Below are 115,343 nucleotides of genomic sequence, written 5' to 3'. Positions count from 1 at the left end.
AGTGCTCTTTCATTATTAGAAAACCATCTACTGCTCCAGATTCCTTTTTCAGTTCTTCTAACTTCACTTTTTCAAACTTTATATTTCTAAATGTATCTTTCGGCTTTTCACCAACAACTCCAATGACGAGTGCTCTCCCGTTATATTCTAAATTCTCTCCTTCTTTATCCTTTGCACACCCAGTACTCACTAGGCATAACAATATAAAAACTAAGAAATACAGTGAACGCTTCATATAGCACCCTCCCCCTCTTTTAAGTCAAGTGACAAAAATGTAAGGTGAATTCAAGAAAATGTAAGTAAAATCGATAGCCCAATTGGATTTTCTATATTATAATCAATTGAATTTATTTACATTACTAAAACATAGGAGATTATCATGAAGAAATTTAAACTTTCATCTCTTCTTCCGTTAAGTTATATACTTCTACTCGTACTCGTAAGTCCCCTTTACGATGTATTAAATAAATCTACTGTTCACGCAGTAGATGTCACAACTGTAGTAGATGATTGGATTCCATTTGTGAAAGCATTTATTATTCCTTACTTACTTTGGTTTCCATACTTATACGGTGCACTTATTTATTACTGTTTTGCTGATCGAAAGCAATATTATGTCACTTTAAGTAGTGTAATTCTTGGAAAACTTGCTTGTTTTTCGATTTATTTTTTTTGGCAGACAACTGTACCACGCCCAACCGTCGTTGGAACAGATGTATTTTCCGAACTAGTCCGCTATATTTATAGTATTGATCATCCAGTAAACTGCTTCCCAAGCATTCATGTCCTTACGACATTTGTAATTATGTTAGCTGCCTTTAAGCGCAAGGAACAGCATACTTTGGAATATTACATCCTTACTTTCTTCGGTACGCTTATTATTTTATCAACATTATTTACGAAGCAGCATGCATTTGTAGACGCCATTTCTGGAATGACGCTTGCAAGCGTACTATACTTTGGTGTTCAGCTATTATTAGCAAAAGAAACAGTACGTGTTCCAGTAAAACAAAATCATAAAATGTAAAAAAGCAGACTGTGGCTTCAGTCTGCTTTTCTCTATATTAAGGAGATTTTCAAATTAAGATTGTGGTACAGTCATGTCACCAGAATGAATACGACCTGCTTTTTTAAGAGCAATGTACAGTATATAAGAAACAGCTACTGGAATGATGATATAAGTGATTACCATCGCTGGGACAACTTCCCACCCTTGGCTGGAAATTAAATTAATTGGTGCGATAAGAGAGCTTAATCCAAGACCTGCAATTTCTTTTCCTGCTTCCAGTTGGAAAATTAATGCTGATACTGGGCCCACTATAGCACTGGCGACGACAGTTGGGACGAGAATCATTGGATTTTTAGTAATGTTCGGCAACTGTACTTTTGGAGTACAAAGTGCCTGAGCTAATATGCCACCTAAATTATTCTCTTTCGCTGAAATAACAGAGAATCCGATAAACTGAGCAACACATCCTGCAAGTGCTGCACCGCCTGCAACACCATCTAAGCTAAGTGCTATCGCTAACGCAGCTGATGAAGCTGGAGAGATAAGTAACAATCCCCAAACTACAGCAATCACGATAGAAGCGATAAACGGGCTACCCGCTGAACTATCTTTAATGAATGCTCCAACTGTATTTAAAACTGGGCTAATATTTTGAGCTAACCAAATACCGACTAAACCAGAACCTAATATTGCTGCAAATGGAACGAGCATCATATCTAAAGCAGTTTTTCCACTTAATCGTTTACCAATATAAACTGCTAAAGTCGCTGTTAATAATGCACCGATTGGTTCACCTGTTTTAATGATGAGACCAGCTTCAGTAATTGAAATGGAACCAGCTCCAATTGCTCCGGCTACCATCGCTGAGAAAATTACGAGTCCGTTTGCACCAAGCATAAAAGCAATCCCGGCTCCAATTGCTGGTGCCATAAGTGATTTTGCAACAACTCCGATTGTAATAAGTAATGGTATATCAACAATTCTTCCTATATTTTCGATCAGTAAACCAATTCCAAGGGATACGAAAATACCCTGTGCGATTCCGGCTGAAGCTTTAAACACACGAGACATTATATATTCCTTCATTTGTTTCACCTTCTCCTATAATTTAGTAACCAATTATTTTCATATAATCGCGTAAAACATCGTTTGATTTTGCAAAGCGACTTTCTTCATCTTCTGATAAGTTTAGTTCTACCACTTCTCTTATACCATCTCTAGTAATAATTGCTGGTACTCCTGTACAAATATCGTATTCGCCATATTCACCATCTAAAATAGCTGAAACAGCGATAACACGGTGATCATCATTGAAAATTGAGCGAGCAATATAAGCTAAAGAATTTCCGATTCCGTAATAAGTAGTTCCTTTGCGCTTATAAATTTCCCATCCAGCTTTTGCAGTCTTCTCAACAATTTTATCTAAATCTATTTCACCAAATCGGTCTTTTTTCTCTTCTAAAATTTGTAAAATCGGCTTTCCACCAACAGTTACGTGAGACCAAGCAACCATTTGAGAATCACCATGTTCTCCTAATGAATACCCATGAATACTACGAGGGTCTACATGTAACATTTCAGATAAAATTGTTCTTAAGCGAGAAGAATCTAGTGATGTACCTGTACCAATCACACGATTTCTAGGTAATCCAGATAACTTCCACACTTGATATGTAATAATGTCAACTGGGTTCGATGCGAGTAAGAAAATGCCATCAAATCCACTTTCCATTACGCCGCCAACAACACCCTCCATAATCTTAGCGCTTGCTCCTAAAGTGTCTAAACGACTTTGTCCAGGCTTCGGCGCTGGTCCTGCTGTAATAATGACAATGTCCATATCTTTGCAGTCTTCATAACTTCCTGCATATACTTTTGTTCTTGTATTTGTAAAGTTAATGCAATGTGATAAGTCCATCGCTTCTCCAACTGCACGTTCATGATTTATATCAATTAACAATAGCTCTTCGCAAATCCCTTGGTTTACAATGGAATACGCACAGCTTGATCCAACTAATCCAGTACCGATAATTGCAATTTTTCTTGTGTTTCTATTCATAGCAATCTCTCCTAATTGATCATGTAGTCTATTTCTTTCGTTCTTTACACCCCTAATTATAGAGGTTCTCACGATAGAAACCATGGATACTTTGTGAAATATTGAGCAAAGTTTTTGTCCTTTTTGTGAATTGTTATATTACATTTTCGTCATATTTGTTACAACTGAAAAAATATTTATTATGTATTTATTGACATATACCAAACAAAAAAACGAGCGAATCCATTCGCTCGTTTCATTCATCACACTATTCCGCACTTAATTGACTTTTCAATTGCTGCACAATCATTGGATTAGCAGGTGCTGCCGGCTTATAATAACTTTTTTGCTTTGCGTATTCATACATATTACGTTGACGGGATTCATCTTGATTACGAATTTGAATTAACGTTTGATGTAACTGTTCATTATCAGACTGAGAAATATAATTTGCATAACTTGTTAAACTTGAGTTTAACCCTGCTAAATAATCATTTACCATATCTTTTTCATTCATTTCTCTCTTCCTCCTATCCTAGAAAATTCATTAATTGCTGTTTCGTATTTCGTGCATCTTGTGCATCCTTTTGTAGCATTTGCTTTAGCTGTGGATCTGTACAAGCCTGTGCATACTGGTCCAATTTGTTAATAATCGTCGCATGTCCACCAATTAAATGACGTAAATTTTCTACTTCAAGCTCTGTTAAGTTTTGCATAGAATACTCCTACCTTTCTTTGTTCATTCACTATTTATTATTTGATTCTTTTTAAATCGTATTCATTAAAAACTTTTTTAAATCCCTTTCATACTCAAACCAACTACATCTGTTTATTTAAATGAATTTTTGTTATGATAACAGAATAATACGAACAATCAAAATAGAACTTATAACATCTGCATAGTTAACGAATAAACCATATTAAGAAGGTGTGCTTATACAAAAAAGTTTAAAGTTATCTTCTTTATTGTTTATGCAATCCTATATATGAAATTATTAATTGCTATATTAACTTCAAAGCCATTACTCACTTCTATACCGTTACATATGTTATTTCTCATTTGTTTCTTATTTATAGCACTTAACAATTATAAAAATCGTAACAATACATTTTTCCTAATATTTATTAGTGCGACTCTATTAGTAAGTGTTAGTTTAATTAAAATCACGCTTTTATAAACCTCTTACCAATTTATCTACATACAAAGGAGCAATGACTATGAAAATCCATAACTTCCTTACAAACACTCAAAAAAATTATGATCCGAATCCAAGCCAAGACCCTTTTGTATTTATGTTTTTCAACTTCTTATTAGCAATATATGCATTTCTAAAGCCTGCAAAATAATATCATTTAAATAAAAGGAGCCTCTAGATCATTAGAGGCTCTTTTTCATTAAATTCCTTTCTGCTTCTTCAATCGCTAGTTTCATGCGTAGCAAAGGGTCTTTAATCATCTTTCCGTGCCCTGTCGCCAATATAGATGGTTTATATTCCAGCAATTTTTGAGCGCTTGCCAAGGCAGTTTCTGCATCCCAAGTCCCAAACATAGGAAACGGAAAGAGCCACTTTATTTGTCCTGCGACCGCCACTCCTCCTTTAGTTTGAAATGCATCTCCAACAATTAGTGCATCGTTCCTCGTATCTAAAAACGCCATTGAACCTGGTGTATGACCTGGAGTCTCAATCGCTAAAAGAGAACCAATCTGATCACCCTCTTGAAGAAGAATATCTGGAATCGTCTTTATCTTTTTGGACACACCCACTTTTATCGGTGTGTTTCGTTCTCCATTTTGCAGTGCCATATCTCCTTCAAGTAAATGAGCATCTCTTTTAGAAATATAAACCGTAACATCCGGCAGCTCTTGTTTTATCGCATCAAGTGCTCCTATATGGTCATCATGCGCATGTGTAATAACGATATTCGTAATCGGTTTCCCTATTTTTCGAGCCGATTCTAAAATCTTCATTGCATAAAATGGTAAAGCTGCATCAATTAAAGTTAATCCTGTTTCTTCTTCAACAAAATAACAGTTAATCGGAAATAAACGTGGTAAAAATGCGATTTGATGAACTGTTCCTACTTTTATTACCTTCATCTCCTTTACCTCCATAAAAAAGAGCCGTTTACAAATACATATGTAAAACAGCCCTTTTCCAGTTAATATTTTCTTTTCAAAACTACGATAGTTAAAGCATAAGAACAAAGTACCCCTGCTAATAAAAATGCATTTGCTAATTTATATTGTTCGCCTGTCAATGAATATAGATTCCCGATTAAAAAGATAACTAAATATAGAAATAAAAATACAAATAACGAAATTTTAGCTGCATTCCCTGTAATATGCTCGCCTCTTTCGTCTTCCCCCTCATTCTTCTGAAAACGTGTTGAATATAAGACACCTATTAGTCCTGCTACTGAGATTATTCCCCCTACTACAACACTCATTCCGTTTCCCCCTCTATCTTATATTGAAAAACTTCATGAAACTCCTTACCCAAAATAAGTGCAATTTCAAAAGCTAAAATTAAAGATGGATTGTAACGATTTGCTTCAATTGAGGCGATCGTTTGTCTACTTACCCCAGCTTGGTTTGCTAAATCAGTTTGTGACCAGCGTTTTTCTGCTCTGAGTACAACGAGATTATTTTGTAAATTCCCACTCTGTTTCATAACCTCTCCTTGTTTTACATTATTTTCTATATTTTCATTGTAATTTATTTTTAACATCATGTAAACTATTTTTAACATCGGTAAAAATAAAAAACCAGCAGCCACAAGGCTACTGGTTCCCGCTGTTCTATTAAACTGTATAACGCTCATCTTCTAAAATTTTTGCAGCAATTTCACGTTTCTTCGGAATTACGTTAAGTGGTGTGTGGCGAGTTAATTTGCGTAATGATGATAACATCATGCGCAGCATGTCGCCATTTTCAACTGCGATAAGTGTTTCTTTCGCATCTGCTTCGATTTCGTTGAATGCTTCTTGGCAGAATACTTCAGTGTATAACACTTTTTGTTTATTCTTTTCAAGACCAGTTGTTTTAATTGCTTTTTCTGTACGAAGAAGAGCTGATTCCATTGCGTAAAGATTGCTTACGATGTCAGCGATATTCACAAGGATTTCTTGCTCTTTATCTAATGCTTTACCGTATTTTTGAGCAGCTAATCCAGCTACCATTAAACCGATTTTCTTCGCGTTAGTTACTAAATATTTTTGAAGTGCTAATGGCTCATCGCCTACTTCTTCTGGCATCATCATCATTAACTCTTCTTGTAATTTTTGTGCTTTTTGAAGAAGTGGTAATTCACCTTTCATCGCTTTACGTAAGAACGTACCTGGTACGATTAGGCGGTTAATTTCGTTCGTTCCTTCGAAAATACGGTTAATACGAGAATCGCGGTACATTCTTTCAATCTCGTACTCTGCCATAAATCCGTAACCACCGTGAATTTGAACACCTTCATCTACTGTATAATCTAGTACTTCAGAACCGAATACTTTATTTAAAGAACACTCGATTGCATATTCAGCGATAGAAGCTGCTACTGCTTTACCGTCTTTTACTTCTTCTTCAGATAATGTGCTCATGCGGCTTTCGAATAAACCTACTGTACGGTATACAGAGCTTTCAGCTGCATATGTTTTCGCTGCCATATTCGCAAGCTTCTCTTGAATTAATGGGAAACGAGCGATTGGTTGTTTGAACTGTTGACGTTGATTTGCATATTGTGCTGAAATTTCTACTGCACGTTTCGCAGATCCAACTGTACCAACACCTAATTTATAACGGCCGATATTTAAAATGTTGAACGCGATAATATGACCTTTACCGATTTCACCAAGTAAGTTTTCTTTCGGTACTAATGCATCTTCTAAAATTAACGTACGAGTTGAAGAACATTTAATACCCATTTTCTTTTCTTCTGGGCTTGTAGATACACCAGCATATTCTTTCTCTACGATAAATGCTGAGAAGTGCTCTCCATCAATTTTTGCGTATACGATAAATACGTCAGCGAATGCAGAGTTTGTAATCCATTGCTTTTCACCATTTAATACGTAATGTGTACCTTCTGCATTTAAACGTGCCGTTGTTTTTGCACCTAATGCGTCAGATCCTGAACCTGGCTCTGTTAATGCGTATGCAGCTAATTTTTCACCAGTTGCAAGTAGTGGTAAATATTTTTTCTTTTGCTCTTCGTTACCGAATAACACGATTGGTAAAGATCCGATACCTACGTGAGCACCATGAGTAATTGCAAAACCACCAGCGCGCGAGAATTTCTCTGCGATTAACGCTGAGCTTACTTTATCAAGACCAATTCCGCCGTACTCTTCTGGTACGTCAGCGCCTAATAAACCAAGTTCACCAGCTTCTTTTAAAAGACGAACAGAACGATCAAATTCGTGTTGCTCTAAATATTCAAGCTCTGGAAGAACTTCATTTACGATAAAGTCCTCTGTCGTTTTTGCAATCATTTTATGCTCAGATGAAAAATCTTCTGGCGTAAATACTTGATCAATCGTAATCTCCTCTACTAAAAAGCTACCGCCTTTAACCGCATTTCCTACTGTTTTTTCCATGAAAATTTCCTCCTTCATATTTTCATAAGCCGCTTTTCTCATTTTGAAAGAAGCTGGCTCTCATTTTTTTTATAAACCTTTGTTGCTTCCATTCTTTGCTTTAGCGCCCTCTTGTTCTGAGCGAGCCGCCTGCACTTTTTTTATAATCTAGTTCCAGCGGCTAGAATGTTCGGTGGCTAAAATGTTCGGTGGCTTCGCTTCTTCCTACGAGGCAAAGAGCGCCTCTTCGTCTGAAGCTCCATCCCCCTCACATTCTGAGCGAGCCGCTTACACTTTTTTTTATAGTAATTCAAACACTCCCGCTGCTCCCATTCCGCCGCCGATACACATTGTTACGATACCGAATTGTTGGTTGCGACGTTTCATTTCGTGAATAAGAGATAGTGTTAGTTTTGCTCCTGTACAGCCAAGTGGATGTCCAAGTGCGATTGCACCGCCGTTTACGTTTACTTTTTCTTCATCTAAACCAAGTTCACGAATAACTTGGATAGATTGAGAAGCAAATGCTTCATTTAGTTCAAATAGACCGATATCAGATAGCTCTAAACCAGCTAATTTTAACGCTTTCGGAATTGCAGCAATTGGGCCGATTCCCATTACTTCTGGTGGTACTCCAGCTACTGCGAATGAACGGAATTTTGCAAGTGGCTTCATGCCATCGCTCACTGCTTTTTCACGATCCATTAATAGTACAGATGCTGCACCGTCACTCATTTGTGAAGAGTTACCAGCCGTTACAGAACCGCGAACGTTAAATGCTGGACGTAATTTACCTAAAATGTCTAGCGTCGTCTCTGCTCTTACACCTTCGTCTTGTGCGAAAATGATTGTTTCTTCTTGCAGTTTGTTGTTTGATCCAACCGAGCGTAACGTCACATCTACAGATACTGTTTCATCCGCAAAGTTCCCTGCAGCTAATGCTTTCGCAGCACGTTGATGACTTCTTACTGCAAATGCATCTTGTTCTTCACGAGAAATTCCATATTTCACAGCAACTTGCTCTGCTGTATGTCCCATACCCATATAATATTCTGGAGCAGCTTCTACAAGGCGACTGTTCGGACGAACAACGTGCCCCATCATTGGAACTAAACTCATTGATTCCGCTCCGCCCGATAATACAGCTTCAGAGTGACCAAGCATAATGCGCTCTGCTCCGTAAGCGATACTTTGTAAACCTGAAGAACAGTAACGGTTAATTGTAATAGCTGGAACATCGTAAGAAAGTCCTGCTAGCCCACCGATATTACGAGCCATATTTAAACCTTGCTCTGCTTCTGGCATCGCACAACCGAAAATTAAATCATCGATTGGTCCTTCATAATTCGCACGCTTTAACGTTTCTTTTACTACTAACGCCCCTAGATCGTCAGGACGAACTGTTTTTAATGAACCCCTCTTTGCTTTTCCAATTGGTGTTCTTGCTCCCGCAACAATGACAGCTTCTCTCATGAACGATATCTCCCCTCGTTATTAGTTACGTAATGGTTTTCCTTTTACAAGCATGTGCTGCATTCTTGCTTGTGATTTCATCTCACTTACTAAGCTAATAAATGCTTCACGTTCTACATCTAATAAATACTGCTCATCAACTTCTGTTCCGTACGGCACTTTTCCGCCCGCAATGACATATGCCAGTTTCTTCGCAATGTGCAGATCATGTTCAGAAATGTAACCTGATAAATGCATTGCCTCTGCACCAAGTACAAGCGCTGCATATCCTGTCTCACCAACAACTGGTATCTTTTTGCGGATAGGTGCTTTATAACCTGCTTCATATAAAGAAAGTGCTTTTTGTTTCGCATCATATAGTAAGTGATCACCATTCACACTAATACCGTCTTTATCGCCTAAGAAGTTGTTCGATACAGCTTCTTGTGCTGATGTAGAAACTTTCGCCATCGCTACAGATTCGAATACTTTATTCGCAACTTTTTGTAAGTCAAATTCTACACCGTTTGCCATTTTGTTTAAGTGTTTAATGTATAACTCTTTGTTACCGCCTCCGCCAGGGATTAAGCCAACACCTACTTCTACTAAGCCCATATATGTTTCGCTAGAAGCTTGAATGCTCGCTGCTGGTAAACAAACTTCTGTACCGCCGCCAAGCGTCATACCATATGGCGCCGCTACAACTGGCTTAGAAGAGTACTTAATTTTCGTCATTGCATCTTGGAAGTTTTTCACAACCCACTCAATTTCAAAGTAGTTGTCGTCTTGTGCTTCCATTAAGATCATTGCAAGGTTCGCACCAACGCAGAAGTTCTTCGATTGGTTTCCGATAACAAGACCTTTATAATTTTTCTCTACTTCATCAACAGCGTAGTTAATCATTTGCGTAATATCCATACCGATTGCATTGCTCTTCGAATGGAATTCTAAGCAAAGGATACCATCGCCTAAATCGATTAAGCTCGCTCCGCTATTTTTCTTTAATACGCCATTTTTCGCTTTTAATTGTTTAAGAGAAATTGCCTTTTTATTACGTTCGATTAGCTTATATTCGCCATTATCGTAATAGTAGCTATCTCCGTTATCGTGTTTGTAGAAAGTAGTGAAACCTTTCTCTAACATTTCTTTCACCCAAGTCGGAACAACTACGCCGTTTTCTTCCATCTTTTGAACGGACTTTTCAACGCCGATTGCATCCCAAACTTCAAATGGCCCTTGCTCCCAGCCGAAGCCCCACTTCATCGCTTGGTCAATTGCAACGATATCGTCAGCAATTTCTTTATGAAGTTTTGCAGAGTATAAAAGAGTTGGTGTGATGATGTTCCATAACAACTCTCCTGCGCGGTCTTTCGCGTATACAAGCGCTTTCAATTTATTCGATAAACCTTTTTCTTGTTTACTTAACTCGATAGATGCAGCTTTTAATTTCTTGCGAGCTTCGTATTCCATCGTTTCAGGATTTAGTTCTAAAATTTCTTTTCCTTGTTTTAAGAAGAAGCCTTGACCTGTTTTGCTTCCAAGCCATTTTTTATCAAGCATGTCATGCATGAAAGCAGGTACTTTAAATACATCACGCTCTTCTTCTTGTACATTTTCATATACGTTATTTGCAACGTGTACAAATGTATCTAAACCAACAACATCTAATGTACGGAACGTTGCGCTCTTCGGACGACCAATTAATGGACCTGTTACAGAGTCAACTTCTCCAATGCTATAGCCACGCTTAATCATTTCTTGAAGCGTTACAAGCAATCCATACGTACCGATGCGGTTTCCAATAAAGTTTGGTGTGTCTTTTGCGATAACAACGCCTTTTCCAAGAACGTCTTCGCCAAATAGTTTCATGAAGCTTAATACTTGTGGATCAGTTTCTTTCGTCGGTATTACCTCTAGAAGTTTTAAATATCGTGGTGGGTTAAAAAAGTGTGTTCCTAAGAAGTGTTTCTGGAAGTCTTCTGAACGACCCTCTGCCATTTTTTCAACGGAAATGCCTGATGTATTTGAGCTCACAATTGAGCCTGGTTTACGAACAGCATCTACTTTTTCAAATAGTTTCTTCTTTATATCTAAGTTTTCAACTACTACTTCAATAATCCAATCTACATCAGCTAGACGCTCAAGATCATCTTCTAAGTTACCTGCTTCAATCAGTGCTAAATTTCCTTTCACTGTCAGAGGAGCTGGTTTTTGCTTTAATAGTTTTTGCACAGCCGTATTACTAAAACGATTTCTCACACTTTTATGTTCTAATGTAAGTCCCTTCGCCTCTTCTTCTTTCGTAAGCACAGGTGGTACAATATCAAGCAATAATGTCGGAATACCAATATTAGCTAAGTGTGCCGCAATCCCTGAACCCATTACGCCTGAACCTAGAACAGCAGCCTTTTTAATTTGGAACATCCATTTCTCCCCCTATTCTTGAATGAATGCTCATTCAATTTTTCGACATAAGTCGCAATCAATGAGTGAGCCTCTACTAATAAATATATGATACAGTTTGAATTTTCGCAATATATTTATTGATAAAATTTTCTGAAATAAATATATTTCTTTCATTTGGCTATGCTATACATGTGTATTTTCTTCATCAAAATGCACTTTTCCTTTTTATAATCTGACGAAACTGGAGGAATATATATGGCAAAACTTAAGAAGAACCCTTCAAAAGCTGGAATTAGCGCAGCAAGTGTAACTGGAAATGCAGGTCCGCATAATCACGGTGTTGAAAAAGGGCGTCAAAGTAATAACCAACAATATAAGAAGCATAATATGGGCGAAAAATAACGGTATATTTTTGGGCAGAGAACGTGGCATAATGATTAATGGCTGCTTTTTCTGCCCAATTTATTTGTACATATGGAAAACAAAAGAGGGAACGACGATGAAACGAACAATAATTATGATTGTAATGATTGCCACACTATTTACAGGGATGATTTTCTTCTCTTATGCACAAAGGCAACAAGTTGTAAGAGCAGATCAGCCTAACATTACTGGGCAATACGGGATTACAATCGATGCAGACACAGGTGAAATTTTGTATGGAAAACGGGAAGATGAACGCTCTTATCCGGCTAGTATAGGGAAAATGATGACTACCTTACTCTTACTAGAAAATGTGAAAGAAGATGAAGAAATTACGGTTACAGAGAATGCGATTAAAACGGAAAGTCAAAGTAAGAAGATTGAGCTTCGCGCGGGTGAAAAATTAAAACGTGATGAGGCATTAAAACTTATGCTTATTATTAGTGCAGACCCAATCGCTGAGTCAATTGCAGAACATATCGCAGGATCAAAAAATGAGTTTGTGAAAATGATGAACGCTAGGGCGAAGGAACTTGGGACAAAACATGCGACTTTCAAAAACGCAAGTGGTGCTGATGCACTTGGAAATAAAGTATCACCTTATGATATTGCTATTATTACGAAAGAAGCCTTGAAGTATCCGATCGTTTTAGAATATATGAATTCAATACATACAACACTACATACTTCAGAGCGTTCTCCGAAAATCGCAAACTATGGACGGGAAGAACTATATGATGATCCATATGCGATTGGAAGTAAAAGCGGTTTATCAGCACTCGGAAAATACACAGTCGTAACAGTTGATGAAAAAGACGGTAAACGCGTCATTAACGTCGTGTTATCTTCTACTCGTACGCAGCTATATCCTGATACGAAGAAAATGGCGCACTACGCATTTCAGCAATTAAAATAACCAAGGAGTATTTTCTCCTTGGTTATTTTTTGATCATACCTTTTAATACGAACGCAACGTTTGCTGGACGTTCTGCTAGACGGCGCATGAAATAGCCATACCAGTCGTTTCCATAAGGCACGTAAACGCGCATTTTGTAACCTTCTTTTACTAGCTCAAGTTGACGCTCTGTACGAATACCAAATAACATTTGGAATTCAAATTGATCCCTTGGAATGTTGTGTTCTTCCGCAAGTTTTTTCGTATATTCAATAATCGCTTCGTCATGTGAAGCAATTGCAGTGTAATTTCCATTTAATAAGTGCATTTTAATAATTTTTTTATAATTGTCATCTACATCTTTCTTTTCCGGGAACGCTACTTCTTCAGGTTCTTTATAGGCCCCTTTTACAAGACGTAAATTAGGATTATAAGCGTTTAAATCTTCCATATCTTTTTCTGTACGATATAAGTAAGCTTGAATAACTGTACCAATATTATCGTATTCAGACTTTAATTGTTTAAAGATATCAATTGTTTTTCCGCAGCGCGTATAGTCTTCCATATCAATTGTAATAAACACACCGTTTTCTTTTGCAACTTCTAAAATACGGCGCATATTATTCATTACGATTTCGTCAGAAATATCTAATCCCATAGAAGTCATCTTTAAAGAAAGCTGCGAATTAAGACCTTCTCTTCCAATTGCACGAATCGCTTCAATCGATTCGCTAGCCATTTCATTTGCTTCCGCTTCGTTATCAACGAATTCACCTAAATAATCGATTGTTACACAAAGACCTTGCTTATTTAATGCTTTAATTGCAGCTGTCGCTAATTCAATCGTTTCCCCTGCGACGAAGCGACCTGCACCAAAGCGTAAACCGTACTTTTTAGCCAGTTTTGTTAGCGCTTTATTTTTAGATAAGAAAAGAAACGAATTTCGCATTAATTGTTCCATGTAATTCACCCCTACGACTATAATTTATCTGTTTTTTACCCCTCTTCAAAATTATATCATTGTTTAAAATTATTTGATACAAATAATTATTTAGATAATTTATAAAATACTATCAAAACATTTAAAACCCTATATTCTCGTTTGTAGATATGAAGAAAATATTTTTCGACATTCAGAAAAAACGGGTTTACTAGGGAAAAATGAGCATGCCGAAAATATTCGACATGCTCACAAAACCATTTATATTTCATGTAAATTATATAAGGATATTAATAACAAAAACTTGAGGTAACATTATCTCAAACCTTCTTACTTCTCATTTCGCTTCTCATCATTCAGCTTTTTAATATTCGTAATTAACTGTACCATCTCTTCTTTTGCATCTGGATACGTCTCATTCCAATGTTTCACTAAAGCTGGCATCGTCTTAGCCATATAAGAATAAAGTGCCCATTTCTGTACCTGCTCTTTTCGCTCTTCGTTGCTCTCTCCAAGTAATAATTCCGTGTATTTCTCTAACAAGCCATCAAACTGCTCATTAAACTTTTCACTCATCTTATTTTCCTCCTATATGAAAAAAGCAGCGAAGATCGCTGCTTTTTCTTATAATTTTGATCGAACAGAGTTTAATTTCTTCTCCATCGTGCTTACTTTATCACGACGATCATCGATACGAATTGTTGTTGCAACACGCTGTGCACCTTTCGTATATGGCACTTCATGCATTTGTTGAATTACTTCTAAAATGACAGGAAGATCTCCTTCAATTACTGTATTCATCGGTGTTAATTGATACTTCACACGATCAGCATTTTTCTCTAGTACCTTTTGTACTTCTGCTACATATTCACTAACACTTGGATTACCTGTTCCTACTGGAATAATCGATACATCAACAATTGCCATAATAATCTTCCTCCTATAACTACTTTATATATATCCATTGTCTATTTTACCGAAATCCTCATCATTTTACTAATACATTACTCTTCTACTTTAAACTGCTCAATCAATTTTTCTAAGTCCTGCATATTCTCTGTCAAACTTTCCATCGTATGAGCTACTTTTTCTAAATGATTCACTTGTGACTCAGTTGCTGCATTTACCTCTTCAGAAACAGCCGCACTCTCTTGACTCGTGCTAGCAATTGTTTGCATAACTTCTGTAATTTCTTCTTGCTCGTGACCTATGTTATTTACCTCTTCTACAATTTTTTCAACTGAGGTACTAATAGTATTTACAACTGACATAATTGTGCGGAATTCTGTCTCCGCCTCTGTCGTAACTTTATTTTGTATATCAGCAATATCTTTCAACTTACTTACAACTTCTACAACTCGCTTTACTTCTAATTGTACATCACCAATCATCGTTGCAATCTCTCCGGTTGCCTCTTTTGATTGTTCAGCTAAATTTCGAACCTCTTCAGCAACAACCGCAAATCCCTTACCTTGTTCACCTGCACGTGCTGCTTCAATCGAAGCATTTAAAGCAAGTAAATTTGTTTGATCCGAAATACCTTTTATAAGCTCTACAACATTTTGAATCGATCCAACTCTTTGCTCTAACTTACCAGACGCTTCCTCTGTATGAACAATGATAGAAGATGATTGTCCTCTCGTACGAACTAAATTCCGCATCGTATTTAACCCTTGTTTAGATGCTTCCTCTGCTTTGCCGGTCACTCCCTTTATTTCACCAACGGAACTATTCATCTGTTCCATCGACTGTGCCATATTTTCAAGTTGTGCTGAAACTTCATCTACACTATTAGCAAGAGTAGACGCGCCTCCGCTCACATCATCCATTGCACCTGAAACTTCTCGACTAGCTGCTACAGTTTCATTCGTTAAATAATGCAGATTGTGAGTCGATTTCTGTACTGTCGATACACTATTTTTAATTTTACTTACCATTTCATTCATTTGCTCAACCATATGATTAAAATGATTTGTCAGTTCTCCGACTTCATCCTTACTTGTCACTTTCATTTGCAACGTTAAATCACCTTCCGCTACTTTTTGAACGTGATTCGTTAATAATTGTAACGGTCTTGCTAATCTTCTTGAGAATAAATATGAAGCTAATATTCCAATCAATAAACTGATACATGCCATTATAATAACTGTATTTCTTGTTTCTACGAGTAAGTTATCAATTGACTCTTTCGGATATACAATCCCAATTTTCCATTTCATCTTATCAAACACTTGACTGTAGGCCACTACATCTTTTCCACCTAATGTCGCCGCCGCAAATTTCGTTTCATCTTTATTTAAACTTTTAACAAGTGGTTCTTTCGAAACATCTTTTCCTACTTTCTCCGGGTACACAATGGCAATATTTTTATCATTTATAACAAACATTTCTCCGCCATTATTATATTGAATATTATGGAGTAGCTTTTGAATCGTTCCTAGTGATACATCCATTGCTACAACACCTAACACAGAACCATCTTGTCCGACAATGGCTTTTGAAACTCCAATACTTAACTTACCCGTCGCGATTTCATATTGTGGTTCTCCCCAAATAGTCGATTCTGTAGCTGCTTCTGACGCTTTATACCAAGGGCGACTCGTCGGATCATATCCTTCTGGAACTGTCCCACCATCTGCAAGATTTGCACTCAACGTTTTTTTATCTTTCGTCCCAATGTAGACATCTAAAATATCAGGATGATTCTTTTTAAACCTTGAAAATTCCTTTAAAATAAAACTCTCCTCTTCTGGAGTAACCCCATCTTGTAGCATGTTTTGAATATCATCATGAGATCCGTAATGACCCATATCTTCTTCAATTCGCTGCATAAATGCAGTTAACTGCTCTGTCACAAGATCCATCGTATTTTCAGAATACTGGTCTAAGGAGTGCGTTTCTTTCTCTTTTTGCAATTGATACATAGCTGTACCTAATATTACGAACATCATAGAAATAAGTACCGAAAATACTACTGCAATTTTTAAGCGTAAACTTCTCAACATATTCCCTCAAGCATCCCCTTCTCGGTAAAATTTAATCGTATTAATCACTATATTAAGTATAATAGATAAATTAGAAAGCTCAATCCATATAGTTTAAAAAATTGAAATTTATTCTCATTTCAATCAACTTACTTGTTATCTCAACACTTGTGTAAAAACAAATAGTTCATTATCCTTAACATATAATCTCATTCGTTCGGAGGGAACTATGCTACAAAAATTCGGTTTCTCACAATATGAAAGCCAAGCTTATGAAGTTGTCGTATCAAGCAATGACCCATTAGATGCAACAACTATCGTTAAACATTCAGGTGTTCCAAAAGCAAAAATATACGAAGTGTTAGCACGACTCATTGATAAAGGGATGGTAATGGATTCTGTTTCTGAAAAGAAAAAATTGTATACAGCATTACCACTCAAGCTAGCAATTGAAAAGTTAACGACAGAATTCCAATCTAATATTAAAGAACTTGAAAATAATATTTCTAAAAAGTCATTTACAGATGACCGCGTTTGGAGTTTAAAAATGCAGTCTTCTATTAAAGTACAAAGTAGGCAACTTATAGAAGATGCGAAAGAATCCATACGCATCTCCGCATGGAACGATACCCTTTTAGAATATCTTCCTTTACTAGAACAAAAAGAAAAACAAGGCGTCCAAGTCGAGTCCCTCATAGTTGGAAAAGTGGAAACTGACTTAGAAAACATGCATTTTTTAATCCCAGCTCAAGAACCTAACGCATTAGAGCGTTATTTACTACTCATCGTTGACGATCGTGAAATTTTATTTGCTGGTGTAGAGCAAGGATCATGGCAAGCGATGAAAACAATGTCACAACCTTTCGTGAAGTTCTTTACGGAGTTCTTCTATCATGACGTTGCACTTGCGAAGATTACAGAGAAGCACCATGATCTCTTTATGCAGGATGAGGAAATTAAGGAATTGTTGATGAAGTTGAGATATTAACAAATCCCAAAATCGATTCTACCATTTGAATAGATAATATAATTTTTTATACAAAAAAAGCTGTACCAAACGGAGTTTTACATACTCATTTGGTAGAGCTCTTTTTTACACTTTCGCTAATTCAATTTTATTTAGTTGGTTTTTCGGATGGTTTTGATTTGTAAATACAGAGCGTTCATTTCACGACTTTTTTTGCTCCTTTATCTCCATCAAAAGCTCAATAATCTTCTCATTTTGCTCTACTTGTTTCTCTGAATTTTGATAGATGAAACGAATCCATCTAAATACAAAAATAATAAGAAATAATGGGACTAAAGAAATTAGAAAACCAATAATTGAAAAATTAGACTCCATATACTATCACCTCGCTATATACTCCCTTCTCCATTTCTCTACTAACCCCTGCAATTTTTTACACAAAAAAGAACCTATCAAATGATAGATTCTTCTTTCGTAAGCTGATTCGAGCGTCCTCTCGTAATAGAGAAAATCGCACAAAGCAGTGCCAATATAATGAAAACGCCGCCTACCCAAGCGTTATATATAACAGATGATTTCTCAATAACAACTCCGCCCACTGTTGAACCGAGCGCAATTCCTAAATGAAGTGCAGAGTTATTTAAACCTTGCTGAATACCAGCTGATTCTGGTGCAATTTCAATTAAATAGTTTTGCTGTGCTGGCGAAATTGCCCAGCTTAGCATACTCCAAAGCCCCATCATAATAATGAAGAGTGGGAATGAGAATGTCATCATCGGCAACATAAAGATTGCACATGCAAATACGATAATGATGGAAATAATACTTTTCTTCGATCCCCATTTATCAGCAAGCCAGCCGCCAAGGCCACCTCCAAGTACCGCTGCAATTCCGAAAATGAAGTAAAACACACTAATCCAATTTGCTTCAACATGCATCACATCTTTTAGAAACGGCGTTAAATATGCGTATAGCGTTAAATGACCTGTTAAAAATAAAAATGATGTTAACTGTGCGCTTACAATCTTTTTATCCTTTAACGTAGCAATTTGTTCTCTTATTGATAATACCGATGTCGCTGGTACTTTCGTTAAGAATAATGAAATACAAGCAATCGCCATAACCGTTAATATTGAAATTAATACAAATGGTGCACGCCACCCATATGCATTTCCGAGCACAAGACCTAGCGGTACTCCAAGTACGAGTGATCCACTAATACCCATGAAAATGATTCCAATTGCACGCGCACGGAAATGCGGCTCTACTACACTAGAAGCAAGTGTTACCGATAGTGCAATAATAAGCGATCCACTCGCTGCACAAAATACTCTCGAGAACATTAACATCCCGTAATTCACACTAAATGCCGAAATGATATTTCCAATTAAGAAAATTGATAATGCCACAACATACAATTTCTTTCTTTCAAACTTGCCTGTTAATGCTAATAAAACTGGCCCCGATAGAGCGAATACTACTGAAAATATTGTAATAAGCTGACCAGCTGCACTAATCGACACACCTAAATCATTAGCAACTAAATCAAGCGTTCCTCCTATAATTAGCTCAACCGTTCCGACTACGAAAGCCGCAATAGCTAAAATATATACACGAAAATTCAAACCTTTCCCCACACTTTCTCTTTTGGTTACTACCATTATAGTAACCAAAAGAGAAAGTGGGCGCAAGTACAAATTTTTTTACAGCGAAAAAAGCAGGCGTATTATACGCCTGCCCTTCAATCATTAAACTCCAGTTTCTTTCTTCTTATTTAAGTACCAATACACCGGAAGTCCAGTAAATACCATTCCAATTGATAAGAAACAACTTACCGGATCGTTAATAATTGCACTTCCAAGTACGAACAATGACCCTAAAATCGCAACGATTGGTACAATCGGGAATAACGGTACACTATATGCACGCTCTTTATCCTTGTTACGTCTTCGTAAAATGAAGACACCAATAAACGTCATTACGTAGAAAATATAAATAATGAATACGGAAATCTCAGATAGCTTATTCGGATCACTAATAAGCATTAAAATAATTCCTAAAATGATTTCAACAGTAATCGCATTCGCTGGTGTTTTAAATCTCGAATTTTCTTTTGCAATAAACTTAGAAAACGGAAGGTGTCCACGCTCTGCCATCGACATCGGAATACGTGGAAATGTTAAAATCTTTCCATTTAAACAACCGAAAATAGAAATGATAATACCGATACTAATAATTTTCCCGCCATATTCTCCAAGTAACATGCCCGCAGCTGTCGCCGTTGCGTTTTCTCCAAGGGCTACAATTTTCGCTGCTGGTAATACATTTAGTAACGCTAAGTTAATTAATACGTAAGCAGCTGTTACAATTAAAATCCCAACTGTCATTGCCTTCGGTAATAACTTTGTTGGATTCTTCATTTCTCCGCCAATAGAAGCAAGCAAAATCCAGCCATCATAGGCAAATAAAGTTGCTAAAATTGCCATCCCGATACTTTGATTTTCTGATATCGGTACAACTACGTTGAAGATATCACTATTCCCTTTCCAAAACCCTAGCACAACAATTAATATAATTGGAATCATCTTCCCAACTGTCGTAACCGTTTGGACGATGCCCCCATATTTTGTTCCCAAACTATTTATAACGCCTAGGAACACAACTGTTCCAATTGCGATTGGTAAATTCCAGACTTTATCTAAATAGAAAAAATTGATCATTAAAGAACTAAAATACAAACCTAACGTTCCAATAATAGCTGGTCCATAAACAATTGTTTGCATCCAGCCAGATAAATACCCCCAAAAACTTCCGTAAATCTCCTCTAAATACGTATACAACCCACCATTTTTCGGAATTTGCGCTCCAATTTCGGCTACTGTTAAACCACTTGCTAACGTCAACAGACCACCAATTACCCAAGCAAGAATAGCCATATTAGAACTCCCTGAGTAATCTAATACGCTCCCTGGTTTCATAAACACACCAGACCCAATAATAGTTCCTACTACGATAGAAAGTGCTACTGTTAAACCAATTTTGTTTTTCTCATCATGATGCATGCTGCGTATCCTCCTTCCAATTCTAGTGTGATGCAAAAATGAAATAAAAAAACACTCCTCCCTAAAAAAGGGACGAGTGTTGTATTCGTGGTTCCACCCTTGTTTCAATTAGTAAAGTGACACACTTCACCAATTTCTCAAGTCTAAATAACGGTTTTTGCCGGCATGCAATTACTAGATATACGTTCACTGCTGCAGTTCAGAGGTGGTAATCGATTTTCCCGTATTAGGAAGCTCACAGCCAAAGGCCTCCCTCTCTGATAATCGTAAAAAACTGATCATATCCTCATCATCACTTCTTGATGTCGAATTTTGTAGTTGTTTCCCATTATATTGAATTGTTAGAAAAAAACAATATATTTTTTATATAACATAAGAAACATTTCTCTTCTTATATTATAACAGAAGTTCCGACACTTCTCTAATTCCCTAAAAATGGTATGATTCATGTAGGAGGTGTACTAATAATGATTGCTATTTTTTGTATCATCGCTACGGTTCTTTCTTTTATATTCGCTATCATGTACAGGCACAAGTATCCTGGTTATAGCATTTTAGCGGTAGCTATTATACCAGCTTCTTCCTTCTACGTATTAGGTAAATACCAATATACTGAAGTGTTTATCGGTTTTGCAATCTTCTACTGCATCTTTGGATACATACTAACAATGAAAAGAATTTCGATAAAGTGAAACTTTAATCAATGGGGGTTTTATCCATCTCCCACTGATTATTAGCCTTCACCAATCGGGCGTTTACGGGCAGTTGATCTCCCACCTAACTTCTTTGCTCTAATCCAATTTTGAGGTGGGTGTCTTACTGCCCGTTAATGCGGGATGAATCATTAAAAGGGACCGATTTCTGCTTACAGAAATCGGTCCTCGCATTTGGCATATGTACCTTTCGGTTGCCCGCACGAAAGATACTACATAGTTCAATTATTTATCATCTTTTTTCATAAAAAATTTATGATTTGGAAGATCCACATTTAAATCTGCTAATTGTTTCTTTTCCTTTTCTAAAATCGCTTTCGCTTTTTCTTTTGTCGCCTCATCTAAGTTTGCAAAGATGTCTTCATGCTTCCCTTTCTCTGGAAGATTCACACCTAGTTTTGTCAATTCTTCTTTCGCTTGCTCGCGAGTTAATTTCCCGGACTTTTCTTGCTCAAAAATGGACTTCGCTTTTTCTTTTGTCGCCTCATCTAGATTCGCGAACATATCACCGTGCTTCCCTTTCTCTGGGAATTTCACACCTAGTTCTTTCAACTTCGCTTTCGCTTGCTCACGAGTTAGTGTTCCAGACTTTTCTTGCTTCAAAATTGCTTCCGCCTTTTCTTTTGTCGCCTCATCTAAATTCGCGAATATATCTTTGTGCTTCCCTTTCTCTGGGAATTTCACGCCTAACTTTGTTAATTCCTCATTTGCTTGTTCGCGAGTTAATTTCCCGGATTTTTCTTGCTCTAGAATCGACTTCGCTTTTTCTTTTGTCGCCTCATCTAAGTCCGCAAGCATGTCTTTGCGTTTCTCCTTCTCTGGAAGTTTCACACCTAATCCCTCTAACTGTTTCTTTGTATCATCCATAATCGTTTTTACTTTTTGTTTTGTCGCTTCATCTAAATCCTTCTTCGCAGTTTTTGTAACTTGCTCGGCCGCTGGAGTATTCGTTGCCGCAAACGCTGGTATGCAAGCTCCTCCTATAATTCCAAATGATAAAGCACCTGCAATTGCTACATACCCAACTGTTTTCTTCTTCATAGGAAATTTCCTCCTTCATATTTCTAAAGCATGTACACTTTCGTATACAATGCCAATAGTAATGTTGGTTTCTTAAAATTTCCTTAACGATTTAAATAAAAAAACACCGCTCATCACGAGCGGCGTTTTTCTAAGCTTTTTGTAATTGTAATTCTTCACGTTCCATTACTCTTCTTAATACAATTGTTTGTGTCATTGTAAATAAGTTACCTGTAATCCAATACAGCACCAGTCCTGATGGCGCCGCAAATCCCATAAATAGAATCATTGCAGGCATCATAATTTGCTGTATTTTCAGCATTTGAACTTGTTCTCCAGGCGTTACATTTGATTGGAACACCTTCATTTGAATAAATGTTGTTAACGCTGCGATAATCGGTAATATATGATATGGATCTGCATGTCCTAGGTTCACCCATAAAAATGAAGATGTACGAATCTCTTCAGTTCGGCTAATCGCATAATACAAAGCAGAGAAAATCGGCATTTGTATAAAGATTGGCCAGCACCCTGCTAACGGATTCCAACCGCCTGATTTCATTAGTTCTGACATTTCTTTTTGATACTGCTTTTGTTTTTCAAGATCTTTACCCACATCACCGTATTTCTGTTTCAGCTTCTGTAATTCAGGTTGCATTTTTTTCATTTTCGCTTGGCTACGATATTGCGAAACAGCTAATGGAATCATTGCTGAACGAATAACGAGCGTCATGATAATGATGGCAATCCCGAAGCTAGCTCCAGGTATATGATGAGCAACAAATTGAATCATAAATGAGATTGGATATACGAAATAATGGTTCCAAATTCCCGTACTATGTGAATCAATTGTACCTGCATTACTGCAGCCAGATAAAACAAAAACAAGTAATAATGATAAACTAATGAGCCTAGCTCGGTATGATTTTAACATGTTCATTCCTCCAATGTTTCGTAATTAATTAGCGAAACATTGGTGTATACGGACCTACCTCGTCACTCTCTCCACTCGATTCTTGTCTGCGGACAGAACGAATCATTCCATATTTATAAAAAATAGAAAATAGCGGTACATTTCTTGTACCCTCTTCACACGTATCTACTAGTTTAAAAGCTCTCTGTCTACCGCTCGATGCTTGCTGACGCACAAAGCGAGAAACGTTAGCAAGAAAAAAGACTTCTAATACACAAAGCGCTGTCGTTACAAACGATATATATAGAATTGCATCCTGCAATAAAAATTCCATCGCTTCACATCCTTAATAAAATCATTTTAGCATATTCAGCAAACATTCTCTATTTCCTTTTGTTCTCAAAAGTTTTTTTGCATATTTTCTCAAAAAATTATGCTAGAAAACCAATGTATTCGCTTTCTTTAGTATATTCACACGTATCTTTGAATAGGTTTGATTTGTTAGAAATTTATAAAATTTTTGCATTATAATAAAACTATTGCCAGTTTTTGAAAAAAGCTTTATTCTCTTCTTGTAATCAAAAATGAATATGGAGATGAAACATACTATGGGTCAACTAGGAGACGCCGATTACGTTCCCGACACCGCCTTTTTATCCTTCCCAGCAGCTAAAACATTTCATTTAGAATTCATCATACAGTTAGTTGTTATTTTTATAGCTTCTATTTTGTATGCAATTTCTATGAATATGTTTTTTATCCCGCATAATATGATTAGCGGTGGGTTCGCTGGTGTAGGGATGATTATCGGTTATTTAATGCACTACAATATCGGAGCACTTATCTTTTTACTAAACATTCCGCTTCTTATTTTAAGTCACTTTTACTTAGGAAAGAAGACAACCTTTTTAACGGCATACTTTGTAGCTGTATCATCTTTAGCGATGAACATTATCCCAGTACACCAAGTTTCAGACGATATTTTGCTGTCTTCTGTATTCGGTGGTGTCATCTGCGGTGCTGCCTCAGGAATCATATTCCGATTTGCTTCTTCAACAGGTGGTTTTGATGTTGTTGGATTGATTGTAGCGAAACATCGCGATGTTTCAATTGGAGCAATCATCTTTGGATTCAACTTAATCTTACTTGTTGCAGCAGGATTTATTTTCGGATGGGATATTACGCTTTATACGTTAATTAGTCGGTTTGTAGTCAGCAAAGTAATTGATGCCGTGCATACAAAACATATTAAATTAACGATAATGACAATTACAGAAAAAGGTGAGGAAATAAAAAGCTCACTATTACATCACGGCATACGTGGCGTAACAATGGTAGATGCTGTCGGCGGCTATACAAACCATAAGAAAAAAATGATTTACACTGTCGTAACTCGCTACGAGTTGGGCGAAATGAAACGTATTATCCGCCAAGTGGATAATAAAGCATTTATGAACATTACTGAAACAGTTGAAATTGTCGGCCGTTTCAAACGTATATAAAAAAACGCAAGGAACTACAATTCCTTGCGTTTTTTATTTTTTACACTTATTACAAAATCAGATAATTCTATTATTGTATCACTAAATATGTTATAATAAAACTAGACTTACAAAAAAGAGTATATAGACTTGGAAGTTTCTCTTATTTTTATAAGCAAAAAGAAACGAGCAGTCGGGTATATTTCAGACACCATACACGTAACGGTTTAAAAAAACCGATCATCTTAGTTATTCTTCACTGATCTTTTTATAAAAGATACGTACAACTAAAATTCACTTCAATATACTATACCTACCTTTTTGACTTCCAAATCATCTTATTACATAAGGAGATGAACATATGAATCAATATATACGATACACACTAGCTGTCCTATTTGCCATCGTCGGCGGCGTGATCTGTTTCTGGACAAACACAGAGCTTGGAGAGAATATCATTTTTAATGGAATCGAAACCCTTGTAAGCGCTTCAATTTTAGGCGGATACATTTTCTTCCTCTTCAATCCAGAAGAAAATGCTCAAAAAACAATGTTATTAACAATGATCGGAATCGTTGGCGGATGTATTTCCTACTCAATGACAAACTATACATTACCACTTCAATTAAGCTCAGCTTTCTTCCACGGTCTATGGACTTGGTTTATCGCATTCTGCCTAGCAGACGTATTCAACCTATTACAAGACCACGAAGAAGAAAATGGTCAACAAATTGAAAGTAACTCTTAAGCTGGAAGATACTCTTCCAGCTTTTTTGTTTCCTGTTCTTTCCTGTTCATACCCCATCACCAAAATAAAAAGAAGTTACCTCCACGGCAACTTCTTTCCCATATACCCCACTTAGTATTCAATTAAATATATCAACGATTTTTAAAATATATCGATCGTTTCTCCACTTATATCAGCGATTTTTTCATTATATCGACGGTTCGACACTCAAAACGCACAACATGCCTATCCCCCAAGTAACTTACTGCCGAACTCAACGATTAAAAAGATAATTAATAGGATCGCGAGTATCTTTAATGCTACATACGCCACTTTAAAAACAGCATAAATGAGCAAGACTATCAAAATAATCGATAAAATTTCCATATGTATCTCCTCCTATCTCTTTTATTCTACCTGTACTTCGTTTTTTATGAAATCGAATAAGATGACATATAAAAAAGAGGATACCTCACCCATCGTAAGATACCCTCGCCTGTAGCTGCTCAAACCATTCTCTCTCTACTTGTAAATATCCCATTCCACTCTTCTCAGCACTCTCCAATTCTTTATCAGCTTTCTTCATATAAATGCGGGAAGCTTCCATATCGTCCTCTAAATATTTAATAATTCCTTGTGTACGGTAATATCCGTTTAAATCCATTTTGGTAATGGCCTTTGCATGTTCCTTTGCTTCTTGCAGAGAAAGGCTATCCATCTGATAAAGAGCTTTATATAAAAGATACCAACTATGAAAACTACCAACGAAAAATTTATTTTCCTTCGTTACAGATAGCTGAACAATTTGTTCTATATACGGTATCGCTCTTTCCATTCCCTCTTGATCAGCTCGGGCATAAAATACGAGCATAAGTCCGCTCATTATTTCTCTTATACTTTTATCCTCTTTTATTTTTTCTTCACTAATTTCTACTAATCTCTCATCCCAATCTTTCGGCCGTTTGTAGCTTAATAATTCACCCGATACTTGAATATTATATAAATGCCCTCTAGCCCTTTCATCATCTTTAATTAAAATGAGAAATTGCATGCCATCGCTCAGGAATGTTCCTTTTATCGGCACTATTGTAACGGCAAAAATCGTAAAGTGTAAAACGGAAAAATATAAAAGATATTGATAATAACTAACCATGTATATGTAACCTGAAGTAATACCGAATAGTACACTTGTAATCGGTCCACCTAAAGTCATCCACGCCCATTTTTTTGAAAGGTTCGGTGTCTCTATAGAAGGCGGCACTAGCATCGCCACGCCTCCAAAGTACCCCCATAATTTATTTTCTCGAATTCGTATTTTTCCTTTCTCATTTTGCACAGTAATAGGTCCTACTGCCATAAATTTAAACTTTAAACCACCTATTAAACCGAATATTACGTGTCCTAACTCATGAATGGCTATCACTAACAATGAAACTCCAACTATTGCCCATAGGTTCAAAATTACTTCTAATTTCCCAGTTCGGATTACTCCGTATAAAATGGACAAAACTAGCGCCGCCGTCATGGAACCAGCTGGCCTTCTTAAAATATCCACCTTTTTCTCCCCTTAATAAATCATTTTTCTCTGCATTTCGTACATGAATTTTCCGAGATGCAATATCCAAATAAATGAGATTAAGCCAATTAATACAAAATCGATATCACTAGCCGCTGTATATATAACGGCAGCCCACCATACATATGCCAATATTGTATTCGTAAATTCATATGCTTTATATCCAGCCTCATGCACAATGTGCTTTAATCCTTCATCTGCGTTTTTCGTCCACATTTTCATAGATTCCATATATGTTACACCTTGTTCAGGATATAGCTTATTATAACGATTTTTTGTTATGAGCCCGATAACCACTACAATAGTTAAACAGACAATAGAAGCTACTAAATTCCACACTGCAAATGACACATTCGTATCCTGCAACAGTGCACGTCTACATGTAATAACTGCATATACAAACCATGCCTGCGTAACTATATCACCTACACGTAAATATATACTTATAATGCCTAATTTTCTGCCTTGTACGCTCTCTTCTTCATCGCGTGCCTCCGCTAACATACGTGTATTCTTCCAAGTGTAGTACATCATTAAGATTCCAAAAATAGTACATACACCTATAAATGTATTAGATGATAATTTTCTCGGTTCATTCGAGAGTAAATTTAAAGCTATATAAGATGTTAAAAAGCCACCCATCATACTTAATGCTATTTTCCCCACAAAATCAAATTGTTTTTTTCGTTTACTCTTCATCTTCATCGTCCTCTTCCCCCTCCACCAACATAAATATCTCCTCCACCGGCGCTCCAAAAATTTGTGCGATTTTTAGCGATAACACAATAGATGGTGCATAATCCCCGCGCTCAATTAAACTAATGGTTTGCCGTGATGAGCCAATCGCTTTCCCTAAATCCCCTTGTGATAAACGATGCTTTGCTCGAAATTCCCTCACTCGATTTTGAAGCTTCATGTCTTCCCTCTTTTTCATTTATTTAATTAAAATTGTAAATAATATCCTTTATTTTGTCAATTATTATTGTCATTTTGACTTATATACATGTCAAAAATAAATCTATATTCTCCTAGATATATAACTTAGATAATAAATTTTAATAATCACATACGGAAAAAAATAGGAACGTATTATATACCAGCCACCGGTTACGGTATCGATGGAAAAATAAAAGCAAACTGGAAAATACAATAAAGAAGGCAGTGCTTTTGCACTGCCTCCCTAAAATCTGACATAGAATGGATTCCATATTAACTTGCGTTTTGTAAAAATACTCGTTTTAGTTGTTTGCGGAAACGAACGCTTAACGTAATTGCTACAATGACAATCGCTCCGAAAATGATTTTGCCGATATTATCTCCCAGTAATCCGAAAATATCATGTAAGTTACCACCTAGCCAGTAGCCACCGATTAAGAAGAATGATACCCAGAATAAAGCACCTGAATAAATTGTAATCGCAAAGCGGCGAAACGGTAAGTTAATGATACCTGCAAAGTATCCTGTAAAATGACGTACACCAGGAATGAAGAAGCCAATAAAGATAAGGAAATATCCATATTTATCGAACCACATTCTCGTTAAATCAATTTTTCTTTGTGTTAAAAATACGTACTTCCCGTATTTTTGAACAAAAGGCATACCAAGCTTATTACCTAAAAAGTATTGAATCGTCATTCCTACACTTGTCCCAATAAAGGATAGGATAATTAAAATAGGTAAACTTAGATCACCCTTCTGTGCTAAAAACCCCGCATATGCTAATGTTGGCTCTCCCGGAAACGGAAGTGCAATATATTCTAACAGCAGGCCTACAAGTACTACATAATACCCGTATTGCTGAAATAATTCATGAACCCATTCCATGTCATCTCCCCTTTCATTCACGTGCAACTTGTTACTATTATTGTATAAAAAAATTGTCGAAATAACTATCACAATAGCTTACATTTTTATTACATTTTTGTAAGGCTCATTCTAAAGTTTTTTGTTCTCTATTTACTTATATCTATTAGCATTTAAAAACAAGCTAACAACTATATATCACGCGAAGGAAATCCATTAATATACATTTTTCATCCAGTTTTTAACACTCGAAAACCACCTTATTTTGTTCTCTATAAAAAACCACCACAAACTCATATGAACTTCATATTAGCTTCATATACGTATTGTAAGATTATATCGGAATTTGTTGAAAAATTTAGCTAATATATGACTAAACATTAAACTGAATAAATATAAGTCGCTTTTCGAAATTGAAAAAAGGGTGAATAAGAAATGGAAGCTTATAAAATGCACGATTTTATTAATACGAATGTTGAATCTCATCAAAATGAAACCGTTTTTAATTTACAAATATGTGAAACAAATGAATTTGACGTAAGTTTAACAAAATCTACAACGCTGTCTTTTATCGTTTCAAAAAAGAACATTAAGATCGTCACGAGAAAATGGGTTAATTCAAATCAAGAAAGCATGATTGGCAAAAGCTACATCATTCCAACGAAAGCTTTTCACTATTTCTTACCGATTATTTCTGAAACTGAAGATGAACTAAATATTCGAGTTCAAAGTTTTGGACTACATGGTGAGCTTTTATTAAATGAAAGATTACTTATCGATAAAAACAACAAATGTAATACAAAGATTACTACCTTCTTTGAAACATTAGATGAAAATGTCAATCAAGCATTACGAGGATTACAAATTCATTGTATGTAAGACTACTACAATAAGTAAAAGGAGAATATAATGAAAAAACTATTATTAAGTGCGCTATTATCATTAGGATTTTTAACTCTTCCATTCACTACTGCAGAAGCAGCTACGACGAAAGATCAGCTTATCGTAAACACAAAAATAAATAAAATGGATTATTATCAAGATGGAAAATTCATAAAAAGTTTCACTGTCGCTACTGGAAAAGCAGCAACACCAACACCTAAGGGTACTTTTCAAATCGTAAATAAAATTAAAAACCGTCCTTACTATACAGGAAAAATTAAAGGCGGCGATCCACGTAATCCACTTGGGGACCGCTGGCTCGGATTAAATATGGCAGGAACTTACGGAACAACGTATGCGATTCATGGAACTAACAATAATCAAGCAATCGGGAAAGCAACAACACTTGGTTGTATTCGTATGTTTAACAATGATATTCACTGGTTATTTGAGCGCGTTCAGCAGCAGGCTACTGTCACTGTAAATTAGCCTAAGAACAAGATTTATGTGTAGCCAAGAATTTTATGTCTTGGCTTATTTTATTTATTCATTTACAGTAGCAAAATAACTGTATTTACATATATAATAAAAATAGATTGCATTCAACATCATCGTAACATTGATAAACATGGATATTAAAATTATACAGTTATAATATTTTATAAATTTTACAATACATACTATAATAGAACTACTGTAATTCTGAACTATTCAGTGACACTAAACAATCCCCCTTGCTACTTTCATTACTATTTTATAGCGGGGGCTTATTATATGTATAAACAATCTGAGTCATCCAAAAAATGATGAATTCGAATATTGCAGTAAAAAGCGTTATTTAGGAGGTGTTACTATGACGCATATACTGGTGATTGAAGACAACCCAGATATACAAGAACTTATTCGTGAATTTCTAATGGCACAAAACTTTACTGTTGATGTAGTTGGTGCTGGAACAGAAGGCATTCTTCTTTTCCAAAAAAATTCATACGATCTTGTCCTCCTCGATGTAATGTTACCAGATATAGATGGCTATAGTATTTGTAAAATTATGCGAGGACAATCTGATGTACCAATCATTATGTTAACAGGCTTACATAATGAAGAAAGTGAAATTAAAGGATTTGAGTTAGGTATTGATGACTATATTACAAAACCGTTCCATTACACCGTATTTATAAAACGTGTAGAAGCTGTATTAAGAAGGGCAGCAACAAAGGAAGCAGAAGCTGCAACTATACTACAATTCCATGAATTGATGTTAAATTCTACAGCATATGCCGCTTATGTTCATGGTAATCAAATTGAATTGACTACAAAAGAATTTGAAATTATATATACTTTACTGCAAAATCGGGGAAAAGTACTATCAAGAAGTGATTTGTTGAATAAGGTATGGGGCTATGAACATTATGGTGATGTGAGGGTTATAGATACACATATTAAAAACTTACGAAAAAAATTAGAAATTCCTTATATTAAAACGGTGAAAGGCATTGGCTACAAAATCGAATCGTAGCAAAGACAACATCACCAAAAATATATTCATCAAAACCTTATTATTTTGTATTCTGTTATCACTTTGTCTTTATCAAATTATTTATTTTCTAGCCTCAAATTACGATAAAGATCGTTTGAAAGCTTCTGGAACGCAAACTGCGGAACAAGCGGAATCAGACAAACAAAACGACCAAAGTAAAACAAAGCAAAATAAAGCTGTGTCAGAGAGTAGCATCTCTAATTTTCAATCTTCTCAAATAGAGATGAAAACACTCTCTACAGCCATCAATCATCTTTTGCAGCCTAGCCAAACTGCAAAAGCAAAAGAACATGCACAAAATATTCCGGGGAAAAGTAACACAACGTCTTCACTTACAGAAGCGGAAAAGCAAGTTACTAACAATGATGCCTTACATACACAAAATGCAGCAAGTAAAGCAAATGATACACATGATAATCCAAAGTTAACAGATGTGTTGCAGCAGTTAGCTCCACATATTGGGGCGACAATGCTTGCATTATCTCTGCTTGGATCTTTAATCTACGCAAAAATAATCGCCAAACCTTTCCGATATATGAGCGATGCTTTAAAAGATATTATGAATCTTGATTTCTCAGATAAAAAGCTACTTAACAAAAATACAGATCAAACAGATTTTAATTTGCAAGTAGCTGCCTCACAAGTACCTACTATCGTGAAAAATTTACATGAAAGCAATCAAGATTTAAGAAATGAACTCAAGAAGGAACAACAGTTAGAACAATCTCGTAAAGAATTTATGTCTATGATATCCCATGAATTAAAAACACCAATCGCAGCCGTTATGGGACAACTCGATGGCATGATTCACGGAATTGGCGCTTATAAAGATAGAGATAAATATTTAAAACGTTCATATGAGATGATGCAAGATATTAACATATTAACGGAAAAAGTGTCAGAATTATCCAAAATACAAAACCCTCAATTTAAACCAAATTTAAAAGTTATCTCATTAACTAATATTATTGAGGACGTTATAAAGAAAGTAGATTATTTTGTATCTGTAAAACAATTAAATGTTCAATCTAACATTAAACAAGATGCACAAATTTTAGCTGATCCTAAATTTATGCAAACTGCTATTTTTAACATTATTTCAAATGCAATTCATTATACAATTGACCATCAGCATGTATATATAAAACTTTATGAAAAGCCAAACGGTTACGCATTAGAAGTATTAAATACAGGTTCTCAAATTGATGAAGATAAACTTGCCCATTTATTTGAACCATTCTATCGCGCAAATCCTGACAAACATGGCTTAGTACAAGGTAGTGGTCTTGGGTTATATATTGTAAAACAAATATTAGATAAACATCAGTTTCCTTATGGAATACAAAACACACCTCAAGGTGTAAAATGCTCCATTGTATTCCCAAAAGCAATGTAAAGCCTACTCTAATTTCATACCCCAAATTCATACTTCGTATGAATGGCGGAATTTTGTAGAGTATCTTACTCTGTTTCGTTCGCCCGTTATCCTTATTTGGATAGCGGGCGTTTTTTATTATTTAAAAGGAGGATTTTTATGGAGAAGTTTAAGTATTCATTACTAGTTTTATTCGGCGCTTGTAGCTACGGCGTACTTTCAACTATTTTTAAACTCGGATTCATCGACGGATTTTCCGCACACCAACTACTAGGAGGGCAATATGTCTTCGGATGGATTGGACTACTTTTACTCGTTCTTTTCTTTTCACGTCATAAAGTATCAAAAAAACAATTCTTTTCGTTACTAACAGTCGGCACAACTATGAGTATGACAGGTATTTTCTATGCTATTTCCGTAGAAGAATTGCCAGCCTCTATCGCTGTCGTTTTACTCTTTCAGTTCACTTGGATTGGTGTAGTCATCGAAGCGATTGCCAACCGGACATTCCCAAGCCGTGAGAAAGTTATATCTATTATTATTTTATTTACTGGTACATTGTTTGCTGGTGGAGTATTTGAAGGTCTTGGACAAAACTTTTCTACGAAAGGTATTATTTTCGGACTATTAGCTGCCGTCTCTTTCTCATTCTATGTATTTGTAAGCGGGCGCGTTGCTACAGATGTTCCGCCTTATACGAAAAGCTTTCTTATGACAACGAGTGCTACTCTTATTGTATGCTTATTTTTCCCCCCTACCTTTTTAACGGACGGCGCTTTACAAGCAGGCCTATGGAAATATGCTTTCTTCCTTGGACTGTTCGGGGTTATTATACCTGTCATTTGTTTTTCAATTGGGGTACCAAAAGTCGGAACGGGACTTGGTACAATATTAGGTGCAGCTGAATTACCAACAGCAATTATCGCTTCTATTACACTTGTTCATGAAGTTGTATCGCCAATGCAGTGGATTGGGATTGTGGTTATATTACTCGGTATTTTCACACCACAACTACTTACTGCTAGGAAAGAAAAAAAACATAATCGTGTTCATAGTGCGTGACAACATCAACTTGTATATAAATGTGAATAAAGTTACGATATGTTAAACTCTATTACTACCTTCAAAATAACATATGATATTGCGGCTATTATTCTCGTAATCCTTGCTGTGCTTTTCTTTTTGAAAGATAAGAAAGAGGGTTATACAGCATAACAAAAGACCTTTCATTTATTTGAAAGGTCTTTTCCTTATATTTCACTTTACCGCTCCATATAACTTCTCTACCTCATGTTCAATTTGTTTTACATCGATTCGCTCAAATAATGGCTGCACATTATCAATTCGGTTTGGCAACGTATTTTGAGGTTCCCAATTTACTTTAACACTCGATAATGTATTTCTAACTCTTTCACTTGAAAACGGTAAAAATGGTTCAAGCAGTTGTGCAAAGTTTGCTATTAGGTAAACACAATTATAAATTGTTTCCTCACATGAAACTGGGTCGTCTTCTCTTTGTTTCCAAGGCTGCTTTTCATCAAAGTATTTATTTGCAAAGCGTACTGCATCAAATATTGTTTCTAGTGCCACCTTAAATTTAGCTTGTTCAATCGCCTCTCCTACACTTTTATATAATCCTTCTACTTTATCTTTCAGCTCTACATCAATACTTCCCTTCGGTACAGTACCACCATAATATTTTTCAATAAACTTTAATGTCCGGTTCACAAAGTTCCCGTATGCACCTAACAATTCACTATTATGACTGTAAATGAATTCACGCCATGAAAAATCAGTATCACGATTTTCTGGTGCGTTAACTGTTAAAAAGTAACGAATAGAATCGGGATTGTAGCGTTCCAATATATCAGGTACCCATACTGCCCAGTTTTTACTTGTCGATAATTTTCTTTTTTCTACTGTTAAATACTCATTCGAAACGATATGACGCGGGATCGCTTCTTCTCCTATTCCAAGTAATACCGCTGGCCAAATGATTGAATGAAACGGAATATTATCCTTACCATGTACATAATATGTTTTCGCTTCTTTATCCCAAAACTCTTGATCATCTTTCCCTGTTTCTTCAGCCCAATTTTTACTCGCCGAATAATATCCTGTCACTGCTTCAATCCATACGTAAATTTTCTTATCTTCATATCCTGCCACCGGAATTGGTACCCCAATTGGTAAATCACGTGACACTGCCCTATCTTGTAATCCTTCCTTTAAATATCTCTCTGTTAATTGAATTGCATTGTCGCGCCATGTTCCTTTCTGCTTTGCAATTTCTACGGCCTCTTTAATTTGCTGCTGAAATTTATGCAATGCAAAATAGAAATGCTCTGTTTCCTGTACTGATGGCGTACTACCACATAACTTACATTTCTTTTCTAACAAATCGAGTGGATCTAAAATAGCGGAACAATCATCGCATTGATCGCCCCTTGCTGCTTCATGACAATGCGGACAAATACCTTCTACATATCGATCCGGTAAAAATTGCGTACACGTTTCGCAATAAGCTTGTTCAACTACTTTTTTATAAATATAACCTTCTTCTAATAGTCGCAAAAAGACTTTTTGAACAGTTTCATGATGATGCTCACTATCTGTACGTGTATAGCAATCATAAGTAAAACCAAGGCTACGAAAACATCGCTCAAACTCTTCGTGATACTTATCAGCAATTTCTTTCACCGTCACACCTTCTTGCTTTGCTCTAATTGCAATCGGTGTTCCATTACAATCACTTCCTGAAACATACAACACATGCTCACCTTTTGCCCTGTAATAACGTGCTAAAATATCTCCTGGTAACAAACTAGCAATGTGTCCAAGGTGTAACGAACCATTTGCATATGGCCAAGCGCCTCCAATAAAAATACTCATCTTATATTCCTCCTTTAAAATATAAAAAGCCCCGCCCTTATCTTAAAAAAGATAAGGGCGGGGCTGTATAAACAGTCGCGGTACCACCTTATTTCGTCAGTCATTCGCATAACTAACCTTAACAAGTACGGAGCTATATGCTCTTATACTGTGGTTTTGATAACGAGTACCAACTCTCGTCGCCGCCTACTATTATCATTTGATAAGTTCAGGACGAAGCTCAAAGGCCATTGTTCAAACGAATATTCTTGCTTCTTCTCAGCTACCGAAGCTCTCTGGAAAGAATGGTTCCATTCTACTTTTCCTTTTCAACGCTTTTATGTATAAAATGTATTTTACGACTTAACAACAGAAAAATCAAACTTTTATTCAAAAAAACAGGAAATTCTACTCACCCACCGAATAACTATACGTTCACAAAAGGAGTGATAAGATTGAATCAAAAGCAACTAAGTACTATTAATGAAAAAAGTTGGAACGCTGCTGCTTATGAAGCTTGGACAAATCGTCACGGGGCGCCAGAGGATTATGCGAAAAAGCTCATGGAAGATCCCGTGCGCGAGGTAGATCATTATTTACCTTACATACAATCTCCAAAAGGAAAGCGTATTATTAATTTACTCGGATCAAAAGGAAATAAAGCAGTTGCTCTTGCTCTTTTAGGAGCCGATGTAACAGTTGTAGACATTTCAGCAAGTAATGAAAAATACGCAACCGAACTAGCCGAAGCTGCTGGTGTCTCTATTCAATATATCATTTCCGATGTACTAGATTTAAATCTACCCCAATCATTTGATATCGTGTTACTGGAACTTGGCGTGCTCCATTACTTTTTAGACTTAAAGCCACTCTTTCATATAGTCTCTCACTTACTAAAACAAGATGGGACCTTTATACTACGTGACTATCATCCCGTTTATACAAAATTATTAGGAGTAGATCATCCATCATTTCGAGCAAATGGAAATTATTTCGACGAGGAACTTATTGAAGATGACGTAGCTTATAGTACTCTCCTTACGGGATCACAGAAATACGCTTTACCGAAAACAAAAATTAGGCGCTGGACACTAGGAGAAATCATTACATCAATGGCAGAAACAAATTTCAAGGTTGAAAAATTGATTGAAGAACACGGATCTCATCAAAAGTGGGTTTTCCCTTCTACTGCACCAGAGGGCATTGAAGAGCGTATACCCGGTCTATATACATTAATTGCGACAACATGCAAAAAAGGATCCCTTCACGGATAGGATCCTTTTTTTGCATGCTTACGCATATAAGTTGAGGTTGGAGATTACCATAATTCTGTAGAATAGGACACAAGATATTTCAACATTCGTCTCTGACTTACGTCGTCAAAAAGGGGTATGACCAACATAACGAAGAGTAATGTTTAGTTGATAGTGATAATCGTTATCAACTAATTAGAAGTATACAGGATGTTATTTCAAATTACAATACCATTTCTGATTTTTATTTATGAATTTTTTGATATACAAATGTATACATTTTAAGAACATTTACTCACATTAATCTGCCATATTCCATTATCTGCTATAATTTTCATTGAACAGATTAATAACTTCTTAATCATGTTTTTATTAATTTCGTTCTTGATATTTATAAATTACAATAAATAGTTTTTTAAAAAAGGTAGGGGTAACAATGAAATATGTTAGCATTCGAAAAAAACTACTGTTCACACTCTTAAGCATTTCTTCCTTATTTAGCATTGCTCTTATTGTTATTCTTTCATTCGCTATGAATCAAGCAAGTGAAATCGAAACATTAAAGAATGATGTATCGAAAAGAGCAACGATTTTAAAAGAACGTGGCGATTGGTTCCAAGCGCAGGTCGCTGGTTTACAAGAATATTTACTATCACATGACCAAAAAGGATTGGATAAATTCAACCGGGAAGGAAAAAAACTAGCTGATACTAGGGAGAAAGTAACAAGTGATAAAAAACTCTCAGAAGGAATGAAAGAGGCCATTTTAATGGGAGCAAAATGGCGCAGCGTCGTAGATAATGAAGTCCTCCCCCTTGCACGGGAAGGAAAATGGGAGGAAGCATCCAAAATTGCTCTTGCTCAAACAGATTATGTAAATGATCTTTTAAGTCGTTTTACTAAATATGCAAATGAAGAAAATGACAAACGGGACGTATTAATTGCTGACGTAGAGTCTTCTTCATCCCTTATTCAATATATTATTTTCTTCTCACTCATTACATGTACATTAACGTCTATTCTATTGGCATGGTGGTTCTCTGGTAAACTCGTTAAACCGATTCGACAAATTGATGCGAAGTTAAAAGAATTAGCTTCTCAAGATGGCGATTTAACCGCTAGATTACACGTAACGAGTAAAGATGAAATTGGTGACATCGCAAATTCCTTTAATCAAATGCTTGCTAACTTACAGCGTATAATAAAGCAAGTTCAACAAACATCAACAAGTGTAAAAGAAGCTTCTGAAAATGTGTTTATCGAAACAACTGCTTCTATGGAAAATACCGCAAAAACTAAAGAGACTATGAATGCTCTTGAGCACAATATTCGTTCACAAGTTTCTAGCATTGAAGAAAGTTCAACCGCAATGGATGATATGGCAACGAGTGTTCAGCGTATTGCACAAGCTGCCTCTTCTGCCGCTAGCCTAGCTGTTACAACTTCTGAAAAAGCAGATGATGGAAATAAAGTCATTGAAAAATCTATTACACAAATGCATACAATTAACGAAGCTGTTAACGCTACATCACAAGTGGTAGAGCGACTCATTACACATACGAATCATATTGATACTGCACTTCAATCTATTTCTAATATTGCCGAGCAGACGAATTTGCTCGCTTTAAATGCTTCTATTGAAGCGGCCCGTGCTGGTGAACATGGAAAAGGATTCGCTGTTGTTGCCGATGAAGTACGGAAACTTGCTGAACAATCTCAGCTAGCAGCAAATGACATTAACCATTTACTTCATCAAATTCAAGCGGACACAAAAATAGCAAATGACATGATGACACAAGGTCAGTCAGAAGCTTCTGAAGGAATTACAGTCATTCGTACCGCTGGATCTTCATTCTCAGAAATTGTTAATCACATTAACAATTTCTCTACACAAATACAAGAAATGTCTGCAACTGCTGAAGAAATGGCCGCAAGTTCTGAAGAAATGAATGCAGCTTTAAATAATATCGCTTCTATTTCAAATGAAGTTGCTGCCGAAACATCGAAAACATCGAAAACAGCAACTTCAGCTGGTGACCAAGTAAACAAAATGAGTGTCGTTGCTAAAAAATCATCAGAAATGAAAACAATTGTGCAAGAACTTGAAGTGCTCGTTTCTCATTTCAAAACAAATGGTTAAAATGAAAATTTCATTTATAACTTCTACGAACTCTAAATTGTTAGAAAGAGCGATTTAGAGTCTCTCTTTTTTCACGCTAAAATATCTCTTTCTATCTCCCATTCTGTCTGCTATAATTCCTAAAGGAAAGAAGAAAGCTTTATTCCAGATGGAGTAAAGCTTTCTTTCGATTTTTTACATTAATTAATTAATTCTAATACTAAGATTTTACAAGGAGGATTTTTATCATATGAATTTTATTAGCATTCGAAAAAAACTAATGTTCATGATGGGAATGATTTGCGCTTTATTCGGCATCGCCTTAGCTTTTATTTTATTCTTTACCATGGATCAGTCTCATAAAGCTGAAACATTACAAAAAGAAATTTCTCCTCTTGCAACAGAATTGAAAGAGCGCGGAGACGCTTATCAAGTACAACTTTCTGCTTTAAGAGGTTATTTACTACAACATGATCAAGTCGAATTAGACAAGTTTAATGAGATGAGTAAACGTCTTGAAGATACAAAAGAGCAACTTCTTTCTAACCCTAACACTTCTCAGTCCGTGAAAAGCACAATGGAATTAGGATCCACTTGGAGAAAGTTCATTGAAGAGAAAGTATTCACTCTTGCAAAAGAACAAAAATGGGAAGAAGCTTTACAAGTAGCTTCTACAGAGAATGGCACTGTTTATAAAGTAATCGGTGATTTCACAAATTACACTAATGAACAAGCTAAATTACGTGAACAATCTATTGAAAAAATCGATCAATCTTCACTACGAATTGAATATGTTGTCTTCTTATCACTTGTTATTTGTATTGTAACTGCAATTATTCTTGCATGGTGGTTCTCTGGTAAGCTTGTAAAACCAATTCAACAAATTGATACTAAACTAAAAGAATTGGCCTCTCAAGAAGGCGACTTAACAGCCCGTCTACAAGTAAATAGCAATGATGAAATCGGTGCTATTGCCACATCATTTAATAAAATGTTAGAAAACTTGCAGCACATCATTAATCGTGTTCAAAAAACATCTGTAGAAGTACAAACAGCTTCTGAAAATATGCTAGAAAAGACTAATACCTCACGCGAGGCAACAATAAGAGTTCAAAGCTCGATGTCCAACTTAAATTCAAGTATTCAATCGCAAACTTCTAGTATGGAAGAAAGCTCGACTGCGATGGATGATATGGCAATAAGTGTTCAGCGTATCGCTGAATCTGCTTCATCTGTAGCCGAACTTGCTGTAGCTACATCTGAACACGCTAACGACGGAAGTACTGTTATCCAAAAATCTGTTTCACAAATGACAACGATACATGAAGCTGTAAATGCTACATCAGAAGTAGTCGAACGTCTAATCACCCATACGAAATATATTGATACGGCTGTACAATCTATTTCTAATATCGCTGAGCAAACAAATCTACTTGCTTTAAATGCTTCTATTGAAGCGGCTCGCGCTGGTGAACAAGGAAAAGGATTTGCTGTCGTAGCTGATGAAGTTCGTAAACTTGCGGAACAATCAAAAACAGCGGCAAAAGATATTAACCAATTGCTTCATCAAATTCAAAATGATACGGAAACTGCTAGCTCTATGATGTCTAAAGGTCGTTCTGAAGCATTTGAAGGCATTACTGTCGTTCGTGAGGCTGGTACTTCTTTCACAACAATTGTTGAACAAGTAAATAAAGTATCAACTCAAATGCAAGACATATCAGCAACTGCTGAAGAAATGGCTGCAAGCGCTGAAGAAATGAACGCTTCACTTAATAACATCGCTTCTATTTCAAATGAAGTATCTAGTGAAACAGCCACAACGGCACAATCTGCTGAACAGAAAGTCATCGTGATGAATGAAATGACTCTCACTGCAAAACAAATGAAACAAACAGTTGAAGAATTAGATCAGCTTGTATCTCATTTTAAAACTGAATAGCTTTTCAAAAAAATATTCCTCTCTCAGGGAGGAATATTTTTTTGAGCTCATTTCCTGCACTTATCCCGCATATCCGTTATAATGAGAATCGATATCATTAATATTTTGGGGGTGCTACACATGTCACAACAAGCATTTGAAGAAAAGTTATATGCAAACTTAGAAGCTGTTATTGACCCTGAGCTAGGTGTTGATATTATCAATCTTGGATTAGTTTATGACGTTACAGCAGATGAAAATAATAATGCTGTCATTACAATGACGATGACTTCTATCGGTTGTCCAATGGCTGGCCAAATCGTATCAGACGTTAAAAAAGTATTATCAACGAACGTACCTGAAGTAAATGAAATAGAAGTAAACGTTGTATGGAATCCGCCATGGACGAAAGAACGTATGTCGCGTATGGCGAAAATCGCACTAGGTATTCGTGATTAAATAAGGAAAAGACCTGACAATCCAGTCAGGTCTTTTTTCTCTTATTATTTTACTCCTACAGCGTCATAAGCTTTCGTTACAGCTTGTACCTCTTTAGAGTTTTTACCGAATAAATCTTCTGCTGATTGAAGTGCAGCTTGGCGCATCATTTTGAAATCAGAGTTTGCAGTTAAATATTTTGTAAGAGCACGATAGTAAATTTTTTCTGTTGCTTCACGGCCCACTCCAGTTACTTTCACATTGTAATGCGTGCCGCCCTCAGACACTAAATACGCCGCTTTATTGTTAATACTACTGTTAATATGAACGCCGCCATTATCAGCTGTTCCAGTATAACGTTTATTATAGTGATCTGGGTAACCTTCACCTGGTTTTAATGGGTTTGGAATAGATGCTGGATCCTTCAGTGAACGAAGCGCATCACCAGGTTTACCAGGTGTATAAATATCAGCACCTAAATCCCAGCTCTTCTTCTCTACCATTACACCCATAATGTCAGATAACGATTCATTTAACGCACCTGACTCATCTTTATAAACAAGGTTTGCTGTATTTTCAGTTACAGCATGCGTTAATTCGTGACCGATAACATCTAGGCCAGCTGATAATGGAATAAATGTCTTACCATCTCCATCACCATACATCATTTGCACACCATTCCAAGCTGCGTTATTCCAAGATTCACCTACGTGAACAGTAGAAATAAGTTTCGCACCTTTATCATCGAAAGAGTCACGGTTAAATGTCTTTTTATAATAATCATATACTTTTCCTGCATTCACATGCGCATCAACCGCTGCTTTATCTTCGAAGAACTTAGATTTACTCTCAACTTCTTCTCCTGTGTATCCAAGCCATTGTGAGAATAAGTTAAACAAGTTTTCATCCATATTTTCTGCATCAAATGTATGAACACCTTGTCCTCGTTTACCATCAAACAAGTTGAACGCTCCTGTTTTCTCATCTTGAGCAATTTCAAATGATTGTCTAGCGCCTAATACTCCGTAACCAAATCCTGTAATGTGATCTACAGCGTTATATTTCTCAATCACATTTCCATTCGTTGCATCAACAAAGTAATGCCAATATCCTGGAGCTGGTTTCGAAACCGACGCTTTTACAAGATATGCAAGATAGTATTGACCATCTTTTTCATACACATATAAATCTTTTTTCACACCATCATAATTCTTTACTTTACCAATTTCTTTCTCAATATTAGCTTTTGCAATCGTTTCTGCTTGTTCCGCACTAATACTTGCAGATGCAGGAATATTTTTATTATCTAAATTCGGAATAACTTGTCCGAAAAATGCTTTTACATTATTCTCTTTATCAAGCGTAACTGTTTGATCTGAACCATACACAGGAATGTTATTATGCTTCTCAACTAACTTCACGTGTGTTGTACCAGAATCAGCATCTTTTTCTTCACCAACGATATTGAAATGTTTGTCAATATTTCCAGCTAGTTTAAACATATCCTTTTTACTCTCTAAATATTGAAAGACCGTCTCTTTTTTATCTAGTCCTTCCGGCGCTTTCCATTCTTCACCTATGTAAGCTGGTGTTTTAAACTCTTGGTGATACTGGATTTTTTGCTCTTCTGCTTTCGTCGTAGTTGCTCCAAATGCCCCAAACCCACTTGCGATAACAGTTAATGCTAATGCTGATGAAATTACTTGCTTTTTCAATCTAACACTCCCCATTTCCCTAAAAGTTTTTAACACCTTTATAAATATTCTGAATATTCTTTCCGATACCTGCTTTCAAAAATTGAGAAAGTTTTTTCTGATAATTAAACTCACCAAAAAGAGGACATCGAAAAACGCTCTCCTCTTTCCTATAACTTTTCATTCCGCTATTTATATGCTGGAAAGCCACCACTGATTAAAGCCTCACTTTATTGCATTTTCATTTCAATTGCTAAATAGTGAGACTTCTCTTTCGCTTGAATGCGAATATCTTCTTCTACAGCCTCCGCTGCATCACGCATTACAAGTGTTTCACCGTTTACAACGCTGCTACCTTCAATTTGTACAAGGTACAATTGACGTCCTTCTTTAACAGGAAAATGAATTTCTTTACCAGCTTCTAATGATAAAGAATATAAATTTGCAGCTTGGTGAATATGAATTGGTGCATCTCCATCAGAAGGAGATACCATATGGAACCACTCATTTTCACGTTTACTCCAATCAAATTTAAACTCACCATAGTTTGGTTTATGACCGTCGCGGTCTGGTAAAATCCAAATTTGCAATAAACGTAATGTTTCACTTCCTAAGTTATGCTCACTGTGAAATACACCAGTACCTGCACTCATATATTGAACATGCCCACGCTCAATTGTCCCGCGGTTCCCCATACTATCTTCATGTGTTAATTCACCATCTATAACGTAAGAGATAATCTCCATATCACGGTGCGGATGCATATCAAAACCAGTTTGTGGCGCTATTAAATCATCATTCATAACACGTACTGCTCCAAAATTCATGTTGTTTGGATTATAATAATTTGCAAAGGAAAAATGAAAATGTGTATTTAACCAACCGTGATTTGCTCTTCCCATATTTTTATGATCAACTTTTCTAAACATATCCTTCACCTCATATTATCTCGAAATCGAGATAATTATTTTTAATTTTATCACTGCAACTTCTTCAGTAATTCTAATAATTGTTTTTGTTCTTCTCTATTTAACTTATCAAATTGCTCTGCTTGAAATGTTTCTTGCGGCGGGACTATTTCTTCATATAGAACCTTTCCCTTTTCTGTTAATGAAATATATTTCGTAGTACCTTCTTGTTCACGCTGAATCCAATCTAGTTGCTCCATCTTATTTAAAAGTTGAGTAACATTTCCTTTCGTAACAAACAACTTATTTCCAAGTTCTTGCTGCGTTAAACGATCGTTTCCTCCAATTTGAACTAATACATCAAACTGAGCGGCAGATACATTCCACTTTTTCAAATGCTGATTCGTCTCACGAATACTTCTATTATAAAAGCGTGATAAACGAAACCATAATAGTACTCCAAGTCTTTCCCCTGCTTTCATTCCATCACCTCGCTCATTTGATACTATTAGTTTAGAACTATACTTATTAAAGGTCAACTACTTATTTTTAATTAGCAATAAATAAAAGCACAGTGATTTTCCTCCACTATGCTTCAGATTAAATTTCTATTTTTATATTCATCTAGCTTCCTCTCCGCGAAATGCCTCGCATCTTTCTCGATCCATCTTTCTTCGTATAGTTCATTTCCAACATATAGTACATCGTCCTTATGCTGCATCGCATGCCTGAATTCATGCAATAGCGTTTTGAGCACTTGCTCATACTCTTCCCACATACAAACGAAAATTAATTGTTTTTCTTTATGATAAAAACCACCTACTGGGAATAAAAACTCCTCTTCTTCTTCTCCTAATGATAAAAGTACATGATTCGCATCACACGTATCACAAAAAATAACTGGCGTTGCACTTACTTCAATAAGAGAAAACAAATCATTTCTTAACTTTTTGACATCCCAAGGAAGCTCCGAATCCAACACATACCAATTCTCAACTTGTTGATATACATTTTGAAACTGGAGTTCCATTTCTCAATAATCCCCTTCCTAAACTCCCTTTTCTTATATATATGCCACAATATGGTAAATATTAAACATACACTTTCATCCTTTAAAAAATGACAATAAAAAAGAATCTATATCAGCATAGATTCTTTTTCCGTAATCATTTTTTTTTCATCATTTTTTTTAATATAAAATAACCAATTGCACAAACAATAGCAGCAAGTGCAAAGTATTTCACATATGGCCCAGCTACTTTATTAATACTTTCCCACTCTGTTCCTAATTTAAAACCTAAATATACAAATACAATTGACCATGGAATAACAGCTAGTGTAGTTAGCGTAATAAACTTAGCATGTGACATTTTCGCAATACCCGCTGGTATCGAAATAGCATGACGCAACAACAGGAATAAAACGCACTGTAAAAATAACACCAGTTCCGTAACGATTAAACCACGCTTCAGCATAATCAATATGTTTCTTCTGAATCAAAATATATTTTCCATATCGCTCAAGAACAGGTCTTCCTCCGTATCGACCGATCCAATAAATGAATAGTTGTGCGATTACACCACCAATTGTACCGAACGCGACAGCCCCCCAAAATGTAGTGCTTCCTGTTGATACTAAATAACCTGCATAAGATAATACGATTTCACTTGGGATAACCTCTAGCATTAATCCCAGCATAATTCCCCAATAACCAAGTCCTTCTAGAAAAACTAAAACTGAATGAATCAACTCTCCTAACATCATTTACCTCTCTTTACTGTTTTCATTGCAAAAAATAAAAGTACAAGCAGTAAATATCTTGTACTTTTATTTTTTCAAAATTTATCTAGTCTTCGTATCCCACTTAAAGATTTTATTTAAAAATTTATATACATTCTTTGACTCTTTCGTCAGAAGTGGACCTAAGATCGATAGTATAAGCACGTATAGTGCTGAGAATGGTTTCAGTACTGACATTAAACCACCGGCGATGCCGATATTAGCCATAATGATGGAGAATTCTCCTCTTGAAACGATTGTTAATCCAATATTTGTTGATGCTTTATGAGATAATCCAGCTTGTCTTCCTGCAATCATCCCTGCAACAAAGTTTCCGACGATTGTAAGAAGGACAGCACCTAACGTTAACCATATCGCCCCGCCTAATGAAAACGGATCGATACTTAATCCGAAACTGAAGAAGAAAATAGCTCCGAAGAAGTCTCTAAATGGAACAACAAGATGTTCAATTCGATCACTATGCTCTGTCTCAGAGAAAACTAACCCTAAAAGAAGTGCCCCGATTGCTTCTGCAACGTGAATTGTTTCTGAGAAACCTGCAATAAAGAACAACGAAGCAAATACCACAATAATAAAGATTTCATCTGAACTAATATTGAGCAATCTATTTAATAACGGCGTTGCTTTTCTAGCCACAATAAAGAATAGAAGCATATATCCTAAAGCAATTCCAATTGAAGTAAGGGCACCTAAGAAGGAAGCGTGATCCCCAAGAACTAAGCCAGAAACTACTGATAAATATACAGCAAGGAATATATCTTCAAACATAATAATTCCTAAAATTAATTCGGTTTCATTATTACCAGTTCTTCTTAAATCAACTAATACCTTTGCAACGATAGCACTAGAAGAAATCGTAATAATACCCGCAATAATTAAGATTTCAAGTAACGGGAATCCCATTATAAATCCGTATAATAATCCTAGTGAAAAGTTAATCAAAATATAGATTGTTCCGCCAATCGCGATAGAACGTCCAGATTTAATTAGTTTTTTCATCGAAAACTCTAATCCCAGATAGAAAAGAAGGAACAGAACACCAATCCTTCCAAGGAAGGATATCACACTTGCACTTTCAATAAATTTGAGATCGATAACACCTATTGTCGGCGCGTGCGGACCTACTAACATGCCAAGAACGATTAGAAAAGGAATTACTGAGAATTTAAACTTTCCAGCGATTACCGCCGCAATTGCTACTAAAACTAAAGCTGTACCAACTTCAAAAATTAAAGTATCCATCTAGTCAGTCCCCCTATTCGAAAGTAATTCATTAATAATCTTTTTAATTTCTTCTCTCTCACCAGAAACTACAAGCATATCTCCTTCTTCAATCACCGTGTCTGGACCTGGATTAAATAGCTTTTTCATATTCTTTTTCATAACTGCAATTATTGTTACGCTATATGTTTTTCTTATTTCAAGGTCGCCAATTGTTTTTCCGATTGCCGGAGCTGCATTCTCCACTTTAAACCACTCAATTGCTAAACCTTCAAAGACCATCTCAACATTTTCTAATGCTCTAGGTTTGTATACCATTCCACCTAATATTGCTGCAATTTGTCTCGCCTCTGAGTCACGTAATGAAATACTTGAGATGCTTTCTTCATGATTTGAATCAAAATGATACATTTCTCTACGCCCATCATCATGAATGACAATCACCATCTTTTCGTTACCTTTCGTAACGATTTGAAATTTATAACCAATACCCGGAAGTTCACTTTCTCTAATATTCATATTTAGCTCCTCCATAACTTCTTTATTTTAATTTTCTGTTTTTTGTCTTTTGTTCATCCAATCAATTTTAGAAATTCTAACCATTCAGGATACCTATGACTTGGAAATCTTTTATTGTAATAATAAGTGGCTCCTAAAAAGATACTTAAAGATGTAATGATAAAAAATAAATTACTTCTTATTTTCAAACTCTTAAGACTTACTTTCAATAAAGATTCTTCTTTCAAATTATCCCCTCTTTTTCGCTTTAAATTTAGTTTTTTAAAATGTAAATAATTCTAAAAATATTACGATGTAACATAATCATAACACAAAACGCATTTAAGTAACATGATTTTTTAGAAAAATTGATTCTGGTATATTTTTTGCATATAATTTTCTTATTACGAAAAAAAGGAAGTGTATTATATGGTTGATATCTTTAGCAGATTCCTTGAGGTAACGAATAATATTTTATGGTCATATATTCTTATTGCAATGCTAATCGGCTTCGGTCTTTATTTCTCTTTCAAATTAAAATTTGTCCAAATTACTCATTTCCGTGAGATGGTCAGTTTAATTAGTAAAGGATTTAATCGAAAAGAAAAAAAGAAAGATAGCATCTCTCCATTCCAAGCATTTTGCTTAAGTGCAGCAGCACGTATTGGTATCGGGAACTTAGCTGGTGTAGCATTAGCCATTTCAATGGGTGGACCTGGCGCAATATTTTGGATGTGGTTTATCGCTATCCTTGGAGCAGCTACTAGTTTTGTAGAATGTACGCTCGCGCAAATTTATAAAGTAAAAGATGGAAGCAGATTCCGTGGTGGACCAGCGTATTACATGGAAAAAGGGTTAAACAAACGCTGGATGGGTGTTTGGTTTTCACTTCTTATTACAGTTGCGTACGGATTAATTTTCAATTCTGTACAAGCAAACACGGTAACAATAGCATTTGAAAATGCTTTTGGACTAGAGCGAACGATCGTAGGAGCTCTATTAGCTTTATTAGTTGCAGTTATTATTTTTGGTGGTATCAAGAGCATTTCACGTATTACAGAAATGATTGTTCCTCCAATGGCAATCATTTATATCGGCGTAGCTGTTTTTGTCGTAATTAACAACTTCACTATGTTACCAAGCATTTTTACAGAAATATTTAACAGCGCATTTGGTTTAAACCAAGCTATCGCTGGTGGTATTGGAGCAGCAATCAAATTCGGAATTCAGCGCGGTTTATTCGCGACAGAAGCAGGTATGGGTAGCTCTCCTAATGCAGCAGCAACATCAGATGTATCTCACCCTGTAAAACAAGGACTTGTTCAAGCATTAGGTGTTTTCGTAGATACATTCTTAGTATGTACATCAACAGCGTTTATCGTATTATGTTCTGGACTTTACAAAGGATCGAATTTAGAAGGTATTGAATTAACACAACAAGCATTAAGTTCACAAATTGGACCGTGGGCAAGCACTTTCTTAGCGATTATTATTTTCCTATTCGCTTTCAGTTCTTTACTAGGAAACTACTATTATGGTGAAACAAACATCGCATTCATTAAAGAAAGCAAAACATGGTTACTGATTTATCGTGTTGCAGTTGTCGGAATGGTGTTCTTCGGATCTATCGCTGCCCTTCAAACAGTTTGGAGTTTAGCTGATTTCTTTATGGGACTAATGGTATTCACAAACTTAATTGCCATCTCATTCCTTAGCAAGTTCGCCTATGCAGCATTAGTAGACTATATTAAACAAAAGAAACAAGGAAAAGATCCTGTCTTCGTTGCAAGTTCTATCCCTGGCTTAAAAAATACAGAGTGTTGGGATGGGCAAGATTTAGAAGAGAAGAAACAAGTTGGATAACAACTAAAAGCGGAAGAGGCTCGCAGGAAAAAGCGAAGCCACCGAATATTCTAGCCGCTGGAGCTATATAATAAAAAATCCCTATTACTTCACAGTAATAGGGATTTTTTATTTACAACCGTTCATAATTTGTTCAAATTAATTCCAGCAAAAGGGTTGATTTATACAAATTACTAGATTATAATAATTATAAATTAGTAATTCATATAAAATAATAACTCAAGAGGAGATTGATCATAATGAATACACAAGTAATCGAAGCATTAAACAAACAAGTAGCAAACTGGAGCGTTTTATTTACAAAACTACACAACTTCCATTGGTACGTAAAAGGACCTCAATTCTTCACACTACATGAAAAATTTGAAGAGCTTTACACAGAATCAGCTACTCACATCGATGAAATCGCAGAACGCATTTTAGCAATTGGCGGCAAACCAGTAGCAACAATGAAAGAATACTTAGAACTATCTTCTATTCAAGAAGCAGCTTACGGAGAAACTGCAGAAGGGATGGTCGAAGCAATCATGAAAGACTACGAAATGATGCTAACTGAACTAAAAAAAGGCATGGTAATCGCTCAAGAATCTGACGATGAAATGACATCTGACCTACTACTAGGCATCTACACAGAACTAGAAAAACACGCTTGGATGCTACGTGCATTCTTGAATCAATAATATATTTAAAAGCGAAAGCGGCTCGTTCAGAATCGCAGGGCATTGGAGCTCTCGACCTTGAAGCGCTTTTTGCTTCGAGCGAGAGAGCGAAATGACCGGAGATTCTAGCCGCTGGAGCTGGATACCATTTAAAAGCGGAGGTGACTCGCTCAGAACAGGAGGGCATTGGAGCTCCTGACGAAGAGGCGCTTTTTGCCTCACAGGAAGGCGCGAAATGACCGACTGTTCTAGTCACCGGAGCTGGATACCACTTAAAGCGGAAGCGGCTCGCTCAGAATCGCAGGACATTGGAGCTCTCGACCTTGAAGCGCTTTTTGCTTCGAGCGAGAGAGCGAAATGACCGGAGATTCTAGCCGCTGGAGCTAGATACCACTTAAAGCAGAAGCGGCTCGTTCAGAGCCGCTTTTTTCTATTGATTGGTCGCACTTGATAATACATAAAATTATATCGATCGCAACTCACGATATATCAACGTTTCGACAAAGAATATCGCTTTACCGACAAATCACGACAATATTAGCCCCCCTCTCCTCTACTTTTATCAATATATTACAATCTCTTTTATGTTAAAATATAGGAAACACCCTTTAGTAATTAGATCCAAAAAGCTTGTCCAAGTTCATCATTTACTACTTAAATGACGGGAGTGGTTCAGTTGAAAGACTACTTAATTAGAGCATTTTTTGCGTTAATAACAGTTGGGATTCTCTTACTCATAGCTAATATTTTCAATATACGTGTCGAGGTTAAAGACTATGCTTTCCTCGTTGTTGTAGCTATTGGTGGCGGTTGGGGTGGCTGGTACCTGTATAAAAAACAAAGTAATCAAAATGATAAAGGCATTCCGAAATAATATGGAATGCCTTTTTTCCCTAATACATAATTAAGCTTAAACCACTAATAAAAGCAGTCCCCAAAAACATCATTCAACCCATATTCTATAGTAAATAAAAAGAATTCATTTTGAATATAGAAATAGTCCAAAATCTTGCATAACAGAGGTATGCCCCATTTGCCGCAACATTGTGGCTATATTCCCACGGTGATATGCTCCGTGGGTGACGACGTGTAGTATTGTTTCAGAAACCGTCGTATCCAGGAGCCCAGCATACGGATTATCAACCTCAAACACTTTTTCATAATCTTGTTGACTACTTAAAAGTTCTTTATATCGTTTAGATAATTCATAAAAACTAGTTTCCATTTCCTCAATATTTTTTGTTTCTAGCTGTTCTTTCAATTGGTCTGTGTGTACCATTGCATCACGCATACTTTTGCCAGAAATGATCTCGAGCCAGGCTAAATCTGTGAGGTATATGTGAGACATTACTTTTGCCACCGAAGAAAAACCACTCTTAACTTCCTTATGGAAAATGTCTTGCGGTAGTTCTTTTAAGCGATTTAAAATAACTTCATTTGCCCATAAGTGGTAGCTATACATTTTTAATACAGAACGCCCCATGCTCATTTCTCCTCCAATTTTCATTTTAATGATTAGATTATGATACATAGCTGATTAAAAATTCATAAGGATTACATCTATAAAATTTATTCTGATTCCGATTAGAAAAACCTCTATTAACTTCATAAAAAACATTCGCCATCTTCCACAATCTGACCCTTTAACGGAACAATTCTATGTCACTCAATAATTCCTTACTCACCATTTATTCAGATGTTCTTTTTTCAAGTCAGCAAAACATACCTCCATCTACTTCCCCTCTTCCAACGATTTCACATCTCACTATCAATATATTTAACCAAATTAAAAACACATGCCTTTTTGCGATAAAAAGACATGTGTTTCCAAAATCCACTATAAAAATGTACTATGATAACTGCTTCCACTTAGTTCCCAAAACAGGACGCTCGTAATTTTGTATTTCATGAATTAATTTAGCTGCCGTCTCAGCTGAAACAATCAACTCTTTATTCGACGGGTTCATAAAGCCTTCTTCAGCTGCACGATCAACCATTTGCAGAATTGGTCCGTAAAAGTCTTTAATGTTTAATAAACCAACTGGCTTATCATGTATACCAATTTGTGACCAACATACAACTTCAAATAATTCTTCAAATGTTCCGTATCCACCTGGTAATGCAATGAAAGCATCCGCAAGCTCTGCCATTTTTGCTTTACGTTCGTGCATCGTTTCTACTTCAATTAATTCTGTTAATCCTGTATGAACGATTTCACCACGGAATAAACCACGCGGCATAACACCTGTTACACGTCCACCTAAACGAAGAACTTCGTTTGCTACTTCTCCCATTAATCCAACGCATGAACCGCCGTATACAAGCTCATAATCGTTCTCAACAAACATTTTCCCTAACTCTATTGCCTGCTCTTTAAATTCTGGTCTTCCCCCTAAATTTGAACCTGCAAACACACAAATCTTTCTCATTCCTACACCCCGAAACTATATATTGTCATGATACAATTGACATTGTACAACATATTGAGGAGATGAGGAAGAAATGGATATCGTTGCATTTCAAAGATGGGTTGAGGAATTTTACGAAAAACGAAGCTGGTCACAGTATAATGCCTTTATTCGCTTAAATTTCTTAACTGAAGAAGTTGGGGAAGTTTCACGAGTTGTTCGCGCTATTGAAATCGGCCGTGATCGTCCTGATGAAGATGCGAAAACAGCAGAAGAGCTAAAACAAGAACTAAAAGAAGAACTTGGTGATGTACTATCTAACCTTATTATTCTTTCGCAAAAATATGATTTGGATTTACAAGATATTATGGAAACACACGTCACAAAGCTTTCAAAAAGGTTCGAAACATCTAAATGAGAAGATTATCAATTATGATATAATGTTCTTGTCAAAATAATAAAGGGGATTTTATGTTATCTAAAAAATTGCACGACGCACTAAATGAACAAATGAATTTTGAATTTTACTCTGCCCACGCTTATATGGCAATGGCTGCTTACTGTACAGGGGAAAGCTATGATGGATTCGCTAACTTTTTCCTTGTACAAGCTGAAGAAGAGCGTTTCCACGCAATGAAGCTTTACAACTACATTAATGACCGCGGCGAGCGCGCTATTATTACTGGATTTGATAATCCTAATAATGAATATGAGTCTGTATTGAATGCTTTTGAAGTCGCACTTGAGCACGAGCGTGAAGTAACGAAGCGCATTTATAACTTATCTGATATCGCTTGGGATGAGCGTGAACACGCAACAATTACCTTCTTAAAATGGTTCGTTGACGAGCAAGTAGAAGAAGAAGCTTCATTCGATAGCATCATTCAAAAATTAAAACGTATTACAAGCGATTCGAACGCATTATTTATGCTAGATGCCGAATTAGAAAAACGTACATTTACGCCTCCAGCTGAATAGTATTTTGATCACCTTAATGAATGGATTAAGGTGATTTTTTTATTTTCTCTCTAGCTTAAAATCACCTTAAATTTCCTTGTATTTGACATAGTACCAGTAAGAAAATGGTATTATTTTCAATATAAAATAATATACGAGGAGAGAAAAAATGAATCAGCGTGTAGAAGCTGTTGATGCAATTCGTGGTTTCGCTTTGTTTGGTATTTTACTTGTCAATATGACCTTAATTCAATTTGGATTCTTCGCTAATGAAAAACCAACTTACATATTTGGAAAACTTGATGAAGGTGCTAATTGGTTTATTCAATTTTTCGGCACCCACAATTTCATGTCCCTATTCTCCTTTTTATTTGGTCTTAGCATTATTTTGTTGCAAAAAAGTATTATTGCGAAAGGAAAAAAATTCTTCCCCACATACATAAGACGTATTATCATTCTTTTACTATTAGGCTACATTCACGGAACTTTTGTTTGGGAGGGAGATATTTTATTTGCCTACGGGGTTATCGGGATTTTCTTAATGTTGTTCATCAATCGAAAACCGAAAACATTGCTCATTTGGGCATCTATTTTACTAGCACTCATTATGCTCGCATCTTACCAATCGGAATCAACATCGAACCCCTATGATGATCTCGCACCTTATACCGAAAAGGAACATAAGGTCCATGAGACTGGAAGCTATATGGATCATGTCAACTTTAGATTGACTGAAAATCCTTTTGAGTATATGGGGATTAACGGTGTATTCGGATTAGTTTTCATATCAGTTTTCGCAATAATTTTTATGTCTCCACTTTTCTTACTCGGAATGTATGTGGGGAAAAAGGGCTGGCTATTTGAGGTCAATCAACATATACCTGCTGTCAAAAAAATCTGGCTTATCACTGGGATTTTCTCTTTTACAATTAAAATCTTAGCTATATTCGTGAAACATCCGATTTTAATTATGTTACAAGATAGTCTTACACCAGTAACCATGACCTTCTTTTACGGAAGCACGATTATTTTATTATTCCATTACAAAAAGGTAGCGCATTTACTAACATACATGGCGAACATGGGAAAAATGTCGGTTAGTAATTACTTAGCGCAATCTATTATCACAACAACTATTTTTTACGCATATGGATTTGGCTTATACGGTAAAATTGACTATTTCTTCGGTATTCTTTTAACCATTGGAATTTATACGATTCAATTATTCGTTAGTACCTATTGGCTACAGAAATACCGAATGGGGCCTGTGGAATATGTGTGGAGGCTGGGAACTTATTTAGAGAGACCACGGTTTAAAAAAGACTTGGATAAAGCAAGTTAAATAAAAAGTCGTTTATCCCCCAAAGCGAGGGATAAACGACTTCTTTGTTATTTATTAAAGCATAACCCCAACGATAACCGCTGATAATATACTTACTAACGTTGCACCGTATACAAGTTTTAATCCGAATGAAGATACAACGTTTGATTGTTTGCCATCGATACTCTTCGTTGCACCTGCGATAATTCCGATAGATGAGAAGTTCGCAAATGATACAAGGAAGATTGATAAAATACCTACTGTACGAGCTGATAACTCACCAGCTACTTTTCCTAGATCAAGCATCGCAACAAATTCGTTCGTTACTAATTTCGTTGCCATAATTTGGCCTGCTGTTAGCATTTCTGATGTTGGAATGCCCATTACGAATGCTAATGGCGAGAAGATATAGCCTAAAATACTTTGGAATGTGATTCCGAAAATAGAATCGAACACACCGTTAATTGCTGTAATTAATGCCACGAAACCGATTAACATCGCCGCTACTGTTACAGCGATAGAGAAACCTAGCATAATATATTCGCCTAACATTTCAAAGAATGTTTGTTTCTTATCTTCTTGTAATTCTAAAATGTCATCTTCTTCGCTCACATCATATGGATTAATAATATGAATGATAATGAATCCACTAAATAAGTTTAGTACAAGTGCTGTTACTACATATTTTGGATCAATCATTTTCATATAAGAACCGACGATTGACATCGATACTGTCGACATTGAAGATGCACATAGTGTATATAAACGATTTCTTGGTAATTTGCTTAATTGATCTTTTACTGTAATAAATACTTCACCTTGGCCGACAATTGCCGCCGCTACTGCATTATATGATTCAAGTTTTCCTAAACCGTTAATTTTGCTTAATACGAAACCGACTGCACGAATGATAATCGGTAAAACTTTAATATGTTGTAAGATCCCAATTAGTACTGCTAAGAAAATAATTGGTAATAATACTGTTAAGAAGAATGGTGCTTGTCCATCGTTTGCTAGACCACCAAATACGAAATTAACCCCAGCTTCCGCAAATTTTAAAATAGCGCCAAATCCATCTGCAATCCCTTTTACTAATACAAATCCGACCTTTGTATTTAGTAAGAAATACGCAAGTACCAATTGAATTACAAGCATAACTGCAATTGGTTTATATTTAATTTTCTTACGATCTGAACTTATAAGGAACCCTAGTACAAATACTACAAGTAAACCGACTAGAAACATTACTAACTTCATATGTGAATCCTCCACTTCCATGAGTTATCAGTCGTATAATGAATGACGTCTGACCATTGGTGTTAAAAAAATATGAACCCCTAAAATATTTTGAACTGTCTTCTAAAATCAGTAAGCGTTTACATAAATTGCAATTTATAACAGGTAGTCTCTTCTTCTCTACCGTATTTAACGTCTGAAATGGATACCACCTACAAATCAAATTGTAAGCGTTATCTAATCGAAATGCAATATAAATTTTAAAAGATTTTTATATGTTAATATATTCCTAATTGATTGGTTTTTTTATGTAAATTTACCATAAAAAACAGCCCTAGCTATGAGCTAGGACCACCCTTTTTATAACATAACACCAACGATAATCGCTGATAAAAGACTTACTAATGTCGCACCGTATACAAGTCGTAATCCGAATGATGAAACAACGTTTGATTGGTTTTCATCGATCCCTTTCGTTGCACCTGCGATAATTCCGATAGATGAGAAGTTCGCGAATGATACAAGGAATACAGAAAGAATACCGACTGTACGAGCTGATAAATCACTAGCTACTTTTCCTAGATCAAGCATCGCAACAAATTCGTTCGATACTAATTTCGTTGCCATAATTTGTCCCGCCGTTACCATTTCTGATTGCGGGATTCCCATTACGAATGCTAATGGTGAGAAAATATATCCTAAAATAGCTTGGAATGTAATACCGAACACTGAATCAAACAAGCTATTGATCGCTGTAATTAATGCTACGAAACCAAGTAACATTGCTGCTACCGTAATCGCAATCGTGAAACCGAGCATAATATATTCGCTTAACATTTCAAAAAATGACTGTTTTTTCTTATTTTCTAACTTCAGTGTATCTTCTTCTTCCGTAATATCGTACGGATTAATAATATGAATAATAATGAAACCACTAAATAAATTTAATACAAGTGCTGTTACTACATATTTTGGCTCAATCATTTTCATATAAGAACCGACGATCGACATCGATACTGTCGACATTGAAGATGCACATAGTGTATATAACCGATGTTTTGGGATTTTACTTAATTGATCTTTTACTGTAATAAATACTTCTGCTTGCCCAACAATTGCAGCCGCTACTGCATTATATGATTCTAATTTTCCTAAACCATTTACTTTACTTAGCATAGTACCAATAGCACGAATAAATATCGGTAAAATTTTAAAGTGTTGCAGAATTCCGATTAATACTGCAAAGAATACGATTGGTAATAAAGCTGTTAAGAAGAATGAAACCTCTCCTTTATTAACAAGACCACCAAATACGAAAACGATTCCAGATTCAGCATATCCAAGAAGTGCTCCAAATCCATCTGAAATTCCTTTTACTAAAATATAACCAACTGGCGTATTTAATAAGAAATACGTTAAAGCTAGCTGAATAACAAGCATAATCGCGATTGGTTTATACTTAATCTTCTTACGATCAGAACTTATAAGAAAACCGAGCACGAATACAACTAGTAATCCTACAAGAAACATAACAAACTTCATTAATAAAATCCTCCATTTAACTCTTCATTAACGTTGAACGTCTGACTACTCAAAACAAGGAATAATCCGAACTTTCCATTTCTCCTCCAAAACCTTCAATCGGATATGAAAAACCATAAAATCTCTTGTCTCAAAGCCATTTTCCATTCTAACACAAATTATAACTCACATCCGCATTTTTCTTAAAAAAATACATTTTATTATAAAACACTCATTAATGTTCGTATTTTCCCTCTTCCTTTAGTTTATCACCATAAAAAAAAACGAGCATCAAATTTCTCTGATGCTCGTTCCTTTTTATTATACAGCTTTTTCTTTATCTGCTACTGCTGGCTTGTCCCAGCACTCTGTATTGTTTAAACCAGGAATAGACTCCGCATAAAAGACTGGATCTTTTCCTTGTTTCTTTTGTTTTACGTAATCTGATAATGCCGCGAAAGCATACTTAGAAAGGAATACAATCGCCACTAAGTTAATAATAGCCATGATACCCATGAATAAATCTGCTAAGTCCCAAACAATTTGAATTGTTGCTACAGAACCTAACATAACCATACCAAGTACCGCGATTCGATAAACATTTAGTAAAACTTTACTTCCATTTAAAAATTCAATATTTGTTTCACCATAGTAGTAGTTACCTACTAATGAACTAAATGCAAACAAGAAGATTGCAACTGCTACAAATATAGAAGCCCACGGTCCGATATGTTGACTTAATGCTTGTTGCGTTAATTGAATTCCGTTTAAATCAGCCGCTCCAGGCACATCTGATAATAAAATAATAAATGCTGTACAACTACAAATTAATAATGTATCTGTAAATACCCCTAAAGTTTGAATGAAACCTTGTTTAACTGGGTGCGTTACGTTTGCAGTCGCAGCTGCATTTGGCGCACTACCCATACCTGCTTCATTTGAGAATAATCCACGTTTTACCCCTAGTAAAATCGCAGCTCCTAATCCCCCGCCCACTACTTCTTTAATTCCGAAAGCATGTAAGAAAATTTCTTTAAATACATATGGAATTGCCGTAATGTTTGTTACAACAACGAATAATGCCACTGCTACATATATAATTGCCATTACTGGAACAATCATTTCAACCGCACGTGCAATACGTTTTACTCCGCCGAAGATAATGATTGCAAGTAAACCAGCCATAAACAGACCTACAAACTTACCATCTGTGTTAAATGCTCCATCAAAAGCCGCCGCTACTGTGTTTGACTGCACGGCGTTGAAAATTAATCCGAAACTAACTGTTATTAGAACAGAGAAGACAACTCCTAGCCAGCGTTTCTTTAAACCCTTTTCCATATAATACGCTGGACCACCACGGAACGCATTCCCATCTTTTACTTTATAAATTTGCGCTAATGTGCTCTCTACAAATGCAGAAGCACCCCCAATTACCGCGATTAACCACATCCAAAATACCGCTCCTGGTCCACCTGCTGAGATTGCGATAGCTACACCAGCTAAGTTACCAGTACCTACACGAGAAGCTGTACTCATACAAAAAGCCTGGAATGATGATACACCACTTTTTTCTTTTTGCGCTTTTCTTGTTTTTGAACTCGCTCCATCCCCAAGTAAGCGAATCATTTCACCGAAGTAACGAATTTGGACAAATTTCACACGAAACGAAAAGTAAAGTCCTAATCCAATTAACATCGCAATAATGACATATGACCAAAGGACATTATTTATATCCCCAATTACATTAGTTAAAAAATCCATAATTGCATTGCCCCCTCTTCCTAACAATAAGAAAATTATATTCTAAAAACTTTTAGTAATCAAGAACTTTATGTTAGGTTTCATTACATGGATACGTGAAGATTCCTAACACGCATGTTTTTTTACGTGAAAATATAACTAGTACGTGCATTTATCCAATACTCAATCACTCATCCTATTCGACCAGTCATACTTTTAAGACAGTACGTTCCCTACAAATAACGAGAGGAATGAACAAACAAAAATTATATTAATAATTACCTCTCACCCTTTTTATCATTTACTACAACAAAAAAGGCGAACATCGAATTTATCTCGATGCTCGCCTTTTTATTATACTGCTTTTTCTTTATCTGTTACCGCCGGCTTATCCCAACACTCTGTGTTCGTTAAACCAGGAATAGAATCTGCACTGAATACCGGATCTTTTCCTTGTTTCTTTTGTTTCACATAGTCCGCCAACGCAGCATACGCAAAACGGCCAAGAAGTGTAATCGCAATTAAGTTTGTGATTACCATTAGACCCATAAATAAGTCTGCCATATTCCATACAACTTGAAGCGTCGCAACAGAACCGAATAGTACCATTCCTACAACCGCAATACGATAAATCGTTAACCATGTTTTACTTCGTTTAATAAATTCAATATTCGTTTCACCATAATAATAGTTTCCTAGTAATGAGCTGAAAGCAAATAAGAAAATGATAATCGCTAAGAAGCTACTTGCCCACGAACCGATTTGTGAACTTAGCGCGACTTGCGTTAATTCAATACCTTCTAAATTTGTTGCCTTATATGCACCAGAACATAGTACGATAAACGCTGTTGATGTACATACTAAGAATGTATCTACTAATACTCCAATTGTTTGAATAAATCCTTGTTTAGCTGGATGCGTTACATCAGCTGTTGCAGCCGCGTTTGGCGCACTACCCATACCTGCTTCATTCGCAAATAATCCGCGCTGAATACCAAACTTCATTGCAGCACCAATACCGCCACCTACAGCTGAATCTAAACCAAATGCACCTTTAAAGATTTCTGTAAACATATCCGGTATTAAATAATAATTTTTAATAACAACGAACACAGCTACTGCAATATAAATAATTGCCATCGGCGGAACAATCATTTCTGACATACGCGCAATACTTTTCACACCACCAAAAATAATAACCGCAACCAATACCGCAAGTACAATCCCTACAACATAACGCTCAATACCAAATGCATTTTTAAATGCTAATGTCACTGTATTTGCTTGTACTGAGTTAAAAATTAAACCGTAACTAATTGTAATAAGGATAGAGAACCAAATTCCCATCCAACGTTTATTTAAACCTTTTTCCATATAATAAGCAGGACCACCACGGAAGCCACTGCCATCTTTTATTTTATAAATTTGCGCAAGCGTACTTTCTACGAAACTTGAAGACGCCCCAATAATCGCAATAACCCACATCCAAAATACAGCTCCAGGTCCTCCCATAGAAATAGCTAGCGCTACACCAGCTAAGTTCCCGATTCCAATACGAGCCGCTGAACTCATACAAAATGCTTGGAATGATGATACACTTCCCTTTTTACGTGTCTTTCCAGTTAAGCCATCACTCATTAATCGAACCATTTCCCCTAAATGAGTAATTTGCACGAATTTTAATTTAATAGAAAAATAAAGCCCTAAACCAATTAACATTGCAATAAGAATATATGACCAAAGAATTGTATTCGTTGATGAAACAAATTGCTCTAAAATATTCATACAATTAACCCCTCCTTTTCTCCATAAAACGAATTATATTTAAAAAACATTTAAAAATCAACATTTTTCGACAATTTGCAATTTCCAAATATTAGCCAGACACGAAGTAGCAATATCTGTATGACTCTCCTCCCTCTAACTGTGCATACTAAAACAAAAAGTAAATCTACAAACTACCCCATTGACAAAAACACCAACCTGTAACTATAATGATTACATCATGTTGTAACAAGCCTTATTACAACAAATTCATTTACTTTCAGATATACACTTTAACAAAACACTTTGGAGGGATTTATTATGAAAATCGGAATCATCGGAGCAACTGGTAAAGCAGGAAGTCGTATTTTAAAAGAAGCATTAGATCGCGGACATGAAGTAACTGCAATCGTAAGAAACGCTGCAAAAATTACAGAAGAAAATATAAAAGTTTTAGAGAAAGATGTATTCGCTCTTACATCTAATGACCTACAAGCATTTGATGTAGTTGTAAATGCATTCGGCGCTCCAGCAGGAGAAGAACATCTTCACGTAGATGCAGGAAACGTACTAATTGAAGCTATGAAAGGTGCACCTAACACAAAATTACTTGTAGTTGGCGGCGCTGGAAGCTTATTTGTAGACGAAGAGAAAACAACACGTGTATTTGATACACCAGGATTCCCAAATGAATATCTTGCAACAGCTCAAAACCAAGGTAAAAACTTAGAAATCCTAAATCAAACAAATGATATTACTTGGACATTCATTAGCCCTTCTGCACTATTCGCATTAGGAAAACGCACTGGCTCTTATACAGCTGGTAAAGACAACCTTCTTGTTAATGCGAAAGGTGATAGCTACGTAAGTTACGAAGACTTTGCGGTAGCAGCACTTGATGAAATCGAAAATCCAAAACATGTAAACGAACGCTTCACAGTTGTTTCTGAAGCTGAGTAATAGAAAAAGCTCGTAAACATAATGTTTACGAGCTTTTTTATTTCTATTAAGCTTTTTCCTCTTGTATACCTTCTGTTCTTTCAAAACCTTGTTCTGTGATTTTAAAGAACACATCATGTACACCATACTTTGTATCCACTTCTACATTCTTTTTGTACACTTTAAATCGATCAAATTCTGCTTGATATACCTTTACTACATCACCATATTCAAAAGACATATCATTAAATTGTTCCGCAAATACTTTCGTATTTTCCGTTCCTTCTAATACCATTTTCTTCTTCTCTTTTCCATCCTTATCAAATACAGCTAGTCCCATATATTTTTCACCTTTAAAGTGAGTATGAACTGGACCTTCTGAACCTACTGTACTTAATTTTTTATCCTCATGATTGATTGTGATAATCGATTTGACATTCGTCCCGCCATGCCATGTACCAAAGAACATAATACTCTCACCGTATATTACTTCTACTGGTACTTCTGTCACTTTCTTATTCCCAAAACGATCTTTCGTTTCCACTTTTACTGTTTGCTCACCGATTTTTGAGGTATCCGGTTTCTCTACAAATCCAACTACTTCTCCATCTTTTACCTGAACAAAGTTTTTCGCTTCTAATTTTTCAGCATCTGTCCCGATTACCACTTTTTGCGGTACTGCCGTTACTTCTTGCATAGTTTCCATTCTCTCAAAACCTTGCTCTGTAATTTTAAAGAAGACTTCGTGAACACCATACTCCTTATCTACTAACTCATTCTTTTTATACACTTTAAAGCGGTCAAACTCCGTTTGATACACTTTCACTACATCTCCATATTCAAACGGCATTCCATTAAATTGTTCTGCAAATGCTTTTGTATTTTCCGTTCCTTCTAATACCACTTGCTTCTTCTCTTTTCTATCTTTATCAAATACAGCAAATCCGATATATTTTTCACCTTTAAACCGGGTATGAACTGGACCTTCTGAACCTACTGTACTTAATTTTTCATCTTCATGATTTAATGTGATAATCGATTTAATATTCGTTCCACCATGCCATGTACCGAAGAACATAATACTATCTCCGTATACTACATTAACGGAAACAGGTATCGAGTTTACATTCCCATTTTCATCTATAAGTTCTACATGTACAGTTTGCTTTCCGCTTTCGTGTTTAGACCATCGTATCTTTCCTGATACCTTTACATGCTCACCTAAATTTTGTACAAGCTCGCTTGCTTTTTTCTCATCAAAATCTGTACCTATCATAAGATCTGGTACTGTATTCACCGCTTCACCATAAGGTACTTTATATGGCTTAACTTGCATTTCACGAATAGGATCATTGTCCCGCGATAACCATATTTTATTCTTTGGTTCAGGTAATTGTAGTTTATCTACTTTTTCTACCGTATCCACCTCTGCATGTAGTCCCCATTTTGCAAAGTAGGAAATTAAATTTTGTCCAGCTGCTTTTGAAGCCATGTAAATAAATAACTGTTTCTTCTCTCTATCTGTAATAACTCCACCTACATCTAATAGGGGATAATCCGCATCCGATAACACCCTATACATTTGATGAAGCTTCGGATAGAATTGATCTCCATAAATTAAATGTAATTGCCAAAACATTATAATCGGATCTGATTTATCAAAATTCTTTTTGTCCACTGGTTGATTCAAATAATCAAACGCCTCATCATAACGCTTATCTACTTCCATTCGTGATTTATTTCCAAAGGCTAGCTGAACAGCTAAACTGTAAATGTTAACAGTTGTCTCCCCCATACCTTTCCAATTCCAAGGCACTTGTTGATGAAAATGGCCAACTTCATGCCATGGTCCCCAACCATCATGTTTAAACATCTCTATATCTAATACTTCTTGAATCTCTTCACCTGGATATCCCGTATAATAATCAAACGCATACATATTACTTGCAAGCGGATTTTTAGCTTCAATAAACTGCACATAATGTTTCCCAGCCTTTGCAACCCCCACTCCATCTTCTGATAATCCAGATAATGCATTCTCAATACGAATTGCTTTATCATGTGCCTTCATTAAATCTGTCGGATCTGTATCCTTCATGTATTCCTGTGCTGATTTATAACTGGCAGTAATTAAACTTCTCTCACCTTTTAATTCTACTGCATAAGGGCTTTTATACTTTTTGAGCATTTCATCCCAATCTTTTTTCGTATGTTTTCCTAATATAAACAAAGGAAAATGACTACCACCGCTTGTAACAGTTGCGGTAACCTCACCCGTATCATTTAAATTATAAAAGTATAAAACACCTCCATTAGGAGATGAAATTACATTTTTACCAGGCTTCAAATCAAATTCTGTTGGAGTTTCCTTATCATAAGCACGTGTCCCTATGAATGCTTTAATAGATTGATCCCCTTTTATTTCAATGTTAATTTCTTCATTTTCTTTTGCATAAATTCCAGTTGGTTCATTAACAGATAACTTCCATTTCTGCTTTAAGCGTTCTCTCTCTTCTTCCACACTACCTTTACCCGGCAACTGAAACGTCCTTTGCTCAAATTTATTCTCTTCTAAATTCCCACCTTTATTCTCTTCCAAAGGCGCTGCATATCCTTTTGATGCTTCGAAAGCTACTGGTGATAACAATGTAGATATACATATACCAGCTACTAATACCCTACTCTTCTTTTTCTTCGACATAATCTGTGTCCCCTATTCTTTTTGTAATGCAAACCATCATAGATATATTCATTTACTGCAAAATCAATTTATCCTTATACACTCATTTAAAATACACAACAAAACTTCGCGCCCCAATACCGCTTAACTTTATTCCCTATATGTATTCGCTTTCTTATATAACAAAAACTTTTAAGTCTAAAATTCCGCCTCATCTTTCTCTATGTTTTATGATGAGTTCTCCTTTTTTCATCACGGGATAATGATAAGAAATACATCTAATAAGTATTGTTGTCTATACATGAAAAATGTGTATAAAAATATTGTTTTTTACAATTCATTCATAGGCATCCATCTATGGACAGTTTTTCCAAAATGAATCGTACATGATTTCTTTCTCGTTAGATAGCCTTTTCGATTAGATTAATATTACAATTTTATGAATTTAATCCAAAAATCGTAATGTTTAGATTTCTGATTTTTAATGTTATTTTAAAATAAAAACCTGTCCGAAAGATACTATTCTCTCGGACAGGTTTTTATTAATCCAGCATTCGTTTCATTATAAATCCTTTTCCGTGTAACCACTCATCCTCTATTTCACCGGTTAAATGGAATCCAATTGATTCATATAATTTTTGCGCGAGTTTGTTTTCTGAATGTATGCTTAAATACATCACTTTGTAATTATATTCTGTTTTAAAATGCTCCATTAACAAACGCAATAATGGTTTTGCATACCCTTTTCCTTGGCATGCACTATCGATGACAAATTGATTTAAATATATAGCCTTTTCTTCTTCCTCAAACCAGCCATACATTGCATATCCAATAGGTACATCGTCATCATATAGACCTACTGAAACTGCATCTTCTTTATATTTTGTTTCAGCATCAACTAAACAATTTTCAACTGTACTTTCAATAAATTTATGCTGCTGTTCTGTTACTTTTAAGTTAGCAATTTCATGCCGATTTTCTGTCGTTATTTCACAAATACGAAGTTTCATTTTTCATCTCTCTCTAGTTTCTTGTTTCATTATACCGTACTGATCAAAACATTAATGCTGGCGATGTAAGAAATCCGAAGCATGCAAACAAGAACATATATTGTAGCAATACAAGAAAATATATTTTCCTCCATAATTTTCTTTCACTTGAATTTAACCTTTCAAAAGATATCCCTACTCGTTTTTCTAATATAATAATTTGATATATGTACACATTAAGTCCAAACGGTAAAAGGAAACTAAGCCCTCCCCACCACCAAGACTTTTCATACTTATACAGAAGGATCGCTATATAGACTTGTGAGATAAAAAGAAATAGAGCAATCGCTATAAGTACTATCGTTAACATTACAATATCTTTATCGATTATAATCCCCTCCTTTTTACATCTACAAATAACCACCAAACCGTACATTGTAAAAGCGTCAGCCATATAATGAAAAGTACCGAAGATCCATTCATTGCATATATAAACTGTCTTACTAAAGATAATGGCTCTGTAAATAAATGAATCGAATGGAAACGCAAAAACCTTCCAATAAATATCCCGATACTAGAAAGTAATATAAAAACAAAGAGCATACCTTTTCTCCATTTCGTCTGTAAAAGATTATTCACTTGTTTCAGCATAAGAATGTAATAATAAATTGCGATTATGACTCCACTTGTTAATACAAAAAAGTTTTTCCACTCTTCCAGTACTAGCCCTTTTTTATAATCAAACTCATATATATTTAGATGAATTAAATCTGTTACTACGTAAAACACATTCGGTGATAGTAGTATGAAAATAATATAAAATAGGCTACTCACCGGTATTTCACTTTTCTGTTTCACTTTAAATAATGGCAATAAAAAAGAAAGTTCTAGTGCAGCAAAGGCAAGGAACATATTCAAAATCATAAACGAGTATTTTATATCAAAAATAATTAAAATAGACAGGTAAATAAAAAAACTAATTCGCACCTTTGAACGTTCATTCACGGTGTATCTCCCCTTATATATCGTAAATTATTTCTTAATTTTAACAGCATGTTGCAAAAACTATAATCTAGATACATTACAGCAACCTTACAAAAATGTAAGCATACAAAAAAAGCACTGGAACATACCAGTGCTTTTCTTTAATCTTTTTATCTTTTATCTTTTATCTTGATTCGGTTTATGTGGTTCATTTGGTGTATAGGGTTTATTTGGTTTATTATCATGACCATTTGCTTTCTTCCAACTTACCGCCAACTCTGGACTTGTTTTCTCTTCACTACGCTCAAGTAATACAACCGCATTTTGAATAGTCGGTGTACCTTTATGTGCAATTCCTTGTAGTTTCGTTAAATTCCCTGATACTTTAAAACTAAATCCACCCGATGGTGTTTGTTTCGGAATTAAAATGCGGAACTTTTCTCCTACATTAAATTCTGTTTTTCCCTCGCCTTTTTCATTTACGAACTTCACGCCTTCTGGTGCACCTGTTGCTTGCACTTTATACGTTCCGCTTTTAGCGTTTGTTTGCACTGTATATAAACCAGTTTCAAAAAATTCATCTTTTAATACCGCTTCTTGTTCTTCTGTAGGAGTTACACTCATCGTAATTTCTTGTAGCTCTTCACTAGCGTTTGCTTTTGCAACGATATCTTTCGTTACTTTTTCTACATTTTTATTACGGAAATCTAAATCGTTAATATCAATTTGTTTTAACGCATTCCACACCGCAAGCTGCGTTGCATAATGTGCATCTCTCCAGTCAGAAACACCTAATTCTTGTGGGCTCTTTTGTGGATATCCATTTAATAAGACGCGGTACACGTTAATATCCACTTTTCCCATTTCAGGTAAGTCTTGGCCGCTCGGAGACTTCAAATCTACATTTAAACAAAAAGCAATTTTTCCATCTGCTGTTTTAATAAGTTCTGTTCGAATCGGTTTCTTCTTTGACCTACTATAACTCCAATCCATCTCATACTTCGTATGATCCATGACCTCTGCGAATGCTTTTTGAAGTGGGAATAATAAGTTCGCAAATACAAATAAAACACTCAAAAAAGCGGCCATTAGCTTGAACGATCTTTTTATCTTCATGTCTACAACCCCTTATAAAATAACAAATTTACTACTATGTATTATTTAGTTAGAAATGTTTTTTATGCATAGACAAAACAAAAAAGAGTGCAAACTTTTTTGCACTCTTTGAACTTACCTCTATTAGAAATCAAAGTTATCAGGATCTGGACCAACGCGGTGGTTCTGATTTAAAGCATCAATCTTTTCCATGTCTTCTTTTGTTAATTCGAAGTCGAATATATTAGCATTCGCAATAATACGATGTTCTTTCGTTGACTTCGGAATTGTTACAACTTCATTTTGAAGATCCCAACGTAAAATAACTTGAGCTGTTGTCTTATCGTATTTATTAGCAATTTCCAGTAATGTTTCGTTATCTAATAATTGCCCTTGCATAAGTGGTGACCATGCTTCCATTTGAATACCTTGTTCTTTACAGAAAGCTTGTAATTCTTTTTGTGTTAAACGAGGGTGGTATTCTACTTGGTTAATCATCGGCTTAATTTCCGCAGCTTTCATTACATCTTGCAGGTGATGGATTTGGAAATTACTTACGCCAATTGCACGCACGCGCTCTTCTTTATAAATTGTTTCTAACGCTCTCCACGTATCTTTATATTTTCCTTCTACAGGCCAGTGAACAAGATATAAATCTAAATAATCTAGTTCTAATTTTTTTAAGCTCTCTTCGTATGCAGCAAGTGTCGTTTCATATCCTTGATCTGCGTTCCACACTTTTGAAGTAATGAATAAATCTTCTCGAGAAATTCCTGCTTCTTTTATACCAGCGCGAATTCCTTCACCTACTGCTTTTTCATTTCCATAAATCGCCGCTGTATCAATGCTGCGGTATCCAGCTTTAATCGCCGATTTTACAGCCTCTACAAGTTCTGGTCCATCTTCCACTTTAAATACGCCTAAACCGAACCAAGGCATTTCCACACCGTTATGCAATGTTGTTTTACTTTGTAAATTTTTCATTATATTTTTCTCTCCTTTATTTTGCTTGATCTCTTTTTTCTAAGTTCATACTCCAAGCTGTTAAAATAACAGCGCCTACTACCATAATGCCGCCTACCCAAGCTGTATGAATTAATCCTAACGAGTTCGTTACAATACCGCCCAAATAAGCCCCAAGAGCAATTCCTGCGTTAAATGCTGCAATATTCATTGCTGATGCGATATCAACGGCACTCGGCACGAAACGCTCAGCCAATATAACGACATACACTTGTAGTCCTGGAACATTCATAAACGCGAATAGCCCCATAAAAATAATTGTGATAAGCCCCGCTACTTGAAACGGCGCTGTAAATGTTAGTACGAATAATACAATTGCTTGAATAAAGAACATGTAAAATAGTGCACGAATTGGATTATGATTCGATAATTTTCCGCCGACCATATTCCCAATCGCAATTGCAATCCCGTACACTAACAAAATGATTGTAACGGTACTCGATTTAAATCCTGTTACTTCTTGTAATAGCGGAGATAAATACGTAAATGTTACGAATGTTCCTCCGTATCCTAATGCAGTAATGACGAAAACAAGTAAGAGTCTTCCGTTCGTGATAAGTTTGAATTGATCACGAAATGATACTCGTGTACCCTTTTTTAAGTTAGACGGAATTAACATGCTGTTTGCGACTAAGGCAACAATTCCAATGACCACAATCACCATAAAAGATGCTCTCCAGCCAAATTGTTGACCAATAAACGTTCCAATTGGTACACCTGTAATCGTCGCAACGGTTAAACCAGTAAACATAAATGCTATTGCACTAGCACGTTTATTCTCTGGTACAAGCGCAGCCGCAATTGTGGATCCGATCGACATAAAAACGCCGTGTGCAAACGCAGATACGACCCTCGCCATAAGCAACACAGTAAAACTTGTTGCCACTGCCGCAATTCCATTACCAATAATGAAAATAATCATAATCCACATTAATAACGTCTTTCGCGACATACTAGCTGTTAATGACGTTAATACTGGGGCACCAAACGCTACCCCTAATGCATATAAAGAAACGGTTAAACCCGCTGTTGTAACAGAAACATGTAAATCCTCTGAAATAGATGGTAATAAACCGACACTAATAAATTCGGTTGTACCAATTCCAAACGCACTAATTGCTAGTGCTAATAAAGCAAACATACTTCTTCGATTCGTCTGTACCGCTGAAGAAGATACTGTATATGAATTCAATTGAACTCCTCCTTAATGCGAGAAATCCAATCATAATAGTGTGATAAAAAGGCCTTTTTATCTTCTACAGAAATAATGTTACTGCTGATATATGCTATTATGAATGGCTTCACTCTTTTTTTGAAGAACGCACTTTAAAGTACGATAGGTACTAAAAAGTAACATAGGCACTTTTTAGTACCGCACTACTCATTTCCCTCTTACGTATGCTATTATGGAACATATTCAACATGATAAAAAGTACGTACTTTAAAGTGCTATAGGTACTTTTTAGTAACATTTAAATTATTTGGCTTCTTTTGTTGGAGAACTGAAATCTACATTCATCAAAGGAGATTTTTATATGAAGAAATATAATATTCCCGTTGAAGCGACTTTAGAGGTTATCGGCGGAAAATGGAAAGTCGTTATTCTTTGCCACTTAACGAAAGGTACAAAGAGAACGAGTGAACTAAAACGTTTAATGCCTGTTATTACACAAAAGATGTTAACACAGCAATTACGCGAATTAGAAGAAGACGGAGTTATTCAAAGAAAGGTATACAATCAAGTACCACCAAAAGTAGAATATTCTCTTACAGACTACGGTTGGTCTTTAGAATCCATTCTTGATTCTCTTTGTACTTGGGGCGAATGCCACCTTGAAAAAAGCGGTAACACATCGATGCTAATTACAGAAGGTGAACAATAAAAAAAGGAGGAAATGAACATGAATTTGTCCATTTCCTCCTTTTTTTCTTTATATATATGTACATTTTTAAGATAGATAAAATAATTTATGCGCTTTCATGCCTTGCCAGTACTAGGTTACAGAATCAATATCAAATAATTAGGAATCATTTTTATGTTAACATACGTGTATATAGTATATAATATAGGATATATATTATATACACTTTCCGATAAGGGAACTTTCCATTATGCGGACAAGCCATGTATCGGACAGTTCATAAATAATAGGTAGGACATTATGGTTTTGGATTTATGATTTCAGCTTACTTGCTGTCATAAATTTAAAGGCATTTTATTGTGCTTTGTGAAACTTTGTATAAAGTTTCGCAAGTGTTTACTATCTTATCTATCAAAAATAAGAGTATTGCTATCGTAAAGGAGAATTGGAGATGCCAGAAACTATGACTCAAACAAAGCCAGAACAAGAAACTGTACAAATTTCTGCTAGCCAAGGACAACTTGATGTACTTGATCAGTTGTTAAAACCTGAGGTACAAGAATCATTAACAACACTAGTGGAACAGCTTCCAAAATTAACTGAGCTTGTTAACATTTTAACTAAGTCTTATGACTTCGCTCAAACTGTTGCTACTGATGAAGTATTAAAAAGCGACACTGTTAGTGCAATCACAGAGCTTGTAGAACCTGTAAAAGATACAGTGAAAAGCATGGCTGCAACTGCTATCGAAGCGAAAGATCGTGCTGATGAAAGCAACGAAGTTATCGGCCTGTTCGGTCTATTAAAATTATTAAAAGACCCACAAGCACAAAAAATGTTCCGTTTTGTGAACGCATACCTTCAAATTAGTGCAGAACGTAATAATAAATAATTTAACTTATAACAACAATTAGTAAAGACGGGGGATAACATACTATGTCAAAACAAATTGTCATCTTAGGCGCTGGTTATGGCGGTCTTCTTGCCGCTTTAAACGTACGTAAATATTACAGCAAATCAGAAGCACAAGTTACAGTGATTAACCAATACCCAACGCACCAAATCATCACTGAACTACACCGCCTTGCAGCTGGTAACGTTGCTGAGCAAGCAATTGCAATGCCACTTACAAAGCTTTTCAAAGGTAAAGACATCGATCTTAAAATTGCAACAGTTGAGTCATTCTCAGTTGATAGCAAAGAAATCAAACTAGCTGGTGGCACTACTTTATCTTACGATGCACTTGTAGTTGCTTTAGGAAGTAAAACTGCTTACTTCGGTATTCCAGGACTAGAAGAAAACAGCATGGTATTAAAATCTGCTGCTGATGCAAACAAAATCTACAAACACGTTGAAGACCGTATTCGTGAATACGCTAAAACGAAAAACGAAGCTGATGCTACAATCGTAATCGGTGGTGGCGGATTAACTGGCGTTGAGCTAGTTGGTGAGCTTGCTGACATTATGCCTAAACTTGCAAAAAGCCACGGCGTAAATCCAAAAGAAGTTAAACTTCTTCTTGTTGAAGCAGGTCCAAAAATCCTTCCAGTATTACCAGACCACTTAATCGAACGTGCAACTGCTAGCTTAGAAGCACGCGGTGTTACATTCTTAACAGGTCTTCCTGTAACAAACGTTGCTGGTAATGAAATCGACTTAAAAGACGGTCAAAAAATCGTTGCTAACACATTCGTTTGGACAGGCGGCGTACAAGGTAACCCATTAATTGGTGAATCAGGTCTTGAAGTAAACCGCGGTCGTGCAACTGTTGATGCACATCTACAATCTACTTCTCACAAAGACGTATTCGTTGCTGGAGACAGCGCTGTTGTCTTCTCTCCAGACGGTCGTCCATACCCACCAACTGCACAAATCGCTTGGCAAATGGGTGAGTTAATTGGATACAACTTATACGCAGCACTAGAAGGCAAAGCATTCGAAGAGTTCGCACCTATCAACTCTGGAACACTTGCTAGTCTAGGACGTAAAGATGCTGTTGCTACAATCGGAGCAAGCAATACTCCGCTTAAAGGTTTACCAGCATCATTAATGAAAGAAGCAAGTAACGTTCGTTACTTATCACACATTAAAGGTCTATTCAGCTTAGCTTACTAATCTGAATATAAGCCCGAATCATGCCCTGCATGGTTCGGGCTATTTTTATCCCGCTATTTGCGGGCTGATAATCAGTGGGGATGAACATAACCCCCCACTGATTAAAGTTTCACTTTATCCGTAATTTTCTCTAACTTATTTATTCGGCAAAAGAATAATATAACCTCTTTAATTATCGAAATATACTGACTTTCTTGTGTCGAAATTGTGTATATGAAAAGAGCGGAAGTAGATATCTTCCCTACTTCCGCTCTTTCACAAGAACTATTCTCCTAATTCCACTAAGCTGTAGTTCTTCTTCCCTTTACGAATAATGATGAATCGTCCATCAAATGAATTTTCTACAGTAACATCCCTACTGACATCCGTTACTTTTTCACCATTCATAGATATAGCCCCATTATTAATATCTTCACGCGCTTGACGTCTAGAAGGTTCAATTCCTAAATCAACTAGCCACTCTACGATATTTTTCGTCTCTTTTGAAGATTGGAATGTCGGCATCTCTTTAAAGCCTTGTTCAATTTCATCAGCTGTTAACGACTTAATATCTCCGCTAAATAACGCTGCTGTAATTTTCACTGCCTGTAAAAATGCTTCTTCTCCATGAACGAATTTCGTCATTTCTTCCGCTAATACTTTTTGTGCTTCACGTTTATGAGGCTCTGTTTCTACCTTCGCTGCTAATTCATCAATTCGCTCTTTCGTTAAGAACGTAAAGTATTTCAAGTATTTAATTACATCACGGTCATCTGTATTCACCCAGAACTGGTAAAATTCAAACGATGTTGTCTTTTCCGGATCAAGCCAAATAGCACCACCTGCTGATTTACCAAACTTCGTACCATCTGATTTTAATAATAATGGAATCGTTAATCCGAATACTTTCGCTTCATGACCTTCTAACTTACGAATTAAATCTAAACCACTCGTAATATTTCCCCATTGATCACTACCACCAATTTGCAATTGAACATCTTCTTTTGTGTATAAATGATGAAAATCCATCGCTTGCAAGATTTGGTACGTGAATTCTGTGAAAGAAATCCCTGTATCTAAACGACTTGCGACAATATCTTTCGCTAACATGCTATTTATGCTAAAGTTTTTTCCGTAATCACGTAAAAACTCGATAATGTTTATTTTATGTGTCCAGTCATAGTTATTTACCATCTTCACTTCGCTATTCCCGCCAAAGTCAAATAGCTTTTTCATTTGCGCTGTTAATGCATCTACATTATGCTGCACCACTTCTAAAGTTTGCAGTTGACGCTCTGATTGACGTCCACTTGGATCACCAATTGTTCCTGTTGCCCCGCCAATTAAAATAACCGGATGATGACCAGCTAATTGGAATCTCTTCATCATCATAAACGGAATCAAATGTCCGATATGCATACTATCACCAGTCGGATCAACTCCGCAGTATAGTGAAATCTTTTTCTCTTCTACTAACTTACGTAAACCTTCTTCATCTGTCTGCTGATTCACAGCACCGCGCCATTCTAATTCATCAATAATATTCATCTTTTGTCATCCCCTTTATTTTTTTGAAAACAAAAAAGCCCCTATGTCTACAATAGACATAGGGACGATTATTCACCGTGTTACCACCCAGTTTGCATAAATAGCATAGCTATTCATACCACTCTTAGCAATAATATCGATTGCTAGTCCGCTTAGCGTTACCTAAGATACTCCAGAGTGTAATTCGCAAGTTTGTTTGTGCTAGGTTCCAGCAACCCCTAGCTCTCTTTAATAACAGTGACAAACTGCTACTGGGCTCTTTCAACGTATATTATTTGTTAAATTATTAGCCATTATATTGAATCCAAATCAAATTGTCAACAATACCCAAATGTTATTTCGAAATAATTCATACTTTTATACGTTTTTTATTCAAAGATTACTGTAGATCTTCTCCAATAATCCTTACTTCTCTCTCTAATTTCACACCGAATTTTTCTTCAACAGTTGTTTGTACGAAATGAATTAAATCGATATAATCTTGTGCAGTTCCGTTATCAACATTCACCATAAATCCAGCGTGTTTTAAAGAAACTTCCACTCCGCCAATTCGCTTACCTTGTAGTCCTGATTCTTGAATCAATTTACCAGCAAAGTTATTTGGTGGGCGCTTAAATACGCTACCACATGAAGGATATTCTAGAGGCTGTTTTGACTCACGTTTAAACGTTAAATCATCCATTTTTTCTTTAATTTCTTCACGCACACCTTCTTCAAGCTCAAATCTCGCTTCAAGAATAATATAATGGTTGTTTGCAAATACACTCTTACGATATCCAAATTCAAATGCTTCTTTCGTTAAAGTACGTAGCTCTCCATCACCTGTCATTACGACAGCTTCTGTTAATACAAACGATACTTCACCGCCGTAAGCACCAGCATTCATATATAATGCTCCGCCAACTGAACCTGGAATACCACAAGCAAACTCAAGACCCGTTAAATTATGATCTAATGCAATACGTGATACATCAATAATTGCTGCGCCACACTGTGCTACAATCGTTGTTCCTGTTACAGTCACACCTGTAATGTGAATTAAACTTACTATAATTCCGCGAATTCCACCGTCTTTAATAATGACATTCGATCCATTTCCTAAAAACGTAACTGGAATATTATATTCGTTAGCATATTTGATAACTTCTTGAATTTCATCATAATTCGTCGGCGCAACGAACACATCTGCTTTTCCGCCAACTTTAATATGTGTATGATTCTTTAACATTTCATCTTGTTTCACATGACCTTCAGGCAATACTGTACTTAAATATTTATAAACCTCGTGCATATTCATTTTACGATTCCTCTATTTCTATAATCTTTTTATCCCGCTATATACGGGTCCATAATATCCCCACATAAAAATGCATTACAAACAACAGCTAACGTGGTGAATACAGTGTACATAAAGCACACCTATAAACCTCTTAAATTATAAGAGGTTCCACTCATATTAAAATATATATCGCATAATAAAGCAACCCAAATGGGCTACTAAACTTGACATGTAACCATATAGACAACAATTTGTAAAATATATAGGTTTTTCAAAGCAATACCCTTCAATATCTTACTATACCATACGAAAGAAAAGTGGTATTTTTTTGTAATCTTTACTTTATTTTCATCAATAAAAAAAGAGCACATCCCACAGAATGTGCCCTTTCTATACTTTTTAACTTATTTTTCGTTCTCTTCTTTTTCCTTATCAAACCATAATAGCTCATCGTCATCAACTTCACCATTATAATTGATTAGAATCTCTTCTCCCGCTTTTATATCTTTGTAAGCAAAGAAGTTAAACGTATGATTCTCGAAGACAATATCATACGTTGCATTCGGATTATATGCATGATTAAATAACATGCCGTATCCTAACAGGAATGCCGTATGATTTACCCCATACTCAAATGCGTAGTCAGCAAGTAACGTTTTCTCAATGTGTTCATGCTGTTCATTCGGATAAGAGATAACTGGTGCTGAGTGTATCAACTCACCCTTTTTAATATCACGAGTTGCAAATACACCTCTATTAAATTCTCCATCACTAAGTTCAGAAGTCTTAACTTCAATCATATGCTTCACCTATATATTTCTTTCTTCGAAGTATTTTATTCCGCTATTTGCGGGGTTCAACTAATAATCAGTAGCGTATAGCCCCACTAATTAAAGTCTCAGTTTATCTCCTTAAGCTTGGCAGAAAACGCGCAGAAAAGCAATTAAATTACTATCAAGTATTCATTTAAATGAAAAAAGAGCACACATGGTGTACCCTTTTTAAAAGATATTACTTTTCTAAAATATCTTCTAGCAACTTCACTTGCTCGCTAACAGTATGTAACGTCTTCACCGATGTATCATTTCGATGCTTTTCTTCTTCAACACTCGCTAACACTTCTTCCGTAGCTGCAGAAGTTTGTTGAATTACGTTAGAAGCATGTGTAACGTCCTTTACGATATTCGTCGTTTTAGCTTGGAAACTTTCTTGATGACCAACAATCTCCCTCATTACATCATTAATCGCATCAATAAACTTCCCTAAATCCGTTACATTCGTCAAAACACTTGCTAACATTTCGTTACATTCTTCTTGTACTCTTTCAGACTTCTCTACCTGCACTTCTACTTTACTTGCTTGATTACTAAACTCCTTCAAAATGCCTTGAATTCTCCCCGCAGAACGATTCGATTCTTCAGCAAGCTTTAATACTTCATTCGCTACAATAGCAAAACCTTTCCCATGTTCTCCTGCCCTTGCAGCTTCAATATTTGCATTTAAAGCTAGCAAACTCGTCTGACTTGAAATATTCGTTATTACATCTACAATTTCATTAATTTGTTTCGATTGTGTCATCAATTCTCTAAATATAGTTCCTGATTGTGAAACAACATCATTTAAACTTCTCATGTTAGCTTCAAAATTTCTTAAAGTACTTACACTACCCTTTGAAATTTCTAAACTTTCATCAACACGAATCGAAGCATTTCTTACTTGAGAGATGATTTGGTCAATATTTCCCTCCATATCATTCAATACTTCTACTGAACGAGACATCATCTCTGATTGCGATTGGGTTCCCACTGCTACTTCTTCAAAAGCAAAGTTAATTTCACTCATTGACTCCATCGATGTATTCATATTTTGTCTTAAATGATTGAAATTACTATCTAGTTTCACAACTGTTCTCTCAATAAGCCTTTGCGTTTCTTCTAACTCCTGAGCTTTCTTCATCACCGCTTGCTTCTCATCACTTAAACGAGCCAACAGATTAGAACCAATCTTCGTTACACCCCACATTGCAATCGTTACAATCGCTAACAAGCTTGCGAAATTTGCAGCTTCAGATGACGCTGTATACGCAAAAAATTGATTTGGCCAATAACTACAAAGTATAAATGTAACAACAACTGCTACCCCGCCAAGGATTAAAATAAGACGTTCACTCAAATAAATAAGTGAAACCGCTAATGTAAAATAGATCATTTGAAATACAGCTGGGCTTTCATTAAAAGCTTGTACCATAATGAAAGACATAATAAGTAGCATACATGTCATGATGTATTTATACATTGCTTCCATACTTTCTATAAAAGTAAGCAGCGTTCCAAATACTACGATAGAAATACCACACATCCAAAATGCTATTGCTCTCTCTGTAAAAATATATCCGTAATACCCAATCGCTATTATCCCAAGGAAGAAACTACACATCGTGATAAACAACAATAAATGATTTTTCTGCGATTCTTTCTCAAGGTTAGAAAAACAAGTTCTCTTTAACCACTCCATATATGAAGCCCCACCTTCTACTCATACGTATCGATTACTTCAGCTTGAATACCGCACTCACTGGGTTATGATCGCTATTTTCAAACTTCAAATCTTTCCCTTGTACATTTACAATTTCAACATTCGATGAAACGATAAAGCCATCAATAATCGTGACAAAGTTTTCACCTTCCACGTATTTCTTTACATCATCTCTCACAGTCATAACAGACGGATCTACAGCCCACTTAAAGCCACCATCAGTAAAGTCCTTCGGTAATTCTACTAACCACTCAGGACGCTCTTTCACAAACTTAGGATCGCTTAACTGAACGTTAGAAAGTAATTGATTCCAGTCTCCGCCCATTATGACATAATCACCATTTTCATAATGCTTGTTCATATATTTTTTTAAATATTCTACTTGCTGTTTTCTAATTTTCCCGCCTTCATCATAAGCAGATAAATGTAGATTTACGAGTCTAACAAATTTCCCATTATTAACAGGTATTTTATGTTCAACAATCGCTCGGTCTAAATCAAATAAACGCTTTGGCCACGGCTCCATTCCAGGAAGCTGAAATCTCTTCGCTGTTTGAACCGTATATTTAGAAAATGTACTTAATCCAGCTTCAGCATATCCCATTGGATTTGTTATTGGCACCGGAACCCATTTCGTATCGTAGTTCTTTCCGAATGACGAAGCATAATCAGGTAATCCTTTTTTCAAAAATTCATGCCCATTTACATCAAATGATCGCATTGATTTTATATCTGTTTCTTGTAATAGTGCAAAATCACTATTCTCATTTTGTAAAAACGAAAGCATATTCTTTAAGTTAGTTTCCGTTTGTTCTTTACTACTTGAACCAGACCCTTTTCCCCCATCCATAAAGAAGTCTTGATCCTTATCTAGTCCAGCATATCCAATATTAAATGTTGTAACTTTAAATTCATTTCCAGGCGCAATTACGCGCTCCTTATTGTTTTCCACCTTCAAGCTTATAACATCAGCCGGCTGTTCTTTTGTAAGTGTCATATACGCTAAAAACCCACCTACAACTCCCACCCCTACTAAAATACATATAAGTACTATTTTTAATAATTTTTTCAAACAAACGACTCCTTTTCTAAAACATACGATTTTACTTTTCTTTATTTTCAGTTAAATAAAAAATGACAGACATACGAAATATTTTATCACACTGAAAACCTTATATCACTATATTTAGTTTATAAGTAAGTATTCCCTATCTTAAACTATTATATAAATACAAAATGCACCAACTTCTCCACTGGAAATTAAACGCAATGTTTAGTACACTATATGTAATAATCATAGGTGATGGAGTTCGCCATAACCGCTGCTTAGCTAATGACTCCTACCAGTATAACTACTGGTAGGAGTCTATTTTTTTGAGCAAGCTATTTAAAGAGGTGAGAAAATTGATTTATATTATCGTTGGCATCGCCGGCATATTAGGAGCCCTTTCCCGCTATTATTTAGGTCTTACTATTCATACATTTTGGCATCATTCTTTTCCATTAGCTACATTACTCATTAACTTAGCCGGCTGCTTCTTATTAGCATGGCTAACTACGTATATCGCCCGGCTAAACATCTTACCTTCAGAGGTTATCACAGGCATCGGGACTGGATTCATCGGTTCCTTTACGACGTTTTCAACATTTAGTGTAGAAACTGTGCAATTAATCAATCATTCTGAATGGAGCACGGCTTTCTTATATGTATCATGTAGCATACTTGGCGGCTTCATTATGTCTAGTCTTGGCTATACACTAGGTGATTTCTTAATTAAGAAATCACTTACGGAGGGGGATCACTTATGATGGAAGCTTTATTAGTGGCAACTGGAGGGTTTTTCGGTGCGATTACACGATTTGCAATTAGCAATTGGTTTAAAAAAAGAAATAAAACACCCTTTCCAATTGCTACATTTCTTATTAATATAGCAGGAGCATTTTTACTCGGGTATATAATTGGCCGCGGAGTCTCTACAGGATGGCAATTATTATTAGGTACTGGTTTCATGGGTGCATTCACTACATTTTCAACATTTAAACTAGAATCCGTTCAGCTCTTCAACCGTAAAAACTTTGGCGTACTATTTATATATATAAGTACCACTTATATAATCGGTATCGCCTTTGCATTCCTTGGAATGAAGATAGGCGGAATATAAAAAAGAAAGCGACTGATAAGAGTCGCTTTCTTTCATAAAAAGTATGTCCCGCCATACGGAATGGAAAATAAAGTGAAACTTTAATCAGTGGGGGTTTTGTTCTTACCCACTGATTATTAGCCTTCACCAATCGGGCGTTTACAGGCAGCCCGACTCCCACCTAACTTCTTTTTTCCTGCCGAATTTTGAGGTGGGAGTTTTACTGCCCGCAAATAGCGGGATAAACCAGCTGGATCCACATCGTAATGTACAATTTGCATCGGAGGCTGCGCATACGGCATATACTGACTTTGCATCATTTGCGCTACTTGTGCTTGTTGTTGCATTTGAATGGCCTGATAAACAGCATGAATTGTCCCTTTTGCCCCGGCTAGCGTAATAGCTGCCCCTACTTGTCTACCACTATAAAAATAATGATTCATCATTATTCAGCTCACTTATTATTTTTCTTCCATATAGTATGTTTCTATTTCATAGTGAGTGCTTTGTCCCGATTAATGGATCCCTCACTACTTAAACTTCATTTTATCTATTACTTTTTTTCAGCTTTGAAGTAATAAATCCAAATAGTAATACACCAATACCGCTAAAGAACAGTAAATAACTTATTAGTACTAGGAAAAAGAATGGTTCTACAAGCAACCCATTATCCGCTACTTTACTAGTTGCCCCTTGTATTAATAAACAAGTAACTCCTAACGATAGCAGTACGCTAGCTAATAAATAGTTATTTTTCATAATATATTCTCCTTTAATTCCATAATTAATTTATCTGCATTCCTTTTCACTATTCTTACTACCATCATAATAAATCCGAAGAATTTATAAGTCAATAACTTTTTATCGTTTTTCAATAAAAAGTTATTGACTTATAATTAAAACAAAAGGTTTATGAAGCACTTGAAATCGCCTCACAAACCTTTTCCATCATGAATATTTACACTTCAAACCTCTTACTGACTACAACATAGATTGCACACAATAGCACGAATATCCCAGCATAAATTAACAAAATTTCTACACTAAACGCATCAGCTAATGGGCCAAATATTATCATTCCTAAAGGAAGCGCGCATGAATTAGCGATCTGTACAAGACTAAACATACGCCCATGCATAGAAGGTTCTACTTTTTCCTGCAATAACACGGTAACTGGTGTATTGAAGCACGGCATTGTTATACCAATTAAAAAATTAAAGATTAAATACATAATAAATATCGGTGCAATTCCTAGTCCTATCATAAGCAGACCATATAAAGCACAGGCTAGCGCTGTTGTATACATACGATTACGGAAGCCACCCCACGCTGCAATTAATACTCCACCAGCCGCTGCACCAGCACTAAATGTCATCTCACTAGCAGTAAGTCTCCACATTTCCGCCCCGAAAGAACGAGTTACCATTAACGGTGTTAAAAAGGCAGCTGGACTTATTAAAATCATGACAATGATTAATAAAACGAGTAGCCTTTTAATAAATACATTTTCTTTTAAATAAGCAAATCCCTCTTTTATACCTTGTAGATTAGATTTTTGCTTACTCTCTGTATTCACATGTCCTTCCACTTGAATGATAAACATTATACTAATTCCAATCATAGCCGTAATAACATCAATAAAAAATGTTGTTTCAATGCTAGCAATAGAAAGAATTGCAGCACTTGCTGCTGGAGAAAGAAACATAATTAAAGATGTAATACTGCTATTTATCCCGTTTACTTTCATAAGATGATCTTTCGGAACGATTTGTGGGATTAACGCATTCACAGCTGGCGTTTGTATACCTGTCCCAGCTGATCGAATGAGTAGTACTATAAAAAGTAACCGAATACTTTTATATCCTGTTAAAAATAAAACTGCTAAAACTAACGTAGCAATCGCTATAACCCCGTCCGATAACATAATCATCTTTTTACGATCGTAACGATCAATCCACACACCTGCAAATAAAGAGATCGCGATTTGTGGTAGGAAACCGCAAACAGTTGAAATGGTCAACATCACTCCTGATGATGTTGTAAGGGTGATATGCCATATGATCGCGTACTGTACGAGAGATGAACCGAACAACGAAATCGTTTGAGCGGTCAAAAACATTATTATTTTCACTTTCCAATCATTATCATTTATCATCTTTTTTACTCTCCTCAATTAAACCGCTCTCTATGTTGAAAATACTATCTGCCCAACCATGATAAAAACTTGCTTCGTGAGATACGAGTATGATGCTACCCTTAAACTGAATTAATGCCTTTTGCAAAGATTCCTTCGCTTCTGCATCTAAATGATTCGTCGGCTCATCTAAGATTAAAAAATTACACGGTGATAATAATAATCCGCACAGTTTCACCTTCGATTGTTCACCGCCGCTTAATGTACGAAGTTCTTGTGAAACATGTGTATCTTTCACACTACACGCAGCTAAATGATGGCGTATTTCTTTCATATTCAACTTAGAAAACTGCTCCGAAATAACTTGAAGTGGTGTCAAAGAATCATTCTCCCAATTCAAATTTTGCTCATAATAACCAATCTTTATTTGCTCTGAAAATTGAAATTCTCCAGAAATACTAGAAATATTTCCAACGATTGTTTTTAATAAGGTGGATTTCCCTACTCCATTAAATCCTGTGATAACAAGTTTTTGTCCTACTACTACCGAGAAATTCAACTTTGGTAATAAAGCAAACTCATATCCAACCTCAAGGTCATTTACTGTCAAAACCGTCTGTGCTGAAATTGAAAGCTCACGAAAATGAATAGATGGTTTATGAGTAAAATTTGGAGGTGCAATTCTTTCCATACGCTGTAGCTGCTTTCTGCGTCCTTGCGCTATTTTTGAATTCACTCCAGCAATATTTCTACGAATATACTCTTCCGTTTTTTCAATTTTTTTTTGCTGTGCATCATATTGGCGAATATAATCTTTTCGCAAATGCTCCTTTTGTCTTACAAAATCTGAGTATTTTCCGTAATACTTCTTCACCGTTCCAAACTCTACATCACATATGCAAGAAGTCACTTTTTCTAGAAAATCAAAATCATGTGACACTACAATAAACGCTCCTTCAAAACTCATTAAATAATTAGCAAGCCACTCAACATGCTCTTTATCAAGGAAGTTCGTCGGTTCATCTAGTAATAAAATATTAGGCTCTTCTAATAAAAGCTTCGCTAAAATTACTTTTGCACGTTGCCCTCCGCTTAGTTCAGCGATTATACGATTCATGCCAATAGCATCAATACCTAAGCCGGCTGCAATTTTACTAATTGTGCTATCTACCGAATAAAAATCACGCGCCTCAAGTTGTTCTTGATATGCGGCCGCTTTTAACAATTTGTCAGGATCACCTGTCATAGCACTTTCTTCATACAATTTGTTCATTCTATCTTCCATTTCAAACAAATCATGAAAAGCTCTCTTTAAATATTGTGAAATGGTATAACTTCCATCAATTTCTGCATATTGATCAAGATGCCCAATTTGAATATTAGGCTGCCACTTTATGTCTCCCTTATCAGGAATTATTTCTTCAATTAATATTTTCATTAACGTACTTTTCCCTGCACCATTCTGTCCAACAATCCCCATATGTTCTCCTTTATGCAAATCAAAAGAAGCATTTTCATATAAGGCTTTATCTATAAAACTATGTGATAAACTTTCAACTTTAAGTAAACTCATTCGTATTCCTCTTTTCCTGAAATTAAAAAAAGCAGAGAGATAGCGTCATTCGACACTAGCCCTCTGCTTCGTGGTTTTTTCCTATACTACTCCAATTTTTGTAAATCTCATTGGAATAGCATACACAAAGGGCCATAGACAAAGCATTGTCTATGGCCCCTTAATCTATTTTATACATCAGCTAAAAACCATAACCAAATAAGCATAGATATACTATACTTTTCAGAAAAGTTATTCAGCCGATGAATATAGGGACTTTATGCCCCATGATTAAGCTCCGTACAACGCTTCACCGTATACATTTGTGCGGAGCAAAGTTTTCTAATGAGTTTTACAAATTTTATATAAAGCATGTTCTGCACCTTCCTTAATACTTAAAAGGGATTTTAGCATACGTTTTTATGAAGCGTCAACATCACTTCCAAATCATTCAACTACTTATTTTCAAAATATTGCTTCTGAAACATACACATTCTTATCGCATTATGGTAGTTACCATCAACGAAAAATTCGTCTTGTAACTCACCTTCCACCATAAATCCAACCTTTTTATAAACATGTACAGCCTTTTCATTCTCTTTATCAACAACTAAATAGAGTTTATGCATATTTAATACAGAAAAAGCGTAATCCATCGCTAAACGCGTCGCTTCCGCTGCATAACCATGTCCTTGATAATTCGGATCAATAATAATCTGGAATTCAGTTCTTCGATGAATATAATCAATTTCCACTAACTCAACTAATCCAACCATCTCATTATCTTTCTCCAGGATAAAACGGCGTTCACTTTGATCGTGGATATGTTTATCATATAAATCCTGTAATTCTACAAAAGCCTCATACGGCTCTTCAAACCAATACGACATAATATGCGCGTTATTATTAAGTTCGTGTACAAACTTTAAGTCTTCCCGTTCTAAAGGACGTAATTTCAATTCCTGACTCATTTCTATAACCTCCAAGTAAAATAACCTCTTCACTTAATTTCTCAATTTTTTTCGATTTCAAACGCCCTAATTACATTGTAAACCTTCAAGTAACTTGAAGGTCAAGGTACAAAAAGTAGTGCAAACTTATGTCTGCACTACTCTTTTCTCAAATCTCTCATATTCGATATGTATAAAGCAATAACTAAAACAAGAATGGATCCCGCATATAATAACGTCTCCATTGGTTCCTCATGAGACACAATAATTAAACGAATTAACGCCGTAATTCCGATATAAATAAAATAACGTAACGGAAAATGATAATTCGACTTAAAATACTTAATAATTAATGCGATGAACTCGAAGTATAGGAAATAGACGATGATACTCTCAACTAATTTATAAGATGTATACTTCTTCGCTGAAAATATGTATTGAATAAAAGTAATTGTTTCGTTAATTAAAAAAATCGATAAAACAATGGATAATATGATTAATGCTATATTTAATATCCACTGTAAAACGCTAGCTATATAATGATCGATATTAAATGACTTCATTTTCTCTTTTAGCTCCCCTTCGTGTAAGTACTTATTCATTATAGCAAAATTATACTTACAGAACTGTTAAATCATATATGATCGTCCTCTTTCACGATTACTTCACCATTCGGATATTTATGCTTAATATAATCGCTTCCCCAATCGCAAAGCACCTTCAAACCCTTTTTTAATGATTCTCCCTGTTCTGTAAGAGAATACTCAACTTTCGGTGGTACTTGATTATATACTTTTCTAGACACAAGCCCATCTTTTTCAAGCTCTTTCAATTGCTCAGTAAGCATTTTTTGTGTAATACCAGTTACCAATCGTTTTAATTCACCCGTTCTTGTCGGTCCGCTTGTTAAATGATATAAAATGTGGGATTTCCACTTACCTCCGATCACATCCAAAACGACTTCAATTCTATTGTTATACTCTTTTTTCATATTGAACTCCTTCTGTATTTTGATAGGCACTTTCTCGTGCCTATGTCACGAGATGGTGTCTATATCACGGAAAAGTGCGTACTTTTCATAATATCTGTACTATACCATAATGATGCATGTAAGCAACTTATAACAGAGCATTAAATTAGTGGAGGTATTTTAAAATGAAAAAAGAAAATCGTACTGCAAATTTTTATGATGTGATTCGTGAGCGCCGTTCCGTTCGCTCTTATGATCCTTCAGTTACAATCTCTGATGAAGAAATTAAAGAACTTTTAGAAGAAGCAATGCTAGCACCAAGTAGTTCCAACTTAAACCCATGGCGTTTCATGGTAATTACAGATCAAGACTTAAAAGAGAAACTTCATCCAATTGCTTTAAATCAACCACAAGTGCTAGAAGCATCCGCTTTGATCGTAATTTTAAGCGAAAATAATGCCCATGAATTCGAACATATCAATAAAGTGAATGAACGTGCAGTAGCTGCTGGATTCATGACAGAAGAAATTAAAAACAGACTGAACAACAGTATTCGTGAGTTTTATGCATCTGTAAGCGAACAAGGAAAAAGAGAATGGCAAATGCTTGACGGTGGTTTGCTAGCTATGCAATTTATGCTTGCTGCAAAAGCGAGAGGATACGATACAGTCCCAATGCTTGGCTATAACGTTGAAGAATTCCGCAAAGCATTTAACATTCCAGAAAACTTAACTGACGTCTTAATGATTGCATTAGGCAAAGCAAAAGAGCCAGGATTCCCATCAGTTCGATTAACTGTAGATGAAGTAACGTCTTGGAATGGCGAGTTTTAATCACCGTGTTTATCGTACTTTTGGAATGAAAGTACGATAAACACTATTAACGAAACTATGATGGTAGCAACCATAATCATAATGCAAAACTACAATCTAATCGAATAATACAAAAAAGAAAGGCGGAGAAAACAATGCTTGAAGTTTTAAATCGAATTAATGAATTAGCTAAAAAGCAAAAAGAAGAAGGTTTAACAAAAACAGAATTAAATGAGCGCACAGAATTACGCGAGGAGTATCTTCAAATTATTCGCGGTCAAATCAACACCACTGTTACAGGATTAAAAATATTAGATCCTTTAGGAAATGACGTGACTCCTGAAAAATTAAAAGAGCAACAAAAGCTATCACTAAACACAGATAACAACGCATGAAAATACCCAGCTCCTTTGTTACTTAATGATTCATCTAATAGTACGTTTGCTTAGATGCATCATTAAGTTAATATCTACTTCCCCATCCACTTTCTGTTTCTAAATCAAAAAACCACAAACAAATTGTCCCCATCTTTTCTTTGCATCCTTTAGCTTTTTCACAATGAAACCATATACGTCAAAATCTTTTCATGACGTTATTACTTCCACATAGTTGCAATTTATATAATAACGGTACAGTACAAATAACGTGCTGTATAAAGTGAAACTTTAATCAGTAGGGGTTTTCTTCATCACCCACTGATTATTAGTTGAACCAATCCGGTTTTTACGGGCAGTTGATTCCCCATCTAACTTCTTTGCTTTCGCTGAATTTTGAAGTGGTGGTCTTACTGCCCGTTAATGCGGGATAAATAATTGTGGGGGGATTAATGATGAACGAAGCGTTACTATTAGTCGACATACAAAATGATTACTTTGAAGGCGGCAATATGGAATTACATCAACCTGAAAAAGCCGCACAAAAAGCGAAAGGAGTCTTGAAAGTATTTCGTGAAAAACATAAAACAGTTATTCACGTACAACATATTGCGAACAATGAAGGAGCTACTTTCTTCTTACCTGAAACAGTAGGTGTTCAAATTCATGATGATGTACAGCCAATTGCTAACGAAAGAGTCATACAAAAACATCACCCTAACAGTTTTTTAAGAACCAATTTATTTGAAACATTAAAGAAAGAAGAAATAGATCAACTAGTCATTTGCGGTATGATGACTCATGTATGTATTGATGCAACAGTACGTGCTGCCAGTGATTTAGGATTTCAATGTGTTGTAATTGAAGATGCTTGTACAACAAGAGATTTAGAATTTCAAGGAAATCTGATCCCCGCAGTACACGCTCATCAATCGTTCATGAGTTCGTTAGAGTTTGGTGATATTTATGCGAAAATCATGTCGGCAAACTGTTTTATAAACAAGAGCAAATAAAGAATTACAGTTCCATATAAAAAAAGAAAGAATAAATCTCTTATTCTTTCTTTTTTTCGATTGTCTTAATGACAGTATTTATACGATAATCACCATAATGTAAAACATCTGCAAGAGTCTCTTCTAATTGCTGGTGCGAAGATGTGTGAAGAATCATGATATAACACCCATCGCCACTTATACGATACATTTCAGTAATTAAGTCCGTTTTTTCAAAAAAAGTTTGAATTTGATTATGATAATGTGGTGCATGCAGAAATAGTGTAACAAACGTCATAATAGACCCTTCTAACTTAGCCCTGTCGATATCTATCGTATATTTTCGAATGACACCCGCCTCTTCTAATTTATTAATTCGTTTCCCAACAGCCTGGCCAGTCAAATGTACTATCTCTCCAATTTCCTTCCAGTTCATTCTAGCGTTTTCTTGTAGTAACTTTATAATTTTAAAATCTGTTGAATCAAACATGGACATCCCCTTCCTATAGGAATCACCTTCTATAAGATCATCATTTCCCCTACAATTCATCTTAAAAACTTTTACAATACACTCGATTAACTCTATTAAGAATTACATTACTGTTAACAGCTTTCCTTCTTCCTTTACTATGTATTTTTCGATTACTCGTAGGTATCAGAAAAAAATTGATAAGCGTTCGAAAGGGCCATCCAGTAAGCTAGCGATTGTTTTTTATAAATATGAAAATTTTTTAGGAATTAGTTTATCTTTTTTTAATGATTTATTTAGAGGGAGTTTATACTCGGGGATTAACATGATAAACGTAGTAACTAAGTTCGTTGCTCCCACCTGAAGCTTTTCATATAACAAAAATTTAAAAGGACGAACAGCTACTATAATCGCAAACCGTACTAACTAAAATCATACAATAAGGAGACGATAAAAATGAATAAAAAAACAAAAGTACTATCATCCATACTGCTAGGATTCACATTAGCATTAACAGGTTGCGCTGGCACGAAAGCTGAAGAAAATCATAGTAAACAAAAACAAGAACAAGCTGCGAAAGATACTAAAAAGGAAAATAAGTTAACTAAAGGGCAAAAAATGGCTAATATTCTTAGCGAGACAAATTGGCAAGGTACAAGAGTGTATGACAAAGATAAAAATGACTTAACGAAAGAAAATGCAAACTTCATTGGTCTTGCAAAATATGATGCGAAGTCAGGAAGATATGAATTTTTTGATGCTAAGACTGGTGCAAGCCGTGGCGATAAAGGAACTTTCTTTGTCACAAATGATGGGAAGAAAAGAATATTAATTTCAGAATCAATGAAGTATCAAGCTGTTGTTGACATGACAAAGCTAAATAAAAATGTATTTACCTATAAAAGAATGGGGAAAGATGCTAACGGTAAAGATGTAGAAGTTTTCGTTGAACATGTTCCATATAAAGAAAAAGAGCTTTCTTTCACCGATCCGGATAAGCAGCTAAACTCTACTACAGGTGATATCGTTAAAAACGTGGATGGAGATAAAATTTTAGGCGGAACCCTTTGGCATGGAACAAAGGTATTAGATGAAGCCGGTAATGATGTAACGCAGTTTAATTCGAATTTTATAAGTCTAGCAAAATTTGATGACAAGTCTAATAAATACGAGTTCTTCAATAGCGAAACAGGTCAAAGCCGCGGTGATTATGGCTACTTCGATGTTGTACATGAAAATAAAATAAGAGCTCATGTTTCAATTGGAAATAATAAATATGGTGCGGCTCTTGAACTTACTGAACTGAATAATAAGAAATTTACGTATAAAAGAACTGGTAAAGACCAAGCGGGTAAAGACATAACTATATTCGTTGAACATGAGCCTTATAAAGGTGATATAAAACCACAATTTAGCTTTTAAGAACGTTTGATTACAAATCCTGTACCGAGCTGCAGGATTTTTTTAAAGAAAAATCATTTATGATTCCCTTGAAAAAAATTGTCTTATATCCCCCTCAACAATTCAGCACGATTGTTGAATATAATATCTCTCATTTTTTTAACAGCTTTAAAAAGCCTTACTACACATAAATTGTAGTAAGGCTCCGACTATTTAAGATAAAAATTTTATTATCTTTATACAAATAAGGTTTAGCAAATAATGTTACTATAACCTCAAAAAAAGAAATCTTATTTTAACTTTCCTATTGATAAGTTAACACGATAATTCCCATACTTTAATAGTCGCCCCAGAAAGTTATCCAATTCTTCATTAGAAGCAAAATGTGTTTTTAATAAATAACACCCCTCACCACTTATACGGTGTACTTCAGAAATCCCTTCTTCTCCTTGAAAGAAATTCATAAACTCTTGGTGATTAGCTGTTGTTACGAACAAAGTAACAAATGCAGTCACTACTTGTCCTAATTTGATTCGGTTTATCGCAATTGTATATTGTTCAATAATCCCTAAATCCTCTAATCTTCGAATTCGATTTCCTACGGCCTGCCCCGTCATATGTATTTTCTGACCAAGTTCTTTCCATTGTATTCTTGAGTTTTCTCCTAATAATTTCAGTATCTCAAAATCTGTTTGATCAATGATATAAACCAATCCTTTCACCGTGAAAGTAGAAAGCCCGAAAGTGTTTCGCCAACTTATTCTGCTTATCGATACAATTCACTATACTTAGTTTATCCTCTTACATCACATTATTTATCAGTTATATTTACTTATAACACAGAGGACGCAACAAAAAAATACATCTAGATTTAAAGGAGGTTACAAATATGTTATTACAAGAAATTCTATCGTTCAATGAACAATTTGTAGAAAATAAGGAATACGCTCCTCGTGAAGCGACAAAGATGCCAAAAAAACGTATGGTTGTTGTTTCTTGCATGGATGCTCGTTTGATTGAGCTACTTCCAAAAGCTTTAGATATACACGATGGTGATGCAAAAGTCATCAGAAATGCAGGTGGTAAAATTGCTTCTGCTTTCGATAGTGTTATGCAAAGTGTTGTCGCGTCAGTATACGATTTAAATGCAGATGAAATCTTCCTTATTGGACACCATAGATGTGGTGCGAGCCAAACAAATCCAAAAGGAACACTTCAAAAAATATTAGATCGTGGAGTAGCTTCACCAGAAATTTTATCAGCGATTGAATATGCTGGTGTTGACCTTAAAAAATGGTTATTCGGATTCGATGATGTTTGCGATTCAACACAAGCTAATGTTGATTTAGTAAGAAATCACCCACTTATTCCAAAAGATGTTCCTGTACACGGTTTAGTTATTGATCCACATACAGGTAAATTAGATGTAGTGGTAGATGGATATAAAGCATTAAATGGTGAAACAAAATAATTAATATTACTTACATGAAGGGAAGTTATTAGATATGAAAAGACAAGTATTAGATATGAATCGACCAGAAGCTACGAAAAAAATTATAGAAGCAAAAATTGCAAAAGGTTTAACATGGGAAGAAATTGCAAAAGTAAGTGAAAACTCTGAGACTTGGGTTGTAACAGCGTTATTAGGACAAGCTACAATGACACGTCCAGAAGCAGAAAAAATCGGTAAACTATTAGAATTAGATGAAGAAGTAGTTCAAGCATTAACAGTAGTTCCACTTCGCGGCCAAGTAATGGAAATGCCTCCTACTGACCCAATTGCATATCGTTTATATGAAATGATGTTACAATATGCACCAACTATTAGAGAGTTAATCTTAGAAAAAGCCGGCGAAGGCGTAATGAGTGCGATTAACTTCAACCTAGGTGTGGACACACAAGAAGATCCAAAAGGTGGCGACCCTCGTATCGTGATTACACTTAACGGGAAATTCTTACCGTTCCGTACATGGTAATTAATTAAAAATCCATCTATATAATTAAAGTAATTTTATAGATTTACAAAATCCATCCTTTTTAATCTAGCTGTGTAGAAAGGATGGATTTTTACTATGAAATTCTTTTTCGGCAAAGGAGACTAATATGAATAAAAAATACTTTGATACGAGCTTTAGTATTCTACAGTGGTTTGTGTTTTTATTAGCAAATGCAATTGCATTGCCTATAATTATTGGTGGCATATTCCATTTATCAATAGAAGATATCTCAACATTAATGCAACGAACTTTTTTAGTTGTAGGAGTAAGTTCATTTATACAAGCATGGTTTGGGCATCGCTATCCCATAGCGGATGGGCCAGCCGGTTCATGGGTAAGTATATTTGTCATATTGGGACAAGTCGCTATGCATCAGGGACAAAGTGCAAAGGATGTATTACAACTTCTAGAAGGCGGATTAATTATTGCAGGTATATTACTCTTCGTCCTTGGTATAACAGGGCTTGTTCATCGAATTCTACGTTTATTTACACCCTTGGTTACAGGAACTTTTCTTTTAATACTATCTCTTCAGCTTAGTGGTGTGTTACTAAAAGGAATGATGGGATTACAAGGAGCTGTAACTCATCCTGATTATACAACGGCTGCTATTGCGCTCTTTGTTTTTGCCCTTATTACTTTCTTATCAATTAAAGGGAACGGATGGATGAAAAGTTACGCTGTGTTACTTGGAATTTCATGTGGTTGGCTTTTGTATGCTGTATTAGGAAAATCATCTCATATGCCTTCACACACACCGTTAGTTAAGTTACCAGAGCTATTTTCTTGGGGCACACCTAGATTAGATATTGGAATGGTTCTAACTGCAACTTTATTTACATTTCTTTTAGTTGCAAATACAATCGCTGCTATTTCGGCTGTAAAACAAGTGGCTCCGTTATCTAAAGAAAATGAAAAGCAAATACTGAACCGCGGCGTGTGGGCCGGAGGTATATCACATATTATCTCGTCGTTGTTTTCTACAATTGGAATTGTACCATTACCTGCATCAGCAGGATTTATTCAACTAACAGGACAAAGAAAAGTGAAGTCGTTCCTTATAGCAAGTCTTATATTAGCAGGAATTTCTTTTATTCCTTCAATTGTAAACTTTATATCCTTGCTACCAGGTCCTATTGCTAATGCTGCACTTTTAGCAACATTTGTCCAAGTAATAGGCATTTCATTTCAATCCATTTTACGTGAAGAATTAAATCAACGCCGATTAACTATATTAGGAATTTCATTATTAATCAGTTTTGGAATAATGTTTCTTCCAGAAAGTGCGTTTAGCGGAATTCCTTCTTCCTTACAATATGTTTTAAGTAATGGATTACTTGTGGGTACCATGCTTGTCATTCTATTGGAACAGTTTTGGAAAGAGTAAAATTTGTGACTAAGTAAAAAAGCGCCCTGCTTACAGGGCGCCTTTTTATATCTAATGACTAATACTAGCAGTTGGGTATAATGTTGTTCCTCCAATTGAAACTTTTATTTCATTTGTTAATGGAACATTTTGTTCATTAATAATTGTTCTCCACCATTCCCATGCAAGACCAGTACATTCTCTTGCTACGATTTTTATATTTTTTGAATTTGGTGGAAGAGGGATAACTGTAGAGTAATGAGCCGTTTTGTCTTTGCCGCTACCATCCCATGTTTTATGTGTTAGTACTTCTTTACCATTTTGATCAAATGTGAATTCATCCCAAGATACATCAAATTGCGCAACGTAAGCACCGTAATGATCCAGTGTCATTTTAGCACTTGAATATTCTGTAGTTGTCGTCTCGATATAATCTGTATTGTTATGAACAGCAGCAGTTGCATTATCTTTTAAGAAAGTACTTGTATATGAAATTGGATATGCTGGATTTTTAAGACTTAATTCAGCATTATCTTTAATGATATTTCGGATTTCATTGAAATCTTTAGTAACAACCTTGTTATGCTCTTTCGCATCTCCGCCTAATACTACAGCAGTAAAGGTACTTTCTTCAAAAATATCTTTATACTGTCCACTCGTTTCGACGCTGTTATTCTTAAGTAAGGCTTTAAAAGCAGCTTGTACATCTTTACTCTTAGATGTTGTTTCTAATTTTACATAAACAGTTCTACCATAAGCTACATTTGAAACCATAACAGGTGGAGCCGAATTACTTACACCTTTACGAGTTAACTCACCAAAAGTAACACTATTATCAAAAAGATCGGATGGATTGTTAGGTAGTTCAGCACTTACGGTATAAAATATTTGCTTATATGCCGCTACCATCACTTTCTTCTCTCCATTTGCAACCGCATTAAAATCGATGTTTAGACTGTTATCGAGATATTTAGCGTTAACGTTAAGGGCACTTGCGATTTGTGATTTACTATAAACCATAGATTCTGTATACTGCATTCTTGCAGGTAACGTATGTGTTTTAGAATACTTTTCATTCCAAGTAGATACTAAATCATCTACTGCTCCAGCCACATTACCATATGTCGGATTTTGGACAGTAATTGTATTTTCTTTTCTCATGCCAGGTAAGTCTATACTAATATTTAAAGGCTTTCTCTTAGCCACTAATAAACTCGGTTGATTGTCTGCAAAAGCTTTATTTGCAAGTTGTACCGCTCCTGGATACGTACGATTCACCACAGAATCAATAATCGAAATATCGACTGGTGAAGTTGTAAGTGATTTTTTCTCGCGTTCCACTACTACAAATTTACCATTTGAATTGATACTTTCTTTCGGAACAAAACTCTCTACCTTATCACCATTTACAGCTAAAACCTCTTGATTATTATATTTAAGATTTGCTATACCAGTATCGATGCCACTAGCATTTTTGGTTACATCAGTTGCATTACCTACTTGTGTTTCTGCGAAGGAAATAGATGAATAATTAATAGTGCATAGACTAACTAATAAACACGCAAGGAACTTTCTTCTTTTAGTGTTTTTCTTAATATTCAGAAAAATCACCCCGTTCTTTTTTTAGTAAGATATGATAATGATTGATAAATGATAGCTAACTAATAAACCTACATAAATGCTTTCAAAAGTTCTTGAATTAACGGGATTACGCCACCTACAAATTTCAAAACTGCCATTGCGATTTCCATATTATTTCCTCCTTTTTTATTGCTACGAAAATGTGATTTATCTTTATGCCCTCATTATAGTGACCCCTTACACTTTTATCAATACACTCTTATATGCAATATTACATACAAAAAAACAAGCTGAATTCTTATAAAAAGTTATACAGAGATAAATTTTTCGTTTGGTAAATACTTGAAAACACAAAGCGTTCCTTTGCATTTCATGAGTAATTTACAAGTTTATTGTTGGAAGCATCGCAGGACCGGAAGTAATGAAATACATTCAGGACTGTTACGAGCAGCCAGAAATATTAAGAGTTATCATGGGCAACCGCATTAAAAAAAGCTGCTGCCTATAAAATACAGACAGCAACTTCAACTAGAGTAGCTGGCATGATTTACGCAAGCTACAGTATTTTTTTGACATACTCATTTTTACACTTTGTAACTAATAAACAGCAATTGGCCCATAAGGACCATTGATAATTTCTATTTTTGTTTCAAAAATATCTGTCAAAATTGTTGGGTCCATAACCTCTTCTACTGTTCCAAAAGCAGCAATTTGTCCATCTTTCATAGCACAAATTTTATCAGAGTATTTAGCTGCAAAATTTATGTCATGCATAACAGTCAAAATTGTTCTTCCAAATTCATTAGCCGCGCGTCTTAAATGCTCCATCATTTGAACAGAACGAGCAACATCAAGGTTGTTCAGAGGCTCATCCAAAAGTACATACTCAGTCTCTTGGCACAATACCATCGCTACATATGCCCTTTGTCTTTGACCACCAGAAAGCTCATCTAAATATCTATTCTCTAAACTAGTTAAATCTAGGAAATCAATATATTTAGAAATGATAACTTCATCTTCTTTAGTCAATCTTCCCTTTGAATAAGGAAAGCGCCCAAATCCAACTAGTTGTCTAATCGTAAGCCTCGTTACAAAATGATTTTCTTGTCGCAATATAGTCAAAATTTTCGCTAAGTCTTTTGATTTGGATTCAGAAACATCCATATTCGCTACCTGAATTTGACCTTCATCCATATCTAAAAGTCTTCCAATCATCAAAAGTGTCGTAGACTTTCCAGCGCCATTTGGTCCAATTAAAGAAGTAAAGCCCGCTTTTGGTATTTCAATATCCAAAGGTCCTATTTTTACCTTATCAGTATAGAACTTTTTAACATTATCAATTTTTATCATAAAGCCCTCTTCCTTAAAACTATAGTTAAGAATACTATTCCACCAAATAATTCAATAATAACTGAAACTACACCTTGAGCATGGAATACATGATACATTAAAAAGTATGCACTCGTCATTATCAAAAATCCTATAGCAAAAGCCATTGGGAAAATATATCTATGATCATAAGTTGACGCCGCTTGATAACTCAAAGTTGCTACTAAAAATCCGTAGAAAGTAAGTGGTCCAATCAGAGCTGTTGAAATGGACATCAAAATAGCAACTAATACAAGCGTATAAATTACACTAGGTTGATATTTAACTCCAAAAGAAGTAGAAACATCCTTTCCTAGTGATAAAATATTCAACTTCTTAGAATGAGTAAAAATTAATACTGCTACAATTATGATCATAGGAATTACAATAGGAAAATATGCAGGATCTGCATGGTTAACAGAACCAAATAATTTCGCTTGTAAAATATCAAACTCTGAAGGCGCAAGTAGCTTTCTCATGAAAGTTGACACAGAATTTAGTCCGGTACCAATAATAATTCCAACTAAAAGCATAAGTTGTAAATTCCCGTATTTACCGGAAAGTAACCATCCATAAAGTATCAAACTCATGAAGACCATAACAACAACTTGGAATAAAAACGATCCAATTCCATTAAAGTTTATTAATGCACTAGCACCAAAGAAGAATATTGTACTCGTATGTATTGCTGAATAAAGTGATTCGAAACCTAGAAGCGAAGGAGTAATAATCTTATTGTTCGTAATAGATTGGAAAGCAACTGTCGACAAGCTATGGCAAACAGCAGCAATAATCATCGCAACAATAGCTACTATCCTTCTCTTAACAACTGGGATAAAAGAAGGTGAATCTATCGGCACTGGATTGTTATAAACTAAAAGTCCATATGAAGAAAGGAGGCCTAAAGCGATCAATGTTATCAGTACAATCCAATAACGTCTTGCTTCCTTCTTAGAACGAAAAGCGCTAGCTGATCTACTTTCATTATGAAGGCTAGAATCGATTTCGACATTTTCTTTATTTCTATAGTCTAATGTGATCATCGTAGCCTCCTTGGTTTTCTTTTTCTCAATAAAATAGTAATAAACACGACTGCTCCCACTGTTGCAAGTATTAAAGAAACAGGTACTTCAAAAGGCTTTATAATTGTTCGAGAAATGATGTCACAGGCAGTTATTGTCCCCATTCCAATCACACATACCCAAGGTAAATTACTCCTAAGGTCATCACCTCTAAACATTGAAACAATGTTTGGAACAATTAATCCCAAGAAAGGTAGGTTTCCAATAACAGCTGCAACAATTCCAACTGCAACAGAGATAAGGCCAGTCCCAAAAAGAACAATTCTATTGTAATTAACTCCAAGGCTTGTTGCGACATCTTCTCCTAGTCCAGCTAGAGTCAATCTATTAGCATACATAAAAATAAGCAAAGTAATGATAACAATCAGCCATAAATATTCATATCTTCCCACCTGAACGGTAGCAAATGAACCTACGAACCAAGTTTCAATACTTTGCGTCATTTGAAAAAGGAGTCCCAAAAAAGTAGACACTGCAGAAATAACTGCTCCAAGCATCAATCCAATAATCGGTACAATTAAAGACGAACGAAGTTTAACTCTTCTTAAAAATAGAAAGAAAATCATAGTTCCTATAAAAGAAAAAATGATTGCGCCAGTCATTCTTTGAACTAACGTCGGGGCAGGAAATAATAAATATACAAAAAGCAGGCCTAAGCCTGACCATTCAATAGTCCCCGTTGTAGTAGGTTCAACAAAACGATTTTGTGTAATTAATTGCATTACGAGCCCTGCCATCGCCATTGCAGCTCCAGTAAGCATTAATGCAACTGTTCTCGGAACACGAGTTATGAAAAACATCTCCATTCCGTCCTCTTGTCCACGTATATCATAAACCCCAGTAAACAGTGATATAATCCCCAACATTATAACAACTATAATCGCTATTATAAAAGGTTTTGTCCATATTTTATTGTGATTATAAAACTGGGGTTGAGAATTATTCTCAACCCTAGAAATTATATTTTTTGACACTGCTTCGTACTCCTTTACACTACTTAGCTAAAGTTTTTGCAATATTTCCAAACAACTCTATATAAGTCTCAATTGATTCATTTGTGTAAGTATCTGCTGGTGCATAAATAACTTGTTTTTTAGAAACAGCAGTTGTATTTTGAAGAGCTGGTGATTTAGAAATAACATCCTGAGCAGGAGCTGACTTAGCAGCATCAGATGTTGCAGCATCACGATCTAATACGAAAAGCCAATCAGGATTTGTTTGTGCAATAGCTTCAACAGAAACATCATCACCTTTATGACCTGCAGTAGAATTAGACACTTCTAGTGCTGGAGTCCAACCGAAAATTTCATACATTGGTCCCCAAACGCGACCAGAGTGAGGCGCAGCAAAACCAATATTCCCACCAGTAACGATAACACTCATAACTTTATCTTTTCCGTTATAAGCAGATTTTGCATCTTCAATAGATTTATCAAAATCAGCTACTAATTTTTTAGCCTCTTTATCTTTATCAAAGATTTTCCCTAAAGAAATTGTAGAATCTTTAAGTCCTTTTACTAAGTTTTCTCCAGGCTTAGTAGCTTTCTCAGAAACATCAACATTAAGATCAATAACAGCTGCATTTGGCACTAATTTTTTGATTTCTTCGTAATGGCCAGCAAATCTTTGACCAACGATTACAAGGTCAGGGTTTGCAGCTGCTATAATTTCAAGATTTGGTTCGCGGTGATTCCCAATATTTTTAACTGAATCATCTTTTTTATATGCTGAATCTGCAGGCATTACATCCTTTGGAGCAGCCGCTAATTTAATTCCCCAATCAGCTAAAGTTTCAAAAGTTCTATTATCTAAAGCAACTACATTTTTTGGATTTACAGGGACTTTAACAGTTCCATGTGCATCAGTGATTTCAACCGTTTTTGGCTTATCACTACTATCACCTTTATTAGCTTTCGAAGTTTCCTTACTTGAATCTGAGCAAGCTACTAACATTAAAGTGAAAATTGCTAGAATACTTACTAATTTTAAAAGCATAGTTTTTTTCATACGTATACTCCTTATAATGTAATTTAGTTTGAAAATGATAACGTCCATAGATTAAATTAGATAGTAACTTTTATGCATCTAAACTGCTATTGATAATCATTTTCATTTGAACATCCTGTTAATAAGTATAGTCATTAATTATGTGAAAATCTTGTGAATGGTGTGAGTTAATAAAATTAAACATACATTAGATACAGTCTCATCTAATGCGCACCAGAGTCATCTCCCACACGTACTAATCAATAGATTGGGCACCTTATAAACCATGATTTCTACTGCAAAAAAATGCCCATGAATAGCTAATTTTTCATAATCCATTGCCTGGTAGCAATCTTCTTTTTATAGTTTCCGTCTTTTAATATTTCACAGAAACTATTTGATTATCAGGTTTAATAGAAAAAACGAGTAAAACTGTATGAAATAGTTTTACTCGTTTTTTCTATTATGACAAACTGTACTTTACCTATTAATTTATTTTTATCATTCAATCATTGAATAGCCCCTGCCATGTATCGTTTGAATATATCTATCTCTCTTCTCGCACTTTAACTTTTTTCTTACATACCCAATATATAAATCCACTACATTGGGATTGACTACTACGTTATATCCCCAAACCTGGTTCAAAAGCATTTCACGGCTCAATATTGTATTTTTATTCTTGATTAAAAATACAAGTAAATCGTACTCGCGCTTAGTAAGCGTGAGATTTTTACCACCTTTTTTCACAATATTGCTAGATGCATCAACAAAGAGATCTTTAAACTGAAAAAAGTTTGTCTCATTTTGCTGGATACAGTCACTTCTCCTTAAAATAGCTTGAACCCTCGCTACTAATTCTTCTTTCACAAACGGTTTTCTAATATAATCATCTGCTCCTGCTTGTAGCCCTGCTATGCAATCCTTGCTAGAAATATTGTCGGTCACAATAATTATCGGTGTCGTTTTAACAAGTCGTATTTGTCTACAAATTTCTGGCCCCGATATACTTAACGAATCCCAATCCAATATGATAATATCCCAATCTTGTTCATATACTATATTTAAACCTTGGTTTTCATTGTGAAGTTTTAAAATGAAATAGCCCTCTTGCGTTAGACCGCTTACGATTTTCTTTGCAAAAGACCGTTCATTCTTAATTACTAACACCTGCTTCACCGATGGTTCACCTCTACTTCAATATAACTTAGTTGGATAAAAAGTTATCCCAAAAAAATAATTTAAGATTTATAAATATTAAATCCCTAAAAAAGCCGTTATAACAGCTTATTAGGAGAACTATATATAATCTTACAATAGATATGGATGAAAACACAAAATATATGAAGATTTAAATACATATTATTTAATCATTAAGAGCAACTATATTATCTAGCTGCTTATTATCAATAACTATTCCCTCAGTTTCTGTTTCAAGGGTACCGTCCTCAACTTAAGCATTTTATAAAACCACAAAACAAAAAGAACCATCCCCCCGCCACTCTGGCAAAGTTATGGTTCATATCATACAAAATAAAAAACCACCAAACAGTTATGTATTGGTGGAGACGGTGGGAGTCGAACCCACGTCCAAAAATATCGGCACTTAAGCTTCTACGAGTGTAGTCGATATATTAGCATTTCGCGAACTCTTCAGCCTATCGACAGGCTTCCAAGTTGCTAGTCTGATTGTTCTCTTCCTTCGCCCTCAGACGGCGAACTCCGGCGTAGTCCACTTAGTTTGAGTCCCTTACCCTACCACATGGACGATGGAGGGAGGAACCTTTAGTGCAATTAAGCAGCTAAAGAAAGATTGTTTTGTTTGCCAATTATAGGCTTTGACGTTTTAACGAGGCCGATCCCCTCGACTCGCAACCTAAGCTCGAACTATCCCTGTCGAATCCGTAACGTCCCCATGATAAAAATGGAGCATACGAAGAAATATCGTGATAGCTACTAAGAGCTGTTTTTCAATGTGCAACAATCTTACATAAGTTATTATATCATACGCGCGCCGTTTTACAAATGTAAATATCTGTATTACATCTTTTGACGATCACGGAACACGCGTGCAATTTCACGTTTAGCTTCTTTCTCTTTTAAATCGTGACGCTTATCATATTGCTTCTTACCTTTTGCTAAACCAAGTGCCATTTTCGCAAATCCATTTTTCAAATAGATTCTAACTGGAACTAATGCATATCCTGTTTCTTTTGCGTAACCTGCTAGCTTATCAATTTCTTTTTTATGAAGAAGTAACTTCCTTGTACGTAGCGGATCGTGATTGAAACGATTCCCTTGTTCATATGTATTAATATGCATATTATGAACCCATACTTCACCGTTATGTATACGTGCAAACGCATCTTTCAAGTTCACGCGTCCAGCGCGAATCGACTTAATTTCCGTTCCTTGAAGGACAAGCCCTACTTCGTATGTTTCTTCGATGAAATAATCATGAAATGCCTTTTTATTTTGCGCAATAACCTTACCTGAACCTTTTGGCATATAACGTCCCTCCTCTATTTTTACCATTGTAACAAATGTAAACAAAAAGCGAAAGTGGCTCACTCAGAATCTTTGGACATTGGAGCTCCCGACAAAGAAGCGCTTTTTGCTTCGTCCGAGGGCGCGAAATGGCCAATAGATTCTAGCCACTGTAGCTAAATTCCAACAAAAAGCGAAAGTGGCTCACTCAGAATCTTTGGACATTGGAGCTCCCGACAAAGAAGCGCTTTTTGCTTCGTCCGAGGGCGCGAAATGGCCAATAGATTCTAGCCACTGTAGCTAAATTCCAACAAAAAGCGAAAGTGGCTCGCTCAGAATGTAAGGCGAAGCCACTCTTTTCTTACTTGCGCTTTTTCTTTTTCTTCTTGAATCCTGGTACATTTTCAAAGAATCCTTTTTTCTTCTTACCATTACTATTACTATTACTATTACCATCTTTTTTCCCTGGCTGACTAGCGGATGTGGATGCAGATGCTGATGCTTTTCCTTTTCCTTTTCCTTTTCCTTGTCCACCACGATCAAACTTTCTTCCTGTGCCGCGTTCACCACCGCGCTCATTACTACGTTCGCTACGTCCACCGCGTTTCTTTCTGCCTGTTCTTGGCTGTTCAATCACAACTGGACGATCTTTGAACTTACGACGAGGTGTGCCTTTCATGCCAACGATTTCAAAGTCGATTGCGCGCTCGTCTTTATTTACGTTAATAACACGAATTGTAATTTCGTCACCGATGCGGAATACGTTACCTGTACGTTCTCCGATCATCGCAAAATGTTTTTCGTCATAACGGTAGTAATCATCTGTTAAATAGCTAACGTGTACAAGACCTTCAATTGTATTTGGAAGCTCTACGAATAAACCGAAGTTTGTTACAGAGCTAATCATACCGTCATACTCTTCACCGATCTTATCGACCATATACTCTGCTTTTTTCATTTCGTCTGTTTCACGCTCTGCTTCAACAGCACGGCGTTCCATATTAGAAGAGTGCTCTGCAATCTCAGGTAAATTTTCACGCCATTTCGCTTGCGTTTCGTTGTCTACTTTACCATTAATGATGTATTCACGAATCAATCTATGAACAATCGTATCTGGGTAACGACGAATTGGCGATGTGAAATGCGTGTAGAACTCAGTTGATAAACCAAAATGTCCTAAGCTGTTCGAGTCGTAACGTGCTTGCTTCATAGAACGAAGCATAACTGTTGAAATGACTATTTCTTCCGGCTGACCTTGAACCATTTCAAGAATTTGCTGCAATGCACGAGGGTGTATTTCATTCGCACGTCCCTTTACTGCATATCCGAAGTTTGTTACAAACTCAAAGAAACGCTCAAGCTTATCTTCTTTCGGATCTTCATGGACACGGTACATAAACGGTACGTTCATCCAGTGGAAATGCTCCGCTACTGTTTCGTTCGCAACAAGCATAAACTCTTCAATTAACTTCTCTGATACGGAACGATCACGCATTACAACATCAGTCGGTTTTCCTTCTTCATCTACTAGTACTTTCGCTTCTTTAAAGTCAAAGTCAATCGCACCACGGCGCATACGTTTTTCACGTAAAATTTGTGCTAACTGCCCCATTTCTTTAAACATTGGCACTAGCGGCTCGTAACGTTCAATTAGCGCTTCGTCTTCATCTTCTAAAATGCTTCTTACGTCAGCATACGTCATACGCTCTGTCGTTTTAATTACACTTTGGAAAATCTCGTGTTTTACAACATCACCTAGATTGTTGATTTCCATTTCACAAGATAGTGTCAGACGGTCTACTTTCGGATTTAATGAACAAATACCGTTTGATAAACGATGCGGAATCATCGGAATTACACGGTCTACAAGATATACACTCGTTGCTCTCTCTGCTGCTTCAACATCAATTGGAGAACCTTCTTGAACGTAATGACTTACATCCGCAATATGAACGCCAAGCTTATAGTTACCGTTCTCAAGCTTCGTTACTGTAACAGCGTCATCTAAGTCTTTCGCATCCGCACCATCAATTGTAACAATCATTTGATCACGTAAATCACGACGATCTTTTATATCTTCTTCTGAAATCGTTTCTGGTACACTGTTTGCATGCTCCATCACTTCTTCAGGGAATGCTAAAGGTAAATGATGTTTATGAATGACAGATAAAATATCTACTCCTGGGTCATTTTTATGACCTAGAATTTGAATAACTTCACCTTCTGCACTTAAACGGTTCTCTGGGTAACCCGTAATTTTCACAACTACTTTATGACCTTCTACAGCGCCCATAGATGCACTTTTCAAGATAAAAATATCACTTGTCCAGCGTTTATTATCAGGTATAACAAATCCAAAGTTCTTTGACTCTGTATATGTACCAACTAGTTCCTTCGTTCCACGCTCTAAAATACGAACAATCGCGCCTTCTTGGCGTGATCCACTTGATTGTGCGCTAACACGTGCTAATACTGTATCACCATGAAGTGCACCATTTAATTCTGTCGGCGGGATGAAAAGATCATCATCTCCTGTTTTCTTCTCTTCTGGAACGACGAACGCAAAACCACGTGCGTGCCCAATTAATTTACCGCGTACTAAATTCATTTTTTCTGGAAGACCGTAGCGGTTACTACGTGTGCGGATAACAAGCCCCTTCTCTTCCATCATTACAAGTGCCTTTACGAAATCTTTAAAGCCCTCAGAGCCTTCGATTCCAAATGCCGATTCTAATTCTTGTATCGTTAACGGTTTATACGCTTCTTCCCTCATAAATAATAACAACTTATCAATATGTTCTTGCATGATTTCTTCCAAGCAGAAATACCTCCTTTAAACCCTTATATTATTTAGTGTATCCGAAAGATGGGGGATGTATAAAGTGAAACTTTCATCAGTGGGGGTTTTGTTCATCCCCCACTGATTATTAGCCCTCACCAATCGGGCTTTTACGGGCAGTTGGTTCCCCCACCTAACTTCTTTGCTTTCGCTGAATTTTAAGGTGGGGGGCTTACTGCCCGTTAATGCGGGATAAAGTGAAACTTTAATCATCTCCCAATGATTTTTTACAGCTTTCATAAAGTGTAACTTTAATCAGTGATTTTTTGTCTGTCCCCACTGATTATTAGCCCACAAATAGCGGGATAAAAATTCCCTTATGAAAAAAAGAGGCAACTAGACCTTACCAATCTAGTTGCTCCAAGAAGTTATATACATCCTCATGTAGCACATCACGTTCTTTATCAAGTGTAATGACATGCGTAGAGTCTTCATACCATTTAATGTCTTTTAACGTAGATTCTACACCGTTATAAATAATGTTAGCACTATCTGTATTAATCATCTCATCATGACGTGCTTGTACAACGAATGTTGGAGCATAAATCATATCAACATTATTGCGTACGTCACGAATCAACTCCTGTAATGCTTTTAATGTATTCATTGGTGTCTGTTTAAATTCAAACATTTCCTGCTCAATTCGTTCTGGTGATTTTTGCTCACGCTTTTTATATTCGCGGGCATATGCCAATATACCTTGGTACATAATTTCTTCACTTTTAATGTACATCGGTGCACACATTGGTACAACACCTAAAATCGGTAATGTATAAGCAAGTTTTAATGAGAATACTCCGCCTAATGATAATCCAACCGCAGCTATTTTCTCGTAACCTTGATCTTTTAAATGCTGGTAGGCATTCATTACATCTTTCCACCAGTCTTCAGGGCCTGTATGAACAAGCTCTTCTGGTGGTACGCCGTGTCCTTTATAAATTGGTGCATGACAAGTATAGCCTTTCTTCTCTAAGAAACGCCCTAGCATGCGTACGTCAGCTGAGTTCCCTGTGAATCCATGTAATAATAAAACAGCGCGGTCTCCACCTTCAAATGTAAATGGTTTCGGAGATGCTAATTTCATCATGTACTTCTCCTCTTTCTCTTCTGTAATCTAGTCGTATTCTTTCTATTCTTAGTGTACCATATTTATAATTCTATAATCTAATTAGAAACTTTTTTTGAATAACAAATCAAAAAAAGAAGAACCATTAGCATAATCCGCTAACGCTTCTTCTTTTAATTTTATAAATTTAAGTACGTAACACCAATTGTTAGTACGAAGAATAGTACAGCTAAGACAACTGTAACACGGTTTAATACCGCTTCAATTCCACGTGCTTTTTGCTTACCAAACAATTGCTCTGCACCACCTGAAATAGCGCCTGAAAGGCCTGAGCTATTACTAGACTGCATAAGTACCATAACAATCATTAAAATCGATACAATAATAAGTAAAACTGATAATAACGTATGCACTTGGCGTACCTCCTACAAAGATTCAGTTATTTTAAATGTAGCATAAATCCTATAGAAAAGCGAGAGCTATAGAATCACTCTCGCTTTTCTTCTATTACATGAACATCATTGCGAATAACGGTCCAAGCAAACATGTCAAAATTGCTGTTAATGTCATTGTTACCGATCCAATAACACCTTCATGCTCATTATTTTTCATCGCTCTCATAACACCCATAATATGAGACGCACATCCAAAGCCAATTCCTTTACCAACTGAGTTTGTAACACGGCTCCATTTTAATAAAATTGGTCCTGAAATCGTTCCAGTAATCCCTGCGATAACGACGAATGCTGCTGTTAAGGACGGGACACCACCAACTTGTTCAGATACACTCATCGCAACTGGCATTGTCACTGATTTTGGTAAAGAAGATAAAATTAAGCTTTTATCTGTTCCCATAAGTGTGGCGATAGCAAAATCACTTGCAATAGCAACTGTTGTACCTACTAATACACCACCAGCAATTGGTACAACATATTTTTGCAGAACATGACGTTGTTTATAAAGCGGGATTGCAAATGCTACAACACCTGGTCCTAGTAGCTTCGCAATCCAGCCACCACCACTTTCCATATAATTTTGATATGGTATATCAAGCATTATAAATAAGAAAGCCATTAATCCTGTTGCAACAAGCATTGGAATGGTAAATGGTGTTGGAAATAATTTGTAGATTTTTTTAGATAATTGATATAATAGCACCGTAAAAAGAACCCAACCGATTCCGATTAATATTTGGCTCATTGTGTCTCTTTTTCCTTTCTATTCGCAAGATATTGTCCTGTATGTCCTGCGACAATAATAATTAAAAACGTACTCGCTACAACTGTAATGAAAAGGGAAATTCCTTTACTCATAAAAAAAGCACCGTAATTCATTAAGCCAAGCGTTGGCGGAATTAATAAAAACGGCATAATAGCAACGAGTGTTTCTGCTCCTAAATCAAACCATTTCACTGGAAGTACTTTTAGGCTAAGCAAAACAAGTAGGAGGAACATCCCAATCAAACTTCCTGGAATCGGAAGATTCAACATTTCTTGCACCCAATTTCCAACCATATAAAATACATAAAGAGCAGCAATTTGGACAAGAATCTTTGTAAGTTTCATGTTCATCATCCCTCATGTTTATACGATCTTCTGTTAATATCCTTATCATAGTATAAATTGTAAAAACCTGCAATTTATCAAATCGACAACGAAAACCCACTATATTATACGCTTACACCCTTGATATGACTGCGTTTCCTAATGTATTTTACGTCAAAAACCTTGACCTAATATATAAAGTTTATATTTTCTGAATTTTGATGATTATTATTTTAATAAAACAAAATCCTTCACTCCATTTTTATTCTGCCTTCTCTCTAGCACACATATATATATAAAGATAGGTGGTGAACGCATGTCTAAAAAAATTCTCATTTTTTGTGATCCTGGAATCGACGATGCGATAGCCCTCCTCCTCGCATTCTTTATCGATGAAATTGAAATTGTTGGGATTGTCGCTGATTACGGCAATGTTCCAAAAGAAATGGCCGTACAAAATGCTCATTTTCTTAAACAAAAATCAAGAAATAGAGATATGAAAATATTTGGTGGTTCAGACCGTCCTCTCAATGGAGGTCCACCCGCTTTTTTTACTAATATTCACGGTAAAGAAGGATTAGGCCCAATCATTTCAAATGAAAAGTTACAAAACGGGGAAATGGAGAATTTTTTTGAAGTTATCCCTCTTATCGAGCAGTATAAAGACGAACTAATCATTGTAAGTTTAGGGCGACTCACTTCCCTAGCTGCTTTATTTATTTTATGTAAAAACTTAATGCAGCAAATTAAATCTTATTATGTAATGGGTGGTTCCTTTCTACACCCAGGTAATGTAACTCCCGTATCAGAAGCGAATTTTTATGGCGATCCAATCGCGGCTAACATTGTATTACAATCTGCATCCAACATGTACATATACCCGTTAAATGTAACGCAGTATTCCATCGTTACACCTGATATGGCTGAATATATTGAGGCGAAAGGAAAGGCTTCTCTCGTCAAACCTCTGTTCGATCATTACTACTATGGATATTACGAAAAAATTTTACCACAATTAAAAGGCTGCCCTTTTCATGACACGATACCGATATTAGCTTTACTTGATAATTCTATGTTTACCTACTACAAATCACCAATTACCGTCATGACCGAATCTTACGCTCAAGGAGCAAGCATCGGTGATTTCCGCTCTTTAGTAGGATCAAGCCCATTCACTAATCGGCCCTCGCAGCAAATTGCTATCAATTTTGATTATAATCTCTTCTTTAAATACTTCATGTCACTTATGACAGACGAACAATTTTAGCAAAAAAAAACAGACCGTGATTTCTCACGGTCTGTCGTTATTTTCTACAATTATCGTTTGATGTTGTAGAAAGATTTGATACCATCGTAAACAGCGATTTCGCCTAGTTCGTCTTCGATGCGTAGTAATTGGTTGTACTTAGCAATACGGTCAGTACGGCTCATAGAACCAGTTTTGATTTGGCCAGCGTTAGTTGCAACTGCGATGTCAGCGATTGTAGCATCTTCAGTTTCACCAGAACGGTGAGATACAACTGCTGTGTAACCAGCACGTTTAGCCATTTCGATTGCTTCGAAAGTCTCAGTTAAAGTACCGATTTGGTTAACTTTAATTAAGATTGAGTTAGAGATACCTTTTTCGATACCTTCAGCAAGTTTTTGAGTGTTAGTTACGAATAAATCGTCACCAACTAATTGTACTTTATCACCGATACGCTCAGTTAATAATTTGTGACCATCCCAGTCGTTTTCGTCTAAACCATCTTCAATAGAGATGATTGGGAAGTCTTTGCAAAGCTCTTCGTAGAAATCAACCATTTCTGCAGAAGTTAAGCCAGTACGGCCTTCGCCTGCAAGGTCATATTTACCAGTTTCTTTGTTGTAGAACTCAGAAGAAGCAACGTCCATTCCTAAGAATACGTTCTCGCCAGCTTTGTAACCAGCTTTTTCGATAGCTTCGATGATTACTTCTAATGCTTCACGGTTAGAACCAAGGTTTGGAGCGAATCCACCTTCGTCACCTACTGCAGTGTTAAGACCTTTGTCATGTAATACAGCTTTAAGTGCATGGAATACTTCAGCACCCATACGGATTGATTCTTTGAATGTTGGAGCACCAACTGGTAAGATCATGAACTCTTGGAAGTCAACGTTGTTATCAGCGTGAGAACCACCGTTGATGATGTTCATCATTGGAGTTGGTAATTGTTTTGCATTGAATCCACCAAGGTAACGGTATAATGGAAGACCTACGAAGTCAGCTGCTGCGTGAGCTACTGCCATAGATACACCAAGGATAGCGTTAGCACCTAGTTTACCTTTGTTTGGAGTGCCATCTAATTCGATCATAGCACGGTCGATACCAGCTTGGTCAGTTACGTCGAAACCAACGATTTCTGGAGCGATTGCTTCGTTAACGTTGTTTACTGCGTTAAGAACACCTTTACCAAGGTAACGAGATTTGTCACCGTCACGTAATTCTACTGCTTCGTGCTCACCAGTAGATGCACCACTTGGTACGATAGCGCGTCCGAATGCGCCGCTTTCTGTGTAAACTTCTACTTCTACAGTTGGGTTACCACGAGAGTCAAGGACTTCGCGAGCATAAACATCAATAATTGTTGACATAATAAATTCTCTCCTTTTTATATAAGCAAATTATTTAATAATTGTTTTACCTGTCATTTCTTTCGGTTGTTCCACATTTAAAAGTGTAAGCATTGTTGGGGCGATATCTCCTAAAATACCACCTTCACGAAGCTCTACATCATTTTTTGTAACGATGAAAGGAACCGGGTTAGTTGTATGAGCTGTCATTGGTCCACCTTCAGCAGTTAACTCCTGATCGGCATTACCATGGTCAGCAGTAATAAGTGCTACACCATCTTTTGCAAGAATCGCTTCTACAACTTTTCCTAAACATTCGTCAGTTGCTTCTACTGCTTTAATTGTTGGTTCCATCATCCCAGAATGGCCAACCATATCACAGTTTGCAAAGTTAAGAATGATAACATCATGTTTATCATTTTCGATGTCATTTACTAAAGCGTCCGTTACTTCATAAATGCTCATTTCAGGTTTCAAATCATACGTTGCAACCTTCGGTGAGTTAATTAAAATACGCTCTTCTCCTGGGAATTCAGCCTCACGACCACCGCTAAAGAAGAATGTAACGTGCGGATACTTTTCAGTTTCCGCGATGCGAAGTTGCTTTAATCCCGCTTGCGCAACAACTTCACCTAATGTGTTATCAAGGTTCATTGGCTTGAATGCCACGTAACCATCTACAGTTTCACTGAAATGTGTCATACAAACGAACTCAGGAATGTGAGGTACTTTTTCACCACGATCGAACTCACGGAAGTCTTCGTTTGTAAATACACGAGCAATTTGAATTGCACGGTCTGGACGGAAGTTATAGAAGATAACTGCATCATCATTATTGATTGTTGCAACTGGCGTGTCATCTTCGTTAACAATTACAGACGGCAATACGAATTCATCATGAATACCATTTGCATAAGAGTCTTCTACACACTCTTCTGCTGATTTATAAGTAGGGCCTTCACCATTCACCATAGCACGGTAACATTTTTCTACGCGATCCCAGCGCTTGTCACGGTCCATGGAGTAATAACGACCAGAGATAGTCGCGAATTGTCCTACTCCTGTTTCTTTAATTACTTCATTTGTTGCATCGATATAACCTTTTGCTGTTTGTGGTCCAACATCGCGGCCATCTAAGAATGCATGGATATATACTTTCTCCACGCCTTCTTTTGCTGCTAAGCGAAGAAGAGCAAACATATGGTTCATGTGACTGTGCACACCACCATCAGAAAGTAAACCGAATAAATGAAGAGCAGTACCTTTTTCTTTCACGCTTTTAATTGCATTTTGGAAAGTTTCGTTCTGATCGAACTCACCTTCACGAATTGCAACGTTTACGCGTGTTAAGCTTTGATATACGATGCGGCCAGCACCGATATTTAAGTGACCAACCTCTGAGTTACCCATTTGACCTGCTGGAAGACCTACTTCCTCACCAGAAGCTGTAAGCGTTGTGTGAGGGAATTTGTTCCAATAACCATCAAAATTAGGTTTCTTAGCTTGTGCTACAGCATTCCCGTAAGTTTCTTCACGTAGTCCGAAACCATCAAGAATGATTAAAGCTGTTGGCTTTCTCATTTTACCGCCCCCAGAAGACCTAAGAACGAAGCAGGCTCTAAGCTAGCACCGCCAACTAAAGCGCCGTCGATGTCAGATTGTGCCATATACTCTTTAATGTTTTCTGGTTTTACGCTACCGCCGTATTGAATACGAACAGCTTCTGCAGCTTCTGGAGAAACAGCTTCTGCAACAACTTTACGGATGTGCGCACATACTTCATTTGCATCTGCAGAAGAAGAAGATTTACCTGTACCGATAGCCCAGATTGGCTCATAAGCGATAACAGTTACTTTGACTTGCTCTTCTGTTAAACCTGCAAGTGCTTTTGTTACTTGACCTGCTACTAGATCAAATGTTTTTCCGCTTTCGCGCTCTTCTAAAGTCTCACCACAACAAACGATTGGTGTTAAACCATGTTCAAATGCTGCAAGAGTCTTTTTATTTACTGACTCGTCTGTTTCAGCAAACATTTCACGACGCTCAGAGTGGCCAAGTACTACGTAGCCTACTTTTAAGTCGCTAAGTGCTACTGGGCTAATTTCGCCAGTGAATGCACCATTTTTTTCGAAGTGCATGTTTTGTGCACCTACTTGTAAGTCAGTTCCTTCAGCCTTTGCTACTAAGCGCTCTAAGAATAGAGCTGGCGAACAAACTACTGCATCAACAGCTGAAGCTGCTGGGATTTGACCTTTAACTTCCTCTACGAAGCTAACTGCTTCAGCTAGAGTTTTATTCATTTTCCAGTTACCTGCGATAATTGGTTTACGCATGCTTTGCACCGTCCTTTTTCTTTGGCTGCTACTTATTTGTCGTTAAGACAAACTACACCTGGAAGCTCTTTACCTTCCATGAATTCTAATGACGCACCGCCGCCAGTAGAAATGTGGCTCATTTTATCAGCCATACCGAATTTTTCAACAGCTGCTGCAGAGTCACCACCGCCGATAACAGAGTATGTATCTTCTGCATCTGCTAATGCTTGTCCTACTGCTTTTGTACCTTCTGCGAATGGAGTCATTTCGAATACACCCATTGGTCCATTCCATACAACAAGCTTAGAATTTTTAATTACATCTGCATAAATTTCACGTGTTTTAGGACCGATGTCCACGCCTTCCCATGTAGAAGGGATAGAGTCGATACCTACGATTTGAGTTGTTGCAGTTTCAGAGAATTCCTCTGTGATTACAACATCAACTGGCATGTAGAAGTTTACGCCTTTTTCTTTTGCAAGTTGCATAAATTCTTTAGCTAGTTCGATTTTGTCGTTTTCACATAGAGATAGACCAATTTCATGACCTAAAGCTTTAACAAATGTGTAAGCAAGTCCGCCACCGATGATTAAGTTATCTACTTTGTCTAATAGATGACGAATTACACCGATTTTATCTTTTACTTTCGCACCACCGATGATAGCTGTGAATGGACGTTCTGGGTTAGAAAGTGCTTTACCTAATACATCTAACTCTTTTTCCATTAATAAACCAGATACTGCTGGTAGGTAGTCTGCGATTCCTGCTGTAGAAGCGTGAGCACGGTGAGCTGCACCGAATGCATCGTTTACGAAGATATCAGCAAGAGCTGCAAATTCTTTCGCAAGTTCTGCATCGTTCTTTTCTTCGCCCGCATAGAAACGTACGTTTTCAAGAACTAATACGTCGCCTTCGTTCATTGCTGCAACCATTTCTTGTGCAACTGGTCCGAATGCTTCGTCCGCTTTTTTAACATCTTTACCAAGAAGCTCGCCTAAACGTGCTGCTACTGGAGTAAGACGTAATTCTTCTACTGCTTGACCTTTTGGACGGCCTAAATGACTTGCTAAAATTACTTTCGCACCTTGCTCTATTAAATATTGAATTGTAGGAAGAGCTGCACGGATACGAGTTTCATCTGTAATTTTGCCTTCTTTCATAGGTACGTTGAAATCAACGCGGCAAAATACACGCTTACCTTTTAAATCTACGTCACGAATTGATTTTTTGTTCATTGGATTTCCCTCCGACTACTAGTTAGGATTGACAAAACCCATTCAAAAGCTTAACACATTTGCTTCTAAAACGAAAGAAGAGAGAGAGGGAACAAACCCTCTCCCTCGTTTTGTCATTGATTGCTTATATACTTAAGAATTAAAGACCTTTAGAAGTCATGTATGCAGCTAGGTCTACTACGCGGTTAGAGTAACCAGTTTCGTTATCGTACCAAGAAAGTACTTTAACCATGTTACCTTCCATTACCATTGTAGATAATGCATCGATTGTAGAAGAAGCTGTACATCCGTTATAGTCGATAGATACTAATGGCTCTTCGCTGTATCCAAGGATACCTTTTAATTCGCCTTCAGAAGCTGCTTTGAATGCTGCGTTTACATCTTCAACTGTTACTTCTTTGTCAAGTTCAACAACTAAGTCAACAAGAGAAACGTTAGCAGTTGGAACACGTACAGCGCCGCCGTTTAATTTACCTTTAAGTTCTGGTAATACTAATGCTACAGCTTTAGCAGCACCAGTAGATGTTGGGATCATGTTTTCAGCTGCTGCACGAGCACGACGTAAATCTTTGTGTGGTAAGTCTAAGATTTGTTGGTCGTTAGTGTAAGAGTGAATTGTTGTCATCATTCCGCGTTTTACGCCGAATTTTTCGTTTAATACTTTAGCGAATGGAGCTAGACAGTTTGTAGTACAAGAAGCATTAGATACTACGTTGTGGTTAGCTGCATCGTATTGTTCGTGGTTAACACCCATAACTACAGTGATATCTTCGTCAGAAGCTGGAGCTGAGATGATAACTTTCTTAACTGATCCACCTAAGTGTTTCTCAGCGTCTGATTTTTTAGTGAAACGGCCAGTAGATTCTACTACTACTTCTACTCCGTAGTCGCTCCATGGTAATTGAGCTGGGTCACGCTCAGCGATAACTTTAATTTCTTTACCGTTAACAACGATGCTGTTTTCGTTAGCAGATACTTCTGCATTTAAAGTTCCGTGAACTGTATCATATTTTAAAAGGTGAGCTAATGTTTTAGCATCTGTTAAGTCGTTGATTGCTACTACTTCTACCTCAGAGTTGTTAAGAGCTGCGCGGAATACGTTACGTCCGATACGTCCAAATCCATTAATACCAATTTTAGTCATTTAAATTTCCTCCTTGGGGGATTATATTAAAGGGTAATACCCTTTGTTAATTGTTTTGCTGCACCTTCATCTGTAATTAGAATTGAAGTGTGCCCTTGCTTTATTACAGCCTGTATTGCTTTTGCTTTTGAAGAACCTCCAGCGACTGCGACAACGTGAGATACATGTTGTAAATCTTCAAGTTGCATACCAACTGTTCTTACTTTATGAACAACATTTCCTTGTTCATTAAAGTAGTAACCGAAAGCTTCGCCAACTGCTTCGCTTGCCTGAATCTTTAACCAATCTGCTTCTGAAGTATTTCTGCGACGTGCCATTGTTAACGCATCACCAATTCCATGAATGACGATATTGGAAGATCGAATCAACTCAAGAACTTCTTTCACGGAGGGCTCTGTTACAATAGACGCATATGCTTCGCTACTAACGTGATCTGGAACATACAATAAGCGATAATTACTCATCGTATTTTGTGCCATTTTGGCGCAAATGGTATTGGCTTCTAACTCGACACCTTCTCCAATTCCACCACGTGCTGGGACAAATAGCATATGTAAATCTTTGCAATCAAGTTGCATCATGTCCGCAGCAGCAGCTAGCGTACTTCCTCCAGCCACAGCAACGATATTATTCACTGTCAGACGGTCTTTTATACAAGTCACACAAGCACGGCCCATCTCCAGTTTGACCCAAGGTGATTCATCACTATCACCAGGGACAACGAAAACTTCATCCAAGTCTAATGTTTCCTTAAGTTGTTTTTCTAAAACCTTTAACCCGGAAATTTCTTTCATAAAGTCTTCCAAAGCAAGAACTAAAGCTGTTCCTTCTTCTGTCAAAGTCATTCCAGAAGAAGCGACGTGAACTAAGTTTTGTTCTTTCAAAACTTGAACTTCACTTCGCAATACTCGTTCTGTCATACCGAGACTTGCAGATAAGTTTCTTCTTCCA

Annotated in this window: 112 protein-coding genes, 1 other RNA gene, 3 pseudogenes, 1 riboswitch and 3 other annotated features (2 of these 120 running past the window's edge); of the genes and pseudogenes, 36 read left to right on the top strand and 80 right to left on the bottom strand. The window is 36.0% G+C overall.

Annotation, left to right across the window (positions count from 1 at the left end; genetic code table 11):
* A protein-coding gene (locus tag JFU18_RS18105) for a hypothetical protein (RefSeq protein ID WP_201034463.1) crosses the window boundary here: on the bottom strand, window positions 1–235 show its start. Its footprint begins 293 nt before the window's first position; only the first 235 of its 528 coding nucleotides appear in the window; its start codon is at window positions 233–235; its stop codon lies off the left edge, out of view.
* Window positions 236–379: 144 nt separating this feature from the next.
* Between JFU18_RS18105 and JFU18_RS18100 the strand changes: the two genes are divergently transcribed.
* The gene (locus tag JFU18_RS18100; RefSeq protein WP_113938390.1) at window positions 380–1,027 is read left to right on the top strand and encodes a phosphatase PAP2 family protein; all 648 of its coding nucleotides are present in this window, start codon (window positions 380–382) and stop codon (window positions 1,025–1,027) included.
* Window positions 1,028–1,081: 54 nt separating this feature from the next.
* On the opposite strand, the gene JFU18_RS18095 is transcribed toward JFU18_RS18100, so the two are convergent.
* From JFU18_RS18095 to JFU18_RS18050, 10 genes are all read right to left on the bottom strand, one after another.
* Window positions 1,082–2,095 carry a PTS sugar transporter subunit IIC gene (locus JFU18_RS18095; RefSeq protein WP_002089394.1) on the bottom strand — a complete coding sequence of 338 codons (1,014 nt, stop codon included), beginning with the start codon at window positions 2,093–2,095 and terminating at the stop codon, window positions 1,082–1,084.
* 22 nt (window positions 2,096–2,117) lie between these two features.
* Window positions 2,118–3,068, bottom strand: a complete 951-nt coding sequence (locus JFU18_RS18090) for an L-lactate dehydrogenase (RefSeq protein WP_483862059.1) — start codon at window positions 3,066–3,068, stop codon at window positions 2,118–2,120.
* Between the two features lie 247 nt (window positions 3,069–3,315).
* Window positions 3,316–3,564, bottom strand: a complete 249-nt coding sequence (locus JFU18_RS18085) for a spore coat protein (RefSeq protein ID WP_002034620.1) — start codon at window positions 3,562–3,564, stop codon at window positions 3,316–3,318.
* Between the two features lie 13 nt (window positions 3,565–3,577).
* On the bottom strand, window positions 3,578–3,763 hold the full coding sequence (locus JFU18_RS18080; RefSeq protein ID WP_201034464.1) for a hypothetical protein: 186 nt from the start codon (window positions 3,761–3,763) through the stop codon (window positions 3,578–3,580).
* Window positions 3,764–4,425: 662 nt separating this feature from the next.
* Window positions 4,426–5,145: an MBL fold metallo-hydrolase gene (locus JFU18_RS18075; protein ID WP_201034465.1), complete on the bottom strand. Its 720-nt coding sequence runs from the start codon at window positions 5,143–5,145 to the stop codon at window positions 4,426–4,428.
* A 62-nt stretch (window positions 5,146–5,207) separates the two neighbouring features.
* Entirely contained in the window at window positions 5,208–5,495 is a 288-nt protein-coding gene (locus JFU18_RS18070; RefSeq protein ID WP_201034466.1) for a DUF2178 domain-containing protein, read from the bottom strand.
* Window positions 5,492–5,719 (bottom strand): helix-turn-helix transcriptional regulator, encoded by a 228-nt coding sequence (locus JFU18_RS18065; RefSeq protein WP_201034621.1) that lies wholly within the window; start codon window positions 5,717–5,719, stop codon window positions 5,492–5,494. Before JFU18_RS18065 ends, JFU18_RS18070 begins: the two co-directional genes overlap by 4 nt.
* A gap of 130 nt (window positions 5,720–5,849) precedes the next feature.
* Window positions 5,850–7,634, bottom strand: coding sequence for an acyl-CoA dehydrogenase family protein (locus JFU18_RS18060; RefSeq protein WP_088293166.1), 1,785 nt, complete (start codon window positions 7,632–7,634; stop codon window positions 5,850–5,852).
* Between the two features lie 279 nt (window positions 7,635–7,913).
* Entirely contained in the window at window positions 7,914–9,086 is a 1,173-nt protein-coding gene (locus tag JFU18_RS18055; RefSeq protein WP_001206332.1) for an acetyl-CoA C-acetyltransferase, read from the bottom strand.
* Window positions 9,087–9,107: 21 nt separating this feature from the next.
* On the bottom strand, window positions 9,108–11,489 hold the full coding sequence (locus tag JFU18_RS18050; RefSeq protein WP_201034467.1) for a 3-hydroxyacyl-CoA dehydrogenase/enoyl-CoA hydratase family protein: 2,382 nt from the start codon (window positions 11,487–11,489) through the stop codon (window positions 9,108–9,110).
* A gap of 237 nt (window positions 11,490–11,726) precedes the next feature.
* Here JFU18_RS18050 and JFU18_RS18045 point away from each other — a divergent pair, with 237 nt between their 5' ends.
* Together JFU18_RS18045 and JFU18_RS18040 are read left to right on the top strand one after the other, a co-directional pair.
* On the top strand, window positions 11,727–11,873 hold the full coding sequence (locus tag JFU18_RS18045; RefSeq protein ID WP_002034611.1) for a YuzL family protein: 147 nt from the start codon (window positions 11,727–11,729) through the stop codon (window positions 11,871–11,873).
* Between the two features lie 97 nt (window positions 11,874–11,970).
* Window positions 11,971–12,810 carry a D-alanyl-D-alanine carboxypeptidase family protein gene (locus tag JFU18_RS18040; protein ID WP_201034468.1) on the top strand — a complete coding sequence of 280 codons (840 nt, stop codon included), beginning with the start codon at window positions 11,971–11,973 and terminating at the stop codon, window positions 12,808–12,810.
* 22 nt (window positions 12,811–12,832) lie between these two features.
* On the opposite strand, the gene JFU18_RS18035 is transcribed toward JFU18_RS18040, so the two are convergent.
* The 5 genes and pseudogenes from JFU18_RS18035 to JFU18_RS30540 all read right to left on the bottom strand — a co-directional run.
* Entirely contained in the window at window positions 12,833–13,750 is a 918-nt protein-coding gene (locus tag JFU18_RS18035) for a proline dehydrogenase family protein (RefSeq protein ID WP_201032035.1), read from the bottom strand.
* Between the two features lie 309 nt (window positions 13,751–14,059).
* Window positions 14,060–14,305, bottom strand: a complete 246-nt coding sequence (locus tag JFU18_RS18030; protein ID WP_001290599.1) for a YusU family protein — start codon at window positions 14,303–14,305, stop codon at window positions 14,060–14,062.
* 48 nt (window positions 14,306–14,353) lie between these two features.
* A complete protein-coding gene (locus tag JFU18_RS18025; RefSeq protein ID WP_001018862.1) occupies window positions 14,354–14,656 on the bottom strand; it encodes an MTH1187 family thiamine-binding protein in 303 nt (100 codons plus the stop codon).
* A 77-nt stretch (window positions 14,657–14,733) separates the two neighbouring features.
* Window positions 14,734–15,558: a methyl-accepting chemotaxis protein gene (locus tag JFU18_RS30545; RefSeq protein ID WP_374101402.1), complete on the bottom strand. Its 825-nt coding sequence runs from the start codon at window positions 15,556–15,558 to the stop codon at window positions 14,734–14,736.
* A gap of 123 nt (window positions 15,559–15,681) precedes the next feature.
* Window positions 15,682–16,653 (bottom strand): annotated as a pseudogene (locus JFU18_RS30540) (cache domain-containing protein); the annotation flags it as partial.
* 289 nt (window positions 16,654–16,942) lie between these two features.
* Between JFU18_RS30540 and JFU18_RS18015 the strand changes: the two are divergent.
* Window positions 16,943–17,701: a TrmB family transcriptional regulator gene (locus tag JFU18_RS18015; protein WP_201032037.1), complete on the top strand. Its 759-nt coding sequence runs from the start codon at window positions 16,943–16,945 to the stop codon at window positions 17,699–17,701.
* A 180-nt stretch (window positions 17,702–17,881) separates the two neighbouring features.
* Here JFU18_RS18015 and JFU18_RS18010 read toward each other — a convergent pair whose 3' ends face one another.
* From JFU18_RS18010 to JFU18_RS18000, 3 genes are all read right to left on the bottom strand, one after another.
* Window positions 17,882–18,055, bottom strand: a complete 174-nt coding sequence (locus JFU18_RS18010; protein ID WP_002034605.1) for a hypothetical protein — start codon at window positions 18,053–18,055, stop codon at window positions 17,882–17,884.
* A 77-nt stretch (window positions 18,056–18,132) separates the two neighbouring features.
* Window positions 18,133–19,317 (bottom strand): MFS transporter, encoded by a 1,185-nt coding sequence (locus JFU18_RS18005; protein WP_201032038.1) that lies wholly within the window; start codon window positions 19,315–19,317, stop codon window positions 18,133–18,135.
* Window positions 19,318–19,428: 111 nt separating this feature from the next.
* The gene (locus JFU18_RS18000) at window positions 19,429–20,742 is read right to left on the bottom strand and encodes an APC family permease (RefSeq protein ID WP_201032039.1); all 1,314 of its coding nucleotides are present in this window, start codon (window positions 20,740–20,742) and stop codon (window positions 19,429–19,431) included.
* Window positions 20,743–20,807: 65 nt separating this feature from the next.
* Window positions 20,808–21,044 (bottom strand) — a binding site (T-box leader).
* A 165-nt stretch (window positions 21,045–21,209) separates the two neighbouring features.
* Here JFU18_RS18000 and JFU18_RS17995 point away from each other — a divergent pair.
* Entirely contained in the window at window positions 21,210–21,434 is a 225-nt protein-coding gene (locus JFU18_RS17995; protein WP_201032040.1) for a hypothetical protein, read from the top strand.
* Window positions 21,435–21,680: 246 nt separating this feature from the next.
* Here the strand turns inward: JFU18_RS17995 and JFU18_RS17990 are convergent, their stop codons facing one another.
* The 3 genes from JFU18_RS17990 to JFU18_RS17980 form a co-directional block, all read right to left on the bottom strand.
* Window positions 21,681–22,496, bottom strand: a complete 816-nt coding sequence (locus JFU18_RS17990; RefSeq protein ID WP_201034470.1) for a hypothetical protein — start codon at window positions 22,494–22,496, stop codon at window positions 21,681–21,683.
* A 130-nt stretch (window positions 22,497–22,626) separates the two neighbouring features.
* Window positions 22,627–23,409 carry a membrane protein insertase YidC gene (locus JFU18_RS17985; RefSeq protein WP_002067972.1) on the bottom strand — a complete coding sequence of 261 codons (783 nt, stop codon included), beginning with the start codon at window positions 23,407–23,409 and terminating at the stop codon, window positions 22,627–22,629.
* Between the two features lie 28 nt (window positions 23,410–23,437).
* A complete protein-coding gene (locus JFU18_RS17980) occupies window positions 23,438–23,722 on the bottom strand; it encodes a hypothetical protein (protein ID WP_002015967.1) in 285 nt (94 codons plus the stop codon).
* 274 nt (window positions 23,723–23,996) lie between these two features.
* On the opposite strand from JFU18_RS17980, the gene JFU18_RS17975 reads away from it, so the two are divergent.
* Together JFU18_RS17975 and JFU18_RS17970 are read left to right on the top strand one after the other, a co-directional pair.
* Window positions 23,997–24,890 (top strand): YitT family protein, encoded by an 894-nt coding sequence (locus JFU18_RS17975; protein WP_000530031.1) that lies wholly within the window; start codon window positions 23,997–23,999, stop codon window positions 24,888–24,890.
* Window positions 24,891–25,230: 340 nt separating this feature from the next.
* Window positions 25,231–25,617 carry a DUF3938 domain-containing protein gene (locus JFU18_RS17970; protein WP_002015968.1) on the top strand — a complete coding sequence of 129 codons (387 nt, stop codon included), beginning with the start codon at window positions 25,231–25,233 and terminating at the stop codon, window positions 25,615–25,617.
* Between the two features lie 225 nt (window positions 25,618–25,842).
* On the opposite strand, the gene JFU18_RS17965 is transcribed toward JFU18_RS17970, so the two are convergent.
* From JFU18_RS17965 to JFU18_RS17945, 5 genes are all read right to left on the bottom strand, one after another.
* Complete coding sequence (locus tag JFU18_RS17965; protein ID WP_000404757.1) at window positions 25,843–25,983, bottom strand: DUF3985 family protein; 141 nt, start codon at window positions 25,981–25,983, stop codon at window positions 25,843–25,845.
* Between the two features lie 85 nt (window positions 25,984–26,068).
* Window positions 26,069–27,121 carry a zinc metalloprotease gene (locus JFU18_RS17960; RefSeq protein WP_201032282.1) on the bottom strand — a complete coding sequence of 351 codons (1,053 nt, stop codon included), beginning with the start codon at window positions 27,119–27,121 and terminating at the stop codon, window positions 26,069–26,071.
* Between the two features lie 42 nt (window positions 27,122–27,163).
* Complete coding sequence (locus tag JFU18_RS17955; protein WP_033713416.1) at window positions 27,164–27,871, bottom strand: DUF3169 family protein; 708 nt, start codon at window positions 27,869–27,871, stop codon at window positions 27,164–27,166.
* Entirely contained in the window at window positions 27,861–28,106 is a 246-nt protein-coding gene (locus JFU18_RS17950; protein WP_002067963.1) for a helix-turn-helix transcriptional regulator, read from the bottom strand. Before JFU18_RS17950 ends, JFU18_RS17955 begins: the two co-directional genes overlap by 11 nt.
* 275 nt (window positions 28,107–28,381) lie before the next feature.
* A complete protein-coding gene (locus JFU18_RS17945) occupies window positions 28,382–28,996 on the bottom strand; it encodes a DedA family protein (protein WP_201032042.1) in 615 nt (204 codons plus the stop codon).
* A 414-nt stretch (window positions 28,997–29,410) separates the two neighbouring features.
* Here JFU18_RS17945 and JFU18_RS17940 point away from each other — a divergent pair, with 414 nt between their 5' ends.
* From JFU18_RS17940 to JFU18_RS17920, 5 genes are all read left to right on the top strand, one after another.
* Entirely contained in the window at window positions 29,411–29,854 is a 444-nt protein-coding gene (locus JFU18_RS17940) for a DUF3978 family protein (RefSeq protein ID WP_002034632.1), read from the top strand.
* Between the two features lie 30 nt (window positions 29,855–29,884).
* Window positions 29,885–30,346, top strand: a complete 462-nt coding sequence (locus tag JFU18_RS17935; RefSeq protein ID WP_002015973.1) for a L,D-transpeptidase — start codon at window positions 29,885–29,887, stop codon at window positions 30,344–30,346.
* A 364-nt stretch (window positions 30,347–30,710) separates the two neighbouring features.
* Entirely contained in the window at window positions 30,711–31,376 is a 666-nt protein-coding gene (locus tag JFU18_RS17930) for a response regulator transcription factor (protein WP_000148832.1), read from the top strand.
* Complete coding sequence (locus tag JFU18_RS17925; RefSeq protein WP_137059841.1) at window positions 31,354–32,793, top strand: sensor histidine kinase; 1,440 nt, start codon at window positions 31,354–31,356, stop codon at window positions 32,791–32,793. Before JFU18_RS17930 ends, JFU18_RS17925 begins: the two co-directional genes overlap by 23 nt.
* A 138-nt stretch (window positions 32,794–32,931) precedes the next feature.
* Window positions 32,932–33,834, top strand: coding sequence for an EamA family transporter (locus JFU18_RS17920; RefSeq protein WP_002015976.1), 903 nt, complete (start codon window positions 32,932–32,934; stop codon window positions 33,832–33,834).
* Window positions 33,835–34,029: 195 nt separating this feature from the next.
* Here the strand turns inward: JFU18_RS17920 and metG are convergent, their stop codons facing one another.
* Complete coding sequence (metG, locus tag JFU18_RS17915; protein WP_201034471.1) at window positions 34,030–35,664, bottom strand: methionine--tRNA ligase; 1,635 nt, start codon at window positions 35,662–35,664, stop codon at window positions 34,030–34,032.
* Between the two features lie 50 nt (window positions 35,665–35,714).
* Window positions 35,715–35,985: a binding site (T-box leader), on the bottom strand.
* Between the two features lie 113 nt (window positions 35,986–36,098).
* Here metG and JFU18_RS17910 point away from each other — a divergent pair.
* From JFU18_RS17910 to JFU18_RS17895, 4 genes are all read left to right on the top strand, one after another.
* Entirely contained in the window at window positions 36,099–36,917 is an 819-nt protein-coding gene (locus tag JFU18_RS17910) for a class I SAM-dependent methyltransferase (protein WP_201034472.1), read from the top strand.
* Window positions 36,918–37,332: 415 nt separating this feature from the next.
* Window positions 37,333–39,036, top strand: a complete 1,704-nt coding sequence (locus JFU18_RS17905; RefSeq protein WP_201034473.1) for a methyl-accepting chemotaxis protein — start codon at window positions 37,333–37,335, stop codon at window positions 39,034–39,036.
* A 229-nt stretch (window positions 39,037–39,265) separates the two neighbouring features.
* A complete protein-coding gene (locus JFU18_RS17900) occupies window positions 39,266–40,957 on the top strand; it encodes a methyl-accepting chemotaxis protein (protein ID WP_201034474.1) in 1,692 nt (563 codons plus the stop codon).
* A 120-nt stretch (window positions 40,958–41,077) separates the two neighbouring features.
* Entirely contained in the window at window positions 41,078–41,395 is a 318-nt protein-coding gene (locus JFU18_RS17895) for a metal-sulfur cluster assembly factor (protein ID WP_000082522.1), read from the top strand.
* 44 nt (window positions 41,396–41,439) lie between these two features.
* Here the strand turns inward: JFU18_RS17895 and JFU18_RS17890 are convergent, their stop codons facing one another.
* The 7 genes and pseudogenes from JFU18_RS17890 to JFU18_RS17860 all read right to left on the bottom strand — a co-directional run bounded on the left by JFU18_RS17890 (window position 41,440) and on the right by JFU18_RS17860 (window position 47,516).
* Window positions 41,440–43,089, bottom strand: coding sequence for a M4 family metallopeptidase (locus tag JFU18_RS17890; protein WP_201032047.1), 1,650 nt, complete (start codon window positions 43,087–43,089; stop codon window positions 41,440–41,442).
* 209 nt (window positions 43,090–43,298) lie between these two features.
* Complete coding sequence (locus JFU18_RS17885) at window positions 43,299–43,997, bottom strand: pirin family protein (protein ID WP_085312738.1); 699 nt, start codon at window positions 43,995–43,997, stop codon at window positions 43,299–43,301.
* A gap of 50 nt (window positions 43,998–44,047) precedes the next feature.
* Window positions 44,048–44,458 carry a MarR family winged helix-turn-helix transcriptional regulator gene (locus JFU18_RS17880; protein WP_002129828.1) on the bottom strand — a complete coding sequence of 137 codons (411 nt, stop codon included), beginning with the start codon at window positions 44,456–44,458 and terminating at the stop codon, window positions 44,048–44,050.
* Between the two features lie 113 nt (window positions 44,459–44,571).
* Window positions 44,572–45,006, bottom strand: a complete 435-nt coding sequence (locus tag JFU18_RS17875; RefSeq protein ID WP_002015986.1) for a DUF3920 family protein — start codon at window positions 45,004–45,006, stop codon at window positions 44,572–44,574.
* Between the two features lie 136 nt (window positions 45,007–45,142).
* Window positions 45,143–45,737 (bottom strand): annotated as a pseudogene (uptA, locus tag JFU18_RS17870) (undecaprenyl phosphate transporter UptA).
* 81 nt (window positions 45,738–45,818) lie between these two features.
* Window positions 45,819–47,018, bottom strand: a complete 1,200-nt coding sequence (locus JFU18_RS17865) for a cation:proton antiporter (protein WP_000380227.1) — start codon at window positions 47,016–47,018, stop codon at window positions 45,819–45,821.
* A complete protein-coding gene (locus tag JFU18_RS17860) occupies window positions 47,019–47,516 on the bottom strand; it encodes a cation:proton antiporter regulatory subunit (protein WP_078175888.1) in 498 nt (165 codons plus the stop codon).
* A gap of 408 nt (window positions 47,517–47,924) precedes the next feature.
* Here JFU18_RS17860 and JFU18_RS17855 point away from each other — a divergent pair, with 408 nt between their 5' ends.
* The 3 genes from JFU18_RS17855 (at window position 47,925) to JFU18_RS17845 (ending at window position 50,891) form a co-directional block, all read left to right on the top strand.
* Window positions 47,925–49,358, top strand: a complete 1,434-nt coding sequence (locus JFU18_RS17855; RefSeq protein WP_201034475.1) for an alanine/glycine:cation symporter family protein — start codon at window positions 47,925–47,927, stop codon at window positions 49,356–49,358.
* A 239-nt stretch (window positions 49,359–49,597) separates the two neighbouring features.
* On the top strand, window positions 49,598–50,038 hold the full coding sequence (locus JFU18_RS17850) for a Dps family protein (RefSeq protein ID WP_002034654.1): 441 nt from the start codon (window positions 49,598–49,600) through the stop codon (window positions 50,036–50,038).
* Between the two features lie 655 nt (window positions 50,039–50,693).
* Window positions 50,694–50,891 carry a hypothetical protein gene (locus JFU18_RS17845; protein ID WP_000656312.1) on the top strand — a complete coding sequence of 66 codons (198 nt, stop codon included), beginning with the start codon at window positions 50,694–50,696 and terminating at the stop codon, window positions 50,889–50,891.
* 105 nt (window positions 50,892–50,996) lie between these two features.
* Here JFU18_RS17845 and JFU18_RS17840 read toward each other — a convergent pair whose 3' ends face one another.
* Together JFU18_RS17840 and JFU18_RS17835 are read right to left on the bottom strand one after the other, a co-directional pair.
* Window positions 50,997–51,500, bottom strand: a complete 504-nt coding sequence (locus JFU18_RS17840) for a DinB family protein (RefSeq protein ID WP_201032049.1) — start codon at window positions 51,498–51,500, stop codon at window positions 50,997–50,999.
* Window positions 51,501–51,867: 367 nt separating this feature from the next.
* Complete coding sequence (locus JFU18_RS17835; protein ID WP_033707925.1) at window positions 51,868–52,446, bottom strand: LOG family protein; 579 nt, start codon at window positions 52,444–52,446, stop codon at window positions 51,868–51,870.
* 73 nt (window positions 52,447–52,519) lie between these two features.
* Here JFU18_RS17835 and JFU18_RS17830 point away from each other — a divergent pair, with 73 nt between their 5' ends.
* The 3 genes from JFU18_RS17830 to JFU18_RS17820 all read left to right on the top strand — a co-directional run bounded on the left by JFU18_RS17830 (window position 52,520) and on the right by JFU18_RS17820 (window position 54,724).
* The gene (locus JFU18_RS17830; protein WP_201034476.1) at window positions 52,520–52,843 is read left to right on the top strand and encodes a MazG nucleotide pyrophosphohydrolase domain-containing protein; all 324 of its coding nucleotides are present in this window, start codon (window positions 52,520–52,522) and stop codon (window positions 52,841–52,843) included.
* A 53-nt stretch (window positions 52,844–52,896) separates the two neighbouring features.
* Entirely contained in the window at window positions 52,897–53,403 is a 507-nt protein-coding gene (locus JFU18_RS17825) for a ferritin (RefSeq protein WP_078173418.1), read from the top strand.
* A gap of 148 nt (window positions 53,404–53,551) precedes the next feature.
* Window positions 53,552–54,724, top strand: coding sequence for a DUF418 domain-containing protein (locus JFU18_RS17820; protein WP_201034477.1), 1,173 nt, complete (start codon window positions 53,552–53,554; stop codon window positions 54,722–54,724).
* Between the two features lie 54 nt (window positions 54,725–54,778).
* Here JFU18_RS17820 and JFU18_RS17815 read toward each other — a convergent pair whose 3' ends face one another.
* From JFU18_RS17815 to JFU18_RS17800, 4 genes are all read right to left on the bottom strand, one after another.
* Window positions 54,779–55,960 carry a NupC/NupG family nucleoside CNT transporter gene (locus JFU18_RS17815; RefSeq protein WP_201034478.1) on the bottom strand — a complete coding sequence of 394 codons (1,182 nt, stop codon included), beginning with the start codon at window positions 55,958–55,960 and terminating at the stop codon, window positions 54,779–54,781.
* 339 nt (window positions 55,961–56,299) lie between these two features.
* The gene (locus JFU18_RS17810; protein ID WP_201034479.1) at window positions 56,300–57,481 is read right to left on the bottom strand and encodes a NupC/NupG family nucleoside CNT transporter; all 1,182 of its coding nucleotides are present in this window, start codon (window positions 57,479–57,481) and stop codon (window positions 56,300–56,302) included.
* 300 nt (window positions 57,482–57,781) lie between these two features.
* The gene (locus JFU18_RS17805) at window positions 57,782–59,224 is read right to left on the bottom strand and encodes an alanine/glycine:cation symporter family protein (RefSeq protein ID WP_201034480.1); all 1,443 of its coding nucleotides are present in this window, start codon (window positions 59,222–59,224) and stop codon (window positions 57,782–57,784) included.
* Between the two features lie 333 nt (window positions 59,225–59,557).
* Entirely contained in the window at window positions 59,558–60,988 is a 1,431-nt protein-coding gene (locus tag JFU18_RS17800; protein ID WP_002191129.1) for an alanine/glycine:cation symporter family protein, read from the bottom strand.
* A gap of 300 nt (window positions 60,989–61,288) precedes the next feature.
* On the opposite strand from JFU18_RS17800, the gene JFU18_RS17795 reads away from it, so the two are divergent.
* The gene (locus JFU18_RS17795) at window positions 61,289–61,927 is read left to right on the top strand and encodes an NAD(P)-dependent oxidoreductase (RefSeq protein ID WP_201032053.1); all 639 of its coding nucleotides are present in this window, start codon (window positions 61,289–61,291) and stop codon (window positions 61,925–61,927) included.
* 46 nt (window positions 61,928–61,973) lie between these two features.
* On the opposite strand, the gene JFU18_RS17790 is transcribed toward JFU18_RS17795, so the two are convergent.
* The 6 genes from JFU18_RS17790 to JFU18_RS17765 form a co-directional block, all read right to left on the bottom strand.
* Window positions 61,974–64,607, bottom strand: a complete 2,634-nt coding sequence (locus JFU18_RS17790) for a M60 family metallopeptidase (RefSeq protein WP_201034481.1) — start codon at window positions 64,605–64,607, stop codon at window positions 61,974–61,976.
* 521 nt (window positions 64,608–65,128) lie between these two features.
* On the bottom strand, window positions 65,129–65,596 hold the full coding sequence (locus JFU18_RS17785) for a GNAT family N-acetyltransferase (protein ID WP_201050324.1): 468 nt from the start codon (window positions 65,594–65,596) through the stop codon (window positions 65,129–65,131).
* A gap of 366 nt (window positions 65,597–65,962) precedes the next feature.
* Complete coding sequence (locus tag JFU18_RS17780; RefSeq protein ID WP_201034483.1) at window positions 65,963–66,580, bottom strand: DUF1361 domain-containing protein; 618 nt, start codon at window positions 66,578–66,580, stop codon at window positions 65,963–65,965.
* Between the two features lie 156 nt (window positions 66,581–66,736).
* Window positions 66,737–67,675 carry a thioester domain-containing protein gene (locus JFU18_RS17775; RefSeq protein ID WP_085312747.1) on the bottom strand — a complete coding sequence of 313 codons (939 nt, stop codon included), beginning with the start codon at window positions 67,673–67,675 and terminating at the stop codon, window positions 66,737–66,739.
* Window positions 67,676–67,798: 123 nt separating this feature from the next.
* Window positions 67,799–68,638, bottom strand: coding sequence for an aldo/keto reductase (locus tag JFU18_RS17770; RefSeq protein WP_207192144.1), 840 nt, complete (start codon window positions 68,636–68,638; stop codon window positions 67,799–67,801).
* A gap of 16 nt (window positions 68,639–68,654) precedes the next feature.
* Window positions 68,655–69,818: an MFS transporter gene (locus JFU18_RS17765; RefSeq protein ID WP_161939635.1), complete on the bottom strand. Its 1,164-nt coding sequence runs from the start codon at window positions 69,816–69,818 to the stop codon at window positions 68,655–68,657.
* Between the two features lie 394 nt (window positions 69,819–70,212).
* On the opposite strand from JFU18_RS17765, the gene JFU18_RS17760 reads away from it, so the two are divergent.
* From JFU18_RS17760 to JFU18_RS17750, 3 genes are all read left to right on the top strand, one after another.
* The gene (locus tag JFU18_RS17760) at window positions 70,213–70,560 is read left to right on the top strand and encodes a winged helix-turn-helix transcriptional regulator (protein ID WP_097871450.1); all 348 of its coding nucleotides are present in this window, start codon (window positions 70,213–70,215) and stop codon (window positions 70,558–70,560) included.
* Window positions 70,561–70,990: 430 nt separating this feature from the next.
* Window positions 70,991–71,431, top strand: a complete 441-nt coding sequence (locus tag JFU18_RS17755; RefSeq protein ID WP_002016003.1) for a DUF1641 domain-containing protein — start codon at window positions 70,991–70,993, stop codon at window positions 71,429–71,431.
* 44 nt (window positions 71,432–71,475) lie between these two features.
* On the top strand, window positions 71,476–72,654 hold the full coding sequence (locus tag JFU18_RS17750) for an NAD(P)/FAD-dependent oxidoreductase (protein WP_002016002.1): 1,179 nt from the start codon (window positions 71,476–71,478) through the stop codon (window positions 72,652–72,654).
* A gap of 264 nt (window positions 72,655–72,918) precedes the next feature.
* Here the strand turns inward: JFU18_RS17750 and tyrS are convergent, their stop codons facing one another.
* The 5 genes from tyrS to JFU18_RS17725 form a co-directional block, all read right to left on the bottom strand.
* Window positions 72,919–74,181: a tyrosine--tRNA ligase gene (gene tyrS, locus JFU18_RS17745; RefSeq protein ID WP_201032057.1), complete on the bottom strand. Its 1,263-nt coding sequence runs from the start codon at window positions 74,179–74,181 to the stop codon at window positions 72,919–72,921.
* Window positions 74,182–74,238: 57 nt separating this feature from the next.
* Window positions 74,239–74,455: a binding site (T-box leader), on the bottom strand.
* A 105-nt stretch (window positions 74,456–74,560) separates the two neighbouring features.
* Window positions 74,561–75,478: a UDP-N-acetylmuramate dehydrogenase gene (murB, locus tag JFU18_RS17740; protein ID WP_201034484.1), complete on the bottom strand. Its 918-nt coding sequence runs from the start codon at window positions 75,476–75,478 to the stop codon at window positions 74,561–74,563.
* Window positions 75,479–75,864: 386 nt separating this feature from the next.
* Window positions 75,865–76,260 carry an SET domain-containing protein gene (locus tag JFU18_RS17735; protein WP_000573650.1) on the bottom strand — a complete coding sequence of 132 codons (396 nt, stop codon included), beginning with the start codon at window positions 76,258–76,260 and terminating at the stop codon, window positions 75,865–75,867.
* 211 nt (window positions 76,261–76,471) lie between these two features.
* Complete coding sequence (locus JFU18_RS17730; RefSeq protein ID WP_201034485.1) at window positions 76,472–77,974, bottom strand: DUF4077 domain-containing protein; 1,503 nt, start codon at window positions 77,972–77,974, stop codon at window positions 76,472–76,474.
* Window positions 77,975–78,008: 34 nt separating this feature from the next.
* Window positions 78,009–79,067, bottom strand: coding sequence for an endonuclease/exonuclease/phosphatase family protein (locus tag JFU18_RS17725; RefSeq protein ID WP_201034486.1), 1,059 nt, complete (start codon window positions 79,065–79,067; stop codon window positions 78,009–78,011).
* A gap of 218 nt (window positions 79,068–79,285) precedes the next feature.
* A riboswitch (Fluoride riboswitch) is annotated at window positions 79,286–79,345 on the top strand.
* 54 nt (window positions 79,346–79,399) lie between these two features.
* Between JFU18_RS17725 and crcB (JFU18_RS17720) the strand changes: the two genes are divergently transcribed.
* The gene (gene crcB, locus JFU18_RS17720; protein WP_201034623.1) at window positions 79,400–79,804 is read left to right on the top strand and encodes a fluoride efflux transporter CrcB; all 405 of its coding nucleotides are present in this window, start codon (window positions 79,400–79,402) and stop codon (window positions 79,802–79,804) included.
* Complete coding sequence (gene crcB, locus JFU18_RS17715; RefSeq protein WP_201034487.1) at window positions 79,801–80,157, top strand: fluoride efflux transporter CrcB; 357 nt, start codon at window positions 79,801–79,803, stop codon at window positions 80,155–80,157. Before crcB (JFU18_RS17720) ends, crcB (JFU18_RS17715) begins: the two co-directional genes overlap by 4 nt.
* Before the next feature lie 221 nt (window positions 80,158–80,378).
* On the opposite strand, the pseudogene JFU18_RS17710 reads toward crcB (JFU18_RS17715), so the two are convergent.
* From JFU18_RS17710 to JFU18_RS17680, 7 genes and pseudogenes are all read right to left on the bottom strand, one after another.
* Window positions 80,379–80,582: pseudogene (locus JFU18_RS17710) on the bottom strand (DUF3947 family protein); the annotation flags it as partial.
* A 100-nt stretch (window positions 80,583–80,682) separates the two neighbouring features.
* On the bottom strand, window positions 80,683–80,895 hold the full coding sequence (locus tag JFU18_RS17705; protein ID WP_201050323.1) for a DUF3955 domain-containing protein: 213 nt from the start codon (window positions 80,893–80,895) through the stop codon (window positions 80,683–80,685).
* Between the two features lie 199 nt (window positions 80,896–81,094).
* The gene (locus JFU18_RS17700; RefSeq protein ID WP_201034624.1) at window positions 81,095–82,288 is read right to left on the bottom strand and encodes an MFS transporter; all 1,194 of its coding nucleotides are present in this window, start codon (window positions 82,286–82,288) and stop codon (window positions 81,095–81,097) included.
* A complete protein-coding gene (locus tag JFU18_RS17695) occupies window positions 82,281–83,843 on the bottom strand; it encodes an ABC-F family ATP-binding cassette domain-containing protein (RefSeq protein WP_201034489.1) in 1,563 nt (520 codons plus the stop codon). The genes JFU18_RS17700 and JFU18_RS17695 overlap by 8 nt, the downstream gene beginning before the upstream one ends.
* A gap of 434 nt (window positions 83,844–84,277) precedes the next feature.
* Complete coding sequence (speG, locus tag JFU18_RS17690) at window positions 84,278–84,793, bottom strand: spermidine N1-acetyltransferase (RefSeq protein WP_002144946.1); 516 nt, start codon at window positions 84,791–84,793, stop codon at window positions 84,278–84,280.
* 137 nt (window positions 84,794–84,930) lie between these two features.
* The gene (psiE, locus tag JFU18_RS17685) at window positions 84,931–85,335 is read right to left on the bottom strand and encodes a phosphate-starvation-inducible protein PsiE (protein ID WP_002129862.1); all 405 of its coding nucleotides are present in this window, start codon (window positions 85,333–85,335) and stop codon (window positions 84,931–84,933) included.
* A 71-nt stretch (window positions 85,336–85,406) separates the two neighbouring features.
* Complete coding sequence (locus JFU18_RS17680) at window positions 85,407–85,763, bottom strand: winged helix-turn-helix transcriptional regulator (RefSeq protein WP_016121030.1); 357 nt, start codon at window positions 85,761–85,763, stop codon at window positions 85,407–85,409.
* 164 nt (window positions 85,764–85,927) lie between these two features.
* On the opposite strand from JFU18_RS17680, the gene JFU18_RS17675 reads away from it, so the two are divergent.
* The 3 genes from JFU18_RS17675 to JFU18_RS17665 all read left to right on the top strand — a co-directional run bounded on the left by JFU18_RS17675 (window position 85,928) and on the right by JFU18_RS17665 (window position 87,941).
* Window positions 85,928–86,575, top strand: coding sequence for a nitroreductase family protein (locus tag JFU18_RS17675; RefSeq protein WP_201034490.1), 648 nt, complete (start codon window positions 85,928–85,930; stop codon window positions 86,573–86,575).
* A gap of 134 nt (window positions 86,576–86,709) precedes the next feature.
* The gene (locus JFU18_RS17670; RefSeq protein ID WP_078422106.1) at window positions 86,710–86,949 is read left to right on the top strand and encodes a DUF896 domain-containing protein; all 240 of its coding nucleotides are present in this window, start codon (window positions 86,710–86,712) and stop codon (window positions 86,947–86,949) included.
* A gap of 434 nt (window positions 86,950–87,383) precedes the next feature.
* Complete coding sequence (locus JFU18_RS17665; protein ID WP_201034491.1) at window positions 87,384–87,941, top strand: cysteine hydrolase family protein; 558 nt, start codon at window positions 87,384–87,386, stop codon at window positions 87,939–87,941.
* Between the two features lie 40 nt (window positions 87,942–87,981).
* Here JFU18_RS17665 and JFU18_RS17660 read toward each other — a convergent pair whose 3' ends face one another.
* Window positions 87,982–88,416, bottom strand: coding sequence for an Lrp/AsnC family transcriptional regulator (locus JFU18_RS17660; protein WP_002167411.1), 435 nt, complete (start codon window positions 88,414–88,416; stop codon window positions 87,982–87,984).
* Window positions 88,417–88,845: 429 nt separating this feature from the next.
* On the opposite strand from JFU18_RS17660, the gene JFU18_RS17655 reads away from it, so the two are divergent.
* Entirely contained in the window at window positions 88,846–89,811 is a 966-nt protein-coding gene (locus tag JFU18_RS17655; protein ID WP_001036744.1) for a DUF4822 domain-containing protein, read from the top strand.
* A 269-nt stretch (window positions 89,812–90,080) separates the two neighbouring features.
* On the opposite strand, the gene JFU18_RS17650 is transcribed toward JFU18_RS17655, so the two are convergent.
* Complete coding sequence (locus JFU18_RS17650; protein ID WP_002096214.1) at window positions 90,081–90,512, bottom strand: Lrp/AsnC family transcriptional regulator; 432 nt, start codon at window positions 90,510–90,512, stop codon at window positions 90,081–90,083.
* A 167-nt stretch (window positions 90,513–90,679) separates the two neighbouring features.
* Here JFU18_RS17650 and JFU18_RS17645 point away from each other — a divergent pair, with 167 nt between their 5' ends.
* From JFU18_RS17645 to JFU18_RS17635, 3 genes are all read left to right on the top strand, one after another.
* The gene (locus JFU18_RS17645) at window positions 90,680–91,261 is read left to right on the top strand and encodes a beta-class carbonic anhydrase (RefSeq protein ID WP_201034492.1); all 582 of its coding nucleotides are present in this window, start codon (window positions 90,680–90,682) and stop codon (window positions 91,259–91,261) included.
* A gap of 55 nt (window positions 91,262–91,316) precedes the next feature.
* Window positions 91,317–91,766 (top strand): cyanase, encoded by a 450-nt coding sequence (cynS, locus tag JFU18_RS17640; protein WP_201032285.1) that lies wholly within the window; start codon window positions 91,317–91,319, stop codon window positions 91,764–91,766.
* Window positions 91,767–91,893: 127 nt separating this feature from the next.
* Window positions 91,894–93,174, top strand: a complete 1,281-nt coding sequence (locus JFU18_RS17635) for a purine/pyrimidine permease (protein WP_201034493.1) — start codon at window positions 91,894–91,896, stop codon at window positions 93,172–93,174.
* A 51-nt stretch (window positions 93,175–93,225) separates the two neighbouring features.
* Here JFU18_RS17635 and alo read toward each other — a convergent pair whose 3' ends face one another.
* From alo to JFU18_RS17570, 13 genes are all read right to left on the bottom strand, one after another.
* Window positions 93,226–94,764, bottom strand: coding sequence for an anthrolysin O/cereolysin O family cholesterol-dependent cytolysin Alo (alo, locus tag JFU18_RS17630; RefSeq protein ID WP_201032073.1), 1,539 nt, complete (start codon window positions 94,762–94,764; stop codon window positions 93,226–93,228).
* Window positions 94,765–95,331: 567 nt separating this feature from the next.
* Window positions 95,332–96,084 carry an iron ABC transporter ATP-binding protein gene (locus JFU18_RS17625; RefSeq protein ID WP_000590055.1) on the bottom strand — a complete coding sequence of 251 codons (753 nt, stop codon included), beginning with the start codon at window positions 96,082–96,084 and terminating at the stop codon, window positions 95,332–95,334.
* Window positions 96,081–97,145 (bottom strand): iron chelate uptake ABC transporter family permease subunit, encoded by a 1,065-nt coding sequence (locus JFU18_RS17620; protein ID WP_085312766.1) that lies wholly within the window; start codon window positions 97,143–97,145, stop codon window positions 96,081–96,083. Before JFU18_RS17620 ends, JFU18_RS17625 begins: the two co-directional genes overlap by 4 nt.
* Window positions 97,142–98,158, bottom strand: coding sequence for an ABC transporter permease (locus JFU18_RS17615; RefSeq protein WP_085312767.1), 1,017 nt, complete (start codon window positions 98,156–98,158; stop codon window positions 97,142–97,144). Before JFU18_RS17615 ends, JFU18_RS17620 begins: the two co-directional genes overlap by 4 nt.
* A 19-nt stretch (window positions 98,159–98,177) precedes the next feature.
* A complete protein-coding gene (locus tag JFU18_RS17610) occupies window positions 98,178–99,191 on the bottom strand; it encodes a siderophore ABC transporter substrate-binding protein (RefSeq protein ID WP_201032075.1) in 1,014 nt (337 codons plus the stop codon).
* Window positions 99,192–99,671: 480 nt separating this feature from the next.
* Entirely contained in the window at window positions 99,672–100,349 is a 678-nt protein-coding gene (locus JFU18_RS17605) for a response regulator transcription factor (protein ID WP_002034688.1), read from the bottom strand.
* Window positions 100,350–100,730: 381 nt separating this feature from the next.
* Window positions 100,731–101,085: a transfer-messenger RNA gene (ssrA, locus tag JFU18_RS17600) on the bottom strand.
* Between the two features lie 125 nt (window positions 101,086–101,210).
* On the bottom strand, window positions 101,211–101,678 hold the full coding sequence (smpB, locus tag JFU18_RS17595; protein WP_085312769.1) for an SsrA-binding protein: 468 nt from the start codon (window positions 101,676–101,678) through the stop codon (window positions 101,211–101,213).
* A gap of 340 nt (window positions 101,679–102,018) precedes the next feature.
* Window positions 102,019–104,463 (bottom strand): ribonuclease R, encoded by a 2,445-nt coding sequence (gene rnr / locus JFU18_RS17590; protein ID WP_374101401.1) that lies wholly within the window; start codon window positions 104,461–104,463, stop codon window positions 102,019–102,021.
* Window positions 104,464–104,839: 376 nt separating this feature from the next.
* Window positions 104,840–105,580, bottom strand: a complete 741-nt coding sequence (locus tag JFU18_RS17585) for an alpha/beta hydrolase (protein WP_162836430.1) — start codon at window positions 105,578–105,580, stop codon at window positions 104,840–104,842.
* A gap of 161 nt (window positions 105,581–105,741) precedes the next feature.
* Window positions 105,742–105,975: a preprotein translocase subunit SecG gene (gene secG, locus JFU18_RS17580; RefSeq protein ID WP_002016062.1), complete on the bottom strand. Its 234-nt coding sequence runs from the start codon at window positions 105,973–105,975 to the stop codon at window positions 105,742–105,744.
* Between the two features lie 94 nt (window positions 105,976–106,069).
* Window positions 106,070–106,762: an LrgB family protein gene (locus JFU18_RS17575; RefSeq protein ID WP_002129877.1), complete on the bottom strand. Its 693-nt coding sequence runs from the start codon at window positions 106,760–106,762 to the stop codon at window positions 106,070–106,072.
* Window positions 106,759–107,136: a CidA/LrgA family holin-like protein gene (locus JFU18_RS17570; RefSeq protein WP_002016064.1), complete on the bottom strand. Its 378-nt coding sequence runs from the start codon at window positions 107,134–107,136 to the stop codon at window positions 106,759–106,761. Before JFU18_RS17570 ends, JFU18_RS17575 begins: the two co-directional genes overlap by 4 nt.
* A gap of 286 nt (window positions 107,137–107,422) precedes the next feature.
* On the opposite strand from JFU18_RS17570, the gene JFU18_RS17565 reads away from it, so the two are divergent.
* The gene (locus JFU18_RS17565) at window positions 107,423–108,373 is read left to right on the top strand and encodes a nucleoside hydrolase (RefSeq protein ID WP_201034495.1); all 951 of its coding nucleotides are present in this window, start codon (window positions 107,423–107,425) and stop codon (window positions 108,371–108,373) included.
* A gap of 50 nt (window positions 108,374–108,423) precedes the next feature.
* Here JFU18_RS17565 and eno read toward each other — a convergent pair whose 3' ends face one another.
* From eno to cggR, 6 genes are all read right to left on the bottom strand, one after another.
* Window positions 108,424–109,719 (bottom strand): phosphopyruvate hydratase, encoded by a 1,296-nt coding sequence (eno, locus tag JFU18_RS17560; RefSeq protein WP_000103948.1) that lies wholly within the window; start codon window positions 109,717–109,719, stop codon window positions 108,424–108,426.
* A gap of 30 nt (window positions 109,720–109,749) precedes the next feature.
* The gene (gene gpmI, locus JFU18_RS17555) at window positions 109,750–111,279 is read right to left on the bottom strand and encodes a 2,3-bisphosphoglycerate-independent phosphoglycerate mutase (RefSeq protein WP_002129880.1); all 1,530 of its coding nucleotides are present in this window, start codon (window positions 111,277–111,279) and stop codon (window positions 109,750–109,752) included.
* Entirely contained in the window at window positions 111,276–112,031 is a 756-nt protein-coding gene (gene tpiA, locus JFU18_RS17550; protein WP_002159914.1) for a triose-phosphate isomerase, read from the bottom strand. The genes gpmI and tpiA overlap by 4 nt, the downstream gene beginning before the upstream one ends.
* A 32-nt stretch (window positions 112,032–112,063) precedes the next feature.
* Window positions 112,064–113,248, bottom strand: coding sequence for a phosphoglycerate kinase (locus JFU18_RS17545; RefSeq protein WP_002016070.1), 1,185 nt, complete (start codon window positions 113,246–113,248; stop codon window positions 112,064–112,066).
* A gap of 139 nt (window positions 113,249–113,387) precedes the next feature.
* Window positions 113,388–114,392 (bottom strand): type I glyceraldehyde-3-phosphate dehydrogenase, encoded by a 1,005-nt coding sequence (gene gap, locus JFU18_RS17540; RefSeq protein WP_002016071.1) that lies wholly within the window; start codon window positions 114,390–114,392, stop codon window positions 113,388–113,390.
* Window positions 114,393–114,418: 26 nt separating this feature from the next.
* On the bottom strand, window positions 114,419–115,343 hold the 3' portion of the coding sequence (gene cggR / locus JFU18_RS17535) for a gapA transcriptional regulator CggR (RefSeq protein ID WP_061673724.1). 104 nt of this gene lie beyond the right edge of the window; the window shows 925 of its 1,029 coding nt (coding positions 105–1,029); its start codon lies beyond the right edge, outside the window — the gene reads right to left on this strand; the stop codon is at window positions 114,419–114,421.

The organism is Bacillus sp. TH22 (assembly GCF_016651015.1).
Lineage (GTDB): Bacteria > Bacillota > Bacilli > Bacillales > Bacillaceae_G > Bacillus_A > Bacillus_A mycoides.
This window is presented reverse-complemented; position numbering and strand designations above follow the sequence as displayed.

Coding starts and splice junctions, on each gene's coding strand:
- JFU18_RS17670 (WP_078422106.1), top strand. CDS start 86,710: ATGCTTGAAGTTTTAAATCGAATTAATGAATTAGCTAAAAAGCAAAAA.
- JFU18_RS17965 (WP_000404757.1), bottom strand. CDS start 25,983: ATGGAAATTTTATCGATTATTTTGATAGTCTTGCTCATTTATGCTGTT.
- JFU18_RS17900 (WP_201034474.1), top strand. CDS start 39,266: ATGAATTTTATTAGCATTCGAAAAAAACTAATGTTCATGATGGGAATG.
- gpmI (WP_002129880.1), bottom strand. CDS start 111,279: ATGAGAAAGCCAACAGCTTTAATCATTCTTGATGGTTTCGGACTACGT.
- JFU18_RS17935 (WP_002015973.1), top strand. CDS start 29,885: ATGAAAAAACTATTATTAAGTGCGCTATTATCATTAGGATTTTTAACT.
- gap (WP_002016071.1), bottom strand. CDS start 114,392: ATGACTAAAATTGGTATTAATGGATTTGGACGTATCGGACGTAACGTA.
- JFU18_RS17785 (WP_201050324.1), bottom strand. CDS start 65,596: ATGAAACTTCGTATTTGTGAAATAACGACAGAAAATCGGCATGAAATT.
- JFU18_RS18090 (WP_483862059.1), bottom strand. CDS start 3,068: ATGAATAGAAACACAAGAAAAATTGCAATTATCGGTACTGGATTAGTT.
- JFU18_RS17835 (WP_033707925.1), bottom strand. CDS start 52,446: ATGAGAAAGATTTGTGTGTTTGCAGGTTCAAATTTAGGGGGAAGACCA.
- JFU18_RS17980 (WP_002015967.1), bottom strand. CDS start 23,722: ATGGAATTTTTATTGCAGGATGCAATTCTATATATATCGTTTGTAACG.
- JFU18_RS17565 (WP_201034495.1), top strand. CDS start 107,423: ATGTCTAAAAAAATTCTCATTTTTTGTGATCCTGGAATCGACGATGCG.
- JFU18_RS17815 (WP_201034478.1), bottom strand. CDS start 55,960: ATGAAGTTAGTAATGTTTCTAGTCGGTTTACTTGTAGTATTTGTACTA.
- JFU18_RS17675 (WP_201034490.1), top strand. CDS start 85,928: ATGAAAAAAGAAAATCGTACTGCAAATTTTTATGATGTGATTCGTGAG.
- JFU18_RS17645 (WP_201034492.1), top strand. CDS start 90,680: ATGTTATTACAAGAAATTCTATCGTTCAATGAACAATTTGTAGAAAAT.
- JFU18_RS17770 (WP_207192144.1), bottom strand. CDS start 68,638: ATGAAAAATTTACAAAGTAAAACAACATTGCATAACGGTGTGGAAATG.
- JFU18_RS17810 (WP_201034479.1), bottom strand. CDS start 57,481: ATGAAGTTTGTTATGTTTCTTGTAGGATTACTAGTTGTATTCGTGCTC.
- JFU18_RS18045 (WP_002034611.1), top strand. CDS start 11,727: ATGGCAAAACTTAAGAAGAACCCTTCAAAAGCTGGAATTAGCGCAGCA.
- JFU18_RS17620 (WP_085312766.1), bottom strand. CDS start 97,145: ATGATCACATTAGACTATAGAAATAAAGAAAATGTCGAAATCGATTCT.
- JFU18_RS18065 (WP_201034621.1), bottom strand. CDS start 5,719: ATGAAACAGAGTGGGAATTTACAAAATAATCTCGTTGTACTCAGAGCA.
- JFU18_RS17795 (WP_201032053.1), top strand. CDS start 61,289: ATGAAAATCGGAATCATCGGAGCAACTGGTAAAGCAGGAAGTCGTATT.
- JFU18_RS17905 (WP_201034473.1), top strand. CDS start 37,333: ATGAAATATGTTAGCATTCGAAAAAAACTACTGTTCACACTCTTAAGC.
- JFU18_RS17755 (WP_002016003.1), top strand. CDS start 70,991: ATGCCAGAAACTATGACTCAAACAAAGCCAGAACAAGAAACTGTACAA.
- JFU18_RS17960 (WP_201032282.1), bottom strand. CDS start 27,121: ATGACGGCGGCGCTAGTTTTGTCCATTTTATACGGAGTAATCCGAACT.
- JFU18_RS18085 (WP_002034620.1), bottom strand. CDS start 3,564: ATGAATGAAAAAGATATGGTAAATGATTATTTAGCAGGGTTAAACTCA.
- JFU18_RS17730 (WP_201034485.1), bottom strand. CDS start 77,974: ATGGAGTGGTTAAAGAGAACTTGTTTTTCTAACCTTGAGAAAGAATCG.
- tpiA (WP_002159914.1), bottom strand. CDS start 112,031: ATGCGTAAACCAATTATCGCAGGTAACTGGAAAATGAATAAAACTCTA.
- JFU18_RS17990 (WP_201034470.1), bottom strand. CDS start 22,496: ATGAAGAAGAAAACAGTTGGGTATGTAGCAATTGCAGGTGCTTTATCA.
- JFU18_RS18050 (WP_201034467.1), bottom strand. CDS start 11,489: ATGTTCCAAATTAAAAAGGCTGCTGTTCTAGGTTCAGGCGTAATGGGT.
- JFU18_RS17655 (WP_001036744.1), top strand. CDS start 88,846: ATGAATAAAAAAACAAAAGTACTATCATCCATACTGCTAGGATTCACA.
- metG (WP_201034471.1), bottom strand. CDS start 35,664: ATGAGTATTTTTATTGGAGGCGCTTGGCCATATGCAAATGGTTCGTTA.
- JFU18_RS17865 (WP_000380227.1), bottom strand. CDS start 47,018: ATGGATACTTTAATTTTTGAAGTTGGTACAGCTTTAGTTTTAGTAGCA.
- JFU18_RS17950 (WP_002067963.1), bottom strand. CDS start 28,106: ATGAAAAAGAGGGAAGACATGAAGCTTCAAAATCGAGTGAGGGAATTT.
- JFU18_RS17760 (WP_097871450.1), top strand. CDS start 70,213: ATGAAGAAATATAATATTCCCGTTGAAGCGACTTTAGAGGTTATCGGC.
- JFU18_RS17995 (WP_201032040.1), top strand. CDS start 21,210: ATGATTGCTATTTTTTGTATCATCGCTACGGTTCTTTCTTTTATATTC.
- JFU18_RS17570 (WP_002016064.1), bottom strand. CDS start 107,136: ATGATGAACATGAAACTTACAAAGATTCTTGTCCAAATTGCTGCTCTT.
- JFU18_RS18070 (WP_201034466.1), bottom strand. CDS start 5,495: ATGAGTGTTGTAGTAGGGGGAATAATCTCAGTAGCAGGACTAATAGGT.
- smpB (WP_085312769.1), bottom strand. CDS start 101,678: ATGCCAAAAGGTTCAGGTAAGGTTATTGCGCAAAATAAAAAGGCATTT.
- JFU18_RS17575 (WP_002129877.1), bottom strand. CDS start 106,762: ATGAGCCAAATATTAATCGGAATCGGTTGGGTTCTTTTTACGGTGCTA.
- JFU18_RS18080 (WP_201034464.1), bottom strand. CDS start 3,763: ATGCAAAACTTAACAGAGCTTGAAGTAGAAAATTTACGTCATTTAATT.
- JFU18_RS17945 (WP_201032042.1), bottom strand. CDS start 28,996: ATGGAATGGGTTCATGAATTATTTCAGCAATACGGGTATTATGTAGTA.
- rnr (WP_374101401.1), bottom strand. CDS start 104,463: ATGCAAGAACATATTGATAAGTTGTTATTATTTATGAGGGAAGAAGCG.
- JFU18_RS17765 (WP_161939635.1), bottom strand. CDS start 69,818: ATGTTTGCTTTATTAGCACTAGCAATTAGTGCGTTTGGAATTGGTACA.
- JFU18_RS17665 (WP_201034491.1), top strand. CDS start 87,384: ATGAACGAAGCGTTACTATTAGTCGACATACAAAATGATTACTTTGAA.
- JFU18_RS17610 (WP_201032075.1), bottom strand. CDS start 99,191: ATGAAAAAAACTATGCTTTTAAAATTAGTAAGTATTCTAGCAATTTTC.
- tyrS (WP_201032057.1), bottom strand. CDS start 74,181: ATGAATATTATTGATGAATTAGAATGGCGCGGTGCTGTGAATCAGCAG.
- JFU18_RS17930 (WP_000148832.1), top strand. CDS start 30,711: ATGACGCATATACTGGTGATTGAAGACAACCCAGATATACAAGAACTT.
- JFU18_RS17545 (WP_002016070.1), bottom strand. CDS start 113,248: ATGAACAAAAAATCAATTCGTGACGTAGATTTAAAAGGTAAGCGTGTA.
- JFU18_RS18100 (WP_113938390.1), top strand. CDS start 380: ATGAAGAAATTTAAACTTTCATCTCTTCTTCCGTTAAGTTATATACTT.
- JFU18_RS17775 (WP_085312747.1), bottom strand. CDS start 67,675: ATGAAGATAAAAAGATCGTTCAAGCTAATGGCCGCTTTTTTGAGTGTT.
- JFU18_RS17625 (WP_000590055.1), bottom strand. CDS start 96,084: ATGATAAAAATTGATAATGTTAAAAAGTTCTATACTGATAAGGTAAAA.
- JFU18_RS18075 (WP_201034465.1), bottom strand. CDS start 5,145: ATGAAGGTAATAAAAGTAGGAACAGTTCATCAAATCGCATTTTTACCA.
- JFU18_RS17800 (WP_002191129.1), bottom strand. CDS start 60,988: ATGAATATTTTAGAGCAATTTGTTTCATCAACGAATACAATTCTTTGG.
- JFU18_RS17970 (WP_002015968.1), top strand. CDS start 25,231: ATGAATCAATATATACGATACACACTAGCTGTCCTATTTGCCATCGTC.
- JFU18_RS30545 (WP_374101402.1), bottom strand. CDS start 15,558: ATGGATGATGTGAGCGGAGGCGCGTCTACTCTTGCTAATAGTGTAGAT.
- JFU18_RS17820 (WP_201034477.1), top strand. CDS start 53,552: ATGAATCAGCGTGTAGAAGCTGTTGATGCAATTCGTGGTTTCGCTTTG.
- JFU18_RS17860 (WP_078175888.1), bottom strand. CDS start 47,516: ATGAATATTAGAGAAAGTGAACTTCCGGGTATTGGTTATAAATTTCAA.
- JFU18_RS17955 (WP_033713416.1), bottom strand. CDS start 27,871: ATGAAGAGTAAACGAAAAAAACAATTTGATTTTGTGGGGAAAATAGCA.
- JFU18_RS17585 (WP_162836430.1), bottom strand. CDS start 105,580: ATGAAATTAGCATCTCCGAAACCATTTACATTTGAAGGTGGAGACCGC.
- JFU18_RS18060 (WP_088293166.1), bottom strand. CDS start 7,634: ATGGAAAAAACAGTAGGAAATGCGGTTAAAGGCGGTAGCTTTTTAGTA.
- JFU18_RS18035 (WP_201032035.1), bottom strand. CDS start 13,750: ATGGAACAATTAATGCGAAATTCGTTTCTTTTCTTATCTAAAAATAAA.
- JFU18_RS17825 (WP_078173418.1), top strand. CDS start 52,897: ATGTTATCTAAAAAATTGCACGACGCACTAAATGAACAAATGAATTTT.
- eno (WP_000103948.1), bottom strand. CDS start 109,719: ATGTCAACAATTATTGATGTTTATGCTCGCGAAGTCCTTGACTCTCGT.
- cynS (WP_201032285.1), top strand. CDS start 91,317: ATGAATCGACCAGAAGCTACGAAAAAAATTATAGAAGCAAAAATTGCA.
- JFU18_RS17635 (WP_201034493.1), top strand. CDS start 91,894: ATGAATAAAAAATACTTTGATACGAGCTTTAGTATTCTACAGTGGTTT.
- JFU18_RS17875 (WP_002015986.1), bottom strand. CDS start 45,006: ATGGAACTCCAGTTTCAAAATGTATATCAACAAGTTGAGAATTGGTAT.
- JFU18_RS17660 (WP_002167411.1), bottom strand. CDS start 88,416: ATGTCCATGTTTGATTCAACAGATTTTAAAATTATAAAGTTACTACAA.
- JFU18_RS17880 (WP_002129828.1), bottom strand. CDS start 44,458: ATGAAAGCAGGGGAAAGACTTGGAGTACTATTATGGTTTCGTTTATCA.
- JFU18_RS17790 (WP_201034481.1), bottom strand. CDS start 64,607: ATGTCGAAGAAAAAGAAGAGTAGGGTATTAGTAGCTGGTATATGTATA.
- JFU18_RS17805 (WP_201034480.1), bottom strand. CDS start 59,224: ATGGATTTTTTAACTAATGTAATTGGGGATATAAATAATGTCCTTTGG.
- JFU18_RS18010 (WP_002034605.1), bottom strand. CDS start 18,055: ATGGAGTCTAATTTTTCAATTATTGGTTTTCTAATTTCTTTAGTCCCA.
- murB (WP_201034484.1), bottom strand. CDS start 75,478: ATGAATATGCACGAGGTTTATAAATATTTAAGTACAGTATTGCCTGAA.
- JFU18_RS17920 (WP_002015976.1), top strand. CDS start 32,932: ATGGAGAAGTTTAAGTATTCATTACTAGTTTTATTCGGCGCTTGTAGC.
- speG (WP_002144946.1), bottom strand. CDS start 84,793: ATGAGTCAGGAATTGAAATTACGTCCTTTAGAACGGGAAGACTTAAAG.
- JFU18_RS17975 (WP_000530031.1), top strand. CDS start 23,997: ATGGGTCAACTAGGAGACGCCGATTACGTTCCCGACACCGCCTTTTTA.
- JFU18_RS17885 (WP_085312738.1), bottom strand. CDS start 43,997: ATGTTTAGAAAAGTTGATCATAAAAATATGGGAAGAGCAAATCACGGT.
- JFU18_RS17840 (WP_201032049.1), bottom strand. CDS start 51,500: ATGGGGCGTTCTGTATTAAAAATGTATAGCTACCACTTATGGGCAAAT.
- JFU18_RS17940 (WP_002034632.1), top strand. CDS start 29,411: ATGGAAGCTTATAAAATGCACGATTTTATTAATACGAATGTTGAATCT.
- JFU18_RS18040 (WP_201034468.1), top strand. CDS start 11,971: ATGAAACGAACAATAATTATGATTGTAATGATTGCCACACTATTTACA.
- psiE (WP_002129862.1), bottom strand. CDS start 85,335: ATGAAGTCATTTAATATCGATCATTATATAGCTAGCGTTTTACAGTGG.
- JFU18_RS18030 (WP_001290599.1), bottom strand. CDS start 14,305: ATGAGTGAAAAGTTTAATGAGCAGTTTGATGGCTTGTTAGAGAAATAC.
- JFU18_RS17895 (WP_000082522.1), top strand. CDS start 41,078: ATGTCACAACAAGCATTTGAAGAAAAGTTATATGCAAACTTAGAAGCT.
- JFU18_RS18055 (WP_001206332.1), bottom strand. CDS start 9,086: ATGAGAGAAGCTGTCATTGTTGCGGGAGCAAGAACACCAATTGGAAAA.
- JFU18_RS18000 (WP_201032039.1), bottom strand. CDS start 20,742: ATGCATCATGATGAGAAAAACAAAATTGGTTTAACAGTAGCACTTTCT.
- JFU18_RS17695 (WP_201034489.1), bottom strand. CDS start 83,843: ATGAGTTTACTTAAAGTTGAAAGTTTATCACATAGTTTTATAGATAAA.
- JFU18_RS17680 (WP_016121030.1), bottom strand. CDS start 85,763: ATGAAAAAAGAGTATAACAATAGAATTGAAGTCGTTTTGGATGTGATC.
- JFU18_RS17985 (WP_002067972.1), bottom strand. CDS start 23,409: ATGTTAAAATCATACCGAGCTAGGCTCATTAGTTTATCATTATTACTT.
- JFU18_RS17735 (WP_000573650.1), bottom strand. CDS start 76,260: ATGATTGAAGTTAAGACTTCTGAACTTAGTGATGGAGAATTTAATAGA.
- JFU18_RS17830 (WP_201034476.1), top strand. CDS start 52,520: ATGGATATCGTTGCATTTCAAAGATGGGTTGAGGAATTTTACGAAAAA.
- JFU18_RS18095 (WP_002089394.1), bottom strand. CDS start 2,095: ATGAAGGAATATATAATGTCTCGTGTGTTTAAAGCTTCAGCCGGAATC.
- crcB (WP_201034487.1), top strand. CDS start 79,801: ATGATGGAAGCTTTATTAGTGGCAACTGGAGGGTTTTTCGGTGCGATT.
- JFU18_RS17850 (WP_002034654.1), top strand. CDS start 49,598: ATGAATACACAAGTAATCGAAGCATTAAACAAACAAGTAGCAAACTGG.
- JFU18_RS18025 (WP_001018862.1), bottom strand. CDS start 14,656: ATGGCAATTGTTGATGTATCGATTATTCCAGTAGGAACAGGTAATCCA.
- JFU18_RS17705 (WP_201050323.1), bottom strand. CDS start 80,895: ATGAAAAATAACTATTTATTAGCTAGCGTACTGCTATCGTTAGGAGTT.
- JFU18_RS17855 (WP_201034475.1), top strand. CDS start 47,925: ATGGTTGATATCTTTAGCAGATTCCTTGAGGTAACGAATAATATTTTA.
- JFU18_RS17750 (WP_002016002.1), top strand. CDS start 71,476: ATGTCAAAACAAATTGTCATCTTAGGCGCTGGTTATGGCGGTCTTCTT.
- JFU18_RS18015 (WP_201032037.1), top strand. CDS start 16,943: ATGCTACAAAAATTCGGTTTCTCACAATATGAAAGCCAAGCTTATGAA.